Annotated in this window: 116 protein-coding genes, 1 tRNA gene and 1 pseudogene (2 of these 118 running past the window's edge); 66 read left to right on the top strand and 52 right to left on the bottom strand. The window is 60.8% G+C overall.

The genetic code is table 11. The features are described from left to right. From ACNQ62_RS15780 to ACNQ62_RS15725, 12 genes are all read left to right on the top strand, one after another. A protein-coding gene (locus ACNQ62_RS15780; RefSeq protein WP_037943337.1) for an OmpA family protein crosses the window boundary here: on the top strand, positions 1 to 37 show its end. The gene continues 668 nt to the left of window position 1, outside the view; the window shows 37 of its 705 coding nt (coding positions 669-705); its start codon lies beyond the left edge, outside the window; it ends in the stop codon at positions 35 to 37. 272 nt (positions 38 to 309) lie between these two features. Beyond that, positions 310 to 1,548 (top strand): AAA family ATPase, encoded by a 1,239-nt coding sequence (locus tag ACNQ62_RS15775; RefSeq protein WP_037954165.1) that lies wholly within the window; start codon positions 310 to 312, stop codon positions 1,546 to 1,548. A gap of 39 nt (positions 1,549 to 1,587) precedes the next feature. Continuing rightward, positions 1,588 to 3,033 carry a CpaF family protein gene (locus ACNQ62_RS15770; protein ID WP_037943335.1) on the top strand — a complete coding sequence of 482 codons (1,446 nt, stop codon included), beginning with the start codon at positions 1,588 to 1,590 and terminating at the stop codon, positions 3,031 to 3,033. A gap of 12 nt (positions 3,034 to 3,045) precedes the next feature. Then, positions 3,046 to 4,008 carry a type II secretion system F family protein gene (locus ACNQ62_RS15765; RefSeq protein WP_005851670.1) on the top strand — a complete coding sequence of 321 codons (963 nt, stop codon included), beginning with the start codon at positions 3,046 to 3,048 and terminating at the stop codon, positions 4,006 to 4,008. Between the two features lie 12 nt (positions 4,009 to 4,020). After that, entirely contained in the window at positions 4,021 to 4,977 is a 957-nt protein-coding gene (locus ACNQ62_RS15760; protein ID WP_373276849.1) for a type II secretion system F family protein, read from the top strand. A gap of 56 nt (positions 4,978 to 5,033) precedes the next feature. Beyond that, the gene (locus ACNQ62_RS15755; protein WP_005851668.1) at positions 5,034 to 5,588 is read left to right on the top strand and encodes a tetratricopeptide repeat protein; all 555 of its coding nucleotides are present in this window, start codon (positions 5,034 to 5,036) and stop codon (positions 5,586 to 5,588) included. Between the two features lie 28 nt (positions 5,589 to 5,616). Beyond that, positions 5,617 to 6,471 carry a tetratricopeptide repeat protein gene (locus ACNQ62_RS15750; RefSeq protein ID WP_005851667.1) on the top strand — a complete coding sequence of 285 codons (855 nt, stop codon included), beginning with the start codon at positions 5,617 to 5,619 and terminating at the stop codon, positions 6,469 to 6,471. 3 nt (positions 6,472 to 6,474) lie between these two features. Then, positions 6,475 to 6,969, top strand: a complete 495-nt coding sequence (locus ACNQ62_RS15745; RefSeq protein ID WP_418095245.1) for a prepilin peptidase — start codon at positions 6,475 to 6,477, stop codon at positions 6,967 to 6,969. 61 nt (positions 6,970 to 7,030) lie between these two features. Beyond that, positions 7,031 to 8,338 carry a hypothetical protein gene (locus ACNQ62_RS15740; RefSeq protein ID WP_005851665.1) on the top strand — a complete coding sequence of 436 codons (1,308 nt, stop codon included), beginning with the start codon at positions 7,031 to 7,033 and terminating at the stop codon, positions 8,336 to 8,338. Positions 8,339 to 8,440: 102 nt separating this feature from the next. Then, a complete protein-coding gene (locus tag ACNQ62_RS15735) occupies positions 8,441 to 10,885 on the top strand; it encodes a ligase-associated DNA damage response DEXH box helicase (protein WP_418095244.1) in 2,445 nt (814 codons plus the stop codon). Between the two features lie 258 nt (positions 10,886 to 11,143). After that, the gene (gene pdeM, locus ACNQ62_RS15730) at positions 11,144 to 11,809 is read left to right on the top strand and encodes a ligase-associated DNA damage response endonuclease PdeM (RefSeq protein WP_260004880.1); all 666 of its coding nucleotides are present in this window, start codon (positions 11,144 to 11,146) and stop codon (positions 11,807 to 11,809) included. Positions 11,810 to 11,850: 41 nt separating this feature from the next. Continuing rightward, complete coding sequence (locus tag ACNQ62_RS15725; RefSeq protein ID WP_418095243.1) at positions 11,851 to 12,279, top strand: PaaI family thioesterase; 429 nt, start codon at positions 11,851 to 11,853, stop codon at positions 12,277 to 12,279. Here the strand turns inward: ACNQ62_RS15725 and folD are convergent. The 16 genes from folD to ruvC all read right to left on the bottom strand — a co-directional run bounded on the left by folD (position 12,276) and on the right by ruvC (position 27,680). After that, positions 12,276 to 13,178, bottom strand: a complete 903-nt coding sequence (folD, locus tag ACNQ62_RS15720; RefSeq protein ID WP_317937670.1) for a bifunctional methylenetetrahydrofolate dehydrogenase/methenyltetrahydrofolate cyclohydrolase FolD — start codon at positions 13,176 to 13,178, stop codon at positions 12,276 to 12,278. The two genes, ACNQ62_RS15725 and folD, sit on opposite strands and share 4 nt — an antisense overlap. A gap of 94 nt (positions 13,179 to 13,272) precedes the next feature. Beyond that, on the bottom strand, positions 13,273 to 14,949 hold the full coding sequence (locus ACNQ62_RS15715; protein ID WP_288961036.1) for a formate--tetrahydrofolate ligase: 1,677 nt from the start codon (positions 14,947 to 14,949) through the stop codon (positions 13,273 to 13,275). Between the two features lie 173 nt (positions 14,950 to 15,122). Then, a complete protein-coding gene (locus tag ACNQ62_RS15710; RefSeq protein ID WP_418095242.1) occupies positions 15,123 to 15,704 on the bottom strand; it encodes an MOSC domain-containing protein in 582 nt (193 codons plus the stop codon). Positions 15,705 to 15,819: 115 nt separating this feature from the next. Next, the gene (gene ftsH, locus ACNQ62_RS15705) at positions 15,820 to 17,736 is read right to left on the bottom strand and encodes an ATP-dependent zinc metalloprotease FtsH (protein ID WP_340270777.1); all 1,917 of its coding nucleotides are present in this window, start codon (positions 17,734 to 17,736) and stop codon (positions 15,820 to 15,822) included. Positions 17,737 to 17,814: 78 nt separating this feature from the next. Beyond that, positions 17,815 to 19,074, bottom strand: coding sequence for a tRNA lysidine(34) synthetase TilS (gene tilS, locus ACNQ62_RS15700; protein WP_418095301.1), 1,260 nt, complete (start codon positions 19,072 to 19,074; stop codon positions 17,815 to 17,817). Positions 19,075 to 19,078: 4 nt separating this feature from the next. Continuing rightward, positions 19,079 to 19,930 (bottom strand): tol-pal system protein YbgF, encoded by an 852-nt coding sequence (ybgF, locus tag ACNQ62_RS15695; protein WP_005851655.1) that lies wholly within the window; start codon positions 19,928 to 19,930, stop codon positions 19,079 to 19,081. Positions 19,931 to 19,958: 28 nt separating this feature from the next. Then, positions 19,959 to 20,483 carry a peptidoglycan-associated lipoprotein Pal gene (pal, locus tag ACNQ62_RS15690; RefSeq protein ID WP_005851654.1) on the bottom strand — a complete coding sequence of 175 codons (525 nt, stop codon included), beginning with the start codon at positions 20,481 to 20,483 and terminating at the stop codon, positions 19,959 to 19,961. A gap of 100 nt (positions 20,484 to 20,583) precedes the next feature. Beyond that, positions 20,584 to 21,906, bottom strand: a complete 1,323-nt coding sequence (gene tolB / locus ACNQ62_RS15685) for a Tol-Pal system beta propeller repeat protein TolB (protein WP_005851653.1) — start codon at positions 21,904 to 21,906, stop codon at positions 20,584 to 20,586. Continuing rightward, on the bottom strand, positions 21,903 to 23,072 hold the full coding sequence (locus tag ACNQ62_RS15680) for an energy transducer TonB (RefSeq protein ID WP_418095241.1): 1,170 nt from the start codon (positions 23,070 to 23,072) through the stop codon (positions 21,903 to 21,905). The genes tolB and ACNQ62_RS15680 overlap by 4 nt, the downstream gene beginning before the upstream one ends. Positions 23,073 to 23,074: 2 nt before the next feature. Then, positions 23,075 to 23,554, bottom strand: a complete 480-nt coding sequence (tolR, locus tag ACNQ62_RS15675) for a protein TolR (RefSeq protein ID WP_005851648.1) — start codon at positions 23,552 to 23,554, stop codon at positions 23,075 to 23,077. Between the two features lie 3 nt (positions 23,555 to 23,557). Further along, positions 23,558 to 24,253 (bottom strand): protein TolQ, encoded by a 696-nt coding sequence (gene tolQ, locus ACNQ62_RS15670; protein WP_005851646.1) that lies wholly within the window; start codon positions 24,251 to 24,253, stop codon positions 23,558 to 23,560. Between the two features lie 132 nt (positions 24,254 to 24,385). Then, positions 24,386 to 24,772, bottom strand: coding sequence for a tol-pal system-associated acyl-CoA thioesterase (ybgC, locus tag ACNQ62_RS15665; RefSeq protein WP_418095240.1), 387 nt, complete (start codon positions 24,770 to 24,772; stop codon positions 24,386 to 24,388). Continuing rightward, positions 24,769 to 25,392, bottom strand: a complete 624-nt coding sequence (locus ACNQ62_RS15660; RefSeq protein ID WP_132997128.1) for a hypothetical protein — start codon at positions 25,390 to 25,392, stop codon at positions 24,769 to 24,771. Before ACNQ62_RS15660 ends, ybgC begins: the two co-directional genes overlap by 4 nt. A 47-nt stretch (positions 25,393 to 25,439) precedes the next feature. Then, a complete protein-coding gene (gene ruvB / locus ACNQ62_RS15655) occupies positions 25,440 to 26,459 on the bottom strand; it encodes a Holliday junction branch migration DNA helicase RuvB (RefSeq protein ID WP_009826108.1) in 1,020 nt (339 codons plus the stop codon). A gap of 49 nt (positions 26,460 to 26,508) precedes the next feature. Further along, positions 26,509 to 27,177 carry a Holliday junction branch migration protein RuvA gene (gene ruvA / locus ACNQ62_RS15650; RefSeq protein WP_418095239.1) on the bottom strand — a complete coding sequence of 223 codons (669 nt, stop codon included), beginning with the start codon at positions 27,175 to 27,177 and terminating at the stop codon, positions 26,509 to 26,511. Next, positions 27,174 to 27,680 (bottom strand): crossover junction endodeoxyribonuclease RuvC, encoded by a 507-nt coding sequence (gene ruvC / locus ACNQ62_RS15645; protein ID WP_009826106.1) that lies wholly within the window; start codon positions 27,678 to 27,680, stop codon positions 27,174 to 27,176. The genes ruvA and ruvC overlap by 4 nt, the downstream gene beginning before the upstream one ends. A 330-nt stretch (positions 27,681 to 28,010) precedes the next feature. On the opposite strand from ruvC, the gene ACNQ62_RS15640 reads away from it, so the two are divergent. Then, positions 28,011 to 28,229, top strand: coding sequence for a DUF1127 domain-containing protein (locus tag ACNQ62_RS15640; protein WP_005851636.1), 219 nt, complete (start codon positions 28,011 to 28,013; stop codon positions 28,227 to 28,229). 133 nt (positions 28,230 to 28,362) lie between these two features. Here ACNQ62_RS15640 and ACNQ62_RS15635 read toward each other — a convergent pair whose 3' ends face one another. The 4 genes from ACNQ62_RS15635 to ACNQ62_RS15620 form a co-directional block, all read right to left on the bottom strand. After that, positions 28,363 to 28,710: a hypothetical protein gene (locus tag ACNQ62_RS15635; RefSeq protein WP_037943314.1), complete on the bottom strand. Its 348-nt coding sequence runs from the start codon at positions 28,708 to 28,710 to the stop codon at positions 28,363 to 28,365. Between the two features lie 109 nt (positions 28,711 to 28,819). Continuing rightward, positions 28,820 to 29,692 carry a 50S ribosomal protein L11 methyltransferase gene (locus ACNQ62_RS15630; RefSeq protein ID WP_418095238.1) on the bottom strand — a complete coding sequence of 291 codons (873 nt, stop codon included), beginning with the start codon at positions 29,690 to 29,692 and terminating at the stop codon, positions 28,820 to 28,822. Positions 29,693 to 29,751: 59 nt separating this feature from the next. Further along, positions 29,752 to 30,984: an MFS transporter gene (locus ACNQ62_RS15625; protein WP_418095237.1), complete on the bottom strand. Its 1,233-nt coding sequence runs from the start codon at positions 30,982 to 30,984 to the stop codon at positions 29,752 to 29,754. A gap of 143 nt (positions 30,985 to 31,127) precedes the next feature. Further along, positions 31,128 to 33,323, bottom strand: coding sequence for a primosomal protein N' (locus tag ACNQ62_RS15620; RefSeq protein WP_418095236.1), 2,196 nt, complete (start codon positions 33,321 to 33,323; stop codon positions 31,128 to 31,130). Between the two features lie 118 nt (positions 33,324 to 33,441). Here ACNQ62_RS15620 and fsa point away from each other — a divergent pair, with 118 nt between their 5' ends. The 3 genes from fsa (at position 33,442) to ACNQ62_RS15605 (ending at position 35,995) form a co-directional block, all read left to right on the top strand. After that, positions 33,442 to 34,095 carry a fructose-6-phosphate aldolase gene (gene fsa / locus ACNQ62_RS15615; protein ID WP_009826101.1) on the top strand — a complete coding sequence of 218 codons (654 nt, stop codon included), beginning with the start codon at positions 33,442 to 33,444 and terminating at the stop codon, positions 34,093 to 34,095. A gap of 248 nt (positions 34,096 to 34,343) precedes the next feature. Continuing rightward, positions 34,344 to 35,051: a DUF484 family protein gene (locus ACNQ62_RS15610; RefSeq protein ID WP_418095235.1), complete on the top strand. Its 708-nt coding sequence runs from the start codon at positions 34,344 to 34,346 to the stop codon at positions 35,049 to 35,051. Next, positions 35,048 to 35,995: a tyrosine recombinase XerC gene (locus ACNQ62_RS15605; RefSeq protein WP_418095234.1), complete on the top strand. Its 948-nt coding sequence runs from the start codon at positions 35,048 to 35,050 to the stop codon at positions 35,993 to 35,995. Before ACNQ62_RS15610 ends, ACNQ62_RS15605 begins: the two co-directional genes overlap by 4 nt. Here the strand turns inward: ACNQ62_RS15605 and meaB are convergent. Beyond that, on the bottom strand, positions 35,992 to 36,963 hold the full coding sequence (meaB, locus tag ACNQ62_RS15600) for a methylmalonyl Co-A mutase-associated GTPase MeaB (RefSeq protein WP_005851619.1): 972 nt from the start codon (positions 36,961 to 36,963) through the stop codon (positions 35,992 to 35,994). The genes ACNQ62_RS15605 and meaB overlap by 4 nt on opposite strands. A 110-nt stretch (positions 36,964 to 37,073) precedes the next feature. Here meaB and hrpB point away from each other — a divergent pair, with 110 nt between their 5' ends. Then, entirely contained in the window at positions 37,074 to 39,488 is a 2,415-nt protein-coding gene (gene hrpB / locus ACNQ62_RS15595) for an ATP-dependent helicase HrpB (RefSeq protein WP_418095233.1), read from the top strand. Here hrpB and ACNQ62_RS15590 read toward each other — a convergent pair. The 4 genes from ACNQ62_RS15590 to ACNQ62_RS15575 all read right to left on the bottom strand — a co-directional run bounded on the left by ACNQ62_RS15590 (position 39,462) and on the right by ACNQ62_RS15575 (position 41,984). Then, entirely contained in the window at positions 39,462 to 39,851 is a 390-nt protein-coding gene (locus tag ACNQ62_RS15590) for a DoxX family protein (RefSeq protein WP_418095232.1), read from the bottom strand. The genes hrpB and ACNQ62_RS15590 overlap by 27 nt on opposite strands. Further along, positions 39,851 to 40,345 carry a peptide-methionine (R)-S-oxide reductase MsrB gene (gene msrB / locus ACNQ62_RS15585; protein ID WP_418095231.1) on the bottom strand — a complete coding sequence of 165 codons (495 nt, stop codon included), beginning with the start codon at positions 40,343 to 40,345 and terminating at the stop codon, positions 39,851 to 39,853. The genes ACNQ62_RS15590 and msrB overlap by 1 nt, the downstream gene beginning before the upstream one ends. Positions 40,346 to 40,749: 404 nt before the next feature. Then, on the bottom strand, positions 40,750 to 41,445 hold the full coding sequence (locus tag ACNQ62_RS15580) for an anti-sigma factor domain-containing protein (RefSeq protein ID WP_418095230.1): 696 nt from the start codon (positions 41,443 to 41,445) through the stop codon (positions 40,750 to 40,752). Next, complete coding sequence (locus tag ACNQ62_RS15575) at positions 41,442 to 41,984, bottom strand: sigma-70 family RNA polymerase sigma factor (protein ID WP_005851609.1); 543 nt, start codon at positions 41,982 to 41,984, stop codon at positions 41,442 to 41,444. Before ACNQ62_RS15575 ends, ACNQ62_RS15580 begins: the two co-directional genes overlap by 4 nt. 305 nt (positions 41,985 to 42,289) lie before the next feature. On the opposite strand from ACNQ62_RS15575, the gene ACNQ62_RS15570 reads away from it, so the two are divergent. Together ACNQ62_RS15570 and ACNQ62_RS15565 are read left to right on the top strand one after the other, a co-directional pair. Beyond that, positions 42,290 to 43,492, top strand: a complete 1,203-nt coding sequence (locus tag ACNQ62_RS15570; protein ID WP_418095229.1) for an NAD(P)/FAD-dependent oxidoreductase — start codon at positions 42,290 to 42,292, stop codon at positions 43,490 to 43,492. Positions 43,493 to 43,594: 102 nt separating this feature from the next. After that, positions 43,595 to 44,431 carry an NAD-dependent epimerase/dehydratase family protein gene (locus ACNQ62_RS15565; RefSeq protein ID WP_064216193.1) on the top strand — a complete coding sequence of 279 codons (837 nt, stop codon included), beginning with the start codon at positions 43,595 to 43,597 and terminating at the stop codon, positions 44,429 to 44,431. 106 nt (positions 44,432 to 44,537) lie between these two features. On the opposite strand, the gene ACNQ62_RS15560 is transcribed toward ACNQ62_RS15565, so the two are convergent. From ACNQ62_RS15560 to ACNQ62_RS15545, 4 genes are all read right to left on the bottom strand, one after another. Then, entirely contained in the window at positions 44,538 to 45,245 is a 708-nt protein-coding gene (locus ACNQ62_RS15560) for an SDR family oxidoreductase (protein WP_418095228.1), read from the bottom strand. Positions 45,246 to 45,364: 119 nt separating this feature from the next. Further along, positions 45,365 to 46,588, bottom strand: a complete 1,224-nt coding sequence (locus tag ACNQ62_RS15555) for a DUF3618 domain-containing protein (RefSeq protein ID WP_418095227.1) — start codon at positions 46,586 to 46,588, stop codon at positions 45,365 to 45,367. After that, a complete protein-coding gene (locus tag ACNQ62_RS15550; RefSeq protein ID WP_418095226.1) occupies positions 46,578 to 46,976 on the bottom strand; it encodes a phage holin family protein in 399 nt (132 codons plus the stop codon). The genes ACNQ62_RS15555 and ACNQ62_RS15550 overlap by 11 nt, the downstream gene beginning before the upstream one ends. After that, positions 46,973 to 47,533 carry a hypothetical protein gene (locus ACNQ62_RS15545; RefSeq protein WP_418095225.1) on the bottom strand — a complete coding sequence of 187 codons (561 nt, stop codon included), beginning with the start codon at positions 47,531 to 47,533 and terminating at the stop codon, positions 46,973 to 46,975. The genes ACNQ62_RS15550 and ACNQ62_RS15545 overlap by 4 nt, the downstream gene beginning before the upstream one ends. Before the next feature lie 316 nt (positions 47,534 to 47,849). Here ACNQ62_RS15545 and ACNQ62_RS15540 point away from each other — a divergent pair, with 316 nt between their 5' ends. After that, a complete protein-coding gene (locus ACNQ62_RS15540; RefSeq protein WP_005852015.1) occupies positions 47,850 to 48,344 on the top strand; it encodes a ferritin-like domain-containing protein in 495 nt (164 codons plus the stop codon). 104 nt (positions 48,345 to 48,448) lie between these two features. Here the strand turns inward: ACNQ62_RS15540 and ACNQ62_RS15535 are convergent, their stop codons facing one another. Beyond that, on the bottom strand, positions 48,449 to 50,119 hold the full coding sequence (locus ACNQ62_RS15535) for a mechanosensitive ion channel family protein (protein ID WP_235208508.1): 1,671 nt from the start codon (positions 50,117 to 50,119) through the stop codon (positions 48,449 to 48,451). A 192-nt stretch (positions 50,120 to 50,311) separates the two neighbouring features. Here ACNQ62_RS15535 and ACNQ62_RS15530 point away from each other — a divergent pair, with 192 nt between their 5' ends. The 7 genes from ACNQ62_RS15530 (at position 50,312) to ACNQ62_RS15500 (ending at position 54,910) form a co-directional block, all read left to right on the top strand. Next, complete coding sequence (locus ACNQ62_RS15530) at positions 50,312 to 51,259, top strand: phage portal protein (RefSeq protein ID WP_418095224.1); 948 nt, start codon at positions 50,312 to 50,314, stop codon at positions 51,257 to 51,259. Positions 51,260 to 51,272: 13 nt separating this feature from the next. Then, complete coding sequence (locus ACNQ62_RS15525) at positions 51,273 to 52,127, top strand: head maturation protease, ClpP-related (RefSeq protein ID WP_418095223.1); 855 nt, start codon at positions 51,273 to 51,275, stop codon at positions 52,125 to 52,127. After that, complete coding sequence (locus ACNQ62_RS15520) at positions 52,124 to 53,437, top strand: phage major capsid protein (protein ID WP_418095222.1); 1,314 nt, start codon at positions 52,124 to 52,126, stop codon at positions 53,435 to 53,437. Before ACNQ62_RS15525 ends, ACNQ62_RS15520 begins: the two co-directional genes overlap by 4 nt. An 82-nt stretch (positions 53,438 to 53,519) precedes the next feature. Continuing rightward, positions 53,520 to 53,783, top strand: a complete 264-nt coding sequence (locus ACNQ62_RS15515) for a hypothetical protein (protein WP_418095221.1) — start codon at positions 53,520 to 53,522, stop codon at positions 53,781 to 53,783. A 45-nt stretch (positions 53,784 to 53,828) separates the two neighbouring features. Continuing rightward, positions 53,829 to 53,918, top strand: a tRNA-Ser gene (locus ACNQ62_RS15510). Between the two features lie 250 nt (positions 53,919 to 54,168). Then, positions 54,169 to 54,528 (top strand): hypothetical protein, encoded by a 360-nt coding sequence (locus tag ACNQ62_RS15505; RefSeq protein ID WP_418095220.1) that lies wholly within the window; start codon positions 54,169 to 54,171, stop codon positions 54,526 to 54,528. Further along, on the top strand, positions 54,518 to 54,910 hold the full coding sequence (locus ACNQ62_RS15500) for a hypothetical protein (protein ID WP_418095219.1): 393 nt from the start codon (positions 54,518 to 54,520) through the stop codon (positions 54,908 to 54,910). The genes ACNQ62_RS15505 and ACNQ62_RS15500 overlap by 11 nt, the downstream gene beginning before the upstream one ends. Positions 54,911 to 55,794: 884 nt before the next feature. On the opposite strand, the pseudogene pabB reads toward ACNQ62_RS15500, so the two are convergent. The 4 genes and pseudogenes from pabB to ACNQ62_RS15480 form a co-directional block, all read right to left on the bottom strand. Further along, positions 55,795 to 56,697: pseudogene (gene pabB, locus ACNQ62_RS15495) on the bottom strand (aminodeoxychorismate synthase component I). Positions 56,698 to 56,925: 228 nt separating this feature from the next. Beyond that, positions 56,926 to 57,231, bottom strand: a complete 306-nt coding sequence (locus tag ACNQ62_RS15490; RefSeq protein ID WP_289080507.1) for a Dabb family protein — start codon at positions 57,229 to 57,231, stop codon at positions 56,926 to 56,928. Positions 57,232 to 57,421: 190 nt separating this feature from the next. After that, complete coding sequence (gene ychF / locus ACNQ62_RS15485; protein ID WP_005851601.1) at positions 57,422 to 58,519, bottom strand: redox-regulated ATPase YchF; 1,098 nt, start codon at positions 58,517 to 58,519, stop codon at positions 57,422 to 57,424. Between the two features lie 59 nt (positions 58,520 to 58,578). Then, positions 58,579 to 58,770: a hypothetical protein gene (locus ACNQ62_RS15480; protein ID WP_005851599.1), complete on the bottom strand. Its 192-nt coding sequence runs from the start codon at positions 58,768 to 58,770 to the stop codon at positions 58,579 to 58,581. A gap of 177 nt (positions 58,771 to 58,947) precedes the next feature. On the opposite strand from ACNQ62_RS15480, the gene trpA reads away from it, so the two are divergent. The 8 genes from trpA to ACNQ62_RS15440 all read left to right on the top strand — a co-directional run bounded on the left by trpA (position 58,948) and on the right by ACNQ62_RS15440 (position 66,011). Beyond that, positions 58,948 to 59,739 carry a tryptophan synthase subunit alpha gene (gene trpA / locus ACNQ62_RS15475; protein ID WP_005851597.1) on the top strand — a complete coding sequence of 264 codons (792 nt, stop codon included), beginning with the start codon at positions 58,948 to 58,950 and terminating at the stop codon, positions 59,737 to 59,739. Positions 59,740 to 59,836: 97 nt separating this feature from the next. Beyond that, the gene (locus ACNQ62_RS15470) at positions 59,837 to 61,003 is read left to right on the top strand and encodes an alpha-hydroxy acid oxidase (RefSeq protein ID WP_009826077.1); all 1,167 of its coding nucleotides are present in this window, start codon (positions 59,837 to 59,839) and stop codon (positions 61,001 to 61,003) included. Positions 61,004 to 61,229: 226 nt separating this feature from the next. After that, a complete protein-coding gene (locus tag ACNQ62_RS15465; RefSeq protein WP_005851594.1) occupies positions 61,230 to 61,877 on the top strand; it encodes a 50S ribosomal protein L25/general stress protein Ctc in 648 nt (215 codons plus the stop codon). 152 nt (positions 61,878 to 62,029) lie between these two features. Continuing rightward, the gene (pth, locus tag ACNQ62_RS15460; RefSeq protein WP_418095218.1) at positions 62,030 to 62,761 is read left to right on the top strand and encodes an aminoacyl-tRNA hydrolase; all 732 of its coding nucleotides are present in this window, start codon (positions 62,030 to 62,032) and stop codon (positions 62,759 to 62,761) included. Continuing rightward, positions 62,758 to 63,792 (top strand): DUF2332 domain-containing protein, encoded by a 1,035-nt coding sequence (locus ACNQ62_RS15455; RefSeq protein ID WP_418095217.1) that lies wholly within the window; start codon positions 62,758 to 62,760, stop codon positions 63,790 to 63,792. Before pth ends, ACNQ62_RS15455 begins: the two co-directional genes overlap by 4 nt. A 67-nt stretch (positions 63,793 to 63,859) precedes the next feature. Then, complete coding sequence (locus tag ACNQ62_RS15450; RefSeq protein ID WP_418095216.1) at positions 63,860 to 65,032, top strand: serine hydrolase domain-containing protein; 1,173 nt, start codon at positions 63,860 to 63,862, stop codon at positions 65,030 to 65,032. After that, positions 65,029 to 65,418, top strand: a complete 390-nt coding sequence (locus ACNQ62_RS15445; protein WP_306285492.1) for a DUF2237 family protein — start codon at positions 65,029 to 65,031, stop codon at positions 65,416 to 65,418. Before ACNQ62_RS15450 ends, ACNQ62_RS15445 begins: the two co-directional genes overlap by 4 nt. Further along, positions 65,418 to 66,011: a DUF4893 domain-containing protein gene (locus tag ACNQ62_RS15440; RefSeq protein WP_418095215.1), complete on the top strand. Its 594-nt coding sequence runs from the start codon at positions 65,418 to 65,420 to the stop codon at positions 66,009 to 66,011. The genes ACNQ62_RS15445 and ACNQ62_RS15440 overlap by 1 nt, the downstream gene beginning before the upstream one ends. A gap of 75 nt (positions 66,012 to 66,086) precedes the next feature. Here the strand turns inward: ACNQ62_RS15440 and trpB are convergent, their stop codons facing one another. Both trpB and ACNQ62_RS15430 read right to left on the bottom strand, forming a co-directional pair. Continuing rightward, positions 66,087 to 67,313: a tryptophan synthase subunit beta gene (gene trpB / locus ACNQ62_RS15435; RefSeq protein ID WP_418095214.1), complete on the bottom strand. Its 1,227-nt coding sequence runs from the start codon at positions 67,311 to 67,313 to the stop codon at positions 66,087 to 66,089. A 169-nt stretch (positions 67,314 to 67,482) separates the two neighbouring features. Next, on the bottom strand, positions 67,483 to 69,426 hold the full coding sequence (locus ACNQ62_RS15430) for an AsmA family protein (protein WP_418095213.1): 1,944 nt from the start codon (positions 69,424 to 69,426) through the stop codon (positions 67,483 to 67,485). Positions 69,427 to 69,490: 64 nt separating this feature from the next. Between ACNQ62_RS15430 and rimO the strand changes: the two genes are divergently transcribed. The 3 genes from rimO (at position 69,491) to trhA (ending at position 72,199) form a co-directional block, all read left to right on the top strand. Beyond that, a complete protein-coding gene (gene rimO / locus ACNQ62_RS15425; RefSeq protein ID WP_037943285.1) occupies positions 69,491 to 70,861 on the top strand; it encodes a 30S ribosomal protein S12 methylthiotransferase RimO in 1,371 nt (456 codons plus the stop codon). A gap of 216 nt (positions 70,862 to 71,077) precedes the next feature. Beyond that, positions 71,078 to 71,455 carry a hypothetical protein gene (locus ACNQ62_RS15420; RefSeq protein ID WP_418095212.1) on the top strand — a complete coding sequence of 126 codons (378 nt, stop codon included), beginning with the start codon at positions 71,078 to 71,080 and terminating at the stop codon, positions 71,453 to 71,455. Positions 71,456 to 71,578: 123 nt separating this feature from the next. Next, positions 71,579 to 72,199, top strand: a complete 621-nt coding sequence (trhA, locus tag ACNQ62_RS15415) for a PAQR family membrane homeostasis protein TrhA (RefSeq protein WP_009826068.1) — start codon at positions 71,579 to 71,581, stop codon at positions 72,197 to 72,199. A 7-nt stretch (positions 72,200 to 72,206) separates the two neighbouring features. Here trhA and ACNQ62_RS15410 read toward each other — a convergent pair whose 3' ends face one another. After that, complete coding sequence (locus ACNQ62_RS15410; RefSeq protein WP_418095211.1) at positions 72,207 to 72,557, bottom strand: YigZ family protein; 351 nt, start codon at positions 72,555 to 72,557, stop codon at positions 72,207 to 72,209. 9 nt (positions 72,558 to 72,566) lie between these two features. Then, entirely contained in the window at positions 72,567 to 73,274 is a 708-nt protein-coding gene (locus tag ACNQ62_RS15405; protein WP_005851568.1) for a M48 family metallopeptidase, read from the bottom strand. 124 nt (positions 73,275 to 73,398) lie between these two features. On the opposite strand from ACNQ62_RS15405, the gene ACNQ62_RS15400 reads away from it, so the two are divergent. The 12 genes from ACNQ62_RS15400 (at position 73,399) to ACNQ62_RS15345 (ending at position 83,370) form a co-directional block, all read left to right on the top strand. Then, entirely contained in the window at positions 73,399 to 73,635 is a 237-nt protein-coding gene (locus ACNQ62_RS15400) for a hypothetical protein (protein ID WP_005851566.1), read from the top strand. A gap of 14 nt (positions 73,636 to 73,649) precedes the next feature. Next, the gene (locus ACNQ62_RS15395) at positions 73,650 to 74,516 is read left to right on the top strand and encodes a branched-chain amino acid aminotransferase (RefSeq protein ID WP_418095210.1); all 867 of its coding nucleotides are present in this window, start codon (positions 73,650 to 73,652) and stop codon (positions 74,514 to 74,516) included. A 32-nt stretch (positions 74,517 to 74,548) separates the two neighbouring features. Next, entirely contained in the window at positions 74,549 to 75,007 is a 459-nt protein-coding gene (locus tag ACNQ62_RS15390) for a universal stress protein (RefSeq protein ID WP_005851562.1), read from the top strand. A gap of 98 nt (positions 75,008 to 75,105) precedes the next feature. Continuing rightward, on the top strand, positions 75,106 to 75,666 hold the full coding sequence (locus ACNQ62_RS15385) for a NifU family protein (protein WP_005851560.1): 561 nt from the start codon (positions 75,106 to 75,108) through the stop codon (positions 75,664 to 75,666). Then, entirely contained in the window at positions 75,659 to 76,315 is a 657-nt protein-coding gene (gene tsaB, locus ACNQ62_RS15380; RefSeq protein ID WP_418095209.1) for a tRNA (adenosine(37)-N6)-threonylcarbamoyltransferase complex dimerization subunit type 1 TsaB, read from the top strand. The genes ACNQ62_RS15385 and tsaB overlap by 8 nt, the downstream gene beginning before the upstream one ends. 11 nt (positions 76,316 to 76,326) lie before the next feature. Continuing rightward, positions 76,327 to 76,728, top strand: coding sequence for a GNAT family N-acetyltransferase (locus ACNQ62_RS15375; RefSeq protein ID WP_418095208.1), 402 nt, complete (start codon positions 76,327 to 76,329; stop codon positions 76,726 to 76,728). A 160-nt stretch (positions 76,729 to 76,888) separates the two neighbouring features. Beyond that, complete coding sequence (locus ACNQ62_RS15370) at positions 76,889 to 77,884, top strand: BMP family lipoprotein (protein ID WP_418095207.1); 996 nt, start codon at positions 76,889 to 76,891, stop codon at positions 77,882 to 77,884. Positions 77,885 to 77,886: 2 nt separating this feature from the next. Then, complete coding sequence (locus ACNQ62_RS15365; RefSeq protein ID WP_037965002.1) at positions 77,887 to 79,515, top strand: ABC transporter ATP-binding protein; 1,629 nt, start codon at positions 77,887 to 77,889, stop codon at positions 79,513 to 79,515. Position 79,516: 1 nt separating this feature from the next. Next, a complete protein-coding gene (locus tag ACNQ62_RS15360; RefSeq protein ID WP_418095206.1) occupies positions 79,517 to 80,647 on the top strand; it encodes an ABC transporter permease in 1,131 nt (376 codons plus the stop codon). Further along, positions 80,647 to 81,615 (top strand): ABC transporter permease, encoded by a 969-nt coding sequence (locus tag ACNQ62_RS15355; protein ID WP_005851549.1) that lies wholly within the window; start codon positions 80,647 to 80,649, stop codon positions 81,613 to 81,615. The genes ACNQ62_RS15360 and ACNQ62_RS15355 overlap by 1 nt, the downstream gene beginning before the upstream one ends. Before the next feature lie 79 nt (positions 81,616 to 81,694). Beyond that, complete coding sequence (locus ACNQ62_RS15350) at positions 81,695 to 82,603, top strand: sulfite exporter TauE/SafE family protein (RefSeq protein ID WP_005851548.1); 909 nt, start codon at positions 81,695 to 81,697, stop codon at positions 82,601 to 82,603. After that, positions 82,600 to 83,370, top strand: a complete 771-nt coding sequence (locus ACNQ62_RS15345) for a TIGR02186 family protein (protein ID WP_418095205.1) — start codon at positions 82,600 to 82,602, stop codon at positions 83,368 to 83,370. Before ACNQ62_RS15350 ends, ACNQ62_RS15345 begins: the two co-directional genes overlap by 4 nt. Here ACNQ62_RS15345 and ACNQ62_RS15340 read toward each other — a convergent pair. The 3 genes from ACNQ62_RS15340 to ACNQ62_RS15330 all read right to left on the bottom strand — a co-directional run bounded on the left by ACNQ62_RS15340 (position 83,367) and on the right by ACNQ62_RS15330 (position 87,872). Continuing rightward, on the bottom strand, positions 83,367 to 84,902 hold the full coding sequence (locus tag ACNQ62_RS15340; protein WP_418095204.1) for an ATP-dependent DNA helicase: 1,536 nt from the start codon (positions 84,900 to 84,902) through the stop codon (positions 83,367 to 83,369). The genes ACNQ62_RS15345 and ACNQ62_RS15340 overlap by 4 nt on opposite strands. A 178-nt stretch (positions 84,903 to 85,080) precedes the next feature. After that, positions 85,081 to 86,361 carry a crotonyl-CoA carboxylase/reductase gene (gene ccrA / locus ACNQ62_RS15335; RefSeq protein ID WP_418095203.1) on the bottom strand — a complete coding sequence of 427 codons (1,281 nt, stop codon included), beginning with the start codon at positions 86,359 to 86,361 and terminating at the stop codon, positions 85,081 to 85,083. Positions 86,362 to 86,525: 164 nt separating this feature from the next. Continuing rightward, on the bottom strand, positions 86,526 to 87,872 hold the full coding sequence (locus ACNQ62_RS15330; RefSeq protein WP_418095202.1) for a 1-acyl-sn-glycerol-3-phosphate acyltransferase: 1,347 nt from the start codon (positions 87,870 to 87,872) through the stop codon (positions 86,526 to 86,528). 181 nt (positions 87,873 to 88,053) lie between these two features. Between ACNQ62_RS15330 and ACNQ62_RS15325 the strand changes: the two genes are divergently transcribed. From ACNQ62_RS15325 to deoD, 3 genes are all read left to right on the top strand, one after another. Further along, a complete protein-coding gene (locus tag ACNQ62_RS15325; RefSeq protein ID WP_386170688.1) occupies positions 88,054 to 90,045 on the top strand; it encodes a methylmalonyl-CoA mutase family protein in 1,992 nt (663 codons plus the stop codon). 85 nt (positions 90,046 to 90,130) lie between these two features. Further along, complete coding sequence (locus ACNQ62_RS15320) at positions 90,131 to 90,445, top strand: H-NS family nucleoid-associated regulatory protein (RefSeq protein WP_005851537.1); 315 nt, start codon at positions 90,131 to 90,133, stop codon at positions 90,443 to 90,445. Between the two features lie 82 nt (positions 90,446 to 90,527). Then, entirely contained in the window at positions 90,528 to 91,238 is a 711-nt protein-coding gene (gene deoD, locus ACNQ62_RS15315) for a purine-nucleoside phosphorylase (protein ID WP_064216141.1), read from the top strand. An 81-nt stretch (positions 91,239 to 91,319) separates the two neighbouring features. On the opposite strand, the gene ACNQ62_RS15310 is transcribed toward deoD, so the two are convergent. The 11 genes from ACNQ62_RS15310 to ACNQ62_RS15260 all read right to left on the bottom strand — a co-directional run bounded on the left by ACNQ62_RS15310 (position 91,320) and on the right by ACNQ62_RS15260 (position 100,102). Then, positions 91,320 to 92,162 carry an urea carboxylase-associated family protein gene (locus ACNQ62_RS15310; RefSeq protein ID WP_418095201.1) on the bottom strand — a complete coding sequence of 281 codons (843 nt, stop codon included), beginning with the start codon at positions 92,160 to 92,162 and terminating at the stop codon, positions 91,320 to 91,322. A gap of 51 nt (positions 92,163 to 92,213) precedes the next feature. After that, positions 92,214 to 92,429 (bottom strand): hypothetical protein, encoded by a 216-nt coding sequence (locus ACNQ62_RS15305; protein ID WP_009826053.1) that lies wholly within the window; start codon positions 92,427 to 92,429, stop codon positions 92,214 to 92,216. A gap of 61 nt (positions 92,430 to 92,490) precedes the next feature. Further along, positions 92,491 to 93,270, bottom strand: a complete 780-nt coding sequence (locus tag ACNQ62_RS15300; RefSeq protein ID WP_005851531.1) for a succinate dehydrogenase iron-sulfur subunit — start codon at positions 93,268 to 93,270, stop codon at positions 92,491 to 92,493. 53 nt (positions 93,271 to 93,323) lie between these two features. Beyond that, positions 93,324 to 94,139 carry an FkbM family methyltransferase gene (locus tag ACNQ62_RS15295; RefSeq protein ID WP_184583187.1) on the bottom strand — a complete coding sequence of 272 codons (816 nt, stop codon included), beginning with the start codon at positions 94,137 to 94,139 and terminating at the stop codon, positions 93,324 to 93,326. Then, on the bottom strand, positions 94,139 to 94,474 hold the full coding sequence (locus tag ACNQ62_RS15290; protein WP_005851528.1) for a hypothetical protein: 336 nt from the start codon (positions 94,472 to 94,474) through the stop codon (positions 94,139 to 94,141). The genes ACNQ62_RS15295 and ACNQ62_RS15290 overlap by 1 nt, the downstream gene beginning before the upstream one ends. A gap of 82 nt (positions 94,475 to 94,556) precedes the next feature. After that, the gene (gene sdhA, locus ACNQ62_RS15285; protein ID WP_005851527.1) at positions 94,557 to 96,362 is read right to left on the bottom strand and encodes a succinate dehydrogenase flavoprotein subunit; all 1,806 of its coding nucleotides are present in this window, start codon (positions 96,360 to 96,362) and stop codon (positions 94,557 to 94,559) included. Between the two features lie 31 nt (positions 96,363 to 96,393). Beyond that, positions 96,394 to 96,765, bottom strand: coding sequence for a succinate dehydrogenase, hydrophobic membrane anchor protein (sdhD, locus tag ACNQ62_RS15280; protein WP_037964988.1), 372 nt, complete (start codon positions 96,763 to 96,765; stop codon positions 96,394 to 96,396). 11 nt (positions 96,766 to 96,776) lie between these two features. After that, positions 96,777 to 97,160, bottom strand: coding sequence for a succinate dehydrogenase, cytochrome b556 subunit (sdhC, locus tag ACNQ62_RS15275; RefSeq protein ID WP_005851524.1), 384 nt, complete (start codon positions 97,158 to 97,160; stop codon positions 96,777 to 96,779). Between the two features lie 434 nt (positions 97,161 to 97,594). Beyond that, positions 97,595 to 98,557, bottom strand: coding sequence for a malate dehydrogenase (mdh, locus tag ACNQ62_RS15270; protein WP_037943261.1), 963 nt, complete (start codon positions 98,555 to 98,557; stop codon positions 97,595 to 97,597). Between the two features lie 189 nt (positions 98,558 to 98,746). After that, positions 98,747 to 99,805, bottom strand: a complete 1,059-nt coding sequence (locus tag ACNQ62_RS15265) for a PRC-barrel domain-containing protein (protein ID WP_418095200.1) — start codon at positions 99,803 to 99,805, stop codon at positions 98,747 to 98,749. A 120-nt stretch (positions 99,806 to 99,925) separates the two neighbouring features. Further along, complete coding sequence (locus ACNQ62_RS15260; protein ID WP_005851518.1) at positions 99,926 to 100,102, bottom strand: hypothetical protein; 177 nt, start codon at positions 100,100 to 100,102, stop codon at positions 99,926 to 99,928. A 174-nt stretch (positions 100,103 to 100,276) separates the two neighbouring features. On the opposite strand from ACNQ62_RS15260, the gene ACNQ62_RS15255 reads away from it, so the two are divergent. The 13 genes from ACNQ62_RS15255 to lpdA all read left to right on the top strand — a co-directional run. Continuing rightward, the gene (locus ACNQ62_RS15255; RefSeq protein ID WP_005851516.1) at positions 100,277 to 101,134 is read left to right on the top strand and encodes an HpcH/HpaI aldolase/citrate lyase family protein; all 858 of its coding nucleotides are present in this window, start codon (positions 100,277 to 100,279) and stop codon (positions 101,132 to 101,134) included. Between the two features lie 5 nt (positions 101,135 to 101,139). Beyond that, on the top strand, positions 101,140 to 101,697 hold the full coding sequence (locus ACNQ62_RS15250; RefSeq protein WP_418095199.1) for an NnrU family protein: 558 nt from the start codon (positions 101,140 to 101,142) through the stop codon (positions 101,695 to 101,697). Positions 101,698 to 101,715: 18 nt separating this feature from the next. Further along, on the top strand, positions 101,716 to 101,919 hold the full coding sequence (locus tag ACNQ62_RS15245) for a DUF1737 domain-containing protein (protein WP_009826044.1): 204 nt from the start codon (positions 101,716 to 101,718) through the stop codon (positions 101,917 to 101,919). Further along, positions 101,919 to 102,956, top strand: a complete 1,038-nt coding sequence (locus ACNQ62_RS15240) for a MaoC family dehydratase (protein WP_289080913.1) — start codon at positions 101,919 to 101,921, stop codon at positions 102,954 to 102,956. The genes ACNQ62_RS15245 and ACNQ62_RS15240 overlap by 1 nt, the downstream gene beginning before the upstream one ends. 282 nt (positions 102,957 to 103,238) lie before the next feature. After that, entirely contained in the window at positions 103,239 to 104,432 is a 1,194-nt protein-coding gene (sucC, locus tag ACNQ62_RS15235; protein ID WP_180828698.1) for an ADP-forming succinate--CoA ligase subunit beta, read from the top strand. A gap of 91 nt (positions 104,433 to 104,523) precedes the next feature. Beyond that, positions 104,524 to 104,985, top strand: a complete 462-nt coding sequence (locus tag ACNQ62_RS15230) for a succinyl-CoA synthetase subunit beta (RefSeq protein ID WP_317937641.1) — start codon at positions 104,524 to 104,526, stop codon at positions 104,983 to 104,985. Beyond that, positions 104,982 to 105,668 (top strand): hypothetical protein, encoded by a 687-nt coding sequence (locus tag ACNQ62_RS15225; protein WP_418095198.1) that lies wholly within the window; start codon positions 104,982 to 104,984, stop codon positions 105,666 to 105,668. Before ACNQ62_RS15230 ends, ACNQ62_RS15225 begins: the two co-directional genes overlap by 4 nt. Positions 105,669 to 105,711: 43 nt before the next feature. Next, positions 105,712 to 106,599, top strand: a complete 888-nt coding sequence (sucD, locus tag ACNQ62_RS15220) for a succinate--CoA ligase subunit alpha (RefSeq protein ID WP_009826038.1) — start codon at positions 105,712 to 105,714, stop codon at positions 106,597 to 106,599. Between the two features lie 76 nt (positions 106,600 to 106,675). After that, positions 106,676 to 109,639: a 2-oxoglutarate dehydrogenase E1 component gene (locus ACNQ62_RS15215; RefSeq protein ID WP_037943252.1), complete on the top strand. Its 2,964-nt coding sequence runs from the start codon at positions 106,676 to 106,678 to the stop codon at positions 109,637 to 109,639. 2 nt (positions 109,640 to 109,641) lie between these two features. Then, positions 109,642 to 111,171 carry a 2-oxoglutarate dehydrogenase complex dihydrolipoyllysine-residue succinyltransferase gene (gene odhB, locus ACNQ62_RS15210; RefSeq protein ID WP_005851503.1) on the top strand — a complete coding sequence of 510 codons (1,530 nt, stop codon included), beginning with the start codon at positions 109,642 to 109,644 and terminating at the stop codon, positions 111,169 to 111,171. A gap of 30 nt (positions 111,172 to 111,201) precedes the next feature. Beyond that, on the top strand, positions 111,202 to 111,588 hold the full coding sequence (locus tag ACNQ62_RS15205) for an MAPEG family protein (RefSeq protein ID WP_005851501.1): 387 nt from the start codon (positions 111,202 to 111,204) through the stop codon (positions 111,586 to 111,588). A 12-nt stretch (positions 111,589 to 111,600) separates the two neighbouring features. After that, positions 111,601 to 111,996 carry an MAPEG family protein gene (locus ACNQ62_RS15200; protein WP_005851499.1) on the top strand — a complete coding sequence of 132 codons (396 nt, stop codon included), beginning with the start codon at positions 111,601 to 111,603 and terminating at the stop codon, positions 111,994 to 111,996. 147 nt (positions 111,997 to 112,143) lie between these two features. Beyond that, positions 112,144 to 112,381 carry the start of a dihydrolipoyl dehydrogenase gene (gene lpdA, locus ACNQ62_RS15195; protein WP_418095197.1) on the top strand. 1,151 nt of this gene lie beyond the right edge of the window, so 238 of the gene's 1,389 nt are visible here — the first part of the coding sequence; the start codon lies at positions 112,144 to 112,146; the stop codon falls past the right edge of the window.

Below are 112,381 nucleotides of genomic sequence, written 5' to 3'. Positions count from 1 at the left end.
GGGCGGCGCAACATCGACCGGTACCACGACGGAATAACCGGATAAAAGATACCTCGTGAAAGGCCTGATCGTCGCTGACGGTCGGGCCTTTTGCGTTTCAATCCGGCAAATCCCTGCGGATCGTTTCAAAAGACCAAACAATAGAAACTATTTAGCCCCAATCTTGCCCAACTTGGCAGGGATATTCACTGCAATAGGACAGTTGCGCCCGGCCACCGTGGTCTGACGCAGGGGACCGCAAGGCAAAGAACAGGGCGACGCCCGATCAGCCCTTGCCGCGCCCCAAAGAGAAGAAGGGGAAGTTTAGGTATGAGCAGCAGTATGCCACAGATTGACGCACCACAGATCATCGCCTGCACTGTCAGCCGTGATGTACAGAACTTTGACCTGCTGATCGAGGATATGGAATCAGCTTTGGGCGAAGCCTGGGGTGATCTCGGCTTTTCTGAAAGCCTCGCTTTTTTCAGCCAGCCCGAAGCGGCGACGCTCGAGCTGATTGCACTGGCGCTTGATTCCGAGGACGAAGAGAACCTGCCGATGATGTCCGAAATCATCTCGCAGGCGAAATCCCGTCATATCAAGGTGATCCTGATCGCCGAAGACATGTCCCCGGCCTCGCTCCATTCCCTGTTGCGTCAAGGTGCGGATGAATTCGTCCCCTACCCGCTGCCCGAAGGCGAATTGGCGGCGACCATCGAACGTCTGCGCGCAGGCCCCGAGCCCACAGCCGAACATATCGAGGCAGGCCCCAAGCTGAAACCCGGTGCCGATAAAGACGGCGCGGTGATCGTGGTACATGGTTTGGCCGGTGGCACCGGTGCGACCAGCATGGCCGTTAATATGGCGTGGGAACTGGCGACCTCCGACAAAAAGAACCCGCCAAAGGTCTGCCTGCTGGATTTCGATCTGCAGTTCGGGGCCGTGGCGACCTATCTGGACCTGCCGCGCCGCGAAGTCGTCTATGACATGCTGATCGAGACAGACGAGATGGACGAGGAAAGCTTTGGTCAGGCTCTGCTGACCTATGAAGACACGCTTCAGGTGCTGACCGCCCCCGCCGATATGCTGCCGCTTGATCTGATCACCTCGGAAGATGTGACGCGGATTCTGGATATGGCGCGCAACCAGTTCGACTACGTTGTTGTCGATATGCCGTCGACGCTGGTGCAATGGACCGAAACCGTGCTGAGCAATGCGCATGTCTATTTTGCCATGCTCGAACTGGATATGCGCTGCGCGCAAAACGCCCTGCGTTTCAAACGCGCGCTGCAATCCGAAGAGCTGCCGGTCGAAAAGCTGCGCTATGTCATGAACCGCGCGCCGAAATTTACCGACCTTAACGCCAAAGCGCGGGTCAAACGGATGGCAGAAAGCCTTGGTATTTCCATCGACGTGCAGCTGCCTGATGGCGGCAAGCAGGTGACGCAGGCCAACGACCACGGTCTGCCGCTCGCCAATACCGCCGCCAAGAACCCGCTACGTCGCGAGATCGCAAAGCTCGCGTCTTCTATCCACGACCTCAAGGCTGACGAAGCCAAAGCCGCCTGATCCGGCCCAAGCGCCAGATAATTTAGAAAGAGTATTCAGATGTTCTCGAAGTATAAAAAGCCAGGTGACGTTGCCGTAGCCACACCCGCCCCAAAGGCGAAGGCTCCCGCGCCCCAGCAACAGCCAGAGGAAGCGGTCGCGCCCAAACCCGCCAGCATGCGCCGCGTGGCTCAAGCCGCAACCGTCGCCCCGCAGGACCGCGACGTGAAGCGCAAGCAACGCATGAGCGACATCAAGCTCGAACTGCACCGTGCCCTGCTTGAGAACCTGAACCTCGCCGCCCTTGAACACGCCTCGGAGCAGGATCTGCGCAGCGAGATCAACGAAATCTCGACCGAGATTCTGGCCGAGAAATCCATCGTGTTGAACCGCGAGGACCGCGTTCAACTGAACTCCGAACTGTATGACGAGGTGACCGGCCTTGGTCCGCTGGAAACGCTGCTGAAAGACGACAGCGTCAACGATATTCTGGTCAACGGCCCGCAACAGATCTTTGTGGAACGCGCGGGTAAACTGCAGCTGACCGACGTGACCTTCAAAGACGAAAAGCACCTGCTGCGGATCATCGACAAGATCGTTTCCGCCGTTGGCCGTCGCGTCGATGAAAGCAACCCTTATGTCGATGCGCGCTTGAAAGACGGCTCGCGTTTCAACGCTATGGTCCCGCCGATTGCCGTGGACGGCAGCCTTGTCTCCATTCGTAAGTTTAAGAAAGACAAACTGGGCATTGATGATCTGGTAAGCTTTGGGGCCTTCTCGGAAGAGATGGCAGCCTATCTGCAAGCCGCCGTCGCCACCCGTCTGAATATCATCGTCTCGGGCGGTACAGGTTCTGGTAAAACCACCACGCTGAACGCGCTGTCATCGTTTATTGCCAACGATGAACGTATCCTGACCATCGAAGACACCGCCGAACTGCAACTGCAACAGACCCATGTGGGCCGCATGGAAAGCCGCCCGCCCAACGTTGAAGGCAAGGGCGAGGTATCCCCGCGCGACTGTCTGAAAAACGCCCTGCGGATGCGGCCTGACCGGATCATCGTCGGCGAGACGCGCGGCGAGGAAGTGATCGACATGCTGCAGGCGATGAACACCGGCCACGACGGGTCGATGACCACGATCCACGCCAACTCTGCCCGCGATGGTGTCAGCCGTCTGGAAAACATGATCGCCATGGCCGGTATCGAAATGCCGCTGAAAGCGGTCCGCAGCCAGATCTCGTCGGCTGTGAACCTGATCGTACAAGCGTCGCGCTTGCAGGACGGGTCGCGCCGCATGACGTCGATCACCGAAATCACCGGGATGGAGGGCGACGTGATCTCTATGCAGGAAATCTTCCGCTTTCAGCGCGTCGGCCTGACCCCCGAAAACAAGATCATCGGCCACTTCACCGGCACCGGCGTGCGCAGCCACTTCTCTGAACGTTTCAAGATGTGGGGCTATGACCTGCCATCGTCGATCTATGAACCCGTTGTGGTCAAGTAAGGATTATCAATCATGAGTGCAGAACCCATTATCTATGGCCTGATCTTCGTCGGTGTCCTTGTGCTGGTCGAAGGGCTGTATCTGGTCGCTTTCGGTAAATCCATCAGCCTCAACAGCAAGGTCAACCGCCGGCTTGAAATGCTGGAAAAAGGGGCCCGCCGCGAAGAGGTTCTGGACAAGCTGCGCAAGGAAATGCAGCAGCACATGGATAATAAATCCATTCCGGTCTATTCCCTGCTCGCCGAGAAAGCACAAAAGGCCGCGATCGCCTTTGCGCCGAAACAGCTGATCATGATCATGGCCGGCCTTTCGGTCGTCGCCTTTCTGGGGCTGACCATCGGCACCAATACCGAAGTGCCCGTGCGCATCCTGATCTCTGTCGGGATCGGTGTCGGTGCCGTATTCTTCTGGATCTCGTCTAAAGCGAAAAAGCGTATGGACATGATCGAAGAGCAGCTGCCTGACGCGGTGGAACTGATGGTGCGGTCGTTGCGCGTGGGCCACCCTTTTACCAGCGCGATCTCTATCGTGTCCAAGGAAATCCAGGACCCGCTGGCGTCGGAATTCGGCGTGATCGCCGATGAAACCGCCTACGGCCGCGACATTGGCGAGGCGCTCAAAGATATGGCCGAACGGCTTGATATGCAGGATTTGCGCTTCCTCGCCGTGGCCGTGACCATCCAGCAGCAATCGGGCGGTAACCTTGCTGAAATCCTTGCGGGGTTGGCCAAGGTCATCCGCGCCCGCTTCCGCCTGTTCCGCCGCGTGCGCGCCATCACCGCCGAAGCGAAATGGTCCGGCAAGTTCCTGTCCGCCTTCCCGATCCTCGCGCTGATCGTGATCAAACTCGGTGACCCGCATTACTATGACGAAGTCATGACCCACCCGCTGTTCATCCCCGGCTGTATCGCGGTTGTCCTGTTCCTATCGCTTAACCTCATCGTCATGCGCAAGCTGACCGATATCAAAGTCTAAGGGGGCCTCACTGTGAATTTCCTCAACTCACTCGACACCGCACTTGGTCCCATGGGCTGGATCGCCATTCTGGGCGCATTGGGCTTGACCATGGTGGGCGCAACGCTTGTCATGATCCTGCGCCAGCCCGAAGACCCTTTGGCCAAGCTCAAGCGTAGCCAGACCGAGGCTGCCGATGCAGGCAAGCAACAGCGCCTGCGCCAGTCGGACCGCAACGAGAAGCTGCAAAAATTCGCCAAGTTCCTCGAACCTGAAGACGTGGAAGAGCTAAGCGCCAAGGCGCTGCTGCTGCGTCAGGCGGGCTATAGCTCGCGCGATGCGGTACGGTTCTTTCACTTTGCCCAGATGGCGCTTGGCATTGCCGGGCTGGTGATCGGCACCGTCTACATCAACTTCCTTGGCGGCGGCGAAGGCATGACCACCAACAAGATGATGCTGTATACCGTGGGGCCCGGCGGCATCGGATATTTCCTGCCACGCTATTGGGTGACCCGCCGCGTCGCCGAGCGGAAAGAGGAAATCACACGCGGTTTTCCCGATGCGCTGGACATGATGCTCGTCTGCGTCGAAGCTGGCCAGTCGCTTGATCAATGTATCGTCCGTGTGGCCCGCGAATTGCGCGCCTCCTACCCTGCGCTGGCGGAAGAGTTCGAAATCGTCGCCTATGAGATGAAGGCCGGTAAAGACAAGGTCAGCGTGCTGAACGCCATGGGCGAACGCTGCGGTGTGCAAGATGTGTCGTCCTTTGTGACGGTGCTGGTACAATCCGCCGCCTTCGGCACATCCATCGCCGATGCGCTGCGGGTCTATGCCGCCGAGATGCGCGACAAACGCGTGATGCGCGCCGAAGAGGCCGCAAACAAGTTGCCAACCAAGATGACACTTGCCACAATGATGCTGACCGTTCCTCCGCTGCTGATCATCCTGGTCGCGCCATCGGTGATGAACATTACCAAACTAGGTCAGTAAGGCTCTGCATGATCCACATTCCCAAGCGCGCGTTACCCTTCAGGCTCGCGCTTTGTATGACCCTGATCGCCGGATTGGCCGCTTGCTCTGCAGGCGGTCTTTCCGCGTTTGGGGGCAAGCGCGCCAGCCCTGACAACCCCTTTGCCCCCGGTGTCAACACCCGCAAGGACGCCGAAGACGGGGTAGAGGTCGCCCATCGTCTGATGCGCGCGGGCGAATATGAACTGGCCATCCGCGCCTTCAACCGCGCCGCGCTCGCCTCCCAGTTGGACGCCGAAATCCTGTCGGGACTGGGCAGCGCCAACCTTGGGCTGGGGCGATTGGGTCAGGCGGAAAAGCTGCTGCGCGACGCTGTAGAAAAGGACGAAACCCACCCCGAGGTCTGGAATAATCTCGGCGTTGTGTTGATGGAACGCGGCAAACTCGCCGAAGCCCAGCTGACCTTTCGCAAGGCCTATGCGCTCGATAATGGCGAAAGTGACGCAATCCGTGACAATTTGCGCTTAGCACTCGCAAAATCGGAAAACTCTGTTACGATCCCGGATCAAGAAGACAGTTATAAATTGGTGCGGCGCGGCTCGGGCGACTATCTGGTTCGGCCAGCATCATAACGAGGCAGAGCAGTAAAAGGACGCAAAAATGCGCCACCCTATCCTATTGGCCGCCTGCATTGCAGGCGTCGTCGCAGTAGCAGGCTGCGGCAAGAAATCCGGCGAGGATACCGTCACCCGTGCCTTCCAGGACGTGAACGTCGTGGATGAAAGCAACCTCAACGATGTGATGCTGACAGTGGCCGACCCGAACGAGGCGGTCAGCTATTTCACCCGCACCGCGCAGGAAAACCCCGACCGCATCGACATCCAGCGCAGCTTGGGCAAGTCCCTGATCCGCGCCAAACGCAACCAAGAGGCCGCATCCGTCTGGGGCAAAGTTGCCGCTTCCAAGGATGCCACCCCCGACGACAAGGTTGACTACGCCGATGCGCTGATCCGCGCGGGCGATTGGGCCAAAGCGGAAAAGACGCTGGATTCCGTCCCCCCCACCCATGAAACCTACAACCGTTACCGGCTTGAGGCGATCGTCGCTGACAGCAAGCAGGAATGGGACAAGGCCGACAGTTTTTACGAGATCGCCATTGGTCTGACCACCAAGCCCGGGTCGGTCATGAACAACTGGGGCTACTCCAAACTGACGCGCGGCGACTATCAGGCTGCCGAACGCCTTTTCGGCGAGGCTGTGAAACAGGATTCAACGCTGTTTACCGCCAAGAACAACCTGATCCTCGCCCGTGGCGCGCAACGTGAATACAGCCTCCCCCCGATCGAGATGGACCAGACCGAGCGCGCGCAACTGCTGCACACCCTCGCCCTCTCCGCGATCAAGAAGGGCGACGTTGAAACCGGCAAAGGGCTGCTGCGCGACGCCATCAGCACCCACCCGCAGCACTTCGAGGCCGCCGTCCGGTCGCTGCGCGCGCTGGAAAACGCGGGCTAACGCGTGGAGATCACCAGCTACGCAGCGCTGTGGTTCCTGCCCTTCGCGCTGCCCCTTTGTGCCTATACGATCTACACCGATCTGGCCTTTATGCGGATCACCAATGTCACGGTGATCGCATTGGCCGCCGTGTTTGTGCTGATCGGCCCGATTACCCTGCCCTTTGACAGCTACCTCTGGCACCTGCTGGCGATGGTGGTGGCGCTTGTTGTGGGCATCTTCATGAACGCAGGCGGGCTGATGGGCGCGGGGGATGCGAAATTCATCGCCGCCGCCACACCCTTTATCGCGCTCGGGGATGTGCGCTTTGTCTTGGCGCTGTTCATGGCGACGCTGGTTGCCGCCTATATCATTCACCGCGCCGCCAAATATTCTCCCCTGCGCAAGCTTGCCCCGCAATGGGTCAGCTGGCACGAAGCCAAGAAATTCCCCATGGGCCTCGCCCTTGGAACTGTGCTTGCCGCATATTTAATGCTCGGTGCCTACTTCGGGGCCTGATTTTGCCATATTCAACCGCTACGCCTTGGGGCACGCCCGTGTCCCCATGAAAGAAGTCTTCATGAATATGCAAACCAGCGCCGTCATGGCCCCCCCTCCGCCGCGCACCATCCAAGAGATGAAGCTGCCCGTGGTGATGATGCGCGACATCATGATCAAGACAATGTTCCGCAAGAATGTCACCATGGTCAGCGAGCTCGCAGCGGCGATCTGCCTGCCGCTTCAGGTCACGCAGGAACTGGTGGATCTGTCGCGCGAACAGCGCCTTCTCGAAGCGACGGGCACGCTTAACGCGAATAACGGCAATGAAATGGGCTACCAGTTGACCGACCTGGGCAAGGCCCGCGCGCTGGATGCCTTGGCGCAATCGGAATACTTCGGCCCGATGCCCGTGCCGCTTGATGTCTACCGCGAACAGATCAAGCGCCAGTCCGTGCGCAACATGCAAATCACCCGCGCAAAGCTCGAAGCGGCGATGGGCCATCTGGTGCTCCCGTCCGAGCTGATCGGCAACCTTGGCCCAGCCGTGACGGCCGGTCGCTCCATCCTGATGTACGGCCCCCCCGGCAATGGTAAATCAAGCATCTCCAATGGGATTCGCGACGCGCTTGGTGACCGGATCTATGTCCCCCGTGCGATTGAATATGCCGGTCAGGTGATCACGGTCTATGACCCCATCGTGCACACCGCCATTTCCGAAGAGAAACAAGACCCGAAATCCCTGCGCCGCGTGACGCGCTTTGACACCCGCTATGTCAAATGCGAACGCCCCACGGTGATCACCGGGGGCGAACTGACGCTCGATATGCTTGATCTGGTCTACAACCCCACCGCACGGACCTATCAGGCCCCGCTGCAGCTGAAATCCACCGGCGGCATCTTCATCGTCGACGACCTTGGCCGACAGGCAGAATCGCCACAGGCGCTGGTCAACCGCTGGATCGTGCCGCTGGAAGAAAACAAAGACATCCTCGCCCTGCAATCCGGCGAGAAGTTCGAAGTTCCCTTCGACACGCTGGTGGTCTTCTCCACCAACTTCCACCCCAATGAGATCTTCGACCAGGCCGCCCTGCGCCGGATCTTCTTCAAGATCAAGATCGACGGGCCCAATCAGGAAAACTTCCTCAAGATCTTTGCCATGGTCGCCAAGAAAAGAAACATCAAACTGGACGAGGCGACGCTGATCCATTTGCTGAAAACAAAATACCCCACGATCAACAATGTCTTCGCCAACTATCAGCCGATCTTCCTGATCGACCAGATGATTTCCATCTGCGATTTCGAAGGTATCCCGCACCAGATGCGCCCTGATCTGATTGACCGTGCTTGGGCCAATATGTTCGTCGAGGATGAAACCATCGTCAGGTAGCACCGCGCTCGACACCGGCGCGGGCATCCGCTTCATTTTGCCAGATAAACTCCGGGGGTGCGGGGGCTGGCCACCGCGTGCAAACAGCCTATCTTGCACCCCATGCAGACCCTGCCCCCCAAGTTCTCCGACTGGTTCGCCACCAAAGGCTGGTCCATCCACCCCCACCAGCAAGACATGCTGGACCGCGCCGACGCGCCCGCGCTGCTGTTGATCGCGCCGACGGGGGGCGGCAAGACGCTGTCGGGTTTTCTGCCCACGCTGGTCGATCTGGCCGAGGGCGATCACGACGGCATGCACACGCTCTATATCTCGCCGCTCAAGGCGCTGGCCGCGGATATCAAGCGCAACCTCACCACCCCGGTGACGGAAATGAGCCTCCCCATCCGGATCGAGGACCGCACCGGCGACACCTCGCAAACGCGCAAACGCCGGCAACGCGCCGACCCGCCTCATATCCTGCTGACCACCCCCGAAAGCCTTGCGCTGTTGACCTCCTACGAGGATGCACCGCGCATGTTCAAAGGGCTCAAACGTGTCGTGATCGACGAGATCCACGCGCTGGCCGACAGCAAGCGGGGCGACCAGCTGATGCTGGCACTGGCGCGGCTGCAACGCCTGTGTCCGGGGCTGAAACGGGTGGGCCTGTCCGCCTCCGTCGAAGATCCCGCCGCCATCGCGCATTTCATGGCGCGTCACCCCGACCCCTGCCCGATCCTGCTGGCTGATCCCGGCCCGCCGCCCGACATCCGGATGCTGCGCACGGACGCGGCCCCGCCGTGGTCCGGCAATGGAGCTGCCTATGCGATTCCGGCGGTGCTCGACCAGATACGCCAGCATAAAACCACCCTGATCTTCCACAATACCCGCGCTCAGGCCGAGATTTTCTTTCACAATCTCTGGCTCGCCAACGAAGACAGCCTACCCATCGGCATCCACCACGGCTCGCTCGATCGGCAGCAACGCGAACGGGTCGAAGCCGCGATGGTGCGCGGTGATCTACGCGCGATTGTCTGTACCGGCAGCCTTGATCTGGGGATCGACTGGGGCGATGTCGATCTCGTGATCCAGATCGGTGCCCCGAAGAATGTCAAACGGCTGGTCCAGCGCATCGGGCGGGCCAACCACCGCTATAACGCGCCCTCCAAAGCGCTGCTGGTGCCTGCAAACCGGTTCGAGGTGGTCGAATGTGTCGCCGCCCTCGACGCCGTATTGGCAGGCGATCTTGACGGCGACCCGCGCGGCCCCGGCCCTCGCGATGTGTTATGCCAGCATATCCTGATCACCGCCTGCGCCGGCCCCTTCGACGCCGACGCGCTCTATGCCGAGGTGACCTCGGCCGGGGCCTATGCCAGCCTCAGCCGGGCCGCCTTTGACGCCTGCCTCGATTTCTGTGCCACAGGCGGCTACGCCCTGCGCGCCTACGACAGATGGCAACGTCTGATGTGCACCAACGGCAAATGGCACCTGCGCGACCCCCGCAGCAGCCAACGTATCCGTATGAACATCGGTACCATTCAGGACACGGACACGCTGAAGGTCCGCATGAAACGCAACCGCGGCGGTGCCCCTTTGGGCGAAATCGAGGAAGGTTTCGCCGCCTCGCTCAGCGCGGGCGACACCTTCCTGATCGGCGGCCAGATCGTCAAATACGAAGGGCTGCGGGAAATGACCGTAGAGGTCAGCCGCTCCGCCGCCAAGAAACCACGCGTCGCCACGTTCATGGGCACTAAATTCGCCACCTCGACCCAGCTCTCCGCCCGCGTGCAACGCATGTTCACCCAAGACAGCTGGCCCGAGCTGCCGCGCCACACGGCCGAATGGCTGACCCTGCAACGCGAGGTCAGCCAACTGCCGCAACCGGGCCGACTGCTGATCGAAAGCTTCCCCCATGAGGGCCGCGCCCAGACGGTCTTCTACGGCTTTGCCGGTCGCAACGCGCAGCAAACGCTCGGCCTGCTGCTGACAAAACGGATGGAGGAACTGGGCCTCAACCCCCTGGGCTTCGTCGCCACCGATTATGCCACGCTGATCTGGGGGCTGGATCCGGTCGACAACCCCGCCCCGCTCGTTGATGCCACAGCCCTGCATGACGGGTTGGACCATTGGCTGGCCGGCAATGCGGTGATGAAACGCACGTTCCGCGCCGCCGCCACCATCGCAGGGCTGATCGAACGGAACACTCCCCAAGCCCGTAAGTCTGGCCGGCAGGCGACCTTCAGCTCTGATATCATGTATGACACCTTGCAGAAATACGAACCCGATCACCTCCTGCTCGATATCACCCGCGAAGAGGCCCTGCGCGGGCTGGTCGACTTTGGCCGGATCGAGGAAATGCTGCATCGTATCAAGGGCCGGATCGACCACCGTATCCTCGACCGTGTCAGCCCCCTGTCCGCACCGCTGTTTTTGGAAATGGGTCGCGTGCCGGTCAAGGGGCAGGCAGAAGAGCGCCTGCTGGCCGAGGAATCCGCGCGGTTGATGCAAGCCTCCGGCCTCGCACAGATCACACCCGCGCCGGATAACATCCCCCTCAAACGGCGCTAGACGTGGCAATCGCTGCGCAGCTGAGTATTTTTGAAAGGGTGAATTAACCTTCGCTTAGCTATTTTGCCCCATGATCACCCCGCGGTACAGGCTGGAGAGCCGATGACCGCAAAGGGTGAAGACGCCCCCACGCCCCTCGGGATCAGGCGGGGGCGTCTTCCGCTTCACCCTTTTTCAAATACTCCTGCGCCCCGCCATAGGCGCGTCCATCGGCCAGCGCCCCTTGCGCCCGCGGGCAAACTTGGTGATGAACGCAGCATGAACATCGGGTATGAATTCGACTTTTGCGGCGCGCGGCTGACGGCGCTTGGCTCTGGTGCTTTGTGGTGGGCAGATCACGGGTTGCTCTGCGTGTCCGACCTGCATCTTGGCAAAGCCGAACGGATTGCGCGGCGCGGCGGCACGGCGCTTCCCCCTTACGAGACGATGGACACGTTGACCCGGCTTGCGGCGGCGCTTGACCGTGTACCCGCGCGCGTCGTGATGTGTCTGGGCGACAGTTTCGACGATCTTCACGCGGCCCATGCCCTGCCCGAGCCAGCGCGGCTGACGCTGGCGCGGCTGCAGGCGGGCCGGCAGTGGCTGTGGGTAGAGGGCAACCACGACCCCGGCCCCGTCGAACTGGGGGGGGAGCATCTGGCCGAGCTTGTGATCGGCCCCTTGCAGTTCCGGCATATCGCGCAGGAAAGCGCGCAGGCCGAGGTTTCGGGGCATTATCACCCCAAGGCTCGGCTGCGGCTGCGCGGGCGGTCGGTGACGCGTCCGGCCTTCCTGTATGACGACCGACGGCTGATCATGCCCGCCTTTGGCACCTATACCGGCGGGTTGTACAGTGACGCGCCGGTGCTACAGGCATTGATGGGTCCGCAGGCCTGCGCCATACTTACCGGACCGCAGCCCACCGCGATCCCCATGCCGCGCTAGTCGCAGCCACGGGGACGGCTATCCATGTTGAAAGAGCCCCTATGACCTCGCAAGAAATCGCCCGCATCCGCGACAGCTTTGCCGCACAATCGATGATGCAGACCCTCGGCGCTGAACTTAGTGATGTATCAAAGGGGCTCATCCGGATCGAGGCACCGATTCTGCCCGGCACGCGCCAGCAGCAGGGGTTTGGCCACGCGGGGCTGACGTTCTCTATCGGGGACAGCGCTGCGGGCTATGCCGCGCTGACGGCACTACCCTTAGAGTCCGAGGTCGTCACCGCAGAGATCAAGATCAACCTGCTGGCCCCCGCCCGCGGAGACCGGCTGATCGCGATTGGCAAGGTGGTGAAACCGGGAAAGCGGCTTTGTGTGGTCACGGCCGAGGTCTTTGCCCAGACCGGCGACCAGCAGGTGCTGATCGCCTTGCTTCAGGGCACGATGGTGCCGGTTCCGGCAACCGCCGCTTAGGCGGTCAGCCCTTCGGGTTCGGGCAGGTCATGGGCACGGCAGCAGGCCGTGACCGTATTGGCCAGCAGGCAGGCGATCGTCATCGGGCCCACGCCCCCCGGCACCGGGGTGATCGCACCGGCCACCTTGGCGCAGCTGTCAAAATCCACATCCCCGACCAGACGGGTCTTGCCCTCACCCCGCTCTGGCGCGTCGAGACGGTTGATGCCCACGTCGATGATTGTGGCCCCCGGTTTGATCCAGTCGCCCGGCACCATCTCGGGGCGGCCCACGGCGGCGATCACGATATCAGCGCGGCGCACAACAGCGGCAAGGTCTTTGGTCCGCGAATGGGCGATTGTCACGGTGCAGCTGTCGTTGAGCAGAAGCTGGGCCATCGGTTTGCCAACGATATTGCTGCGCCCGATCACGACGGCATCCATCCCCGACAGGGTGCCGTGGTGGTCGCGCAGCATCATCAGACAGCCAAGCGGCGTGCAGGGCACCATGGATTTCTGCCCCGTGCCCAACAGACCGACGTTCGAGATGTGAAACCCGTCGACATCCTTGGCCGGATCAATCGCGCTGATCACAAGGTCTTCGTTCAGGTGATCGGGCAAGGGGAGCTGTACGAGGATACCGTGGATCGTATCATCCTTGTTCAGCGTGTCGATCAGGGTCAGAAGCTCCGCCTCTGATGTGGTGTCTGCCAGCCGGTGTTCGACCGATTTCATGCCCACTTCCTTGGTCATCTTGCCCTTGGATTTGACATAAACCTCGGAGGCGGGATCGGCCCCGACAAGCACCACAGCCAGCCCCGGCGTGATCCCGTGATCGTCCTTCAGCCGCGTGACATGCTGGGCGACCTGCCCCCGCACCTGTGCTGCAAATGCCTTGCCGTCAATGATCGTCGCTGTCATGGGGACCGTCCTTTGTCTGTTGTGGCGCTGCTATCACCTGCCACAGCAGGCGAAGGCGCGAAGGGGCGACCCTCCGCGCCCTGTTCATACGCGCTTAGAACAGACCTTCAACATCGCCGATGTCATTGAGACGAATATTTTCGGCAGAAGGCACCCGTGGCAGGCCCGGCATAGTCATAATCTCACCGCAGATGGCCACGACAAAGCCCGCGCCAGCAGACAGACGCACCTCGCGCACGGGGATGGTAAAGCCGGTTGGCGCGCCGCGGGCTTCGGGATCGGTGGTAAAGCTGTATTGCGTTTTGGCCATACAGACCGGCAGATCGCCATATCCCTGCTCTTCCCAGTCTTTCAACTGGTTGAGGATCTTCTGATCCATCACCGCCCCATCCGCGCGGTAGATCTTTGTGGCGATGGTGTTGATCTTATCGGCCAGCGGCATCGCGTCGGGGTAGAGCGTGGCGAAATCCGCCTGACCCTTATCAATCGTCTCGACCACTTTCTCGGCAAGTTCGGCAGATCCAGCGCTGCCCAATTCCCAGTGGCGGGACAGCACGGCCTCGGCCCCTTGCGAGGCGACATAGTCTTTGACCGCTTGCACCTCTGCGTCGGTGTCGGTGACGAAATGGTTGATCGCGACGACGACGGGCACGCCAAAGGATTTCAGGTTCTCGATGTGGCGGCCAAGGTTGGGGCAACCGGCCTGCACGGCGTCGACGTTTTCAGCGCCCAGATCGGCCTTGGCCACGCCGCCGTTCATCTTCATCGCGCGCACGGTGGCCACAACCACGACGCAGGACGGTGCCAACCCCGCCTTGCGGCATTTGATGTTCAGGAACTTCTCTGCCCCCAGATCGGCACCAAAGCCCGCTTCGGTCACCACATAATCGGCCAGTTTCAGCGCGGTGGTGGTCGCGATGACAGAGTTGCAGCCATGCGCGATATTGGCGAAAGGCCCGCCGTGGACGAAAGCGGGGTTGTTTTCCAGCGTCTGCACAAGGTTCGGCTGCATCGCGTCTTTCAACAGCACGGTCATCGCACCATCCGCTTTGATATCGCGCGCATAGATCGGTTTACGCTCGCGGGTATAGGCGACGATCATGTCGCCAAGGCGCTTTTGCAGGTCGTTCAGGTCTTTGGCCAAACACAAGATCGCCATGACTTCGGACGCGACCGTGATGTCGAACCCGGCCTCGCGGGGGAAACCGTTCGACACACCGCCCAAGGACGCCGTGATCTGGCGCAGGGCGCGGTCGTTCATGTCGACGACGCGGCGCCAGACGACGCGTCGCAGATCAATCTCCAGCGCGTTGCCCCAATAGATGTGGTTGTCGATCATCGCGCTGAGCAGATTGTGCGCCGAGGTGATGGCGTGGAAGTCACCGGTGAAATGCAGGTTCATCTCTTCCATGGGCACGATTTGCGCATAGCCGCCCCCCGCGGCCCCGCCCTTCATGCCGAAATTCGGACCAAGAGACGCCTCGCGGATACAGACGGCCGCGTTCTTGCCGATGCGGTTCAACCCGTCGCCCAGACCAACGGTGGTCGTGGTTTTCCCCTCGCCCGCGGGGGTGGGGTTGATCGCGGTGACGAGGATCAGCTTGCCATCGGGACGGTCCTGCACCGAGTTGATGAACTTTTGCGACACCTTCGCCTTGTCATGGCCGTAGGGCAGCAGATCATCGCTGCTGATGCCCAGCTTTTGCCCGATCTCCTGAATGGGGCGTTTGCTGGCTTCGCGTGCGATTTGGATGTCGGATTTAAAGGTCATATGTCCTCCCTGATGCGCCGTCGGCGTTCTATGTTTCTTATGTCCTCAATACGCCTGTGAGGGCATGGGCAGAGGGGGCAATTCCGACATATCCGGCGCTTGATGCGGCGATCCGGCGGGTGTGTCGCTGATTTGAGCATGGCGGGTCGCCGTGAGCCCGCGCCCCATTGGGTCTAGCCGTGCTGCCAGGCTGGCTGGTCGGGGATGAACAGGCGCAGCGTATCCCCGACGCGTAATAGCCCCTCGCGTTCGATCCAGGCGGTCACGCCGCGACGGTTCTCGGCGGCGGATTTGAACTTGGGACCGTGGCCGGGGCTGTCTTGTTCGATCTCGCGACCGGGCAATACGCAGGGGCGGTTTTCGGTATCAATCGTGATCGTCGCACCCGAGGCAGCCTGAAGCCGCGCATTGGGCGGCACATGCGTGAAATCGGGGATGCCCTTGATCACCATCGACGTGCCAAGGTGCACGGGGTCCAGTGCCTCCATCCCCATGTCGGCCGCGATCAGGGTCATTTCTTCCGCAGACAGGATCGACAGCTGGCGCACGTTCCGGATCTCGGTGCCCTTGGGATAGAGGTTCGTGACCCGCACACAGGACGCGCGGGTCAGCCCCGCATGCACGTCATCCTCGAAACCGGCGTAGCTGGCGAAAGCTTCGCTTCGGGGTTCGGCGCGGATGCCCTTGGCCAGCTTGGGCACCACACCAAGCCATGTGATCGTTGCGGTAAACTCGGTTTCTTTCATCGTCGGCATGACCGGCATCCTTTCGCGCTGCGTTGTCCGTAACCTGCGCAAAGCCGCGACAAAAGAAAAGGCCCCGCGGGTGCAGGGCCTTTGCTTTCGTATTCTGGTGATCAATGCCTAGGCGTCAGACGCTTGGCTCAGGCTCCATCCCGTTTGGCGGAGGCGTCTTCTTGCCTTTGGCCTTGGGGATCGCGGTCAGGCTTGGTTTGTCCATGCCGCTGGTGTCGTCGCCGTCCGGGTCTTGTGGCGGTTTGCCTTCCATGACGCGCTTGATCTCCTCACCGGTGAGGGTCTCGTATTCCAGCAGACCTTGGGCCAGACGTTCGAACTCTTCCTCGTGATCGGTGATCATTTTGTAGGCGCGGTCGTAGCCTTCGTCGATGATGCGTTTCACTTCGGATTCGATCAGCTCTTTCGTGGCCGCAGAAACGCTGAACCCGCCCGCGCCGCCGTTGGCTTGGTAACCAGCCGCTGCTTCCGAATAGTCGATGTTCCCAACTTTGTCGGACATGCCCATGCGCATCACCATGCCACGCGCCAACTGGCTGGCCTGCATGATATCGCCCATCGGGCCCGACGACACGGTTTCAGCGCCATATTTGAAGATCTCAGCCGCTTTGCCCGCCATCGTCATGGCGATCTTTTGCTCGGCTTCGTCCTTGAACATCTGCAGTTTGTCCATTTCGGGCAGGCTCATCACCATACCCAAGGCCCCGCCGCGCGGAATGATCGTGGCCTTATATACAGGGTCGCATTTCGGCAGCTTGATCCCGACGATGGCGTGACCGGCTTCGTGGTAGGCGGTCTTTTCCTTCTGGTCCTGCGTCAACACCATCGACCGGCGCTCGGCACCCATCATGATCTTGTCTTTCGCGGCCTCGAAATCCATCATCGCGACAAAGCGACGGCCCACGCGTGCGGCGGTCAGCGCGGCCTCGTTCACGAGGTTCGCCAGATCCGCACCCGAGAAACCGGGCGTACCGCGCGCGATAATGCGCAGGTCTACGTCAGGGCCAAGCGGCGTCTTGCGCGCATGCACCCCAAGGATTTTCTCGCGGCCCTTGATGTCGGGATTGCCCACGGTGACCTGACGGTCAAAGCGGCCCGGACGCAGCAAGGCAGGGTCCAGCACGTCTTTGCGGTTGGTCGCGGCGATGATGATCACGCCTTCGTTCGCCTCAAAGCCGTCCATCTCGACCAGCAGCTGGTTCAAGGTCTGCTCGCGCTCGTCGTTGCCACCACCGTAGCCCGCCCCACGGGACCGGCCCACGGCGTCGATCTCATCGATGAAGACGATGCAGGGCGCATTTTTCTTGGCCTGTTCGAACATGTCGCGCACGCGGCTGGCACCCACACCCACGAACATCTCGACGAAGTCGGAGCCCGAGATCGTGAAGAACGGCACACCCGCTTCGCCGGCAATCGCCCGCGCCAACAGGGTCTTACCGGTACCGGGAGGGCCCTCAAGCAGCGCGCCTTTGGGGATCTTGCCGCCCAAACGGCTGAACTTTTGCGGGTTGCGCAGGAATTCGACGATCTCTTCCAGCTCTTCCTTTGCCTCGTCGATGCCCGCCACGTCGTCAAACGTCACACGACCGTGTTTTTCGGTCAGCATCTTGGCCTTGGACTTGCCGAACCCCATCGCCCCGCCTTTGCCACCGCCCTGCATGCGGTTCATGAAATAGATCCACACACCGATCAGCAGAAGGATGGGCAACAGCGACATCAGGAAGGTCTGGAAACCGGATTGTTGCTGGGGTTCAGCGCGCACCGGGATGTCCTTGGACATCAGCAGGCTGGTGACCTCGGCGTCTTCGGGCCGGATCGTGACATAGTCACTGCCATCGGCACGACGGAAACGAACCTGTTCACCATCAAGCGTGACGTTGCGCACGTCCCCTGCTTCGACAGCGGTCACAAATTCGGAATAGCTGATTTCACGGCTTTGCAGCCCGCCAGTCGAGCCGCTGAACAGATTGAACAGCGCCAAAACCAAAAGCATCAATACAACCCAAAAGGCGAGATTGCGCATATTACCCAAAGGAAAGTCTCCTACATCCGGGGGACGGCACCAAACACAGCGCCCAATGCGTGTAAGATAGACACGATCGGCGCATGTTCAATGCGTCATATGTGCGGCGAAAAAGGCATCTTCGCCGCGTTCGAGCACTGCTTGCCAGTTTTGCGACCGACCGACAAGGGGGGCAGCGACCAGTTCCGCGCCCTGCCACACCGCCGGAGAGGCCAGCAAGACACCGCGCGGCACGCCCAAATCACGCCAATCAGCAAAGCAGCGCAGCCCCTCAGCGCCCAAGGCACGGATCGTGGTTTGCGTGTCGGGCGCGGGCGTATCGCCGCAAGGTTCCAGACGCCAGCGGCCGTCCCAGAGTGCATCCACGGGCGCATCAACTGCCCGAACTGCCCGCAACTCTCTGTAAATCCACAGTTTATCGCGCTTCAAACGCAGCTCGCACCCCTGCACGGTCGCGGCACCGGCATCATCAAGCGCCGTCAGCACCTCTGCCACGGCGCTGCTGCGTGGGGCGTAGGTGGCCCCGTTGATCCAGGCGATCGTATGGGTTAGCAATCGGCGGCGTGTCTCTGTCGGGAGGTCACACAGCGCCTGCCAGTCCATCGCCACGGCACCGCATTGAACTTGGGCATGGGCGCGTGCGGAGGCAAACATCTGCGCGTCAAGCGCGGTACGGGCGTCGGCAAGGTGGCGCGAGACATCGGCAAGTGCGGCAGAATCAACGCCCAGATCGGTCAGCACCGCCAGCGCCTTACGGATGCGCACCCGCGCAAAGCTGTCATCCTCGTTGCTGGGGTCATCGACCCAAGTCACCCCGCGTTGCTTCAGATGCGCGCGCAGGTCGGCGCGGCGAGCGTTGAGTAAGGGCCTGTGCCAACGCATGCCGTGACGGTCGAACATCGCAGGCATGGCGGAAAGCCCGTCGACCCCTGCCCGGCGCCCCAAACGCATCACGAAAGTCTCTGCCAGATCGTCGGCAGTATGCCCGATGCAGACAGCGCCAATGCCCTGCCCCCGTGCCCAATCCGCCAACAAACGGTAACGCGCCTTGCGGGCCTCGTTCTGCAAATTGCCGCTGTGGTCCCAGCCCGTCCACATCAACGTGTCATGCGGAACGCCAAGCGCGCGACACTGGGCGGCGACCATCGCGGCTTCGCGAGCGGCCTCGGGTCGCAGGCCGTGATCGACGGTCGCTGCGTGCAGCGCGATCCCGCGGCTGCGGGCATAGCCATTCAGAAGATGTAAAAGCGCGACAGAGTCGCCGCCCCCCGACACCGCCACACCCAATACGGGCGGCGGCGCGGGGTCAAAGCTGGCGGCGATGCTCTGCGCCAGCGGGTCGGTCATCGGATCACTGGCAGGCAAGCACGCTGCGTTCGGATTGGGCTTGCGCGACGAAAGGGCTTGTGGGGAAGCGCGATGCGACTTCGCCCAAGGTCACGCAGGCTTCTTGGGTTTGGCCCAAGGCCCCCAAAGAGCTGCCAAGCTGGTACAGTGCTTCTGCCGCGACAGGCCCCGCGGGATCGGCGCTAAAGCTTGCCAGATAGGCGCGTGCCGCTTCGCGGGTATCGCCCAGACCGTCCAGCGCGTCGCCGCGCCGCAGATCGGCTTCGGGGCCTAGCGGTCCGCCCGGATAGGTCTGATTGAAGGTCGCAAACTGGTCTGCGGCGCTGCGAAAGTCACCGTCAGCGAGCGCCGCCTTCGCCCGCTCGAAGTCTGTTTTTTCACCCACCGCAAGTTCTGCGGTATTGGTGGGGGTAGAGGTATTGGCCAACGGGTCCGCTGGTGCGGGCACGGGCGTGGCGGGTGCCATGGTCGCGGGCATCTCGCCCCCGCCAAGGGTAGAAGTCTGGCCGAGGCTGCCCACATCGCCGCCTTCAAGCTCCACGAGCCGGAATTCCAGATCACCGATCCGGTTGGTCCCGTCGGTGACCACGCGGTTGATCCGGTTTTCCAGCTCTTCGGTTTTAGAGGTCAGGCGCTGCAGTTCGCTTTCCATTGCATTGACGCGCTCAAGCACCGACCCACCGGTCACGGCAACGCTCGCGCCGCCCGTGGTGGACAGTTCCCGGCGCAGCTTTTGTACCTCGACGTTCAGCACCGTCAGTTCCTGACGCACATCCGCCAAAGTCTGCGCATCCTGCGCCTGCGCCGCGACCGGCCCAAAGGCCAGTCCAAGCGCTACAATCAAAGCAAACCGCATATTAAAATCCTAACCTAACGTAGACGACTTAGCTGGTCAGACCGCCCGCAAGTACGGTCACGGCCCGACGGTTCTTGGCATAGCATGCCTCGCTCGAACAGACTTCGATCGGGCGTTCCTTACCATAGCTTACAACGCGAAGACGGCTGGCGGCGATCCCGCGCGAGATCAAATATTCGCGCGCTGCATTGGCGCGGCGTGCGCCAAGCGCAAGGTTGTATTCCCGTGTGCCCTGCTCGTCCGCGTGGCCTTCGATCACGGCTTGGTAATCGGTGTTGGTGTTCAACCAGGCTGCCTGACCGTCCAGCGTCGCTTGGCCTTCGGGGGTCAGGTTGGATTGGTCGACCAGGAACAGAACGCGATCCCCAACGGCTTGCTGGAAATATGCCGTAGAAGCCGGGTCGTTCGCGCTGCCGGGGATAATGCCCCCGTTCAGGCCTGCGCCATTCGCGGCACCGTTATTCATGCCGTCCGCGCCAAAGCGGTCAGGGTTGGTACAGGCCGATACGGCCAGAGCTGCGATCAATAGAGTTGCGGTGAGAATGCGGTTCATGGACTGTGCCTTTTTGACGATAGCATTTTAATGTGTCTGTTGTGACGGTGTTACCATAGTGCCTTGGTATTGGGAAACACCAAGGCACTATGGCTGTTATTTACTTCTGAAGCGGCGACCAAGACGGATCCGATCCGCCCTCTTGGGTGCGCACAGGCTTGAGGTTCCGGCCCGAGATATCGACCGAATAAAGCGACGACGCCCCGCCTGCCCCTTGGGTTTCCCGCGCAAACATGATGACGCGGCCGTTGGGGGCCCATGTGGGGCCTTCATCCAGGAACGACGCGGTCAGCAGACGTTCTTCCGACCCGTCCAGCCGCATCACGCCGATGTGGAACCGGCCCTTGTTCTGCTTGGTAAAGGCCACCAGATCGCCCCGCGGCGACCAGACCGGCGTGCCATAGCGCCCTTCGCCAAACGAGATCCGCGTCGCCTCGCCGCCTGTTGCTGGCATGATATACAGCTGCTGCGATCCCGAACGGTCGCTTTCGAAAACGATCCGGCTACCATCCGGCGAATAGCTGGGCGCGGTTTCAATCGCAGGTGTGTTGGTTAGCCGTGTCGACTGGCCGGTGTTGATATCCATCGTGTAGATATCCGTGTTCCCGCCTTGGGTCAGCGAATAGACAACCGTATTGCCGGACGGAGAGAACCGCGGCGCGAAGCTCATGGTGCCTTCGGCGCTTTCCAGCACGCGACGCTGCACCGACCCGATGTCAAGCACATAGATCCGCGGGAAGCCGCTTTCGTAGCTGGTGTAGAGAATACGATCCCCCGAGGGCGAGAACCGCGGTGCCAGCACGATGGACGAGCTGTCGGTCAGATAGCGCACATTGGCCCCGTCATAATCCATCACGGCTAGCCGTTTCGCGCGGTCGTCCTTGGGCCCCGTCTCGGAGACATAGACGACGCGGCTGTCGAAATAGCCCCCTTCGCCCGTGATACGCGAATAGACGGCATCCGCCACCTTATGCGCCATGCGACGCCAGCCATCGACCGTGCCCGAAAACTGCAAGCCCGACCCCAGTTCAGCGCCCGAAAACACGTCATACAGGCGGAACTTCACATTCAACGTATTGCCCGAGACACTGACGGCACCGGTGATCAGCGCCTGCGCGTTGATCGCCTTCCAGTCAGCATATTGGATTGGCGCGTTAAAATCGCTTACGGTCGAGATATAGGCGCTCGCCGGTACTTCGCGGAACAGACCAGAACCGACAAGATCTTCGGACACGACCCGCGCCAGATCAACGGCCATCTGCCCCGCGTCCCCGCTTTCGGGCTGAAAGCTGGGCACAGCAAAGGGCAAGGGTTCAATCACACCTTCGGTAATCTCGATCCGCAATGGTCCATCCTGCGCCTGCGCGACCGAGGCAACACCGCCGATAAGCGCGAGACAGAGGCTCAGAATTCGTACAATCATTTGATGCGCATCCTTTCAGGATTAAAGGTCATCTCAATATTCTGCCATTGACCGAATTTTTCTACAGGAAGCTGATACCCGCGCGCGCCGCAGCGGATAATTGCCCGCCGTGCGGCCTCGAACGCCTGATTGGCAGCCCCCTGTGATCCGCCCGAACTGCTGGTCATCTTGATCGAATTGGTCTGTGGCGTGCCATCTTGGTTCATTGCGACACTCACCACTACAGTAGTGCGCAATGCCTCGGAGGAAAGGGACCCCACGTTCCAGCACGACGATACCGCCACACGCAGCGATTCTTTCTCCCCCGCCGACAATGGCGGGCCAGAGGGTGCCGCCGGCGTTGCAGGCGCGTCGGTCTCTCCCATGGCTTCGGCGAGCGCGGCTGCCACGGCGTCCTTATCCGTTGTCGGTTCGGGCGTCGGCTTGGGGGCCTCTGGCTTGGGTGTTTCCGGCTTCGGTATGGCGGGCTTTGGCGTTTCGGGTTTCGGCGTCTCGGCGGGGGCCTCTGCCACCTGCGGCGCAGGAGGTGTGGGTCGGCGGGCCGGAGGACGTGCGGATTGGGTCGGCGACGCTTTGGGCGCTTCCGTTGCTTCGGTAACAATCTGCGTCGTCGCCTCTTCGGGGGCGGTGGCTTCCTGTGCCTCTTCCACGACCTTCTCTGCTGGCGCATCCGGTGTCGCGGCCTCGCGCAGCACATCATCGGTGCGCGCCTCGGGATCCGGGGCCTCTACGGGTTCGGGGGCCACGCGCTCTACAGGGCGCGGCACGGCGACGGGTGCTTCCTCTGGCGTCAGAACGGCGACATCGGCAGGCGGCTCGGGCAGCTCGGGGGCCTGATCGCTCACATCCTCCGAGGGGGGCGGAGCGATGGGTTCGGGCTCTGGCACAGGCTCGGGTTCCGGGGCGGGCTCGGGCTCGGGCGTAGGCTCAGGGGTCGGTTCTGGTTCGGGCGCAGGTTCCGGTTCAGGGGCGGGCTCGGGCTGCGCTGCGGCCTCCGCCTGCGCGGATTGCGCCGCGGCGACCATCTCGTCATATTGCGCGGCAGAGATGACCGACACCTCCTGCATCTCCACAGGGTCGCTGTGCGCGCTAAAGATATTCCCCAGCAATAGCCAGCCGATGAGCCCCAAGTGACCCGCGCCAGAGATGTAATGCCCCTTGTGCATGGTTACCCGCCTGACGCGCCTGTGCCGTCCAACTTCGGCCCGCCGGTTTCAGTCACCAGACCAATGTTGCTAAAGCCACCTGCGTTCAGCGCTCCCATGACTTCCATGATCGAGGCATAGGGCACAGCCCCATCCGCACGCAGGAACACGCGGTCGCTCGCACGCTCCGCCGAAATGGCACGCAGCTTGGCAACCAGATCATCACGCCCGGTTTCTGTCTTCTGGATCTGCACGGACCCGTCCGCCAGAACGGTCACGGTCAACGGCTCCTCCTGCTCGGACGGCAGGGCGGTGGCCGCTGTTTTGGGCAGCTCGACCGGCACGCCAACGGTCAGCAAAGGTGCCGCGACCATAAAGATGATCAAGAGCACCAGCATCACGTCAACGAACGGCGTGATGTTGATCTCTGCCATCGGCTGCGCACGGCCGCGACGGCGGCCACGGCCACCCCCGCCCTGCTTTTTCATCACCCCACCTGCCATGGCTCAGCTATCCAGCTGACGGCTAAGGATGGTGGCGAATTCATCAGCAAAGGCTTCGTAGCCGCCCAGAATACGGTCTGAATCCGCGCTCAGCTTGTTATAGAAAATAACCGCGGGAATAGCCGCCAGAAGGCCGATGCCTGTGGCCAAAAGCGCCTCGGCAATACCGGGGGCGACGACGACGAGGCTGGTGTTTTGCTGGGCCGCGATCTCGATGAAAGAGTTCATGATCCCGAACACGGTCCCGAACAGACCGATAAATGGCGCGGTGGACCCGGTGGTCGCCAGCACCGGCAAGCCCTTTTGCAGACGCTCTGCCTCTTTGGCAATCGCCACATCCATGCTGCGGTCGATCCGCGCGGTGGCACCGGGGATCAGCCCGCCATCCTCGCGGTGCGACCGGCGCCATTCCGTCATACCGGCGGCGAAAATCTTTTCTGCGGCCCCATCCGGATCCGGCCCGATCGTGTCATACAACCCGTCCAACGGCTCGCCCGACCAGAATGCTTGGTCAAATCGCTCTGCCTCGGCTTTGGCGTGGCGGTACTGGATCATCTTCTGAATGATGATCGACCACGACCAGAAGGACGCGACGATCAGCATGATCATCACGAGTTTTACGGTAATCGTTGCGCGGAGAAATAGACCCAAGAGCGAGAAATCAATCTCGCTTGCCGCCGCCAGCGTTTCTGCTTCCATCGGTTCTGCTCTTTTTGTTGCGCCCAAAAGGGGCTTCATCTGCCTCAACGGCCCTGTTTTCCAAGGCGCTATTTGGCACAAGCTTAGCCGAGTGCAATATCTATTGCTAGGATTATGGGGCCAATCCGCCTGCTAGACGGGGATTGAGCGAAGTTTCGCTGGCAATCGGCAGGGTTTGCCTGACGCCGCGATACAAACAATCGTAACCACCGCCCGGAACAGGACCGCATCGCCGCGTTTGACCTCTTGCTCCATCACCATGCGGGCCGGCGTGATCGACGTGGCCAATGTCTCTACATCAAGCATATCGTCGAATACCGCAGGCTGAATGTAATCCGCCTCTACCCGCCGCACGGCAAAGACCACGCCTTCGGCCTTCATGACCAGCTGGTCAATTCCCATCTCGCGCACCCAGTCACTGCGCGCCCGTTCGATATAGCGCAGGTAATTCGCGTAATAGACGATCCCCGCCATATCGGTGTCTTCATAGTAAACGCGGATCGGCAGATGGTGGGTCATTGCGCCGCCCCCACCCGCGCGAACAAGCGCAGTGCATGAGACGGGTCTTGCGCTGCTACGGGCATCACGGGGTCATAGGCCGCACGCAACAGTGCCGCCACCTCTGGCTTCAGGATCGTCGCCCCCTCGTGCAGTGCTAGTGGCGACACCTCGCGGAACGCAGTATCAGACCACAGCAAGAAAGACTGCACGATCTGCCCCAGTGCCAGGGCCTGCGCGGGCATCGCGCTCAGCTGCTCGTCCATGCGCAGAAAGACGAAACATGCCTTGATGGCGCCTGTCTCGTCAAAGCGGAACAGACGATACTGATTGGCCCCCGCCGCATCCAGCTTTTCCACCAACGGGGCAAGATCAGGCACCAGACGGTCCAGATCGGGCACCTCCAACAGCTCTGCCCAATCCTTGAAAAAGAACATCATCAGATTGCTGCCAAGCTCGGGGTCGGTCTCTGACATGCTGTGCCCCGCCAACTGACAGACCGCCTCGATCGCGCTTTTGACCACGGTCAGCGTCGCATCATCCACGCCAAAGACCACAGGAGCCAACGGGCGGCCCCAACGGGCAAAGGCATAGCTGTCGTCGCTTCGGGTAAACAGCGCTTCGATCTCTTGTGGTGTCATCTCAACTTCCAAATGGTCTTAAATCCTCGCCGAAGGCATCCCCGCCCTCAGCCAAACAAATCGCTTTGGGGTTTGGGCGGTGCCATCCCCAGATGCGTCCAGGCTTTCTGCGCCAGCATCCGTCCCCGCGGCGTGCGCTGGATCAGCCCTTGTTGCAGCAGGTACGGCTCGATCACCTCTTCCAGCGCATCACGGGATTCAGACAGCGCCGCCGACATGGTTTCGATCCCGACCGGTCCGCCCTGATAATTCTCTGCGATCAGACGCAGATAGCGGCGGTCGGCCCCGTCCAGCCCCAGCTTGTCGACACCAAGACGGGTCAGCGCCATATCCGCCAGCGCGCGGGTCACGCGGCCGTCGCCTTCGACCACGGCGAAATCCACAACGCGCCGCAGCAGACGGCCCGCGATACGCGGGGTGCCGCGGGCGCGCTTGGCGATCTCGCGTGCGCCCCCCTCATCGGCGGGGGCCCCCAGCTTGCGGGCATTGCGATCGACGATGATGAACAACTCATCCTCGGTATAGAACTGCAAACGCGTCGGGATGCCGAAACGGTCGCGCAGCGGCGTGGTCAACAGCCCCATGCGCGTTGTCGCGCCCACCAGCGTGAAGGGCTGCAATTCGATGCGCACGGTGCGCGCGGCGGGGCCTTCGCCGATCACGAGGTCCAGTTCAAAGTCTTCCAACGCGGGATACAGCACCTCTTCCACGGCTGGGTTCAGACGGTGGATTTCATCGATGAACAAAACATCGCGGGCTTCGAGGTTGGTCAGGATCGCCGCCAGATCGCCCGCCTTTGCCAGCACAGGGCCAGAGGTCATGCGGAACCCGACCCCCAGCTCGCGTGCCATGATCTGCGCCAGCGTGGTCTTCCCCAATCCGGGCGGGCCATGGAACAGCGTGTGGTCCATCGCCTCGCCCCGCTGCTTGGCGGATTGGATGAACACCTTGAGGTTGGCCCGCGCCTCGGCCTGACCGACGAATTCATCCAGCATCTGCGGGCGCAGGGCGCGGTCTATATCACCGGGCTGCGGGTCCGGCCGCAAAGTTGGGTCACTGTCGATCATCACATATCCAAGCAAAGTTCATACGGACGGCCACGCGGCTATGCGCATCCTATCCTTTGGGGGCAAGCAGTTTCAACGCCGCGCGGATCAGCTGCGGGGTGTCGGCCTCTGGCATCTCTCCGGCGGCTTGCGCCACGGCCCCTGCCGCATCGCCCGGACCATAGCCGAGGTTGCCAAGCGCCGACAGCGCCTCTGCCTGCGCGGACTGGTTCGGCGGGGCCACGGGGCGGCGTTTGGGGGCAGCGGTTTCGATCACCTCTGCTGCTGCCTCGACCTCGCCATGCGCCTCGGCCAGCGAACCGGTCATCGCCATCACCCCCGGTGCCTTATCCTTGAGGTCCAGCACCACGCGCTGCGCGATTTTGGGACCGACGCCCTTGGCCACTTTGACCGCGTTCCAGTCCCCAAGCGCGACGGCGCGACTAACACCATCTGGCCCAAGCGCGCCCAGAATGGCCAGCGATGCCTTGGCCCCCACCCCCTGAACAGAGGTCAGCAGCCGGTGCCATTCCTTCTCCGCCAAAGTCTGAAAGCCGAAAAGCTGCATCAGGTCTTCGCGCACCACCAGATCGGTGAAAAGCGCCACCACCTCGCCCACGCCGGGCAGCGCGGCCATCGTCCGGTCAGAGCAATAGACCAGATAACCAACGCCACGCACGTCAATCAGCAGATGGTCCGGCGCGCGATAATCAATACGTCCTGTGATCTTGCCAATCATGCGCTTGCCCTTGCGACGGCCTGCGCCAAGGTCGACGCCCCCCCGTGATGCGCGTGACAGATCGCGATCGCCAAGGCATCCGCGGCATCGGGGCCGGCAATCTCTGCCCCCGGCAATTGCATGCGTACCATATGAAGCACCTGCCCCTTATCCGCGTGGCCGACGCCAACGACCGTTTTCTTGACCGTATTGGGCGCATATTCACCCACCGCCAGCCCCGCCTGCGCAGGCACCAGCATCGCGATCCCGCGCGCCTGCCCCAGCTTGAGCGTCCCGGCACCATCCTTGTTCACAAAAGTCTGTTCCACAGCCGCGGCATCGGGTCGATAGGTCACCATGATGCGCGTCAACTGCGCATGGAGCGACAAAAGACGCGTAGCAAGATCGGCCCCCTCGGACTGACAAATGCCGTTCGCCACATGCGTGATGCGGCTGCCGGCCACGTCGATGACGCCCCAGCCCATATTGCGCAAGCCCGGATCAATGCCGATTACCCGTATCATATGCCCATTATCCTCAAGAATTTTCTTTTTCCAAGGCAGTAGCACGAAACGCGAACATCCACCAAGGTTTTTGCACCGCGCCACACAAAAGTCACAATTCAATCTGGAACCTGAATTTCGAGGCGGGTTGCGACGCTCAAGCCACTGAAAACGACCCCCGCGTCAGTGGCGGCAAACCCCTTATGAATAGGCGCTAAACCGCCAAATGCTGCTATGCAGCAAACGCAGAACACACATGCGCCGGTGGGTGTTGTGAAGTGTTTTCATTCTGCCTAATTGCACAGCGCACCGCCGGATTATCCGGCTTTTCTTTATTCAAGGATGGCTCCAATGGCTGTTTACTATAATACCCCAACCACCTACGGCACCGCCGCGGCTGTTAACCGCTTTTTCGCGCATCTTGGCGACGTTGTCGGCAGCATCATCAAATGGAACGACGCACGTGTCACACGCAATGCCCTGTCCGCGCTGTCCGACCGTGAACTCGACGATATCGGTCTGGTCCGTGGCGACATCGAACGCGTCGCAATGAACCACTTCATCCGCTAAGGGTCGATGTTTCATAGCGCCCAAGGGGCTGCCAACCCAAAGCACAAGCCACGCACATCTGAATGATCTGCGTGGCTTCATTTATTCTACGACAGTGAAATATGACGGTGCAAGCCACCGTCCCGCAGCGTCCCTATCCGCGAAAGACCGGCCCCAGCTTACGGGCAAGCGTTTGCGTCACCGGATCGACCTGCAAAACCCAAGCCCCCGCCTGTTCGATCACGGTGCCCTGCGCCAAACTGTCCAGCCTGCTATCATAGGCCGTGGGGCCAATCGCCGCCAGAACGAACCCTTTGAAGCAGACGAACAGGGCCACCAACGCGACCAGTAATTTGGTCGGCACCCGCAGGCCGCGCCGCGCCGGCCGCGCGACAACCAGCCCGTCGGCGCGGATTGTAGTGTAATAGCCCCGCGCGAGCTTGACGTTCTTACTCTCTAAACTCTTTACGCGTGTCCCAAATTGTTGACGAGCATCAACCATGGCAGCCTCTAGTCGCTAAAGGCCCCCACCTCTCGCAAGATCATAATAAAGCAAGAATATGTCAAATTCTCTGCATTTCGACCTTGTTCGTGGCGAAAAGTGACAAAGATTATGGCATTTTCTGGACAGTCAACGTGGTCCAGTCACCAATCACCTCTCGGTTGACAAGATTGATGCCGGATCGCGCATAAACCTCGATCACGTCATCCGCCTGTTCGTTTAAAATGCCAGATAGAATCGCATAGCCTTCGGAGGCCAGCGCCTCGGCCATATCGGGGGCAAGTGCGACCAGCGGCCCTTTCAGGATGTTGGCGAATACCAGATCGAAGGGCGCGCGCGATGCCAGTTCGGGATGGTCAAACCCCGCTGCCTCCACGCAGATCAAACGATCGGCCAGATTATTCGCGGCCGCATTGGCGCGGGCGACGTCGACGGCAACCTCGTCGATGTCGCTGGCCAACACGGGGTTCGGCCAGATGCGCGCGGCTGCCATCGCCAGCACCGCAGTACCGCAGCCGATGTCTGCCACGTTCTGCCCGACCATGCCGCCGCTCGCCAAACGGTCCAACGCGCGCAAGCAGCCTAATGTGGTGCCGTGGTGCCCGGTGCCAAAGGCCATTGCCGCCTCGATCAACAACGGTTCGCAGTCTTCGGGCACCTTGTCCGCGTCATGGCTGCCGTAAACAAAGAACCGCCCTGCCTCGACCGGCGACAGTTCGCGGCGCACATGGGCGACCCAATCGGTTTCCGGCAGCTCTGACACGACAAATTCCTTCGCCCCCATAGAGGCCGCCAACACCGCCAGCGCTGTCTCATCCGGGCTTTCCTCGAAATAGCCGCCGACTTCCCACAGGCCCGAGCCGTCTTCCATCTCGAAAACGCCGACACCGGTGGGTTCCGGCACCAGCCGCTCCATCGCCTCGCCCAAAGCATAGGCGGGCTTGCGTCCTTCAAGGGTCGTCAAAGCTGTGAATGTTGGCATGGGAAACTCCGTCAGGATCGCCGATATCGCCGCGCGACATCCGGCTATGTCAGGGGGTGCTACTCGGCCGGGGCCGGCAGCGGATTGGAAAAGATCGTCTCGTGGCCCGGCACGGGATGGCGCGGGATCATCAGCGACAGCAACAGCGACACCAGCGCCATCCCCGCCGCAAGGGAAAACACCGCCGCGGGCGAGATCAGCCACAGCAGCCCCAGCCCCACAGGCAGGAACACCGCCGCGATGTGATTGATGGTAAAGGCCACCGCCGCTGTCGGCGCAATGTCGGCGGGGTCGGCGATCTTCTGGAAATAGGTCTTGAGCGCGAGCGCCAGCGCAAAGAACATGTGATCCAGCACATAAAGCGTCGCGGCCACCACCACGCCCCAGCCAAGATAGTAGACGCCGCCATAGGCCAGAAACACGATGATCAGCCCGATGTATTCAAAGCTCAACGTGCGGCGTTCGCCAAAGAAGCCGACTGCACGGCCCATCAGCGGGGCAAAGATCATATTGGCGATCAGGTTGATCAGATAGAGCAGGGTGATTTCATGCACATCAAACCCAAAGCGTTCGACCATCATGAAGCCCGCAAAAACGACAAAGATCTGCCGCCGCGCGCCTGACATGAATTGCAGCGCATAATACAGCCAGTACCGCTTGCGCAGCACCATCTTCTTGACCTGCGGTGTCGGGGCCTCGAACTGCGGATAGGCCAGCAACGCCACCAGCGCGATCACCGCCGTCACCCCGCCGCCAATCAGATAGACGATGTTATAAGACAGCGACAAGGTATCCCACAGCGCCATGATCGCCAGATAGGCCACCAGCGTCGCCGCCGACCCCGCTGCCATCAGCCAGCCAATCATGCGCGGCGCGTCCTCGATCTTGAGCCACTGCAGCTGCAGCGACTGGTTCACCGTCTCGTAATAGTGAAACCCGATAGAGCTGAGCATTGTGATCGTCAGGATACCGCCCATCGACGGGAACCACGCGGTCAGCGCCGTCGCCACCCCCAGCAGCACCAGCGACACCAAACCTAGCACCTGTTCGCGCACGAACAGTATAATCGCGATCACGCCGACCGCCAGAAAACCCGGTATCTCGCGCACCGTATGCAGCAACCCGATGTCCGACCCGTCGAACCCTGCAACCTCGATCACAAAGTTATTCAGCAGCGCCGACCATGTGTTGAAGGCAATGGGCATCGCCAGCGCCATCAGGAACAGCAGCGCCACAGGGCGGCGCCAGAACGGTTGATGCTTGGCATCTTCAAGGGTCACATATTGGGTCATGGGCAATTCCTTACCCCCGTTCCTGCCCCTTGACGAGATCAAATCACCCGCCTCACGCGCATGCTCCACGCAACCGCAGCTTCCAAATGGCCCAAAATCCTCGCCGAAGGCCCTTGCCCCGCAGGGGCAAGCGCGTCTCACCGCTAATAAAAACTCTGCGGGTCGATATCGACGGCGATGCGCACATCATTCTTCAACCGCAGCTGTGCGACCCATTTCGCCAATGCCTCTTGCAAGGGGGCGGCCTTTTCGGCCTTGACCAACAGCCGCACCCGATGGCGCCCGCGCACCCGTGCGATTGGCGCGGGCGCGGGCCCATAGACCTGCGCACCGACGGCCCGCAGGGGCGCATCCTGCCGCGCCAGCTGGTTGCCCGCATCAAAAAGCGCGGCCACATCGGGGCCGCTCAGGATGATGCCCGCCATCCGGCCATAGGGCGGCACGCCGGCGTGGCGGCGCTCTCCGGCTTCGGCTTTCCAGAACCCCTCCTCATCCCCTGCCAGAATGGCGCGGATCACCGGGTGATCCGGCTGAAAGGTCTGCAACAGCGCGGTGCCCGGAGCCTCTGCCCGACCGGCGCGCCCCGCCACCTGCCGCATCAGCTGATAGGTTCGCTCTGCCGCGCGCAGGTCCGACCCCATCAGCCCCAGATCCGCGTCGATGACCCCCACCAGCGTGAGGTTGGGAAAGTTGTGCCCCTTCGCAACCAGCTGCGTACCGATGATGATATCCGCCGCCCCGTCGGCGATCCCTGCAATCTCGGCTTTGAGCGCGCGGGCCGAACCGTACATGTCCGAGCTTAGCGTCGCGACCCGCGCCTCGGGCCAAAGGGCGGCGGCTTCTTCGCCCAGACGTTCCACCCCCGGCCCCACGGCAGCCAGCTTGCCTTCGACCTCGCACGAGGGGCAGACCTCGGGCATGGGCTTGCTTTCGCCGCATTGGTGGCAGACCAGCCGCTTGAGATAGCGGTGTTCGACCATCCGCGCATCGCAGTGATCGCAGCCGATCTGATGCCCGCAGGCGCGGCACAGGGTCACCGGCGCATAGCCGCGGCGGTTGATGAACAGCATCGCCTGCTCGCCCCGTTCCAGCCGCTTGTCGACCTCGACCTTCAACGTGGGCGACACCCATTTATCGCTCGGCAGGCCTTCGCTGCGCATGTCGATCGCGCCCATCGTCGGCATCACCGCCGGCCCAAAGCGCGATGTCAGCTCGACCCGCGTATATTTGCCCGCCTCGGCGTTGGCCCAGCTTTCCAACGACGGTGTGGCAGAGGCCAGAACCACCTGCGCCCCGCAGATCGACGCCCGCAGCACCGCCATGTCACGGGCGTTATACAGCACGCCTTCTTCCTGCTTGTAGGAGGTGTCATGTTCTTCATCGACGACGATCAGACCAAGGTTCTGGAACGGCAGAAACAGCGCCGACCGCGCACCGATCACCACCTGAGCCTGTCCCTGCCCGACCATTTTCCAGATGCGACGCCGCTCTGTCATCGTGGCACCCGAATGCCATTCCGCAGGCTTCGCGCCAAACCGCGCCTGCACGCGGTGCAAGAACTGTTCGGTCAGCGCGATTTCCGGCAGCAGCACCAAAGCCTGCCTGCCGGATTTCAGCGCAGCGGCGACGGCCTCCAGATAGACTTCGGTCTTGCCCGATCCGGTCACACCCCGCAGCAAGGTGGTGCCATATGTGCCCGAGGCCACCCCCGCCGCGAGCAGCGCCGAGGCCGAGGCCTGATCCTCCGTCAGCTCTTTGCTGGGCAAGCTCGGGTCCATGCGCATGAACGGCAGATCGCGCGGGCTGTCCTGTTCCAGCACTGCGCCCTGGGCCACCAACCCCTTGATCACCGACGCCGTCACCCCCGACATCTCGGCCAGTTCCTTGAGCGTGAACGAAAGGTCGCCATACTCCGCCAGAGTTTCCAGCACGCGACGGCGCGCGTCGGTCATCCGGTCAGGCTCCCCCTCGCCGCGTCGGTAAATCTTGCGCATCGACGGCGGGTCGCCCAACCCCGGCGCACGCGTCGCCAGCCGCAGCATCGCGGGCATCGGCGTCAGCGTATAGGCGGCGGCACGGGTCAGAAAACTGCGCAGTTCTTCGCGCATGGGGGCCGCATCGAGCACGCGGATCACCGACCGTATCTTGGACAGCTCGTAATCCCCCTGCCCAGCGCCCCAGACGACACCGATCACCTTGCGCGGACCCAAAGGCACTTCGACGAAGGCCCCCATATGGCAGCCGCCTTCGGGCGCTTTGTAATCCAGCGCACGGCCCAGCGGCTGGGTGGTCATCACGGCCACCAGCTCATTTGCATGAAAAAATTCTGGCGGTTTCACCAATCGCTCCGGAACGGGGTTACGGGAATTAGGGTTCCAGCTTGGCGGATGATGCGCTAAAGCCCTAGGCGACAGACATAGCCATTCCTGCTGCCTATTCCAACCTGAAGGACGTAACATGAAATTCTTCGTAGATACCGCCGAAATCGATGCCATCGCCGAGCTGAACGATCTGGGCATGGTAGACGGGGTGACAACAAACCCGTCGCTGATCCTGAAATCCGGCCGCAACATTCTGGAAGTCACGAAAGAGATCTGTGATCTGGTCGACGGCCCTGTCTCTGCCGAAGTTGTCGCGACCAAAGCGGACGACATGATCGCCGAAGGCCGCAAACTGGCCGAGATCGCGGAAAACATCACCGTGAAGCTGCCCCTGACATGGGACGGTCTGAAAGCCTGTAAAGTGCTGTCGGACGAAGGCAAGATGGTCAACGTCACGCTCTGCTTCTCGGCGAACCAGGCATTGATCGCCGCCAAGGCCGGTGCCACGTTCATCTCGCCATTCATCGGGCGTCTGGATGACATCAACCTTGACGGTATGGACCTGATCCAGGACATCCGCACGATCTATGACAACTACGGGTTCGAGACTGAAATCCTTGCCGCGTCGATCCGTACCGTGAACCACGTGCTGGACGCTGCGCGTATCGGTGCCGATGTCATGACCGCCCCGCCAGAAGTGATCAAGAAACTGGCCGCGCACCCGCTGACCGACAAGGGGCTCGAGACCTTCATGGCCGATTGGGCAAAGACAGGTCAGAACATCCTCTGATCCCGTCTTACGGCGACGACAAAGGGCCACGCGCGTCACAGGCTGCGCGTGCCCACCACGATCTGCATGGGCCCGTAGTCGGCCCGTGCCCTCGCAGAAAACCGCACCAGCCTCGCCCTGCCTCTGCCCCGTCGATGCGCGGCGAGCGGGCGGTTTGACGCCGAAAAACCAGCCATACGCCAAAAGAAAAAAGCAGATTTAGCCTGACGCGCATGCTATGTCAGTGCCAAATATAAAAAGAGACCCGCATGAGCAGTAACCACAAGATCGAAGATTCCCTTCGGGAAGCGATTATTTCACAGCCCGACGTCATCCTTGACGACAACGACGTGATGCAGGCCCTGATCGCCGCGAATGAACGCGCGATGGGGGGCAATATTGTCGATCTGCGCGGCATCGCCATGGACCGGCTGGAAACCCGTCTGGACCGGCTTGAGGACACCCACCGCAACGTGATCGCCGCGGCTTATGAAAACCTTGCGGGGACCAACCAGATCCACCGCGCGATCCTGCGCATGCTTGACCCTGTGGACTTCGAACCCTTCCTCAAGGATCTCGGGGGCGAGGTTGCCGATATCCTGCGGGTCGACGCTGTGCGGCTGGTGCTGGAATCTTCCGAGAATGACGACGATCCCGCGATCAAGCGCTTGGGCGATGTGCTGAACGTCGCCGAACCGGGGTTTATCGACGACTACCTGTCGCACGGGCGCGGCGGCACGGTGCGTCAGGTGACCCTGCGCGGTGTGCAGCACAGCCCCGAACATATCTACGGCGGCGCGGCGGATTGGATCCGGTCGGAAGCCTGCCTGAAACTGAACTTTGGCGCGGGCCGTTTGCCGGGCCTGCTGATCCTTGGCTCCGAAGACCCGCATATGTTCAGCCCGCAACAGGGCACCGATCTGCTGGGCTTCTTCGCTGGCGTGTTCGAGCGGACGATGCGCCGCTGGCTGTCTTGAGCGGGGCAAACGCGCTTTTGATCAGCCCCGCCGCGCGGGACGCCCTGCAAAGCTGGCTGGACCATCAACGCGCCCTGAAAGGGGCTGCCGAGAACACGATCACCGCCTATCAGGGGGATCTGGTCGATTTCCTTGCGTTCATGACTCTGCATAAGGGCGACAGCCAAGGCTTGGGCGCGCTGTCACAGATCACCATCTCGGACATGCGCGCCTGGATGGCGCAGACCCGCAGTGGGGATGTCGGGCCACGGTCGATGGCGCGCAAGCTGTCGGCGGTCAAGGCGTTCTATCGCTGGCTGGCAGAGCGCGAGGGGTTCGAGCCTACCGCCGTGCTGTCGACCAGATCGCCGAAGTTTCCCAAAAAGCTGCCCCGCCCCTTGGCGATTGATGCCGCTCAGGCGATGATCGACAGTGTGGAAATGCAGTCGCGTCACGCCTGGGTGGCCGCGCGGGATGTGGCGGTCCTGACCCTGCTGTGGGGGTGCGGGCTGCGGATATCCGAAGCGCTTGGCCTCAAGGGAGCCGACGCGCCCCTGCCCGAGGTGCTGCGCATCATCGGCAAGGGCGGTAAGGAACGGGTGGTGCCCGTGCTCCCTGCGGCGCGCGATGCCGTGGATGCCTATCTGCGCGTCTGCCCCTTTGGGAAGGAACGGGATGCGCCGCTGTTTCGCGCAGTGCGCGGTGGGCCTTTGGCAGCGCGGGCGATATCGCAGGTGATGGCGGATGCACGGATGCAGCTTGGCCTGCCTGCCAGCGCCACACCCCACGCGCTGCGCCACAGCTTTGCCACGCATCTGCTGGATGCGGGGGGCGATCTGCGTGCGATCCAAGAGCTTTTGGGCCATGCCTCGCTCTCGACCACGCAGGCCTATACGGCTGTCGATACCGCGCGTCTGATGGATGTCTATAACCGCGCCCACCCCAAGGCGGGCGGCGGCAGTTAACGATCCAGCTGGGTGACGAAATCCTGCGCGGCTTTGGTGGGGTCCGCCAGCCCCTGTGCCACGCGATCGCTAAGCTCGGTCAACGCGGCCTTGGCCTTGGGCTTTTCCAACTGCGCAAGCAACGCCTGCTTTACCGCCTGTTCAAACCAGTAGCGGGCTTGTGCGGCACGGGCATGTTGCCAGAACCCTTCGGCGCGGCGCCATTCGGTCAGCGCCTCTACCTCTGCCCATGCCTCGTCCAGCCCGTTTTCCTCCAGCGCTGACACCATCATCGCCTTGGGAAACCCCTTGGGGTCTTGTGGCCGTTTGCGCAGCAACCGCAGGGCACCGGCGTAATCGGCACAGGTCCGCGACGCGGCGGGTTTCAGATCCCCATCGGCTTTGTTGATCACGATGATATCCGCCATCTCCATAATGCCGCGCTTGACGCCTTGCAGCTCGTCCCCGCCCGCGGGGGCCAGCAACAGCATGAAAACATCGGACATCTCTGCCACCACCGTCTCTGACTGGCCGACGCCGACCGTCTCGATCAGTACCACGTCAAAGCCTGCGGCCTCGCACAGGGTTACCGCTTCACGGGTGCGGCGGGCCACGCCGCCCAGATGGGTCTGGCTGGGCGACGGGCGGATGAAAGCATCGCGTTCGCGCGACAAGAGGTCCATCCGCGTCTTATCCCCCAAGATCGACCCGCCCGAACGCGAAGAGGACGGATCAATCGCCAGCACCGCGACCTTGAGCCCGCGCCCGATCAGCATCATGCCGAAGCTTTCGATAAAGGTGGATTTCCCCACCCCCGGCGTCCCCGACAACCCGATCCGCAGCGCTTCGCGCCCCTTGGGCAGCGCGGCAAGCAGCTCTGTCGCCTGCGCACGGTGATCCTCGCGACCGGATTCGATCAAGGTGATCCCCCGCGCCAGCGCGCGGCGCTCCCCTGCTGCGATACCCTTTGCCAGATCGTCGATGTTCATAGGTCCTGCCCCTCACGCCCTTTGGCCCATGTTTCGATCCCGGTGGCGCAAATGTCCAGACCGCAGGCCGGGTCTTGGCCCCGCGCCGGGTTTCGACCATAACCACGCTTATGGCTTTTACCCTTCCCATTGATGACGTGATGCCGCAGGTGATCGACGCGCTGCGCGACCAGGGCCGTGTTGTGCTGCAAGCGCCCCCCGGTGCGGGCAAGACCACGCGCGTGCCGCTGGCGATGCTGGACGCGGGGCTGACCAACGGCCGCATCCTGATGCTGGAACCGCGCCGCCTTGCCGCGCGTGCAGCTGCCGAACGCATGGCTGCGACCTTGGGCGAAGAACCGGGGCAAACCGTGGGCTTTCGCGTCCGCGGTGCCAGCGCCGTCAGCAAATCCACCCGTATCGAGGTCGTGACCGAGGGCATTCTGACCCGCATGCTTCAAGACGACCCCGACCTGCCCGGTGTCGGTGCCGTGATCTTTGACGAATTCCACGAAAGATCCCTGAACGCGGATCTGGGCCTCGCGCTTTGCCTGGAGGTGGCCGAAGCGCTGCGCGATAACCTGTTGATCGTCGCCATGTCCGCCACGCTGGACGCCGCCCCCGTCGCCGCACTGATGCAGGCACCGGTGGTCACCTCCGAAGGGCGCAGCTTTCCGGTGACACCCCATTGGCTGGACCGGCCCGTAGGCAAACAACGGTTCGAGCAGGCAGTCGCCGATCTGGTGTTGCACGCGCTGGATACCGCCCCCGGATCGGCGCTGGTGTTCCTGCCCGGCGAAGGTGAAATCCGACGGGTCGAAAGCGCGCTGGCGGGACGGCTGCCCGCCGATTGCACGCTCGCCCCGCTGTTCGGCGCGATGGACTTCAAAGCGCAGCGCGCGGCGATTGCCCCGGCCAAAACAGGGCGCAAGGTCGTGCTCGCGACCTCTATCGCGGAAACCTCGCTAACCATCGAAGGGGTGCAGATCGTGGTGGACGGGGGCCGCGCGCGACGGGCGCAGTTCGATCCATCCTCGGGTATGTCGCGGCTGATCACCGACCGCGTAACCCGCGCCGAAGCGACGCAGCGCGCGGGCCGTGCGGGGCGTGTGTCGGAAGGCACTGCGTTCAAACTCTGGACCCGCGGCGAGGAAGGCGCGCTGGCCGCCTACCCCCCCGCCGAGATAGAGGCCGGCGATCTATGCGCCTTCGCGTTAGAGCTGGCAGTCTGGGGGGCGCAGGCCGATGACCTGAAGTTCGTGACCCCGCCTCATGCAGGCCGTCTGGCCGAAGCACAGGCCGTGCTGCACATGCTGGGGGCGCTGGATGCGACGGGTCGGATCACAGAGCATGGCCGCAGCTTGGCGAAGATGCCGCTGCATCCCCGTCTGGCGCATATGGTTGCCAAAGGCGGGCGCAGCGCCCCGACGCTGGCCGCGATCCTGTCGGAGCGTGACCCCTTGCGCGGCGGCTCTGTCGATCTGGCGCTGCGGCTTGATGCGGTCGCGGGCAAGCGCGTCCCGGCCGAGATTAACCACGCGGCCCTTTCACGCATCAAGCAAGACGCCAAACGGCTGGCCAGAGGGCAAACCGGTAACGGCCCCGATACGCTGGGGGTGCTGGCGGCCCTTGCCTACCCCGATAGGGTGGCGCTGCGGCGCAAGGGCGACGCGCCGCGATACGTTATGTCGGGCGGCAAAGGCGCGATCCTGCCCGAGAGTGATCCGCTGGCGGGGGAACGCTTGCTGGTGGCGACCGATCTTGACGGCGACCCGCGAGAAGCACGCATTCGCCAAGCCGCGCGCCTGTCCGACAGCGATCTGCGTGAAAGCTTCGCGGATCAAATCGGATGGCATAAACTCTGCGTCTGGTCCCGCCGCGAGGGCCGCGTGCTGGCGCGGCAGCAGGAACGTTTTGGTGCATTGGTGCTGGACGACAGGGCGTGGTCCGACGCCCCCGCCGAAGACATAGCGCAGGCCATGCTCGACGGGGTGCGGCAGCTGGGACTGATGCCCGGCAAAACGGCGGCGCTGTTTCTGGCGCGGGCGCGGCTGATGGGCGATGATTTCCCCGATTTCAGCGAGGATCACCTGCTTGAGACCTTGGAGGATTGGTTGCCCGGTCATCTGACAGGTGTCCGCAGCACCGCCGACTGGAAGGCGTTTGACCTGCTGCCTGCCCTGACCGCGCGGCTGAGCTGGGACGACCAGCAAGCGCTGGATCGTGCCGCGCCTGCGCATTTCACCACGCCGCTGGGCCGCAAGATCGCGATTGATTATAGTGAAACGCAGCCCCAGATCGCCCTGCGTCTGCAAGAGCTCTTTGGCACCACCCGTCACCCCATGATCGCAGGGCAGCCCTTGCAGATCACGCTACTGTCCCCCGCGCAGCGACCCGTGCAGGTGACCACCGATCTGCCGGGGTTTTGGGCTGGGTCCTATGCCGATGTGCGCAAGGACATGCGCGCTCGCTATCCACGCCACCCTTGGCCCGAAGACCCGACGCAGGCCGATCCGACGCTACGGGCCAAACCGCGCGGCACCTGAGCCCCGACGGTGTTGCGCGGCGTGCCCTGCGAGTACCAGTAATCCGCCCGCAATCGCCCAGTTCTTGACAAAGATCGACATCTGCCACGGGTCATCAGGGATGAAGTGGAAGATGCTCGTTGCCATGCAATAAAGCGCGAGTGCTGCGCTCATGGGGGCGAGCCAGAGACCGAAGATCAGGCTGATCGCCGCCACCCCGTTGAACAGCATCGCGGGCCAGACGAGGAACACGGGCAACCCGCGATCCGACAGCAAACCCTGCGCCGCTGCAGGGTCCACGAGCTTTTGCACAAATCCCGCGACGAAAAGGGCCGCCAAAAGCAGGCGGCCCGTGTAAATCGCAATCCTCTCAACCCGCTGCATCAGGCGGCGGCGGGCGTAAAGGTCATCGCCAAACCGTTAATACAGTGGCGTTTGCCCGTGGGTGCAGGACCATCATCGAACACATGGCCCAGATGGCCACCGCAGCGGTCGCAATGCACCTCGGTCCGCGTGGTAAAGAACCCTTTATCCGGCATCGTTTCGACAGCATCGTCCAGCGGGGCGAAGAAGCTTGGCCAGCCGGTGCCGCTTTTGAACTTGGTCTCGGAGCTATAAAGTGCCTGATCACAACCCTTGCAATGAAACACGCCTTTGCGGACCTCATCGTTTAGCGGGCTGGTAAATGCGCGTTCGGTATCCCCCTCGCGCAGGACGGCATATGCGTCATCGCCCAGTTGCGCGCGCCATTCGGCAGGGGTGCGGCTGACTTCAAAGTCGCCCTGTGCCACGATCCCGGCCTGCGCCGCCGCGCCTACGCCAAACGGCAAGGCCGCCATCGTCATCGTTGTGCATTTCAGGAAATTCCGGCGTTTCATAATGCCCCCTTAAGGTTGCGGTACTGCGGATAGATTGGATGTCTGTTGAAAGGGCCGCCGGACGTCGCGCGTGGCGCTGACATCCGGCGGTACTCGTTACAAGGCACGCGAGGTGCCGATACTGGATAAACCCGTTGGCGGAATGCATGGTTCCACGCCAACAAACTCGTTACCAAACCGCGCCAAAAACACGGCACGGTCCCTCAGCGACATGGGCTTGCAACCAGTGTCGGCCTGAGTTGTGGAAATACACGGAAGTAGAAAACGAGAAGTTTCACCGAAGACGCAAAAAACCGAAGTTTTTATTCAACCCTCTCAAATACCATTAAGAAACAAAGACTTCTCCCACATGAGAGTGGGCGAAATCTTTTTTTAAAAAGTCAGCGAACCCGATAAAATCCGGATTACAGTTCAGACATGGCCCCTGCGGCCAGGACATCGCCCGTAGGCGCACCCGTGGGCGAGCCGCCGACGGGTTCATCCGAAATCGCCAGCGTGATCTGTGCCGCCTGGCTGCGCAGCTCTGCCGGAACAAGAATCCGCGTCGTCTCGCTGTCGGGCAGAACGCCCAAGGAAACCGGAGCCCGATCGGGCAGGATCGCCCAAAGTTCTAGCACACGCCCCTCGTTCGCGGCGCCCGAAACGCGGCGCAGCGCGATCTCGTGCTTGACCGGTTCGACCACGGCCAACACTTGCAATGGGCTGGTGTCGCTGACCAGCTGTGCGGCCAGAACGGTCGGTTGATCGCCGCCCGGACGTGTGTTGATCTCAAGCAGTTGCACGCCAAGGTAGCCCGCAAACAGTAGCGATGCCATCGCCACCCCTTGCCAGACCCACAAACGTTGCAGGATCGACACCCGCTGCTTCGGGAAGACCTGCGCCATCAGCTTTTTCTTCACGCGCGCGGGCGGCGAGACGGGGTCGATCCCGTCGGTCATTGCGGTCAGGCGTTCCTGCCAGAACACAACGCGATCAGCAAAATCACGTTCAGTCGCGACACGGCGACGCGCGGCGATCATATCGTCGTCAGACGACAGGCCCAGCACCATTTCGGCGGCCAGAAGATCATCATCATGGGGTGTTTCGGGCGTTTGGGTCATTGGCTCATACACTCCCGCAGGGCGATCAGGCCACGGCGCAGCCAGGTTCGCATCGTATTCAGCGGCACGCCGAAGCGTTCAGCCAGATCGGAATAGGTCTCGCCATCCAGATAGGCACCCCGAATGGCTTTGCCACGGTCTTCTTCCAGCGTATCAAGACAGCCCGACAGGCGCGACGCCTCTGACGAGGCAACGGCGTATTGTTCGGGCGTGGGACCGGGGGAGACAAGTTCAAAACCGGGCGTGTTCACGTCCTGATGGCCTTTTTTGCGGGCCCGCAGACGGTCGATAGAGGTATTTCGTGCAATGGTGATCAGCCACGTCATCGGGCTCAGGCCATTGGCATTATACTTATCGGCATTGTTCCAGATTTTGACGAAACTGTCTTGCATGGCGTCCTCTGCTGCGGCGCGTTTGTTCAACACACGCAGACAAACCCCGAAAAGTTTCGCAGAAACACGATCATAGAGCTGGTCAAACGCCGCGCGGTCTTTCAACGCGACACGGGCAATCAAGTTTTCGATTTCTTGTCGGTCCATTTGCACGGGCCATTTCTCCACCTGAACGGGTTTCCAGCGTTACACCGAAACCTACGGCACTCACTACATTTGTCCAGCAAAGCGTTGTCATTGGACAACTTTGTGTAACCCAGGCGCATCGCGTTGGCCAATGGGTAATATATCGGGTGGCAAGCGGGCGCGGAAATTGCCCCCCGCGTTCACAAGCTATGGACGGGGGCCGGTGTTGCGCGTTTAGTCGTGGCAGGGCTGCCCTGTTGTACACCGCTGCACGGCATCCCGTCTGTCTGGCCCCTATGTGGCCCATATGTGGAAGGAGTATCGCGATGCCGCAGCCCAATCACAGCACCTATGACGTTGTCATTATCGGTGGCGCGATCTTTGGATCGTCGGTCGCATGGTGGCTGACCCAGATGGCCGGTTTTGACGGCAGGGTTCTGGTGGTCGAACGCGACCCCACCTATGAATACGCCGCCACCAGCCATACCAACAGTTGCATCCGCCAGCAGTTCAGCTCGGCCATCAACGTGAAGGTGTCGCAATTCGGGGCCGAGTTTATCAAGAACTTCCGCCGGTTTATGGGCGATGATCCAGAGGTGCCGCATCTGGCGTTGCAGAGTTTTGGCTATCTCTACCTCGCGGATACGCCAGAGTTTGCGCAGACGCTGCAACAGAACCAGCAGATACAGGTGGCACTGGGGGCGGGCACGCAGCACATGACCGCCGCCGAAGTCGCTGCCGCCTACCCGTTCTATCAGCTTGATGACATCATTGCCGCCAACCACAACCGTGTAGATGAAGGCTATTTCGACGGCGGCACCATGTTTGACTGGTTCAAGCGCATGGCCCGCCGCAACGGGGTGGAATACCTGCACGACGAAGTGACCGCGATGACCAAAGCCGCCGATGGCACATCCGTCACCCATGTCACGCTGAAATCCGGCGCAACGGTGGCCTGCGGGACGGTGGTCAACGCCTCTGGCCCGCGGGCGGCCGCGACGGCGGGCATGGCCGGCATCACCCTCCCGGTCGAGCCGCGCAAACGCTATACCTTTGTGTTCGATGCCGCCAAACCGCTGGACCGCGGCCTGCCGCTGACAATCGACCCGTCCGGCGTGCATTTCAGGACCGAAGGGAAATACTACATGGCGGGCTGCCCCCCGCGCGAAGATCCTGCGGTCGCCTATGATGACTTTGCCTTTGACCACAGCCTTTGGGAGGACAAAGTGTGGCCCGCCATCGCCACCCGCGTCCCGCAGTTCGATCAGGTCAAGGTGATCAACGAATGGGTCGGGCACTACGATTACAACACGCTGGACCAGAACGCGATTGTCGGGCCGCACAGTGTGGTCGAGAATTTTCTGTGCCTGAACGGGTTCTCCGGTCACGGGCTGCAACAGGCACCCGCCCTTGGCCGTGGCATCGCTGAATGGATCGCCTATGGCGCATACCGCACGTTGGACCTAAGCCCCTACGCCTACCGCCGGATCGAGGAAAACCAATCGTTGATTGAAAAGGCGGTGATTTGATCCCCCTGCCCCGATGACATACCCATGCCAGGCAACACCCCTTTGTGCGGGCGCGCAGCCTTGCTTGGCCTCGCAAAACGATAGTGGAAGGAAAACGACATGATGAAGAAACTGGTTCTGACGGGGGCCGCAGGGCGGCTTGGGTCCTACCTGCGTGAACCCCTGTCCAAAATGTGCCAAGAACTGGTCAGCACCGACATCGTCGATGACATCGGCAAGCTCTACGAAGGCGAAAGCTACGCCAAGGCCGATGTCGCCGTCTATGACCAGATCGCGCCGCTGCTGGAGGGTGCCGATATGGTTGTCCACTTTGGTGCCATCGTCGATGAAAAACCTTTCGAGGAACTGCTGGGGCCGAATTTCGTCGGATCTTACAACGTATGGGAAGCTGCCTATCAGCACGGGCTTCAACGGGTCGTCTATGCGTCCTCCATCCACGCCGTGGGCATGCACAAGAAATCCGACTTCATCGGCATCGACGCGCCCCACAAGCCCGATACATTCTACGGCCTCGCCAAATGCTTTAGCGAAGACCTTGCGTCCATGTATTGGGACAAACGCGGGCTAGAGGCCGTGTGCCTGCGCATCCTCAGCTGCGCGCAGGTCAACAACACCCGCGCCTTGGGATCGTGGTTGTCCTATGACGATCTGATCCAACTGGTCACCCGCGCCATCGATACGCCATCGGTCGGCTTCAGCGTGGTCTACGGCGTGTCCAACAACGACCGCGCGCCGGTGGACAACGCCAAAGCGTCCTTTCTCGGCTATCGCCCGAAAGACAACGCAGAGCAGTTCGCCGAGAAGATCCTTGCCGAAGCACCACCGGTCGATCTGAAAGACCCCGGCCAAATGCACCACGGTGGCCCCTTTGCCGCGGTCGACCTCGGCGAAAGCGGCGTGGCGTCGATGAACATCGTCAACGACAAGAAAACCACCTGACGCCTTGAGGGCGGGCGGGGCTTTACCCCCGCCCCCATGTTTCACGTGACGCGATGTTTGGAATGGCACCGGTCTTCCCAGCAGGCGCGACAGGTGCGCCCGCGGCTCACAATTCGATGCGGATATCGTGGATCCACAGTTTTGGCGGCCGCGAGAGCACAAAGACCACCACATCAGCCAGATCGTCGGGCTCGGTAAAGATATGGTTGGGCACATCCTCCCCCGCCTTCGAGAACATCCCCGTGTTTGTCCCCGACTGGTAAACGCCGCCCACGCGCACGCCGGTGTTTTCCTCGTCCGCTTTCAGCACCTCGGTAAAGCCACGCACCCCGTATTTCGTGGCGGTATAGACAGATTGCCCGGCCTGCGCGACGACGCCGGACTTGGAGACGACATTCAGAATGATCCCCTCGTCATTCGCCCGCAGCGCCGGAATGGCGGCTTGCGTGATCTGCATCAAGCCCGTCAGGTTGGTCTGCACGGTCGCCTGCAAAAGCTGCAGCGGGATCTCATCCAGCGGGCCGGTTTTGTGCCAGATGCCCGCATTGTTAATCAGAATATCCAGCCCGCCAAATGCAGCTGTCACCTGCTCCACCGCCCCGCTGATCGCATCCGGGTTCTGGATATCACACGCAATGCCGATCGCTTCGCTGGCACCAGCGGCGACGCATTCAGCCTCTACCGCAGCCAGACGGTCAGCATCGCGCCCCAGAATGGCCAGACGCGTCCCTACTGCCGCGAGTTTAAGGCAAATATGCCGCCCGATACCATCACTTCCACCAGTGACGATGATACGCTTGTTCTTTAATTCCATGATCCGCTCCTGAGTATTTTTCGTTCCCTATCGCACCTCGGTTTCTCAGGGAAGCATAACATATTCGACGAAAAGCCCGCGCGATGAAGCGCGGGCTTTTGTCAGCTATATCGGCGCTATCAGGATTTCTTGACGTCTCCGACACCCTGTTTATCCGCCTCGGCTTCGGCAGCGTCTACAACACGTTGGCCAGAGGCTTTGGCCTTCTCGACAATCGCATCTGCCGCCGTATCACCCGGGGCCGCGGCGTCCGCGTCCTCTTTGGTTTCTCGCAACACCTTCTTCGCCTCGTCAGAGGCCGCCTGAGCAACCTTGCCGAGCTTTGCCTTTTCTTCGGCGAAGATACGTTCAGCGTCGGCCATCAACTGGTCGCTGTGCTGACCCATGTAGCGGTCCTCGGTCCGGCTGCGGGGCAGTGCGGCGCCGATGGCGGCCCCAACGGCGAGCGCAAGCGCGCCGGCGATCAGCGGCTGTTCTTCGTACATATCAACGGCACGATCCCGACCCTCGCGGCCATAGGAGGCGGCTGTCGCACGAGCACGAACGGCGCTTTCACGGGCGGCAATGACACGCTCGCGGGCTTGCTCTGACAGGTCTTCGGTGCCCTCGGCCAGACGGCGGCGCAACTGCGCTGCGCGTTCGGAGGCGGAGGATGCAAAGTCGCGCGCCCCCGATGCGACGGAATGACCAGCATCAGACACCGCACCTGCGGCGCCCTTGGCTTTGTCTGCCACGGCAGAGCCCGCGTTTTGGGCGGACCCCGCTACGCTGGACGCCGCGCCCGATACACGGTCACCGGCGCGCGATGCCGCGTCGCCTGCACGCTGTGCGATACCGGGCTGATCGTCATCTTCGGTAAGCGCCCAAGTTGGCACATCACCCGTCCGCGCAACATCGCCCGAATAATATGGCTTGGACGGATCGCCGGGCTGTGGCCCCAGATCACGACGCTGGCCCACTGGAACAACGCCATGCTGTTCTGCGCTGACCGGAAGGTCGTGGTCGTCGTGACGGACACCGTAATAGTTTGCATGCCCGCGGGTGCCGCGATAGTCGCGATCATCGCGCGAGACATAGCGGTCGCGGCCTGGCATCTTGTCGCCGGCCATCAACCACGCGAGGCCAACACCGGTCAGCGCCAGCGCAATCGGATTGCGCTTTACCGCATCGGTGACAGAGCGGCCGATGTCTCCCCCGTGTTCGCGGAACTGATCCGAGAATTGGCGGGCGATGGTTTCGACCGAGAACTTGTCTTGCAGATCATCCAGCGTGCTGGTCAATCCGGCGCGCTCGCGCTCGATCTCGCGTTCGATTTCTTCGGGGCTGCGGTTATTACTTGTCATCGTAAACCTCCTTCACGGCTTGCGCGTCACGTTTTACGTTTTTGGTGGTGCGGGTCGGTGCCAAGCTGCTGAGCTTCAGCGCATTGGTCCCTTTGTTGACCATCACATAGGCGATCAGTGCAAAGGCAACGCCGACGATCAGGGCCGACCACCCCGCAGGAATGCCTGCTTCGGTGAGGGCTGCGACCAATGCCGCGGACAGCACGTTCAATGCGGTCAGGGCAACGACGACAGCGCCGACGATCAGACCGATGGCCGCACCCGCAGATTTCAGATTTTCGTTTACTTCGGCACGGGCCAGATCGACCTCGCTGCGGACCAGCGAACTGACGTGGGTCAGCGCATCGCTCAGCAGGCCGCCGGTGGATTTGTTGGGATCGGTGGTCATACTGTGCTCCCTTTCGGTGTGGTGTTTACGGCGGGGCTGGCGACATCACCTGTATCTAGGTTATGCGCGCGCTCTGCCGGTACGGGGCGTTCCATCTCGCGGCCCTCGTAGGCGTAGCGTTCGCCGCGTGCGGCAGTGTTCGACGCTTTGGCAAACCGTGTCGCGGCAAAGCCGACCAAGGCAGCCCCGCCCAGAAAGACGAAGGGGTTGCGTTTGGCAAAGTCAGATACCGCGCCGACCATCTCGCCCAGATCCTTGTCGCGCATGGAGTCAGAAGCATCCGCAAGCCCGTCTGCAAGCTGGCTAAAGGTGCGTTCTTGTGGCGACCCGCTGCGCAGTTCGTCGGCGGCGGTGCGCAATGCGCTGGCCACGCCTCTGACTTCGCTCGCGGCGGCACCTTTGGCTTCGTCTGCATAGCGTGCAGCATCGGAGGCAACGGTGTCGGCCACGTCTTTCGCCCGCGCTTTGGCTTCATCCGTAGCGGAGGCGGCGGTGGCTTTTACTTTTTCATTCAGGTCCTGCGCGCCGGCAGGATTGCTATTTTTTGTATCAGTCATGATGCGCTCCTTTTGTTACGCGATGAGGTTGAGAACGGCGAGAACGACCACGATCAGGCCGATGAGGTAGAAAATTCCATGCATTCAATTTCTCCTTTTTTGTCACGTTCCTGTTATTGAAGACCCAACCGTCAGAGTTGAATTTCGTTCCCCGCTACCGGCCTTGGGGACGATAAAACTTGGGTCGGAACGGGCGTGATTTTGGGGTGCATATAAAGGTACGCGCGAAGCCGCCGAGCACGCAGACAGCGTGGAACGCATTGGCGCATCGCCGCGTTGGTCAGGGAATACAAATCACATCGCAAAGGAGATCGATATGCCGATGAACAGCCTTAAAGACGTGTACCATGACCAACTCCAAGACCTGTACAGCGCGAACAAACAGTCGCTGGATGTGGTCGTCGCCCTAGGCCGTGCCGCCAAGGATAAAGAGCTTTCCGAAGCCCTGATCGCCGGATCGAACGGCATCAGCGACGGCATGGAAAAGATTGCCGAGATCTGCAACGCCCACGGTATTTCGCCCACTGGTGAACACTGCAAAGGGATGGAAGGGCTTGTGGCCGAGGCGAAGGCCCACGCGCTGGAAGAAGATTTCGGCGACGACGACGTACGCGACGCCATGATCATCACGCAGTACCAACGCATGGTGCATTACGCGCTGGCCGGATACGGCTGCCTTGTCGCCTTTGCCAACCGTCTGGGCAAAGACGAAGATGGTGCCATCCTGCAGGAATGTCTGGATCAGACCTATGACGGTGACCGCCGCATGACCGACATCGCGACAGGTGGCGTAAACAAAGCCGCAGCCTAAGTTTGCGGCAGTTGGGGCGTAGCCCCCAACCAATGTGCAAAAGCCCCGCTGGATCAGCGGGGCTTTTCTCATGTTAGCCTATTTCAACAAACCGTTACGCGGCTTCAGCTCGCCTCTGCCGCGGTCGCTTGGGGGAAGTAATCGACCCCCTCTTTCTCGGCGAGCTTGTGGATCTCTGCCATGATGCCTTCACGTGCATCGCAGGCGGCCTCCCACGAGGTGTTGGGGTCGGCACAAGGCACGAGGAACCAGACGTCCTTGCCCAGTACGTCCTGCCCCGCGACCCGCACGCATACGTCATCTCGATTGCCCACGTATTTCTCGTCCAGCGCGTCGATCACCTTGTCGAAAGCGTCGCGCAATGCATCCACATCTGCGGTGTGAGACAGTTTGATCTTGACGATGCGCAACATTTCCGGCTCCTGCATGGTCCAGTTCTTGAACGGGGTAGAGACGAATTCGGTCACCGGCACGACCAGCCGCGTGCCATCCCAGTCGCGCAACTGCACATAGGTGAAATGGATTCGCTCTACGTGGCATAGCGCGTCGTTGAACACGATACGGTCGCCGATCTTGGCTGACCCGTTCAAGGCGATCTGCAACGACGACATGATATTGCTTAAAATGCTGCGCGCGGCAAAGCCCAAGACAAGGGTGACCGCCCCAGCCGTCCCTAGCAATGTCAGCCCGAGGTTCTGGAACACATTGGTCTGCGACAGGAATATACCGCCGCCGACCAGCACGACAGCCACAACAAAAACCCGACGCGCCGCCGAGATCCGCGTTGCGGTGGTACGTTTGTGCACCTCTTCCTTGAGGGTCAGATCGGTTTCCTCGACCTGCGTCAGGTGATCCAGGATAACCTCGACGCAATTGACCACAAACCACAGCCCCGCCCCGATCAGCCCAAGCCATGCGGTCGGGACCAACACCGTCGTAAGCTCTGCCGAGAAAGAGAAAATCTTGGCCTCGACCACCATCACAAACAGGGTCGACACGCCCACGCAGGCGGGCCCGCGCACCGATCGGAATATCTGCCGCGCCAGCTGCGACGGTACACGCTCCGCGATCCACCCCGTCAGCAACCAGACCAGTCGCGCCACGTAAATCGCCAGCGCGATCAGCACCGGCAGGCCGATGAGTTCCCACAGCGCAAGATCAACGACCGTGTTTTCTGTCAGCACATCGGGCAGCATGGTTTCAAGCCGACCGGGCCCGTAACGGGTGTAGAGCCGCGGAATATTCTGTACCGTGTGGCGCGAGAACACCCAGACAGGGTCGCCCCCTTCGGGCTTGATCCGGTTCAGGCGGATGGACGCGGGGTAGTCGTCCATATCAAGCGTCCAGAGCAACAGCGATTTGCGCGGCGTGCCCGCCATCGCCTTGTCAGAGGTGGATGTCGCATCCAGCGCATCGGGCCGGTCCAGCAGGTTGTCCCAGTTGATCACAGTTTTCCGGCTGATCACGGTTTCAAGCTGTCGGATCAGCGATGTCCCCACGTCCTGCTGGCGATCCTGCTGGATATCGGACAGGTCAAGCAGATGCGCGGCACCGACCCAATCATCGCGGCGCACGGCCCGCACAAGGCTTTCCATCGTCGCACGGGGTGTTTCGCGGTCGATTTCTGGCGTGACCGCGGGCAGACCGCTGTTCAATGCCTCGACGCAATACCAGCGGGCGGTATCGCAGGCTTCCTCTTCCTCCTGCGCCGAAAGCGGTGCCGCAAAAATCAAAAGGGTGGCCATCAGACCCGCGAGGTATCGTAGTTTGCTCAAATCACTCTCCATTCCGGCGTCACGAAATCACGTGACATGTCGGGGTTGTGACTGAGCTAGCGCAGCTGCCGCATTCTACCAGTTTTGATCTGGGCAATTCGTGCCGCCAGGCGCACCTGACCGCAAGATCAGGCCCCCACCTGCCCTGTGGCTTCGTGCAACATCTTGGTTACATGGTTCGTGGCATAGGGCTTGGGCACAAAGGCAGCCCCGCTTGGCACGTCCGCTTCGTCAAGCTCGATCACGCCCGATCGGCTGTTCCCCGAGTTTCGCAAGGCGGCTGACACCAACGCAGAGGAGCTGGCACGGTGGGCAAGCCAACACTTAAACATCGAGATCGGGATTGATACAACGCCGGTGCGCAACGCAGATGGCCGGTTTGACTATCGGTTCCGCGACCGTGGCAAGATGTACACGCTGCCGGCGAGCAAGGTGTTTCACATGCGCGCCTTTGGCGGCGGTGATGGCCTCGGCCTCTCGGCGATCAAGCATGGGGTGCAAAGCTTCGGCTCCGCTTTGGCGGCCGATGAATCAGCGGGCACGATGTTTAAAAATGGCATGGTCGCCAGCGGTGTTTTGAAATCCGGTCAGGTGCTCGATGCAACGCAACGCGGGCAGCTTCAAAAGATGCTCGACAACTACACGTCGAGCGCCAAGGCCGGCAAGATTATGACGCTAGAGGCGGGTCTCGAATATCAGCCTTTGCAGATCAATCCCGAGGATGCGCAGCTTTTGGAAACGCGCCGCTTTCAAGTCGAGGATGTCTGTCGCTGGTTCGGCACGCCGCCGGTGGTGATCGGTCACGCGGGCCAAGGTCAAACAATGTGGGGATCGGGCGTCGAAGCGATCATGCTCGCCTGGCTTACGCTAGGGATCAATCCGCAACTGCGCCGCAACGAGGCGCGGATTGCAAAAGACCTGATCCCGCCGGGCAAGCGCGGCCGCTGGTATGTTGAATGGAACCGCGAGGCAATGCTGCAAATGGACAGCAAATCCAAAGGCGAGTTCCTAAGCAAAATGACGACTACCGGAATTATGAGCCGAGACGAGGGTCGCGACAAATTGAACCTGGCGTGCCGTGGTGGTGCTGCCGACGAATTGACGGCGCAAACAGCCCTCGCGCCGATCGACAAACTTTGAAGGATTCGCACCAATGAAAAAACGCAATTTGCCTTCCGCAAAAGTCTCTGCCCGGCCGGGCGTTTCGTCGGATATTTCGCCCCAAGCTTTACAGCGCTGGTGCCCCGAGGTGCGCTCGGCGCTCGATGGGGATCAGCCGACAATCTCGGTGCTAGATCCGATTGGCGCGGATATGTGGGGCGATGGGGTGACGGCAAAGCGGATCGGCGCAGCTCTGCGCGCGATCGGCTCGGTGCCGGTGACGGTGAACGTCAACAGCCCCGGCGGTGATTATTTCGAGGGGCTCGCGATCTACAACTTGCTGCGCGAGCATCCCGAGCCGGTAACGGTCAACATTCTGGGGATCGCGGCCTCGGCCGCTTCGGTGATTGCCATGGCCGGCGACGAGGTGCGCATCGCGCGCGCCGGGTTCTTGATGATCCATAACACATGGATTGGTGCTGCCGGCGATCGGCACGGGCTGCGCGAGGTTGCCGATTGGCTCGAGCCTTTCGACGCGACGGCCGTCGAGATCTACGCGGCGCGCACCGGCATCGCGACAGCGGATCTCGCAATGATGCTCGATCGCGAAACCTGGATTGGCGGGCAATCCGCGATCGACCAGGGCTTTGCCGACACATTGTTGCCGGCTGACATGCTCGACACCGCCGACGAGGCGGGCACCGCCTCGATGCGGGCCGAGCGCAAATTTGACCTGCTCGCGGCGCGCGCAGGTCTCACAAATTCTGCGCGGCGCGAGCTGCTGCAGGATCTCAAGACCGGCAAGCCAGGCGCTGCCGGAAACGACACGCCGGGCGCTGTCGATGTTGAGCAGGGGCTTTCGGAGCTGCTGCAATCGTTCAAATCCTTTGGAAAGGAAAACCCATGAAAAAGATGATGATGCCAGCCGTTTCGCTGGCCGCCCTGGCTGCAGCAACGGCCATGCCTTCGGCTGTTGTCGGCACGCCCCGCATGGAAGCGGCCGGCGGTGTCGAGGCGCTGCTGAAACAGGTGCAGCAAGAGCTGAACCGCGTCGGCGACGATGTGCGCCGCGCCGGTGAGGATGCGCTGAAACAGCAAACCAAAAACGGCGAAGTGACGGCCGAGGCGAAAAACACCGCCGATAAGGCGCTGAAGCAATACCACGAGCTCAACAGCGCCGTTAGCAATCTGACGGGTAAGCTCGAGGCGCTGGAATCGCGCAACGTGGATCTCGAGCAGCACTTTGCCGGACAAGGCCGGGGCGGTGCCGGCGCTGTTTCGGTCGGTCAAGAAATCGCGAATAGCGATGATCTGAAAAACTACATCGAGCGCGGTGCGCAGGGTGGTCTGACGCTGCGCCCGACCAACGCGATCACGACAGTCAGCGGTGCGACGGGTGGTTTGATCGTGCCTGATCAGGATCGACAAGTCACAAGCATGCCGATGCAGCGCCTGGCCGTGCGCGCCCTGTTGTCGCAAGCGACGACCGAAAGCGATCTGGTCAAATACGCGCGCCAAACGGTTCGCACGTCTGGCGCGGCTCCAACGGCCGAGGGCGGCACCATGCCCGAGCTGGTGGTCAAATGGTCGGCAGAAGAAGCGGCCGTGCGCAAGATTGCCGCGATCGTGCATGCCTCGGATGAAGCGCTCGCGGATGCCGGTCAGTTGCAAGCGTTGATCGACCAAGAGCTGCGCTATGATCTGGATCTTGAAGAAGAAGCGCAGATTATTGCGGGGGATGGATTGAATCAAAACCTCCTTGGACTGACATCGGTTGCCGCCTCTTTTGTAGCGCCTGGTGGCCTGCCAAACGAAACGCGCATTGATCGCTTGCGTTTGGGTCTGCTGCAAATCGCGCTGTCCAACAATGCGGCCGATGGTGTGACAATCAACCCCGTCGATTGGGCTGCGATCGAGCTGCTGAAAGACACCCAGGGCCGCTATATCTTCGGCAACCCGAATGAGCTGGCAACACCGCGGCTTTGGGGGTTGGATGTTGTTCCAACGCTGTCGCATTCGGTCGGCGAGTGGATGGTCGGCGCGTTCCGCATGGCGGCGACGATCTACGATCGCCAAGAGAATGAGATCCTGATCTCGAGCGAACACGGCACCAATTTTGTCGAGGGCATGAAAACCATTCGCGGCACCAAGCGCCTTGCTTTGGCGCATAAGCGCCCCGGTGCTTTGGTTACCGGCGACTTTACGTTCGCGCCATAAGTAGAGCGCCTTAACGGCGAGCAAACCAGGCTGCGGCAATGCGTGCCGCAGCCGATCGCAATCTTACCTTTAGGGGGTTCCCATGCTTTTGAAATTGAAGCGCACACAAAAGACCATGATCGGCCGGCTGCTGATGGGTGAAACTTATCGTTTCGATAAGAACAATCCGAAACAGACAGAGGTTGCGGCGAGCCTGCTCGATCGCAGCATGGCGGAACAATGCAATCAAATGAGGGCAAGCAAGATTAAGGCGCACGGATTTTGCACGGGTAAAGTGGGTAAAGAGGTGCGAAAACGGTGGAAAAGCCGCAAAAACAGCAACTTAGAACTTTTCAGAATTCTCTAAAAAAAAGCATTGCAGATCATAGGTTTGCACGGCATACACGTCAGCGGAGACGTGGCCGAGTGGTCGAAGGCGCTCCCCTGCTAAGGGAGTAGGCCCGGAAGGGTCTCGAGGGTTCGAATCCCTTCGTCTCCGCCACCTAACCTTTTGTAATTATGGCTTATTTTTGAGTGCATATATTAAATGAAGGCTCTGGCGTTTTGGGGTTAATTATAGCGATTGACCAATTGTTGCCCAGAAACTTTCGGCTTTAGCTAAAGGGTTGCACTACAAAGAAAAGATAAAGGGCGGATACTCGGTCTTACGTATCAAGTCCACAAAGGTTCGGCGGGGTACAAGTAACTATTAGGGCTCCACGGCGGCCACTTTACGCGCCATGGTTGCGGTCATGAGAATCTTTTTCACAATATATTCAGCAGTACTCGCGCTTAGGTTTATCGGCGCAGTTTATTTTTTCTTTCTGTCTGTCACTACAGCGCCAGAGGATACTTCTGAGCTTTTTGCTGAAGGCCGTGAAATAATGGAATGGCTCAACAACAACCTGGTTTTAGATTTGACACTGCTTGTTATCGGTCTTGCCGGCCTTTGTTTAGCATATGGCTGGGGCAATTGGAAATTAGCGATCCACAGGTATTTTGCACGGCAAATGCTTGAAAGGCTAGCGACGGATAGCCAAGCGAGTATCCGAGGATATTGCCAATACCATATCACAGGAGCGCGCCCGCCGAGACGCGGGCATGGCGTTTGACTTTGAGCGCAGGACGCAAGGTGGTCAATTTTTACGCGATACTTTTAGCCAGGACCAAAGGTATCTTGCGAAGCACATGATGGAGTCCGCTTCTATCATTAGGAGGCTTGATGAGGTCGGGTATTGGCGACCAAGTGAATTTCACCATGAAATTGGTATAGCAGGCGCGACAGGCTTTGCAGCTGAGGCGACATGTAAAGAACTGTATACCGCATCAGATAGGATAGCATTAGACCTAAAAGACGATATCATATCTCTATTGAGCCAACCTCAATTGCCTGAAGAGACAGCGAAAGGAAAGCGGCGCTTAACTTGCCATGCGATGGGTTGCCACGCACTTTTGGCTCCCGGTCATGGATTAATTTCACAATCTGTGCATTAGCCACGCGTTACCGCGTCAATTCGGCTTTAGGAAGTTGGCCGCCAATGCGCACTCGGCGGTTGCACCTGATAACGATGCGTAGGCTTTGCCGTCCGTCGTGGTCTGCCCCAACGTCAGCTCGTGCTGTGGGCGGCGCTGTCGAGTCCCAGTCGAGTTCATTTCGATCGATTTAGCGGCCTCACCGCAGCAATTCGTCATCTTCTTCAGTCACGGAACATGAGATACTTATCCCGCTATCGCTTGCACAGGAGAAAAAGAACTTGGCGCTTCTACACATGACAGACAGATTCGAGAACCTTCAGTCGATATGCGCGTATGGGGTGCTGTTTACCTATAACCCGCTCGAAGCTGCCGACACTCTGTTCGGCTCGAAGGAGCAAGCGGTAGCGTCGTTCGCACCAGACGGCATGATCTGCCTGACTGAGCTGCCATACTGCGACACACGTGATCTATTTGGGTCCAGTTATGGTGTAACCGCCCACACACAAGCATTGCTGGCCTGACACCAGCAGAATATGCTAACCGGTCACGAGAGGACCAAAACCTGAACCAAGCCAACCTAAATCAGCGGACTCAATGGCGAGCAGGTCAGCGGTAATAGATGAACCTTAGGCTGCGCTGCAATCTCTTGCGCGGTCTTGTCACCGCACGGCACCTCAAACGCTACTGTAGCTTTGAACTTGTCTGAAAACCTGCGTCTCGTCGTCATTTGTGTATTAAGTTTTCAAAGTTGGATACATCCTAGCACGCCGTCCAATTTCGCCGGACCGCTTCAATGTGTACTCACTTTCCGACTTCACACAGCGCATAGAACTATGGGGGCCATTGAAGATCGAGCCACCTAGCCAAAACCGCTTTCGCAGGCGTGCGGGGTGTGTCGACGTTTAGATGTGCGCAAATCGGGCTTTCAACAGGGCTTCGCTATACTCGCTTTGGGCCGTACTGTCATAGACCAGGCCGCCACCGACGTTGGGCTTTGCCCGACCCTGAGCGTCACACATCAAGGTGCGGATAGCGACGTTGAATTCCATGGAACCGTCGGGGGCGATCCAGCCGATTGTACCACAATAGGCGTCTCTGGCCGACGTCTTCAGGTTCGAAAGTATCTCCATTGCTCGTATTTTCGGCGCACCGGTAATCGAACCACACGGGAAGACTGCGGTCAGGATATCAGTCAGCGTGGCGTCGGGCTTGATGGTGGCCGTTACCTCCGAGATCACCTGATGCACGGTCGCGTAGCTTTCGATTTCGAACAACGTTGGCACCCGTACACTGCCAATCTGAGAAATACGCGCAAAGTCGTTTCTAAGAAAGTCGGTAATCATCAGGTTCTCGGCCTGGTTCTTCTCGGAATGGCTTAACCATGCCTTAAGCGCCTCATCTTCTGTCGCATTCGCAACACGTTTGATTGTCCCCTTCATGGGTCGGGTGCGCAGCTGCCCGTCGACCTATAGGGAAAAGAACAGTTCAGGCGATCGACACAATAGCTTTGCACCGCCAAGATCCACGAAAGCACCGAAAGGAACGGGCTGTTTTTGCTTTAGCCGCTCGTAAAGGCGCACAAGACAGCCTTTGTATGCTGCCGCCATGGGAAACGTCAGCTTGGCCTGATATATGTCGCCGCTCTGCAAAAATCCCCTCATGATATCAAAGGCTTGCTTGTAGGTCTGGAAGTCCCACTCGGGCTTGAACGCTGCAAGATGGTAATCGCCTTTGAACGCGGGCGCGGGCGGCACATGGACTTGCTCAAAGATCCCGAACCGAAGCAGCGGTTCCTTGCGGCCCATCGGTAGCTTATCGAGTAACTTGGGGACCAATGCATACCCCAGTTCATATGATGCGGTGCCTGCCAGCCAGTTCCCACGCGTATGACAGGCTTCGATTTCACGCAGGGCATCGCCGACATCTTCAGGGTGCCAGGCTTCGATGATTTGCTAAGGTTGATAGAAAAAGAAACCTTCCCCAAGCGGCCCTCTGTCAAAGAGGATCGACCGCGTTTGCGGGGTCACTGTCATCTAGAAATCGGCCGCGATGCGCATGTCGCGCAAGGGCCGCACAAGGTCGATGCAATCCTGATAAATCTGATGGGCCCGATACGCCTTTAATGCGGCATCGTCTTCGAATTCCGCATAAACGATAACATCAACGTCGTTGGCAAAGCGGTCTTCGTTGCGGTTACGCGATACCTCAAAGTGCTTGACGGACGGAATAGCGGACAACATGGAAAGACCGTCGACGATTTGATCAATATCTCGAGGGTCTTTGGCGCTGAAAAATACAACGTGACGAATGATCGCGCTGTTGGATTTCTGGTCTGACATTTATAATTTCCCTACAAGATGAAACATTCTGGATGCGATGAACGCCGCGCGCACGTGCTAGCCCCTTAAGCCGAGAACACGATCTGGCACAGAGATCCACGTCGTTTCATATCGATTGATCACACGACCAGTTTGGGTCTAACGCCACAGGATAAACGGGCCCGCTAGATGTCGGGCCCGCTGGATTGGATCAGGTGTTGAACAGGAAGTGCAGCACGTCGCCGTCTTTGACGGTGTAGCTTTTGCCCTCGGCGCGCATCTTGCCGGCTTCCTTGGCGGGGCCTTCACCGCCCAAGGCCACGAAATCGTCATAGGCGATGGTTTCGGCGCGGATGAAGCCTTTTTCAAAATCACCGTGAATCACGCCTGCTGCTTTCGGCGCAGAGGTGCCAGCCTTGATCGTCCAGGCGCGGGCCTCTTTCGGGCCGACGGTGAAGTATGTCTCAAGGTGCAGCAGCTCGTAGCCCGCGCGGATCAACCGATCAAGCCCGGCTTCCTCTAGCCCCATCTCGTCCAGGAACATGCTAGCCTCTTCGGGCTCCAGCTGGCTGATTTCTTCCTCGATCTGGGCAGAGATCACGACATGGCTATTGCCCTGCGCCGCGGCCATTTCCGCGACTTTGGCAGAAAGGGCATTGCCCTCGGCCGCTTCGGATTCACCGACGTTGCAGACATAAAGCACCGGCTTGGTCGTCAGCAATTGCAGCATGCGCCAGGCTTTTGCGTCATCCGCGTCAACCTCGACGGTGCGCGCGGGTTTGCCGTTTTCGATGGCTTCTTGCGCGGCGGCCAACAGGCGGTCCTGCTGCGCTGCGTCTTTATCGTTGCCCTTGATCTTGCGGACCAGACCGGCACGGCGTTTTTCGATGCTTTCCAGATCGGCAAGCATCAGTTCTGTATCGATGGTCTCGGCGTCTGCCACGGGGTCCACGCGCCCTTCGACGTGGGTCACATCGCCGTCTTCGAAGCAGCGCAGCACATGGGCGATCGCGTCCGTCTCGCGGATATTGGCCAGGAACTGGTTGCCTAGGCCTTCCCCTTTGGACGCGCCTTTGACCAAGCCTGCGATATCCACAAAGGTCATCCGCGTCGGGATAATCTGCTTGGAGCCCGCAATCGCGGCGAGTTTATCAAGGCGCGAATCCGGCACCGCGACTTCACCGACGTTCGGTTCGATTGTGCAGAACGGAAAATTGGCCGCCTGCGCTGCCGCTGTTTTGGTCAGCGCGTTGAAGAGGGTCGACTTGCCGACATTCGGCAGACCCACGATTCCCATCTTAAAGCCCATGACAAGCATCCTTTATAAGTTGGCGTTGTCCTAGGGTTTTGGCCGCCTTTGCGCAAGTCTTAGCGCAGGCGTCGGTCCTCGTGCGTCTGGTAAATCAGGATCCATGCGAGCACGATGAACATCGGATGGGTCAACCCGCCCGAAAAGATCACGGCCGGAATCCAGATCAGGAAGACGATAATCGCCGTGAAGATCCGTCCTGTCAGCAGGATGGAAAGCGGCGGCAACAGCAGGGCGAGTACATAATTCATGCGGTAAATGTAGGCGCAGGCGGCGGGATTTAAAGGACTATGTGATGCACACCTGCATAAATACAGTGCCTTTGGCCCCTGTTTTTCGGAAAATCGCCCGAGCCCACCGGCGGAGTTGGATTGATTTCCCGTGATATATTCGGCATTGCAGCAGGGTAACGTAAAAAGGCCGCCCTCATGACACGTATCGACGCCAAATTCGCTGACCTCAAATCCCAAGGCAAGAAAGCCTTTGTCGCCTATGTGATGGCAGGCGATCCCGACTTTGACACGTCGCTCGAGGTGGTGCGCGGCCTGCCTGGCGCGGGCGTCGATATTATTGAACTGGGGCTGCCGTTTACCGATCCGATGGCCGATGGCTCTGCCATTCAGCTGGCGGGACAGCGCGCGCTGGAAGGCGGGATGACGCTGGACAAGACGCTGGCGCTTGCCGCGGCGTTCCGCGAACAGGATGACACGACCCCGATCGTGCTGATGGGCTATTACAACCCGATCTATTCCAAAGGCGTGGATACATTCCTTGAGGCGGCCAAGAAGGCCGGCGTGGACGGGCTGATCGTCGTGGACCTGCCACCGGAAGAAGACGCGGAGCTGTGCCTGCCCGCGCAAGCCGCCGGTATGAACTTTATCCGCCTTGCGACCCCTACGACCGATGACAAACGCCTGCCGCGGGTTGTGCAGAACACCTCGGGCTTTGTGTATTACGTGTCGATCACCGGCATCACCGGCTCTGCCGAAGCGGATGCGGGCGATGTCGCCCCCGAGGTTGAGCGCATCCAGAACGCCAGCGGCCTGCCCGTGATTGTCGGGTTCGGTGTGAACACCCCCGCCAAGGCCGAAGCCATTGCAAGCGTTGCTGATGGCGTTGTTGTCGGCTCTGCCATCGTGTCGAAAATCGCGGATGGGCTGCCTGTCGAAGACGTGCTGAGCTTTGTCAAAACCCTGTCGGATGGTGCGCATCGGGCCTAAGCGCCCGGCTCGACGCCCGATGTCGTGGCGTAAAGCAATTGATTTCAACGGGCCGTATTGGTTAGATCATCTGACCAATACATAGGAACTTGCCACCATGCCCGTGATCACCACCATCGACGACCTCAAGCGCCTGCATGAACGCCGCGTGCCGCGGATGTTCTATGACTACGCGGAATCGGGCAGCTGGACAGAGCAGACCTTTCGCGAGAACACGACCGATTTTGAACAGATCCGCCTGCGCCAGCGCGTCGCCGTGGATATGAGCGGGCGCAGCACCAAGACGCAGATGATCGGGCAGGATGTGGCGATGCCTGTGGCGCTTGCCCCTGTCGGGCTGACCGGCATGCAGCACGCCGACGGAGAGATCAAAGCCGCCCGCGCCGCCGAAGCCTTTGGCGTGCCCTTCACCCTGTCGACCATGTCCATCAATTCGATCGAGGATGTGGCAGAGGCGACGACGAAACCCTTCTGGTTCCAGCTTTATACCATGCGCGACGAAGACTATGTCGCGCGGCTGATCCAGCGCGCCAAGGATGCGAAATGCTCGGCCCTTGTCATCACGCTTGATCTGCAAATCCTCGGCCAGCGCCACAAGGATCTGAAGAACGGCCTGTCCGCCCCGCCCAAGCTGACCGCCAAAACGCTCGCCAATCTGGCAACCAAATGGAGCTGGGGCATCGGCATGATGGGGGCCAAGCGGCGCAGCTTTGGCAATATCGTGGGCCATGTGCACGGCGTCGACGACACAGCCAACCTCGGCGCATGGACGGCAGAGCAATTCGACCCCACCCTCGACTGGGGCAAGATCGCCAAGCTGAAAGAGCAATGGGGCGGCAAGGTCATCCTCAAGGGTATTCTTGACGCCGACGATGCGCGGATGGCGCTGAAAGTCGGGGCGGATGCGATCATCGTCAGCAACCACGGCGGGCGCCAGCTGGACGGGGCGATCAGCTCTATCCGGGCGCTGCCGTCGATCCTGGAGGCCGTGGGCGACCAGATCGAAGTCCATCTGGACAGTGGAATCAGGTCCGGTCAGGACGTGCTCAAGGCGATGGCGATGGGGGCCAAAGGCACCTATATCGGGCGCGCCTTCATCTACGGGCTTGGTGCGATGGGTCAGGCCGGGGTTACCTCGGCGCTGGAGGTCATCCACAAGGAGCTCGACCTGTCCATGGCGCTTTGTGGTGAAACCTCTGTCGCGGGTTTGGGCAAGCATAACCTGCTTATTCCAAAAGGTTTTGAAGGCGACTGGCAGCCCTGAGCCTGCGCCTTCTTCGCATGATACACCCGTCTTGGCTGATATGTCAGGGCGGGCGGAAACCCTGCGCGCACCCCCTGCCCCACCCCGCATAGGTCGCAAACCAAGGCCAACTTGCGCAAAAGCGGCGTTTTAGTCTTTCCCAAACGCCCAAACCCGTCTATACGCGCGGCTTCACGCGGACATACAGCCTTGGAGGATGTCCGCCCTAAACATATTGGAGATTACAATGGCTGGAGAGATTCCTGATCTTGAAGCTTTCGAACGCACGGGGACAGGCAAGGGCGCCGCTCGTCAGGCACGCCGCGACGGCATGGTTCCTGGTATCGTATTCGGTGGTGACCTTGATCCGCTGCCGATCAACCTGGACTTTAACAAGCTGCTGACCAAACTGCGCGCAGGCCGCTTCAAGGCTACCCTGTTCAACCTCAAGGTTGAAGGCCAAGAAGACGTCCGCGTCATCTGCCGCGACGTTCAGCGTCACGTTGTTAAAGACCTGCCAACGCACGTGGACCTGATGCGTTTGAAGCGCACCACTAAAATCAACCTCTTCATCCAGGTTGAAGTCGAAGGCGAAGAAGTCAGCCCCGGCCTGAAAAAAGGTGGCGTTCTGACGCTGGTACGTCCCGAAGTTGAACTGGTTGTGACCGCAGGCGATATCCCTGATCACATCACAATCGACGTTTCCGAGCTGGAAATCGGCGACAGCCTCACCATCTCGAGCGTGAAGCTGCCAAACGGCACCAAGCCGGTCATCGACCGTGACTTCGTGATCGCGCAGATTTCCGCACCTTCCGGTCTGGCCAGCCAGGACGATGATGAAGACGAAGATGTTGCAGCAGACGAAGTGCCCGCAACAGAAGTCAAAGAAGACTGATACTGATATATCCGTCGCGCCTGCGGGCGCGGATGGGTCGAGACGGGGTCGCCATGGGCGGCCCCGTTTTTCGTTGGGGCGTTATTTCGTTTGGCCCCGCGGTCTGCTATCCTTGGTCAAACAAACGTTTTTATCCACTTGAAGGGGTCCGCATGAAACTGATCGTAGGGCTTGGCAATCCGGGTGCCAAATACGCGGGCAACCGGCATAACATCGGCTTTATGGCGCTGGACCGCATCGCGCAGGATCACGGCTTTGCAGGATGGAAGACCAAGCACAACGGGCTAACGGTCGAAGGGCGTTTTGGCGCGGACCGCGTGGTCTTGCTCAAGCCCGAGACATTCATGAACAACTCTGGTCAGTCGGTGCAATCGGCCATGCGGTTTCACAAGCTTGAACCGGCAGATGTGATCGTTCTGCACGACGAAATCGACCTCGCCCCCGGCAAGGTCAAATGCAAGACCGGCGGCGGGCATGCGGGGCACAATGGCTTGCGGTCGATCCATGCGCATATCGGTCCCGACTATGACCGTGTGCGCCTTGGCGTAGGCCATCCGGGGCATAAGGACGCCGTACCTGGCTATGTCCTGCGCGACTTTGCCAAGGCAGAGCAGGAGTGGCTGGACGACGTATTGCGCGGGATCAGCGACGGTGCCGCGGACCTGGCGCGCGGCGATACGGCCAAGTTCATGAACGCCGTGGCCTTGCGTGTTGCCCCGCCACGATCCGGCACGGGCACCAAGAAACCCGCGGGCACTGCGGCCAACGCTCAAGCCGCTGCGCCAAAGCCCGCGCAGCCGGCCCCAACGCAGCCCAAGGCAGAGCCTGCCTCCCAGATCGACGATCGTAGCGCCATGCAAAAGCTGCTGGACCGGTTCAAGTGACACTGCAAGCCGCCTTTGAAGAGCAAGCCGGGCATTGCATCGCACTCGGATCTCCCTTCATGGGGCAGTTGATGGGCGTGCTGGCGCGGGACTGGCCCGCCGACACAGCCCTTGGCCGTAAATTTGCGGCGATCGAAGGGGATATCGGCCCGTCGGGCGCGTCCCTTCCCCTGCGCATCGCGGGCGGGCTGCATGCGCTGGTGCTGAAACGCAAAGCGCCTGCGCTGATGGCCGTTTACCCCCCGCACAAGGCGAGCGACCAAGCCCTGTCAGAGGCCGTGCGCGAAGCGATCACCACGCATGAAGCCTTCTTGCTTGATTGGACCGACAGCGCGCCGCAAACGAACGAGGTCCGCCGCTCTGCCGCGTTGATCGCGGGGGCCCGCGTCGCGGCGCAGCATTTCAACCTGCCGATCCGCCTGTCCGAACTCGGGGCCAGCGGTGGGCTCAACCTGATGTGGGACCACTTCGTGCTCGAGATCGAGGGGCATCGCTTCGGGTCGAACATGTCCACGATCCTGATGTCGCCTGACTGGACCGGCAAACTGCCACCGGCGATCAACCCGCAGGTCGAAAAACGTCGCGGCGTTGATCTGAACCCGCTGGACCCGACGCGGCCCGACCACCTGTTGCGGCTGATGTCCTATATCTGGGCGGACCAACCCGAACGCCTGACACTGACGCGGACCGCGGCCTCTGTCATGACGGCGCAGGTGCAACGCGGCGATGCGATTGACTGGCTGGCCCGCACCCTGCCCCAATCCCCCGAAGGGTGCCTGCACCTGATCCAGCACACCGTCGCGTGGCAGTATTTCCCCAAAGCGGCACAGGCCCGTGGCAAGGCGTTGATCGAGGCAGCTGGCAAACGCGCCACGCGCAACCGCCCGCTGGCATGGCTGTCGATGGAGCAGGACGGATCGGGCCTCAAGGGGGCCGCGCTGACGCTCAGGCTCTGGCCCGGTGACATCACCATGCCCTTGGCGCGGGTCGATTTCCACGGTCGCTGGATCGATTGGACCTACACCGGCTGACGCCAAGTTTATCTGGCACCACCGCAGCCTTCGTGCTTGGGTATCTCCGCATATCAGGGAGGATTTCATGCGCACATTCGGGAAATGGCTGGGCCGTATTTTACTGGCTCTGGTGGTGGCTGTGGTCGTTGTCGGCCTGTGGAAGCGCGAAGAGATCACGCGGCTGCTGGCGGTGAACTCGCTCTTTGCCGAAGACAAGATCGTGCATAACTTCAGCCACATGGACGAGGCCTTCCTGTCCAAACCCCTGTCGCGCGGTGATGGCCCCACGGCAGAGCTGTCTTATGGACCCGAATACGCTCCCCCGGCCCCGGTCAACGAGTGGATCAAGGCGCGGGATGTGACGGCATTGGTTGTGCTGAAAGATGGTCAGATTGTCTATGAGAACTACTTTAAAGGCACCCAGCCCGATGATCTGCGGATCAGCTGGTCTGTCGCCAAAAGCTACCTTTCCGCGCTTGTGGGTATCCTGCTGGACCAAGGGGCGATTGCATCGCTTGACGACCCCGTCACGACCTACGCGCCCAAGCTGAAAGGCACCGCCTATGACGGGGCGACGCTGCGCAACGTGCTTAACATGGCCAGCGGGGTTACCTTTGACGAAGATTACCTCGACCCGGATTCCGACATCAACAAGATGGGCCGCGCCCTCGCCCTTGGCGGAGAGTTGGACGATTTCACCGCAAGCCTGAAAGATACTTTCACCACGCCCGGCAGCCAATGGCAGTATGTGTCGATCGACACCCATGTCATCGGCATGGTCGTTCGGGGGGCAACAGGCCAGTCCGTCACCGATCTTTTGTCGGAAAAGATCATCACCCCCATGGGGCTGGAGCATGCGCCCTATTACGTGACTGACGGCGCGGGTGTCGCCTTTGTCTTGGGCGGGTTGAACCTGACGACCCGCGATTACGCCCGCATGGGGCAGATGTTCCTGCAAAACGGTCGCTACAACGGTCAGCAGATTGTACCCGCGGACTGGGTCGCCGCCTCTACCGCGCCATCGGCCCCGACGGCAGAGGGGCAGATCGGCTATGGCTATCAGTGGTGGATTCCCCAAGGTGCGACAGAGGGTGAATTCATGGCCCGCGGTGTGTATGGTCAGTATATCTACATCAACCGCGCTGACGGGGTGGTGATCGCGACCAATGCCGCCGACCGCAAGTTCCGCGAGGCCGGGGTCAGCGATCAGAACATCGCCATCTTCCGCCAGATCAGCGCAGCCTTGGGGGGCACATGACACCTGACGAAAGCATCAATATCCTTGGCGGCCCGCTGGCCGTCTGTGGCAGCGATCCCGTCACGGGCTTTTTCCGCGACGGGTCGTGCAACACCTGTGCCGCCGATCAGGGCAGCCACACGGTCTGCGCGATCATGACGGCCGAGTTTCTGGCCTATTCCAAATATGTCGGCAACGACCTCAGCACACCGCGCCCCGAATTCGGCTTTGCCGGACTGTCGGCGGGCGATCCGTGGTGTCTTTGTGCGGGGCGTTTCTTGCAAGCGGCGGACGAGGGCTGCGCGCCAAAGGTGCATCTTGAGGCAACCCATCAGCGCGCGTTGGATATCGTGCCGCTGAACGTCCTGCAGGCCCATGCCCTGCGCCCGAACGGCGGGGCAGACTGATGCTGCGCCTGACTGCTGCCCTGACTACTGCCTTGACCGCAGTGCTCTGCGCCGCCCCAGCCATCGCCCAAAACGCCCTGCGCCCGCAAGAGCAGCTTCGCCTCGACCGGTTCGAGGCCACGGCGGGCGATGCCCTGCTGCAAGCGTTCCAAAGCGGCAGCGCGGATGACCTGGCCGCCCTGTCGCGCGCCTTGTCCGGCACGCCGCAGGTTGCCTTTGACGAGGGGCTGGCAGGCGATTGGTCCTGCCGCACGATGAAACTGGGCGGCCTGCCCGCGCTGGTGGTCTATAGCCCGTTCAGATGCCGCCTGACCTTTCAGGGCAACGGGTATCTGTTTGAAAAGCTCAGCGGGTCGCAGCGCACCACGGGGGTCATCACGCTGCGAGACGGGCGCGCGGTCTATGCTGGCGTCGGCTATGTCGCCGGAGAGGTGCCGCCCGCTTACGACGCCCTGCCACCCGGTTTTGCCGGAGATGGCACCCTGCAACCCGATGTCGCGGTGTTCGAACGTGTCAGCAACCAGCGGGCGCGGCTGATGTTTCCCGCGCCGGTGGTCGAAAGCGACTTTGATATCCTAGAGCTGACCCGATAGGGCCAGCGCCAAAAGAAAAGGGGGCGATGCGCCGCCCCCGTCGTGATCGTCAGTGTCTAAGCTTTCGTCTGATCCTCAGACCTTCATGTCAAAACCAAGCGCCTTGGCGACGGTGAAGATGTCTTTGTCGCCGCGCCCACACATGTTCATGCAGATGATGTGATCCTTGGGCAGCTCTGGTGCGATCTTCATCACATGCGCCAGCGCGTGGCTGGGTTCGAGCGCGGGAATGATCCCTTCAAGCGCGCAGCTCAGCTGGAACGCCTCAAGCGCTTCTTTATCGGTGATCGACACATATTGCGCGCGGCCAATGTCGTGCAGCCAGGAATGTTCAGGCCCGATACCGGGGTAATCCAGACCGGCCGAGATAGAGAACCCTTCGAGGATCTGACCGTCGTCGTCCTGCAACAGATAGGTACGGTTACCGTGGAGCACGCCGGGGCGGCCACCGGTCAGTGACGCGCAATGCTCCATCTTTTCGTTCACGCCCTTGCCGCCGGCTTCGACGCCGATGATATTGACGTCCTTGTCATCTAGGAACGGATAGAACAGCCCCATCGCGTTCGACCCGCCACCGATCGCGGCGATCAACGTGTCGGGCAGACGGCCTTCGGCGGCGTCCATCTGTTCGCGCACTTCCTTGCCGATGATCGCCTGAAAGTCGCGGACCATCGCCGGATAGGGGTGCGGCCCTGCGACCGTGCCGATGCAATAGAATGTGTCGCGCACATTGGTGACCCAATCGCGCAACGCGTCGTTCATCGCGTCTTTCAGCGTCCCACGGCCCGAGGTGACGGGGATCACTTCGGCACCCAGCAGACGCATGCGGAAGACGTTGGGGGCCTGACGTTCAACATCATGCGCGCCCATATAGACAACGCATTGCAGACCGAACTTGGCACAGACGGTGGCCGTGGCCACACCGTGCTGGCCCGCACCGGTTTCCGCGATGATCCGTTTCTTGCCCATGCGCCGCGCCAGAATGATCTGGCCCAGCACGTTGTTGATCTTATGCGCGCCGGTGTGGTTCAGCTCGTCGCGCTTCATGTAAACCTTGGCACCGCCCAGATGTTCGGTCAGACGCTCTGCGAAATACAGCGGGCTGGGGCGACCGACATAGTGGGTCCACAGGTCGTCCATCTCGGCCCAAAAGCTGTCGTCCGTCTTGGCCTTTTCATATTCCGCTTCCAGTTCGAGGATCAGCGGCATCAGGGTTTCCGACACAAACCGCCCCCCGAAATCGCCAAAGCGGCCATTCTCGTCAGGTCCGGTCATGAAAGAGTTGAAAAGATCATTGTCCATGGAGGTGCTCCTTGCGCTTGGCGACCAGCCTTAACGCCCCCGCCGCGACAGGTAAAGACGGGGCGGGGGCGGCGAAGGGCCCGTACCGCCCCTCGCCCGTAAAACGCCACGGAAAATTGCAGTTTTCCAAACTGAGCTGTTGGAAACACACCGCCCGCGTGGCGCGCCGCTAGTCAAAGAGCTTGAACAGCCCGCGCCGCAGCTCGTCCTCTACCTTTTGTTTCACCGCATCCTCGACCGATTGCCCGTCCTGCCGCGATACGCCCAGTTCCTCCTCCAGCTTTTCGTTCAGCTTTTGGCGGGCCTGTTCCTTTTCCTTGGCAAAGTTCATGTCCAGCGCCGCCTGCAAATCCGGCTTGATCTGCGGTGCGGCCCACGGCCCGAAGATGCGCACCGGAATGGCCAGCCCCCGATCGCCGTTCACCCGCAGTGCCTTGGGCGTGACGGTATAATCAAGCGTTTGCGCCCCCAGCCCCACCTGCCCTGTGCCCGTGGCGGTAAAGTTCGGCAGCTGCATCAGCAGGTCGTCGTTGCGCAGCACGCCTTGATCCATGTCGAATGTCGCGGCAAGGGAATCGAAGACCGTCGTGCCACCCTCGACGTCGAAATTGCCCATCAGCGCATCAAGGTCGATCCCCTCGATATGACCACGCCCGACATTCACCGCGCCCGATCCGCTAAGCGACCGCATGATCGCGTCCAGCGATGCGCCGGACCCGAGGAAAGATACCTCTGCATCGCCCGTACCGTGGAACCGGCCCAGCCCTGCGGTCTGTTGCAGCAAAGGCTGCATGGCGATGGAGGTCGCGTTCAGCGCCCCGCCCACCGACAGGCCGTTGCGGTTGTTGACCACGAATTCGCCACTGATCACACCGGCATAGGCCCTGATCTCGCGCAGTTCAGCGACCAGACGCGATCGGTCGTTGCGCAGCAATACGCGCGTCGCGCCCAAGCTTAGCGTGCCCAGATCAATGCTATCTGCCCGCAGTGCCACCTCGCCGTTGAAGGCGGAAAGCGCGGACGCATCAATCGTTGCTTTCGACCACCCTGTCGGGGACGCTGGCGCGGGGGTGCTGGACGCGGGCGCGGTGCCACTGGGGGCGCTGCCCGCAAAGCCGGTCAGGTCCAGCGCGCCGACGTTGATCTGCGCGTTCACATCGGGCGTGCCGTTCAGCGTGATATCCGCCGCACCGGTCAGGGCGTTCCCGCCCAGATCGGCCACCACCTCGCGCAGGGCCAAGCGCCGGTCGGGCGTCAGGGTCAGATCAAGGTTGATATCCGCAGTCTTTCCCAAGCCCTGCGGCAGTGCGATGTCACCCACCCCGAGCGCTGCCAGAAAACGCCCCGTGTCCGACGTCTTGAGCCAGAGATCCCCTGCGACAGCGCCGGTCAGCCCCGCCCGTCCGGTCAGCGAGACGCCGCCGCCTTTGGTGTCCACACGGGCACGCAGCGGGCGGATATCGCCGTTCAGGAATTGGTCAAACCGGTTGATCGTCGCCTCGATCGACACGCGATCGGCCGCGGGGCGCAGGGCGGCCTTGATCACCGCATCGCCCGCCCGTTCGGGCCAGTCGAGCGACAGGTCCACACCGTCAAATCGCACCAGATCGCTGCCCTCGGCATCATAGATCAACGTGGCGTCGGTGATATTGAGCCGCTGGATCGTCAGCGGGCGCGGGCTACGCGCTGGCGCGGTCGGAGCGGTCTCGATGGCTGCCTCGCCGCCGCCGTCGCTGAACTGCCAGCTGGCGCGCCCGTCGCGGCGCTGCTCCAGCCGGATGGTGGGGCTTTGGGCTTCAATGTTGGTGATCTTGATCTCGCCCCGGATCAGCGCCATCGCATCAACCCCGATGGCGGCATTGGCGGCCGAGAGCATCGCCCCATCCTTGGCCCAATCGGCATTCCCGACTTCTAGCCCGCCTGCGGTCACCCCCAGCACCGGCCAGAAGGTCAGCCCCACATCGCCCGTGATCGTGACCTCGCGCCCTGTCAGGTTGCGCAGCTGGTCCGCCGCGATTCGCGCAATACGGTCGGCGGGCAGCAAGAACAGCGACCCCACCGCGACCACCAAAATCAGCAGCAGTATGCCAATTGCCCGAATAATCCACTTCATCGCCCGTCTCCTTGCCTGATGCGGGGCCTTTCCCAGACCCTTTGCATGGCTTATAGCGCAGTTCATGAGCACAAACCCACCAAATCTACGCCCCGATCTTGCGCCAAAGGCCCAGATCAGCAATCCGTCCCGCCCCGGCCAGCCGACCATCGGCATGGTATCGCTGGGCTGCCCCAAGGCGCTGGTCGACAGCGAACGGATTTTGACGCGCCTGCGCGCCGAAGGCTACGGCGTGTCGCCGGACTACGCCGGGGCGGATGCGGTGATTGTGAACACCTGCGGGTTCCTTGATTCCGCCAAGGCCGAAAGCCTTGACGCGATTGGCGAGGCGCTGAACGAAAATGGCAAGGTGATCGTGACCGGCTGCCTCGGGGCCGAGCCGGATTATATCCGCGAACATCACCCGCGTATTCTGGCCGTCACCGGCCCGCACCAATATGAGCAGGTGCTGGACGCGGTGCATGGGGCCGTGCCGCCTTCGCCCGATCCGTTTATCGATCTGCTGCCCGCGCAGGCCGTCAGCCTGACGCCGCGCCACTACAGCTATCTGAAGATCTCGGAGGGCTGTAACCACAAGTGCAAGTTCTGCATCATCCCCGACATGCGCGGCCGCCTGCAATCGCGCCCTGCCCATGCGATCCTGCGCGAGGCTGAAAAGCTGGTGCAGAACGGCGTGAACGAACTGCTGGTGATCTCGCAGGATACCTCGGCCTACGGCGTCGATATCAAACATGCCGAAGACCGTGGCCACCGCGCGCATATCACCGATCTGGCCCGTGATCTGGGGTCGCTCGGGGCGTGGGTACGGCTGCATTACGTCTACCCCTACCCCCATGTGCGCAACCTGATCCCGCTGATGGCCGAAGGTCTGGTACTGCCCTATCTGGATATTCCTTTCCAGCATGCACATCCCGACGTGCTGAAACGCATGGCCCGCCCTGCGGCGGCGGCAAAGACGCTGGATGAAATCGCCGCGTGGCGTGACACCTGCCCCGACATCACCCTGCGGTCGACATTCATCGTCGGCTACCCCGGCGAGACAGAGGCGGAGTTCCAGACTCTGCTGGATTGGCTCGACGAGGCGCAGCTGGACCGGGTGGGCTGTTTTCAGTACGAAAACGTTGACGGGGCGCGGTCAAATGCGCTCCCCGATCACGTGCCGGACGAGGTCAAACAAGACCGCTGGAACCGCTTTATGGAGAAGGCGCAGGCCATCTCGGCCGCCAAGCTGGAAGCCAAAGTGGGTCGCCGCATGGATGTGATCATCGACGAGATCGACGACGAGGCCGCCACCTGCCGCACGAAGGCAGACGCGCCAGAGATCGACGGCAACCTGTTCATCGACGAAGGCTTTGAAAACCTGAGCGTGGGCCAGATCGTGACCGTCGAAGTCGAAGAAGCCGGCGAATACGATCTTTGGGGGCGCGTGGTCTAGGCCACCACCCTCCCCCCTCTCAACCGTGGAACAATCCGAGCGCCCTGGCGTTCCTATTCGCGCAGGCAGGTCCGATTGCAGGCGCAGCCCATGTTGTGGAAATTGCAAATCCGCACCCTACATATAGACACGTGATGGCGTATCAGAGGTGAAACCCTTGAAAATGCGCACGCGATGTTCTATATATGTTCTAACCAGAACAAGGGGGCCTACACAATGTCCTACCAACCGCAGTTTCCTGGCATGTTCGATCCCGACAACGGGGCCGTACCTGCCCATGCAGAAGTTTCAGCCCGCGACGCGCGCGCCGCTTTGCCGCCGACGGAGAAGCAGATGCACTATGCTACCTCGCTTAGCCTCAAGACCGGCGCGCCTGTGCCAAAACGGGCGTTGACCGACCGCGCCGCGCTGTCTGAATGGATCGACGCCCATAAGCCCAAGCCGGTGGATGGGCCGTTTTCGCAGTATCCGTCGTCAAAGCAGGTCGCTTTTGCCGAACGCATCGCCCGTCTGAAGCGCCGCGATATCCCGCAGGAATGTTTCCGCGACAAGACGATGATGTCGCGCTGGATCGACGGCAATAAACCCCGTTGATCCGGACGCGCGCCACGCGTCGGCACAACCTCCTATACGAATGGATAGGCCGAGATACCAAAGCGCCATCAATTAGACGAAATCTGACATGGGAATGTTGCAAACGGGTGCTAGATTTGACCTATGGCTTATCCGCACCCAACCGCTGACACTCTCGCCGATGGCACGATCCACGTGTTGGGTCTGGGATTTGCGATACCGGCAACAATCTTGCTGACGACCTATGCTGCAAGCCAGGGGGAGCAGCTTACACCGACGCTGGTTTATGCGGCCTGCTTTGTCCTGTCGCTTCTGGCGTCGGCAATTTACCACCTTTTGCCGTTTGATCGTACCCGTGCCCTGCTGGGGCGGATTGACCATGCGGCGATCTACTTCAAGATCGCGGGCACCTACACACCGTTTGTTGTGCTCATCGGAACGGGGTTCGCCTATGGCATCCTCGCCGTGGTCTGGGCGCTGGCCATTATCGGCGCGGTCGCCAAACTGTCTTTCTGGAGCACGGAGTCTAAAGCGTCGCTGTATCTCTATCTTGGCATGGGGTGGCTGTCTGTGCTGCTGGTCTGGCCGATGTGGCAAAGCCTGCCCACCACGGCGCTGACGCTGATCGGCATCGGCGGATTGATCTATACGCTGGGGACGATCGTCTTTGCACACCCCGGCATGCGCTTTCAGAATGCGATCTGGCACAGCTTTGTGCTTGCCGCCTCTATCTGCTTTTTCGCCGCCATCTCTATCAGCTTGTAAGCCCGTGTCAGGCCGCGTCCAGATAGGCGCGCGCGCAGGATTGCACGTGGCGGAACCGGTCGCCGCCCAAATGTTTCCCGCCATACCAGCGCGTGACCACGATCAAGTGATCCTCCAGCCCCTCACGCTCTAGCATCCGGATAATCACCATCCCCGCACCGGATTCCCCATCATCGCCTTTCAGCGGGCCGCCGTCTGACAGCAGCACCGCCCAGGTGTTGTGGGTTGCCTTGGCATAAGATTTATCGCGCTTGAGCTCTTTCAGCGCTGCATCCACGGCGGCGCGATCGGACGCGGGGCAGCCTGAGACGGCATATTTGGACCCGCGGTCCGACAGTATCTGGCCAAGCTGCTTCATGCGGTCCCGTTACAGCCCCGCCGCGGTCCGCCGTACGGTATCCAGACGCGATGCATTGGGCGGGTGCGTGCCCAGGAAACGGTCACCCGGGTCAGGAATACGGGTAAAGAATTCGGCCCCCCGCAGCGGGTTATACCCTGCGCGTGCGGTGATAATGGTGCCCAAGGCGTCTGCCTCAAGCTCGAAGTCCTTGGAATAGGTCCGCGCGCCCACCTGAGCCCCAAGACGCTGTGCCGATTCGACCGCTGTGGCATCGCCCCCGCTCAGCGTGGCGAGACCGGCAAAGATCACCGCGCCGGCGACCGCGTTCTGCTGTTGGCGCGCGATATGCCCTTCGATGTGGTGGGCAGCCTCGTGACCCATGACAAAGGCAAGCTCGTCCTCGTTCCGCGCATCCGCGATCAGGGCGAGCGTGAAGGCGATGACCGGACGCCCGGCCTTATCCTCGGTTTGGTAGGCGTTGGCGGGCTGGCCGGGGCGGTCATCGACCACGATGTTGAAATCGCAATTCACCTGCGAGGTCCGCACGCGACATTCCCGTTCGGCGACAGGTTCGACCGTTTGCAACACGCGGATAAAGCTGCGGGCGGATTCATTGGCGGAAAAACTAGCGGGTTGCCCTTGCTCGGGTTGGGTGGAGACAGGCCCCGACATGGTCGTCGGTTCGCAGGCAGCCATAAATGCCGCAGCAGCCAGAGCAAGACAGTATCTCAACATCACGTAACGCATCCTCAAAAGGGCAACGAATAGATCTGCCACCGTTTTAACGCGGCGGCGCGGATTTGAACAGACGGCGCAGTGCTGCCCTTGCATTGGACCACCGAAAGAATACTGTGCCTTCATGTTTACGATTGAACACGAATTCGATGCGAGTGTGATCACTCTGATCGACGAAGGCAAAGCACCCTTGCGTGAAGATGTGACGGTGCAGGCCTTTGCCAGCGTTATCACATTCGAGCAATGGGACCCGCGCACCAACTCTGTCTGCAAGATCAGCCTCTCGCCCGAGCAGCTGCACGATCTGACAGCCGCGCTGAACCTGCCCGAGGGCATCTACCGCACCGCGCCCAAGCGGTAACCAAAGGACACGCAATGGCCACTGGCACACATATCAAGACATTTTACGAAGGCAGTTGGCACGAGGGTGACATCTCTGTCATCAAGGCCGCGGACCACGGTGCATGGCTGGGCACGACCGTATTCGACGGGGCGCGGCTGTTCGACGGTCTCAGCCCCGATTTGGAGGCGCATTGCGCGCGGATCAACCGGTCGGCCAAGGCGCTGATGATCACCCCCACGGTCGAGACCGCCGATATGGTCGAGATGGTACGCGAGGGTCTGAAAAGCTACCCCAAAGACGCCGCCGTCTATATCCGCCCGATGTATTGGGCGCTGGCGGGCGACGAGCTGGGGATCGTGCCATTAAAGGACGCGACCGGTTTTGCCATCAGCCTTGAACAGATCCCTATGGCGGCACCCGATGCGGCCACGACGCTGACACGGACCCGTTTCCGGCGTCCCGTGCTCGAAGACAACGTCGTCAATGCCAAGGCGGGCTGCCTTTATCCCAACAACGCCCGCATGATGGTTGAAGCCCGCGCCAAGGGCTTTGGCAACGCGCTGGTCGCCGACGCCATGGGCAATGTCGCCGAATCGGCCTCTGCCAATGTGTTCATGGTCAAGGATGGCGAGGCGTTCACCCCGATCCCCAATGGCACGTTTCTGGCCGGTATCACCCGCGCGCGGCATATGTCGAACATGCGCGCCGACGGGATCAAGGTGCACGAGACCGTACTAGGCTTTGATGACTTCCATGCCGCGGACGAGGTCTTTTTGTCCGGCAACATGATGAAGGTCACGCCGGTCAAAGCGTTTGACGACACGCAGTACCAGATCGGCCCCATGACCCGCCGCGTGCGCGAGATGTATTGGGATTGGGCGGCCTCTGACCGTGGCTGACCCCGCCCCCCGCCGTTCAACAGGAGGATGCTATGCGTAAATTTATGGTTGTGCTGGATGACAGCCGCGAATGCCTGAACGCCATGCGATTTGCCGCGATGCGGGCGTCCAACTCTGGCGGCGGGGTGGTGGTGCTGTCGGTCATCCCGCCTGACGAATTCAATCACTGGATCGGTGTGGCCGAGGTCATGCGCGAAGAAGCCCGCGAAAGGATCGAGGTGCATTTCGAGGTCTTCGCCAAATGGATGCGCGACCGGCTGAACGTGGAGCCCGCGCTGGTCATTCGCGAAGGTGTGATCGTGGACGAGATCATCAACCAGCTGGCCGATGACCCCGAAGTCGGCGTGCTGGTGCTTGGCGCGGGCACCGACAAGAAATCTGGCCCCGGCCCCTTGGTGACCCAGCTTTCCCGCAACGCAGGCTCGCTGCCGGTGCCGATCACCATCGTTCCCGGTGACATGAGCAAAGAACGGCTCGAGATGATCACCTGAGGCGGCACCGCAGGCCGTCGCAAACTTAGAATCGTTCCAAACCTTGACTTGCGCGCGCTCAGGTCGCATATCTGCATCAACCCTTTCAGGAGCATGTGATGTTTATTCAGACCGAATCCACGCCCAACCCCGCAACGTTGAAATTCCTGCCCGGTCAGACCGTGCTGGAGATGGGCACCGCCGATTTCCCCGCCCCCGAAGCCGCCAGCGCCTCGCCTTTGGCCACGCGTCTGTTCGCTGTCGAAGGCGTGACCGGCGTGTTCTTCGGCACCGATTTCGTGACCATCACCAAGGCTGACGGGATCGAATGGGACCACCTGAAACCCGCCCTGCTTGGCGCGATTATGGAGCATTTTCAATCCGGCCAGCCGGTGATGGAAACCGGCCATGACCACGCGTCGGGCCATGCGGAGCATACGGGCGAAGACGGTGCGATCGTCGGCCAGATCAAGGAATTGCTGGACAGCCGCGTGCGCCCTGCCGTGGCACAGGACGGCGGCGACATCACCTTCCACGGGTTCGAGCGCGGCGTTGTCTATCTGCACATGCAAGGGGCCTGCGCGGGCTGCCCATCGTCCACATTGACGTTGAAAATGGGCATCGAGAACCTGCTGCGCCACTACATCCCCGAAGTGACCGAGGTACGCCCGGTTGCCTAAGACGCCTCTTCTCCTGGCGTTTGATACATCGGCCGCACATTGTGCGGCCGCTTTGCTGTCGGGCGACCAGATCATCGCCAGCGTCGAGGAACCAATGAACAAGGGTCAGGGCGAACGGCTGCTTGGCCTATGTGCCGAAGTGCTGGCCAGCGCAGATGTGGCCTATAGCGATCTGACAGCGATTGGCGTCGGCATCGGGCCGGGGAACTTCACCGGGATCCGCATCGCGGTCTCGGCCGCGCGTGGGCTGGCGCTTGGCCTTGGGGTGCCTGCGATAGGTGTTTCGCATCTTCAGGCGCTGGCCTTCGGGCGTGATGGCGTTGTCATCAGCAGCATCGATGCGCGGCAGGACAAGCTGTTCGTGCAAGTGTTCGGCACGATGGATGACCGCGAACCTGTGATGTGTGGGCTGGATGATCTGCCTTCAGTGCCCTCGCGCGCTGATCCCGTCTGTGTGGGTCATCAGGCCGATATGATCGCAGCACTTTGTAACGGCACCGCCTTGCCCCCTCGTATGCCCGTGGCAGAGGCAACGGCACGCATTGCCGCCACGAAGTTTGGCACCCAGACCCCGCGCCCTGCCCCGCTGTATCTGCGCCCCGCCGATGCCGCCCCGGCCCGCGACACACCGCCCGCGATCTTTTCATGACGCCGCAGGATATGGCGCGGCTTCACGCCGCCGCTTTTGTGCAAGACCGTGCGTGGACGGCGCAAGAGATCGCCGATCTGCTGGCCTCCCCTTTTGTGACCCATCTGGCGGAGCCGCAGGGCTTTGCCCTGACCCGCCTCATCGCGGGAGAGGCAGAGCTGCTGACCCTCGCCGTTGATCCCGCAGCCCAACGTCAGGGTATTGGCCGCCGCTTGCTGCAACGCTGGATGGACGGGCTTGAAACGCAGGCCGACACCGCCTTTCTGGAGGTCGCCGCCGACAATACCGCTGCCATCGCGCTTTACACGTCCGCAGGGTTTCACCAGACGGCTACACGTCGCGGGTATTATCAGCGTAAAGATGCGCCATCCGTTGATGCATTGATCCTTTCGCGCCAGTTTACGCACGGTTAATAGGCAATATCATCCCCAAGCGCTTGAGAATCCGGTTGACCCTACCCATGGGCTACGCAGTATCGTACATCTGATCGACGGAACCGGGCGCAAGCGCGGAACTGCGACCGGGCAAAGGCTTCGCGCTTGCGCCCCAACACAATAAACCGGGAGACACTCCATGACCCTTATGACCAAATTCCTCGGCGCTGCTGCGGCCACGGCTCTTAGTGCCGGTGCGGCTCTGGCCGAACCCGCCCTGATCTTCGACCTTGGCGGAAAATTCGACAAATCCTTCAACGAAGCCGCCTTTGCTGGCGCGCAACGCTGGGCCGAAGAGACCGGTGAAAGCTTCCGCGAGATCGAACTGCAGTCCGAAGCACAGCGTGAACAGGCGCTGCGCCGTTTCGCTGAAGCGGGCTCCAACCCTATCGTGATGACCGGCTTTGCCTTTGGTGATGCGCTTGGTCAGGTTGCAGGCGATTACCCTGATACCGATTTTGTCATCATCGACATGGTTGTCGACGCGCCCAACGTCCGTTCCGTTGTCTTTAACGAACACGAAGGGTCCTATCTGGTCGGCATGATGGCGGCGATGGCCTCTAAATCCAACACTGTCGGCTTTATCGGCGGCATGGACATCCCCCTGATCCGTAAGTTCGCCTGCGGCTACGCCCAAGGCGTTCTGGCCGTGAACCCCGACGCGACCGTGATCTCGAACATGACAGGTTCGACCCCTGCCGCATGGAACGACCCCGTAAAAGGGTCCGAACTGACAAAAGCGCAGATCAGCCAGGGTGCTGATGTTGTCTATGCAGCCGCGGGCGGCACAGGCGTTGGCGTTCTGCAAACCGCAGCGGACGAAGACATCCTGTCGATCGGCGTGGACAGCAACCAGAACCACCTGCACCCGGGCAAAGTCCTGACCTCGATGATCAAACGCGTGGACAATGCTGTGTTTGACGCGATGTCCGATGGCCCCGGCATGGAAAAAGGCTTTAACGTCATGGGCGTTGGCAACGAAGGCGTGGGCGTCGCGATTGACGAACACAACAAGGCACTGGTTACCGCTGAAATGCAGGCCGCTGTGGATGAAGCAGCAGCCAAGATCGCAGACGGGTCGCTTGAGGTACATGACTACATGTCCGACGACAGCTGCCCGAGCCTGAGCTTCTAAGCGTGAGCACTGCAACACATACGGAGCGGCAGGAAACTGCCGCTCCGGCGATCGAGCTGAAAGGCATCTCCAAGGCCTTTGGTCCGGTACAGGCCAATAAAGACATCTCTATCCGCGTCATGCCCGGCACGATCCATGGGATCATCGGGGAAAACGGCGCGGGCAAATCGACGCTGATGTCGATCCTTTACGGATTCTACAAAGCCGACAAAGGCGACATCTTTATCGCCGGTAAAAAGACCGACATCCCTGACAGCCAGGCCGCGATTGCCGCAGGCATCGGGATGGTGTTCCAGCACTTCAAACTGGTTGAAAATTTCACGGTCCTGGAAAACATCATTCTGGGTGCCGAAGACGGGCGGCTGTTGAAACCGTCGCTGGCCAAGGCGCGCAAATCGCTGATGAAGCTGGCCGATGACTACGGCCTGAAGGTGGACCCCGACGCGCTAGTGCAAGACATCGGCGTCGGCATGCAGCAACGGGTGGAAATCCTCAAGGCGCTGTATCGTCAGGCCGATATCCTCATTCTGGATGAGCCCACGGGCGTGCTGACCCCAGCCGAGGCCGACCAGCTGTTCCGCATCCTCGGGCGTCTGCGCTCCGAAGGGAAGACGATCATCCTGATCACCCACAAGCTGCGCGAGATCATGGAGACGACGGACACGGTATCGGTCATGCGCCGCGGCGAGATGACCGCCACCGTCAAGACCGCCGAAACCTCGCCCGCCGAACTGGCGGAGCTGATGGTCGGCCGCAAGGTACTGCTGCGTGTCGACAAGAAACCCGCGGCCCCCGGTCCGGTCATTCTGGATGTCGAAGGGCTGCGCGTCGTTGATGACAAGGGCGTCGAGCGTCTGCGCGGCATCGATCTGCAAGTCCGCGCGGGCGAAATCCTTGGCGTTGCGGGGGTGGCCGGCAATGGCCAGTCCGAACTGCTTGAGGTTCTGGGCGGATACCAGACCGGCAAGGGCAGCGTGCGCGTCAATGGCACGGCACTGGACCTGACCGGCAACAAATCCGACGGCCAATCCCGCCGCAACCACGGCATCGCCCATGTCCCCGAAGACCGCCAGCGCGAAGGTCTGATCATGGACTATCAGGCGTGGGAAAACACCGCCTTCGGCTATCACAAAGACCCTGCCTACCGCAGCGGCATGTTGATGGATAACGCCGCGATCAAGGCCGACACCGTTGAAAAGATGGAACGTTTCGACGTGCGTCCGCCAAACCCCAAACTGGCGGCCAAGAACTTTTCCGGCGGGAACCAGCAAAAGATCGTTCTGGCGCGCGAGATCGAACGCAACCCCGACCTGCTGCTGATCGGACAGCCGACCCGTGGCGTGGATATCGGCGCGATCGAATTCATCCACGAACAGATCGTCGCCCTGCGCGATCAGGGCAAGGCGATCCTGCTGGTCTCGGTCGAGCTGGAAGAGATTCTCGCACTCAGCGACCGGGTGGCTGTCATGTTCGACGGTCAGGTCATGGGCATCCGCGACGCCAGCCAGACCGATGAAAAGGAACTGGGCTTGCTGATGGCGGGCATCACCGATACCGATGCGCCCCATTCCATCGAAGAGATCGAAGACAATCTGGCCCATGCGGGCGGCGATCCGCATAAGGAAGTGTAACATGGACGTAATGCCAAAATGGGCCGAGGTCGTCCTCGTGCCTTTGATTTCGCTATTGCTGGCAGCGATCCTGTCGGCGCTGGTCATTCTGGGCATCGGGGAAGACCCTGTTGCGGCCGTCAAACTGATGGTGTCCGGCGCATTGGGCAGCACCTATGGCTGGGGCTATACGCTGTATTACGCCACGAACTTCATGTTCACCGGCCTTTGCGTTGCCATCGCCTTTCACGCGCGGCTGTTCAATATCGGTGGCGAAGGCCAGGCGATGCTGGGCGGTTTGGGCGTGGCGCTGGCCTGTCTGTATATCCCGTGGCCCCATTGGTCGCTGGCCCTGATCGGTGCGGCGGCAATGGCTGCCGTGTTCGGCGCCGCCTGGGCCGCGATCCCCGCGTTCCTGCAAGCCAAACGGGGCAGCCATATCGTGATCACCACGATCATGTTCAACTTTATCGCAGCGGCGGTGCTGAACTATATTCTGGTTAATATGCTGCGCCCCCAAGGCAGCATGGACCCCGCAACGGCACGCTTTCCTGACGCGACCAAACTACCGACGCTGCATGATATCCTTGCCCCGCTGGGGATCGAGTTTTCCAAGGCAGCGCCCGCCAATATCTCGCTTCTGGTGGCGGTTGCGGCCTGTATCTTCCTGTGGGTGCTGATCTGGCGCACGCGGCTGGGGTATGAGATCCGCGCCTATGGCCATTCGGAATCGGCCGCGAAATACGCCGGTATCTCTCCGGTCAAGATCACGATGATCGCGATGATCATCTCGGGTGGTTTGGCGGGCATGATGGCGATCAACAACGTCATGGGCGAAGCCGAACGGCTGGTGCTGAACGCGACCGAAGGCGCGGGCTTTATCGGGATCGCTGTGGCGCTAATGGGCCGCAGCCATCCTTTGGGCGTCTTCCTTGCCGCGATCCTGTTCGGGTTCCTCTATCAGGGTGGTGCTGAACTGGCGCTCTGGACCTCGATCCCGCGCGAGCTGATCGTCGTCATTCAGGCGCTGGTGATCCTCTTTACCGGAGCGCTGGATAACATGGTGCGTATGCCGCTCGAGAAAATCTTTCTGGCGCTGCGCGCCGCACGGGCCCCCAAGCTCGAACGCAAACCGGTGGAGCCTGCTGAATAATGGATTATATCACGCTCATCCAACTGTTCGACAGCACCGTGCGCCTTGCCACACCGCTGCTACTGGCCTGCCTTGCCGGTCTGTTTTCCGAACGCGCCGGTATTTTCGACATCGGCCTTGATGGCAAGATGCTGGCGGCGGCGTTCTTTTCGGCGGCCGTGGCGTCGCTGACGGGGAACGTCTGGCTGGGGCTGCTGGCCGGCATCGCCGCGTCGATGGCGCTGAGCCTGCTACACGGGCTTGCCTCCATCACCTTCCGCGGCAACCAGCTGATTTCCGGCGTCGCGATCAACTTTCTTGCCGCCGGTCTGACAGTGCTGATCGCGCAGGACTGGTTCCAGCAAGGTGGTCGCACGCCGTCGCTGATCGGCGGGGCGCGGTTCAATCCGATCACCCTGCCCTTTGCCGATGACATCGCCCAGACCCCGATCATCGGCCCGCTCTATGCCGAGCTGATCTCGGGCCATTCGATCCTTGTCTACCTCGCCTTCCTCGCGGTCCCTGCGACATGGTGGCTGCTGTATCGGACACGCTTTGGCCTGCGTCTGCGCGCTGTGGGCGAAAACCCCGCGGCGGTGGATACCGCAGGGGTTTCCGTTATCGGGCTGCGCTATGCCGCGGTGCTGATCTGTGGCGTGCTTTGCGGTATTGCCGGTGCCTACCTCAGCACGGCGCTGCAGGCCGGGTTCATCAAGGATATGTCCGCAGGCCGTGGCTATATCGCGCTGGCGGCGCTGATCTTTGCCAAGTGGCGCCCGTGGTACGCGCTGTGGGCCACGCTGCTGTTCGGCCTGTTCGGCGCGCTGGAAACCCGCCCCGACGTGATCGAGGCATTGGTGAACTTCAAGGTTCAGGGTCAATTGCTGGCCGCCCTGCCCTATGTGATGACCGTGATCATCCTCGCGGGCTTTGTCGGCAAGGCGATCCCGCCCCGTGCCGGCGGCGAGCCCTACGTCAAAGAGCGCTAACGCTCCCCGCGCCGTCGCAAATTGCGGCGGCGCAGCATCCACGATTGATTTCAACCTTTGGATCGGTCTAACTGCTTCTATGCAAATTTACCTGCCCATTGCCGAGCTGTCGGTCAACGCGTTCCTCCTTTTGGGGTTGGGCGGTATCGTGGGCGTTCTATCCGGCATGTTCGGCGTCGGGGGCGGATTTCTGATCACACCGCTGCTGTTCTTCATCGGCATCCCCCCTGCGGTCGCTGTGGCCACAGGCGCGAACCAGATCGTTGCCTCCTCCTTTTCGGCGCTGCTGGTGCATCTAAAACGCAAGACGGTGGATCTGCGCATGGGCAGCGTGCTGCTGGCGGGCGGGCTGGTCGGGGCCGCGGCGGGCGTCACCATCTTCAACTACCTCAAATCGCTTGGTCAGGTCGATCTGCTGGTCAACCTGTGCTATGTCGTCTTCCTTGGCATCATCGGAGGGCTGATGCTGATTGAATCGCTGAATGCGATGTACAAGACCCGCAGCGGCAAACGCCCCCCGCGCAAGAAACACACGTGGATCCAGAAGCTGCCGTTCAAGATGCGCTTTCGGGTCACGGGGCTTTATATCTCGGTCATCCCACCGCTGCTGGTCGGGGCTTTTGTCGGGCTTTTGGCCGCGATCATGGGCGTGGGCGGCGGCTTTATCATGGTACCGGCGATGATCTATCTGCTGGGGATGCCCACCAAGGTGGTTGTCGGGACCTCGCTGTTCCAGATCATCTTTGTGGCTGCGTTTACCACGATGCTACACGCCACCACCAACTATACCGTCGACATCGTACTGGCCGTGCTACTGCTGATCGGCGGGGTGATCGGCGCGCAGTTCGGGACCAGCCTTGGCACCAAGCTCAAGGCGGAACAGCTGCGGATCCTGCTTGCACTGCTGGTGCTGGTCGTCTGCGGCAAGCTGGCGCTGGAACTGTTGCTGCAACCGGCAGAGCTTTATTCCGTCGGGTTCACGTCATGATCCGTCTGCGTGCCCTTTTGGTGGCGGCGCTAGCCTGCCTGTCTTTCTCCGCCACCGCGGATGAGGCGATCGTGCTGGGCCTGAACCAAAGCGAAGTCTCTATCTCCACCAATTTCAACGGGTCCGAGATCATTATCTTTGGGGCCGTGAAACGCGAGACCTCGATCCCCGAAGGCCCCGAGCTTGAGGTCGTGGTGACCGTATCCGGCCCGTCGGCCCCGGTCACGGTGCGGCGCAAGGAAAAGACCTTTGGCATCTGGGTGAACACCGCCGCCGTAGAGGTCGACCGCGCCCCCAGCTTCTATGCCGTCGCCACCAGTGGCCCCTTGCAGGACGTGCTGAACCGCACCGAGGACCTGCGCTATAAAATCTCTGTCCCGCGGGCGATCCGGTCGGTCGGTGCGCCGATGAATATCGAGGATTCCGCCGCCTTCTCGGACGCGCTGGTGCGCATCCGCAGCAAGGCGAACCAGTATCAACTGGACGAGGAAGGCGTGACCGTGGACGAACAGACCCTGTTCCGCGCGACGGTGCAACTGCCCGCCTCCTTGATCGAAGGCGATTACAACACCCGCATTTTCCTGACCCGCGGCGGGTCCGTCGTGGCGCAATACGGGACGTTGATCGACGTGCGCAAGGTCGGGCTGGAACGCTGGCTTTTCAACCTGTCGCGGGAAAATGCGCTGGTCTACGGTCTGCTATCGCTGGCCATCGCTATCGCGGCGGGCTGGGGGGCCTCTAGCCTTTTTGCGGCGCTGCGCCGCTAGGCGGGATCATCCGTCTGTGTCTCAAGGCTCAGCGGGGCGGCAGGGGCCGCGCGCAAATCATCCACCCGCAGCATTCCGGACGGTTTCGACAGGCGGTTGCGCACGACCCAGATCAGCCGCTCTTGCGCACGGGTGATCGCCACATAGGCCAGCCGCTTCCACAGCGGTTGCCCCGCCTCTGACCGGCCCATCCGCGCCGCTGCATAAAGGTCGGGCGCAAAGACCTGCACCGTGTCCCACTGGCTGCCCTGCGCCTTATGGATCGTCACCGCCGCCCCATGCAAAAACGTCGCCCCCATGCGCGCGGCAAAGGGGATAAAGGGTTCTTCCTCGTCCGGTTTTTCGATCTTCACGATCGACGCGGCAGAGATTTGCGGGTCTTCCGCGCCCATCACATGCAGGCGGCTAAAGCCCGGTTTGCGCCCTGCCCCCAGATAAACGACCTGCGCGCCCTTGATCAGGCCGCGCGCTTCAAGGTCGAGCCGTTTCTTGCGGTGTTTCAACGGCAGCTCGATCCCGTCGCAGATCAGCGGCTCCCCCTCCAGCAGCGCGTCTTCGGGCGCGCCATAGACCGACCGGAATGCGTTGATCAGCCGGATGCGCGTGGCATTGCGCCAGACCAGCACAGGCGACCGCGCCATCAAGTCCACTTCTACCCGCTGGCCCCAGACGACACGGTCGTCCTTCTTTGACGCGTCTTCGACCATACGCTCGAACTGTTCAAAACTCAGGTCAGGGTAGGCAAGCGCATGGGCCAGATCAAGGATCGGGTTGTCGGCCTGCTGCCGGTGAATTCGGCTAAGGTTCAGCACCCGTTCCTTGGGCAGCTTTTCAAACACCATCGTGCCCGACTGCCCCACCGGGGCCAACTGCGCCGGATCGCCAAACAGCAGCAACGTCGGGAAAATCTCTTTCAGATCCTCGAACTGCTTGTCATCCAGCATCGAACTTTCATCGACAAACCCGATATCCAGCGGTTCTTCGCGACGCTTCCATCCGGTGATGAAATCGCTGCCGCGCAGACCCGCAGCGGCCAAGGCACCGGGAATGGATTTGTTGTTCTCGTAGAACGCAAAGGCGCGGTCCAGCGAGACTTCGTTCATCCCCTCGATCACCGGGCGTTCACCGCTGCCCGCCAGCCATTCCGCGATGCGTTCGTATTCGGGGTCATAGACAGGCGTATAGAGGATGCGGTGGATCGTCGTCGCGGGCACGCCACGCAGCCGCAGGACCGATGCCGCCTTGTTGGTGGGGGCCAGAATGGCAAGGGTGCGCTTGTCTTTCTTCTTGCGCTCGTAGTCGCCCGAAACGATGTCGACGCCGGCATTTTCCAGCGCCTTGTACAATTCTGCCAGCAGCAGTGTTTTGCCCGACCCCGCCTTGCCGGTCACCGCCAGCACTTGGTCCGCCCCACCCGCAGGGGGCATCAGCAGATTGTCATCCAGATCGATGCCCGCATGGCGCAACATCTCGGTCACGCTGTCAAAGGCAGCCGCCTGATCGGCGGAATAGGTAAGGGCAGGTACTGTCATGGCGCGACCCTAATTCAGCGCGGCACCGGGGGCCAGATGGCATCGCCGCTATTCGCGCAATCAGCCCGTGCCAAACCGCCGCGTGATGCCAAATACGACAACACCCGCGCACCGATGGATTGGTGCGCGGGTGTCTGGTCAGCCGGTTGTCAGCACCCCCTGAACGGAGGCCAACGACTTATTTTTTCGCGTCCAGCGCGTCTTCGAGCGTGCGCAGGCCGGTCTTGGGCGATTGCACCAGTACCGACATGTTGCCCGGCTTATGCTCGTTCGCCATCATCTTCATGTGCGCGTCGGGCAGATCGGCCCAGGTGAACACTTCGGACATACACGGATCAAGACGGCGCTCCACCATCAGTTTGTTGGCGGCGGACGCCTGCTTGAGGTGGGCAAAGTGGCTGCCCTGCAAACGCTTCTGGTGCATCCACATATAGCGCACGTCGAACGTCAGGTTGAAACCCGAAGTCCCCGCGCAGATTACGACCATGCCGCCCTTTTTGCAGACAAAGGTGGACACCGGGAACGTCGCCTCGCCGGGGTGCTCAAACACCATGTCGACGTTCACGCCCTTGCCTGTGATCTCCCAGATCGCGGCACCGAACTTGCGCGCCTCTTTGAACCAAGTCGCATATTCAGGCGTGTTCACGGTGGGCATCTGGCCCCAGCAGTTAAAGTCCTTGCGGTTCAGAACGCCCTTGGCCCCCAGATCCATGACAAAGTCACGCTTGGATTCGTCCGAGATCACACCAATCGCATTCGCGCCAGCGGTGTTGATCAGCTGGATCGCATAGGACCCCAGACCGCCCGAGGCGCCCCAGACCAGCACGTTCTGGCCCGGTTTCAGGTCATGAGGCTCGTGGCCGAACAGCATCCGGTAGGCAGTGGCCAGCGTCAGCGTGTAGCAAGCGGCCTCTTCCCACGTCAGGTGCTTGGGGCGTGGCATCAGCTGCTGCGCCTGCACATTGGTAAACTGGGCAAAGGATCCGTCGGGGGTCTCATAGCCCCAGATACGCTGGCTGGGGGAATACATCGGATCGCCGCCGTTGCACTCTTCGTCGTCGCCGTCATCCTGGTTGCAATGGATCACGACTTCGTCGCCGACCTTCCAGCGTTTTACCTTGTCGCCAACCGCCCAGACGATGCCCGACGCGTCAGAGCCCGCAATGTGGAAGGGCTGCTTGTGGCCGTCGAAGGGGCTGATGGGTTTGCCCAAGGCAGCCCAGACACCGTTATAGTTCACACCCGCCGCCATCACGAGGACAAGCACCTCGTGACTGTCGAGGGTCGGCACGTCCACGACCTCTTCGAGCATCGCGGTATTGGGGTTCCCGTGGCGTTCCTTGCGGATGGTCCATGCGTACATCTGCTTTGGAACGTAGCCCATCGGCGGGATTTCCCCGATCTCGTAAAGGTCTTTTTCCGGTGCGTCGTATTGCGCGATATTCGTGTCCAAGGCCATGTCGGTCTCCACAGTCAGAATAGGTTTGTGCCGCAGTGCAGAATCGCGGCGTCTACTGGTGGAATATGATCCTTCACGCAACAATGCAACACCATTTGACCTGTAATTGTAATTTTATGACTTTGCAGTCGCAGCAATTTCGGCAGGAGTTTCGCTTGTGTGACCTATCTGTCAAAGAAATGGGCGATAGAGTTGGCGTAGAAGCGCAAGGCGGGGCGTTGCCCGTCGGCGGGGGCATAGCCACGATCCGACGCCGCGATCATCCCGCGCTGCACCAGATGATCGCGTGCTCTGGCGACATTGGCGGCGAAGTCCTGCGCCACAACCGCAGCCTCGTCAGAGACCCGCGCGGCCATGCCTTGCATTTCCTGTTCCAGCGCGACGCCATCCAGCGGCTTTTCCGCCAGCAACAGCACCCGCGCCAGCAAGGGCACGAACAACAGTGGCATCTCGTGTTCGATCCGCCCCATCAGATCTTGCGCCAGCCCGTCCACATTCGGCGCGTCGCCATAGTCGCGCAAATGTACCGGCGTGCCGAACACGACCACAGCCTCGCCGAAGCGCAGGAATTTGCCGCGCAGACGCAGCCAGATCTTGCGAACAATGAATTTCAAAATGACCGTGATTTGCGCATCGAACCGGCGGGTGCCTGCCTCGTCCGCAGCAATCAACACGCGGTCTTCCAGCACGCGGTCATAGTTGATCGCCACCGGTACAAAGACGACATCGCGGTCTTTCAATTCGGCCTCAAGCACATAGCCAAGCAGCCCCATCTTGGGCGGCATCAACTTGCCGTTCAGGCTCAGCCCGCCCTCGGGGAAGATCGCCTGGGTCACCCCGCCTTCGGTCGCCATCTGCACATAGCGGGCCAAGACCTTGCGATACAGCGCGCCGCGCGACTTGCGCCGGATGAAATACGCCCCCATCGACCGGATCAACCGGCTGAGCGGCCAGACACGCGCCCATTCCCCCACAGCATAGCTGAGCGCCGACGCCTCCCCCGCGAGGTAGGTCACCAGCACGTAGTCCATGTTGCTGCGGTGGTTCATCACAAAGATGACCGTGGCCTCTGACGGGATACCTTCGATCACCGCGTCGTTTTGCGATCCGGTGCGCACATCATACAGCGCATTCGCCAGAAACCGCGCCATCCGGATGCCAAAGCTGAAATAGGCAAAGGCGCTAAAACTCGGGACGATCTCGCGGGCATAGCGGCGCGCCTGTTCGGAGGCGACGTTTTCGGGGATGCCTTCGGCGCGCGCGTGATCCACAATCGCCTGACTGATCTGCGGGTCATAGATCAACCGCTGGATCATATCGTGCCGCCGCGCCAGCTTGAACGGTTCAATCGGGCGGGTCAGCCGCGTGTTCAGCTGCGCGACAGCTTTCTCCAGCCGTCTGCGAAAGAACCACCGGACCGAGGGCAACAGGAAATGGCTAAGCGCGGTCACAGCCGCGAACAGCAGGATCACCGCGAAAAGCCAGACGGGAAGTTCAATCGTTTGCGTCATCGCCCAACCCTTGCAGGACCCGCGCTGTCTGGGCAACATAAAACAGTCAACCACACATAGGGCACCCCTAGGCAAGGCACGCGCGACCGTAACGCAGCGGCTTTCGCCCATGCCGCAATGCAGCGAATTGACAGCGCCTGATTATTTCACGTATCAATCGACCAGCGCAAGAATATTACCCATTCGATTCACGAAAGGCCGCCCCATGTCGCAACCGCAAAAAGACCGCCCCTGGCTGATCCGCACCTACGCCGGACACTCCACCGCCGAGGCATCCAATGCGCTGTATCGCGCGAACCTTTTGAAAGGGCAGACCGGCCTGTCCGTCGCCTTCGACCTGCCCACCCAGACCGGATATGACAGCGATCACATCCTGTCGCGCGGCGAAGTCGGCAAAGTGGGCGTGCCCGTGGCGCATCTGGGTGATATGCGCAGCCTGTTCAAGGATATTCCGCTTGAGCAGATGAACACCTCGATGACGATCAACGCCACCGCGCCGTGGCTGCTGGCGCTGTATATTGCTGTGGCCGAGGAACAGGGCGCGGATGTGTCCAAGCTGCAAGGCACCGTGCAGAACGACCTGATCAAGGAATACCTTTCGCGTGGCACCTATATCTGCCCGCCTGCCCCGTCTCTCAAGATGATCGCGGATGTGGCCGAATATTGCTATACCAACGTGCCCAAGTGGAACCCGATGAACGTCTGTTCCTACCACCTGCAAGAGGCCGGTGCCACGCCCGAGCAAGAGCTGGCCTTTGCCCTTGCCACCGCCACCGCCGTATTGGACGCCCTGCGCCCCCGCGTCCCCGAAGAGGACTTCCCCATGCTGGTGGGCCGGATCTCTTTCTTTGTGAACGCGGGCATCCGCTTTGTCACCGAGATGTGCAAGATGCGCGCCTTTGGCGACCTTTGGGACGAAATCTGCCGCGACCGCTATGGCGTTGAAGACCCGAAATACCGCCGCTTCCGATATGGGGTGCAGGTGAACTCCCTCGGGCTGACCGAACAGCAGCCCGAAAATAACGTCTACCGCATCCTGATCGAGATGCTTGCGGTGACCCTGTCAAAGAACGCCCGCGCCCGCGCCGTGCAGCTGCCCGCGTGGAACGAAGCGCTTGGCCTGCCGCGCCCGTGGGACCAGCAATGGTCGATGCGGATGCAGCAGATCATGGCCTACGAGACCGACCTGCTGGAGTTTGACGACCTGTTCGATGGCAACCCCGCCGTGGACCGCAAGGTCGAAGCGCTGAAAGAGGGCGCACGGGCTGAACTGGCGAACCTTGACGATATGGGCGGCGCGATTTCGGCGATCGATTATATGAAGTCCCGTCTGGTCGAAAGCAACGCCGACCGTCTGGGCCGGATCGAGGCCGGCGAGACCATCGTCGTGGGCGTGAATAAATGGCAACAGGGCGAACCCTCGCCGCTGATGACGGGCGATGGCGGCATCATGGTCGTGGACCCGGCAGTCGAGGCCGACCAGATCAACCGTCTGAACGCATGGCGCGACAGCCGTGATCAGGCCGCCGTGGACAAGGCGCTGGCCGATCTGCGCGCCGCCGCCGCCGAAGGCCGCAATGTAATGGAGCCGTCGATCGCCGCCGCCAAGGCGGGGGTTACCACCGGCGAATGGGCCGAACAGATGCGCAGCGTGCACGGCGAATACCGTGGGCCAACAGGCGTTGCTTCGGGCCGGTCAAACAAGACCGAGGGGCTGGACGACCTGCGCGACGCCGTGGATGCCGTCAGCACCCGTCTGGGTCGACGGTTGAGTTTTCTTGTCGGGAAACCGGGGCTCGACGGGCATTCGAACGGGGCCGAACAAATCGCCGTGCGCGCCCGCGATTGCGGCATGGAAATTGCCTATGAGGGTATTCGCCTGACGCCGTCGGAAATTGTTTCCGCCGCCGCTGAAGGAGAACATCACGTTGTCGGGCTTTCGATTCTTTCGGGATCACATATTCCATTGGTCGAGGATTTAATGAAACAAATGCGCGCCGCCGGATTGGATCACATTCCTGTAATCGTGGGTGGTATTATTCCAGAAGAAGACGCCAAAAGATTGCGCGCTATGGGAGTCGCTCGTGTTTACACGCCAAAAGACTTTGAATTGAATACAATTATGGCAGACATCGTCACACTCGCCGATCCCGAAACTGTGGCCGCCGAATAAAAAGCGGCCAATTCAAAAACTCTTTGTTTGTTCATTCTTTTGGCGTAAAGCATTAATTGGCTTTTCGACAAAGGAATGAGCGAGAATGAGTATTGATCTAAGCACAATGTCCCACAAACAGCTGGAACAGCATTTGGAAGACGTGAAGATGGCGATTAAAAACGCATATGAACGCGACCGCGTAGAAGCCCGCAAAGCCGCTGAAAAAGCAGCCGCCGAATACGGGTTCTCGCTGGATGAAGTATCCGGCGGTGCGAAAAAGGGCAAAGCCGCGAAAGCTGCCGCGAAATACGCCAACCCCGAAGACCCCAGCCAGACATGGACCGGCAAGGGCCGCCAGCCCAACTGGTTCCGCGACCTGATCGCGAGCGGCACCGATCCGGAAACGTTGGAACTGTAAACCGGACTGACATGCGCACCGCGCGCGGTTATTGCGTCCCCTTGGCGCATCCTCTTGGCTTTGGAAATATAAAGAGCATCCTATGACAATCCATATTGGCGCGAAACCCGGCGATATTGCCGAAACAGTCCTTATGCCCGGCGACCCGTATCGCGCGAAATGGGCTGCTGAGACATTCCTTAAAGATGCAAAACTTGTAAATGAAGTACGTGGCATGCTGGGTTTCACCGGCACATGGAATGGCAACCGCGTCACTATTCAAGGCTCTGGCATGGGGATGCCCTCGCTGTCGATTTATGCCAATGAATTGATTTCCGAATACAACGCGCAAACCCTTATTCGGATTGGATCTTGTGGCGGGATGCAGCCGCAGGTTGGTATTCGCGATGTCATTATTGCCATGACCGCCACGACAATTACCTCGCCTTCTTCCGGTATCTTCCGCGAGATGAATTACGCCCCCTGCGCCGATTGGTCCCTGCTGCGTGCTGCCGTGGACGCGGCAGAGGCGAAAGGCACGAAAACCCATGTCGGCGGGATCTATTCTTCGGATGTCTTTTATGCCGAACGCCCCGATCTGGACGAGCAGATGACCCGCCACGGTATTCTGGGCGTCGAGATGGAAGCGGCAGAGCTTTATACCCTCGCCGCGCGTCACAAACGCCGTGCGCTGGCGGTGCTGACAGTCAGCGACCACCTGCAAACCGGCGAAGCGCTGCCCGCGGAAGAGCGCGAGAAATCCTTTGGCGATATGGTAGAAATCGCGCTAAAGGCGGCTTTCCCCAATAACTGATGCGCGATGATCCCCCGTCGGACGCTCCGCGGGGGATTTATATCCATTTGGAAGGTTTGGCCGGGCGCTATCCCCGATCCCTTAGCCCCCGTGGCTGCGGTCGTAGCCATTGGGGGACGGGCTTTGCCACCCCTCAAGCGCGCCTTTGGCGGGGGCGAACACCTCTACCAGCAGCGGATAGCAGGCGGCAACGTCCGAGGAATGTTTGGCAGAGCAATCCCCCCCCGGACAGGCGCTGAGCGCGCCGAGCAGGTCGATCTCGGCGAAAAACTCAAGGTAGTCGCCGGGGCGCACGGGGCTGGCCTTCATAAAATACTGGCCGGTGTCGCGGGTAAAGCCTGTGCACATAAAGACGTTCAGCACGTCATGCACGAAAGGCTCTGCCTCGGCGTAGGACATGCCCTGATGATCCGCCAAGGCCCGGATCAGGTTGGAGTGGCAGCAATGGTGGTATTGCCCGCCCGACAACAGTTGGTTGGTATAGGGATCACAGCGCGTGCCGATCACATCATGCACCGAGCCGCCGAAGGCATCCATGCCGTACCAGTCGAGCGTATCATGGGTCAGCGTCGCCATAGGGCGCAGCGTGGGAAAACTGCTCCACATGCGCTGTCCGGTGGTGATATGCGTGCCATGCAGCGCGCGGGTTTTGCCAGAGTAGAACCGTTCGGACAGATCGTTTTGCGCCCAGAGGTTCAGATCACCGACCTGTGGCCCCTCGACCGAGGTAATCCGAAAGAAATGCCCCGCAGGCACGGTAAAGCAGCTTGCCTCCCGGGGGGCGACGGTGACCTCGTCCACTTTGGTCAGCGCTTCGCGCGCGCGTCCGTAAAGCGCCATGTCAGGCACGGGCAGCGTTTCAACGGGATAGCAGATCACGGGCGCAACAGCGCGGCGGGCGTCGGCATCATGGGGCGGTGTCATAGCGGAAACTCCTGACGGTTGGGTCCGATCCTGAGGCCATCGCGCACGGCGTCAGAGAGGCCGGCCGCCGACATTTGCCTTGCAGTCGCGGGGGGCCGATTGGGTGGCGGTATAGGCCTCTGCTCCGCAGGCGACACAGTGGTAGAACTGCAGGCTGCCTTTGTCGCGGGTACTGTCCTTGCGCCAGCGGCATCCACGCACCGCTTTATCACGGTAGGCAACATAGGCGACGATCGCAAAAGCGATGGCAAAGGCAATCAGGATCATAGGGGGCACATGTCACGCCCCCCGCGCCATAGGGCCGCGGGAGGCGCAGGTTGCGATGGGATCAAACGGTGCGTTCGACCATCATCTTCTTGATATTGGCGATGGCTGCGGCAGGGTTCAGGCCCTTGGGGCAGGTCTTGGCGCAGTTCATGATGGTGTGGCAGCGGTACAGTTTGAACGGGTCTTCCAGATCGTCCAGACGTTCACCTGTGGCTTCATCGCGGCTGTCGATGATCCAGCGGTAGGCATGCAGCAACGCGGCTGGCCCGAGGTAGCGGTCGCCGTTCCACCAGTAGCTGGGGCAGGATGTCGAGCAGCAGGCGCACATGATGCACTCATAAAGCCCGTCAAGCTTGGCACGGTCGTCGATCGACTGTTTCCATTCTTTCGCGGGCTCTGCCGTCTTGGTTTCAAGCCACGGCTGGATGGAGGCGTGCTGCGCGTAGAAATGCGTGAGGTCGGGGATCAGATCCTTGACCACGGGCATATGTGGCAACGGATAGATCTTCACCGCGCCTTTCACCTCGTCCACGCCATAGGTACAGGCCAGCGTGTTGATCCCGTCGATGTTCATCGCGCAGGATCCGCAGATGCCTTCGCGGCAGGACCGGCGGAAGGTCAGGGTCGGGTCGATCTCGTTCTTGATCTTGATCAGCGCGTCCAGAATCATCGGGCCGCAGGTGTCCATATCGACGAAATACGTGTCGATGGCCGGGTTCTTGCCGTCATCCGGATTCCAGCGATAGACCTGAAACTGCCGCAGGTTCTTGGCACCTTCGGGTTTGGGCCATGTTTTTCCGGTCGTCATCCGGGAGTTCTTGGGGAGCGTGAGTTGAACCATATCGCTTCTCCTGGTCTGTCGGGCAGTTGCCCAGTTCGTTACAATTCTGGCGCTTACGTCTTTCGGATGTAAAGCGCATTTCCCTCGGCGCGCAGGGTTTGACGGTACCCGGCGGCCAGTATCTCTGCACAAAGGTCGCCGTCCCACTGATCCGCATGGCGGACCTCTATCAAGATCGCATCCGGCAGCCAGCCGCCGGATTTGCCCTGCGCGAGGATGGGGTTCAGCACGACCTCCTCGGCCCCTTCGACATCGATCTTGAGGATCGTGCCGTCATGGTGCCGTGCGGCGTGTGTAAAGGCGGACAGGGGCCGTGTGGGCACCAGCACGCCGCCGTTTTGTTGCTTGCCCTCGATCGGGAGCAGCGATGCCTGACCGTAATTGTGCCCGCGGAAGTTCAGCATCGCCTCGCCCTCGCGGTCGGAAAGCGCGCAGCCTTCGATACGCACGCGGTCGGTCAGATTGTTCAGCGCGATGTTCATGCCAAGCCGGCCAATCATCAGCGGGTTGGGTTCGAACGCCACAACGCGCGACCCGTCGCCCGCGGCCATCGCCAGCGGGATCGAATAGGCCCCGCAGTTGGCACCGATGTCAAAGACCAGCATGTTGCGGTCTTCCACCAGTTCGACCAAAGCCACGAGCGATTTGATCTCGGGCGGGTATTCGTTCAGCCAAAGGCAGGTTTCGGTGTAGTTATCGCGCGGGTCCACCACCATGCGGATGTCAGCGAACTCCACCTCTGTGGGGCCAAGCTGCGCCTTGATGCGGGTGCGTTCGCTGGTGTCCCCGTCACGGAATTGCGCGCGCAGATCGGCCATATGGCCTGCATCCTTGCCCTGCGTATCCGGCGTGACGTTCGGGTGACCCATTAGCCCAGCAACCCCGGGACGCTGCCAGCGGAACGCGACAGGCATTGCACGGTTTCGGGGCGCGACAGTACGGCGCGCACGGTGGCGACGGTGGTGTCATCCACGCCGATCACGGCGGATTTGGCGAAAACGCGCACCTGAGCCGCATCGGCATTGTCGACGATACAATCGGTGAAGGGCGTGATCAGCTGTTTGGGCACCTGCGGAAAGCGCGTGGCAAGGGTTTCGGTGATGACCCCCTTGGTGCCTTCGCGGGCGATGCTGTCGACCTGCTGCGTTGCTTGCGCACAAGCGGACGCGGCCAAAATCATGGTCATAGCGATAAACTGTTTCATGTCGCCTGCCCTCCGCCTGCAGGACGAGGGCATGGCCCCCGGTTTGGACCCCTGCCCCCAAAAGCGGAGGCAGGGTTTCAGATCAATACACCCGTGCTTTGGGTGCGATCTTTTTCATGTCGATCCCGCCTTCGGATTCCTCGGTCAGCGGATCAAGGTGCACACCACGGTAGCTGAGCGTTGCCGCGTTCCCGTCGAAATACGCGAGGCTGTGCTTGCGCCAGTTCTCGTCATCGCGATCAGGGTAATCTTCGTGGGCATGCGCCCCGCGGCTTTCCTTGCGGGCGGCAGCGGCGGTGATGGTGGCCACGGCGTTCGGCATCAGGTTGGTCAGCTCAAGCGTTTCCATCAGGTCAGAGTTCCAGACCAGCGATGTGTCAGTCACGTGCAGGTCAGCGATCTTGCCAGCGACCTCGTCCATCTTGACCTTGCCTTCGTTCAGCGTCTTGTCGGTACGGAAAACCGCAGCATCGGCCTGCATTGTTTTCTGCATCTCAAGGCGCAGCTCGGCGGTCGGGATCTGGCCCTTGGCATAGCGCAGGCTGTCGAAGCGTTCAAAGGCGGCATCGACCGATTTCTGGTTCGGCGTCGGTACGGGTGCCTCTGCGTCGACGACCTCTTTCGCGCGGATCGCGGCGGCACGGCCAAAGACCACAAGATCGATCAGAGAGTTCGAACCCAAGCGGTTCGCCCCGTGTACCGAGGCACAGCCCGCTTCGCCCACGGCCATCAGGCCCGGTGCCACGCGGTCCGGCGCGTCTTCGGTCGGTGCCAGTACTTCGCCCCAATAGTTGGTGGGGATACCGCCCATGTTGTAGTGTACGGTCGGCAGAACCGGGATCGGTTCCTTGGTCAGGTCCACCCCTGCAAAGATGCGCGCGGATTCAGAGATACCGGGCAGACGCAGATCAAGCGTTTCCTTGGGCAGGTGGTTCAGGTGCAGGTGGATGTGGTCTTTGTTCTCGCCCACGCCGCGGCCTTCGCGGATTTCCATCGTCATACAGCGCGAAACAACGTCACGGCTGGCAAGGTCTTTGTAGGTGGGGGCATACCGCTCCATAAAGCGTTCGCCTTCGGAGTTGGTCAGATACCCGCCTTCGCCACGCGCGCCTTCGGTGATCAGACAGCCCGCGCCATAGATGCCGGTGGGGTGGAATTGCACGAATTCCATATCCTGCAAAGGCAGGCCCGCACGCGCCGCCATACCGCCGCCGTCGCCGGTGCAGGTATGCGCCGATGTCGCCGAGAAATAGGCACGGCCATAGCCACCTGTCGCCAGAACAACCATCTTGGCGCTGAACAGGTGCATGGTGCCGTCGTCCAGCTTCCAGCACAGCACGCCTTGGCAGACGCCATCATCCGACATGATCAGATCAATGGCGAAATACTCGATGTAGAATTCCGCGTTATGCTTCAGCGACTGACCATAAAGCGTGTGCAGGATCGCGTGGCCGGTCCGGTCGGCGGCGGCGCAGGTCCGCTGCACGGGGGGGCCTTCGCCGAATTCCGTGGTGTGGCCGCCGAAGGGACGCTGGTAGATCTTGCCCGCTTCGGTCCGCGAGAAAGGCACACCGTAGTGTTCAAGCTCGTACACCGCTTTTGGGGCTTCGCGTGCGAGGTATTCCATCGCATCGGTGTCACCCAGCCAGTCAGAGCCCTTGACCGTGTCATACATATGCCACTGCCAGTTATCGGGGCCCATGTTGGACAGCGACGCCGCGATACCGCCCTGCGCCGCAACCGTGTGCGAACGGGTCGGGAAAACTTTGGTCACGCAGGCTGTTTTCAGCCCTTGCTCTGCCATGCCAAGTGTCGCACGCAGGCCAGCGCCGCCAGCCCCCACGACAACGACATCATATTCATGCGTTTCATATTCATATGCAGCCATGTCTCGGTCTCCGGTATAGCGTAGGCGTGTGTTAAAGCGCGATGCGGGCGATGGCGAAAACGCCAACCGCGGCCGCACCATAGCTGAGGCAGGTCATCAGGATGATCGCAACTTTCTGCGACAGCCCGTGGACGTAATCCTCGATCAGCACTTGGACACCGTCGTTGAAATGTTTGAAGCCAACGATCAGCGTCAGGGCGGCGACGATCGCGGGGAAAGGCCTGCTGTAGTAGGCGATGATCTCTTCGTAGGTGCCCCCAAGGGCGGACCCGAAGGTAAAGACGAAAAGCGGGATCAGGATCAGCAGCGCAACAGAGCTGACTTTCATCGCCCAGAAATGTGCGGTGCCCGATTTGGCCGAGCCCATGCCCATAGCGCGTTTGCGGTCTGTCAAATAAGCCATGTGTCTATCCCTCAGATGATCAGCGCGGTGATGATGGTCAATACGACAGAGCCGATCAGCGCGGCCCACCCCAGCTTTTCAGCCGTCGGGATATCCAGCGCATAGCCGTTGTCCCAGATCAGATGCCGGATACCGGCCAGCGTGTGATACCACAGCCCCAACAGCGACAGGAACATGACCAGATCGCCGAACCAGCTGGTGATGAAACCGTTCGCGATATCAAAATACTCCGCCGACGTTGCCGCCGCGAGGAACCACCAGACAATCAGCAGCGCGGCGACCAGCATCGCGTTGCCGGTGATCCGCGTCAGGATCGACGTCATGGAGGTCAGTTGCGGGCGATAGATCGTCAGGTGGGGTGACAGCGGGCGGTTGCCCCGGTTCACATCTGCCATGATGGATTCCTTTTCTCGTCAGGTTGCGGTCATAGATAACGGTATTTTTGGAACTGTCACGTCCAGAGGCGTGAATTTGAAGCGGTTTATTGGCGCAGTTGCCCAAACCCTTCGGTTAGCGCCGGACATTTCCGCAATTTGTGATCACTAATTTTCAAGCTGTGATCACAAGAGCCAAAGCCAACCAAATTCATCGGGCTTTTCGGCGACCGTTTGGGCGAAAACTCAGCCCCAAGTGTTCGTTTGCGCGCCGCATGATGCGCATGTCTTCAAACTGCGACGCGGCAGATTTGGCTACCTGCGGAGACTGATCTGAGCGGGGGGAGCAAGCGGCTTTGGCTTCATCCCGCGGGATCGTCCAATAGCAAGTGCAGGTGCAGCGGGCGGGGTTTACCGTGACCTCGATCACGTCCGCCCGCTGCACCTTAGGGGTATTACTTCAGCGATTCATCGATGCCTTTGCACGCATCGACCAAGCCTTTAACGGCGTTCACAGAGTTGTCGAACATGGACTGTTCGTCCTTGTTCATCGCAATCTCGACCACACGTTCGACGCCACCAGCACCGATCACGGTGGGCACGCCGACATAGAAGCCGTCCAGACCATAGGCACCGTCAACATAGGCGGCGCATGGCAGAACGCGTTTTTGGTCTTTCAGATAGGCTTCGGCCATTTCGATTGCCGATGTCGCAGGCGCGTAGAACGCCGAACCGGTTTTCAGCAGGCCAACGATTTCGGCACCGCCATCACGGGTCCGCTGAACGATCGCGTCCAGCTTATCCTGTGTGGTCCAGCCCATTTTCACCAGATCAGGAAGTGGGATACCCGCAACGGTGGAATAGCGCGTCAGGGGCACCATTGTATCGCCGTGGCCGCCCAGAACGAAGGCAGTGACGTCTTTCATGGAGACGTTGAATTCAGTCGCGAGGAAGTGACGGAAGCGTGCCGAATCAAGCACACCGGCCATACCGCAAACCTTATGGTGGGGCAGACCGGAGAATTCGCGCAGCGCCCAAACCATCGCGTCCAGCGGGTTGGTGATGCAGATAACGAATGCGTCTGGTGCGTGGGCAGCAATGCCTTCGCCAACCGATTTCATGACCTTCAGGTTGATTCCCAGCAGGTCATCACGGCTCATACCGGGCTTACGCGCAACACCGGCAGTCACGATGCATACGTCTGCGCCAGCGATTTCAGAGTAGTCGTTCGCGCCGGTCATGGTCGCGTCGAATTTGGCGGATGGGCCCGATTCTGCGATATCGAGGGCCTTACCCTGCGGGATACCTTCGGCGATGTCGAACAGGACAACGTCGCCCAGTTCCTTGATTGCTGCGAGATGGGCAAGTGTGCCCCCGATTTGCCCTGCGCCGATAAGCGCGATCTTGGGTCTGGCCATGTGGTATACTCCGACAGGGTTACATTTCGCTTCGGGATACCGAAATGAAGCGCACCGTGCAAGTTGCGCTTGGTCCGGCATCACGTCACATCGCACAGAGCCATAAAAAACGGGACCGTTCCTTTCGAAACGATCCCGTCTTTGTCAGCTTTTCAGCAAGCTATTGCCGAATTTGACTTAGCTTTACGCTTAGCCTTGGTATTCGGGCTGTGCTTCCAGCGCTTCTTCGCTGCTGTCGATGTAGATGCGGAAGTCGTCGCCTTCAGCGTTCTTCATGATCTGCAGTTCGTCCCAAGTGACGGCTACTGGCTTTTCGCCAATGCCCAGGAAACCACCGACGTTGATCACAACTTGGCCAACTTCGCCGTTGTCACCCATAACGAGGGCACCGATTTCACCGACGGTCTCGTCGTTGGCACCGTAAACATAGGACCCTTCAAGGTCTTCTGCTGTCAGCGCGGCAACTTCATCAGCTGTGGCGTTTGCATAGCCTTCACGCTCAACCGCTGGGGCTGTCAGCATGGGGCGTTCCATGTCTTGCTCAAGTTCGTTTGCCCCTTCGGCCATTTCAGTGGTTGCTTCATCTACGGCCTGCTCTGTTTCAGCGGCTGCTTCTTCGGCTTCCATTTCAGCTTCGTTTGCCAGTGCTTCGGCATCCGCTTCCATTTCGGTCTCTGTGTCGACCTCAGCTTCGGCGTTCATGTCGGTCGCTGCCATGTCTGTGTCAGCGTTCATGTCGGCGTTGGCGTCCATGTTTGCTTCGGTTTCCACGTCGGCGTTGGCGTCCATGTTTGCTTCGGTTTCCATGTCAGCTTCGTCGTCCATACGCTCGAACGCTGGGGCTTTTTCAAGCATCTCTTTGCTTGTGTTCACCACGAGGAAACGGTCGTCGCTGTCACCTTCTTCGGTCACGATGCGAATCTCGTCCATGTTCACGCTTACGTCACGCTCACCCATGCCGAGGAAGCCGCCAATGCCGAGGATTACGGCCTTAACGTTGCCTTCGGAATCCAGCAGGACGTCGTTGATCTCGCCGATGTCGTCCCATTCCTTTTCGCCGTCAGCGGCGATGGTGGAGTTTGCTTCAACTTCTGTCTCGGAATTGTAGATACGCATGCCGATCAGGTCGGACGCGAAGAAGTCAGTTTCTTGCGCTGTCACGGTACCAAAACCAGCCGCATGTGCATCTGCAAATGCGGGACCAGTCAAGCTCAGGATGATTGCGGTTGTGCCAAGAATACGTTTCATTGTTGATACTCCTTTAGAAGTTCCGGGTGATAATCACTCGGTTGTGATATCAACGATGATGTGGCGATTGCGTTCCGGCGATCCGCATCTTTTTTCGCCGCTTTTATAATCTATGACATATCAAATGGGGCCCGCCTCCTTAGTTTGTTGATCCTGCGGCGGGTGCGAAATTTTCGCGGAAATCTTGTGGCATCCGTCACAACCTGCGGTTCGCGTTCCCGCCGCGACATCCTGCGTCAGCGCCACCACCGCCGCCGCGGCAGTTGCCAGCCCGATCAGGTTAAACAGTTTTACCATTCTACACCTCTTACACTTACACACGCACCAAGACGCCTTTCCTTCTGGCAGCAAAACCTGAAGGCCGCGTTAATGCCGCAAATTATCTGACGCTGCGCTGCGGCGTGTTTGCGCTTGAAGTTTTCGTCTAAAAATGCAGACCTGCACGCAACATTATTTCTTGGAGAGTCGCAAATGTCGAAAATCACCCGCCCCCTGCGTTCCGTTCTATATATCCCCGGCTCCAAGGACCGCGCGTTAGACAAAGCCCGCGGGCTGCCGGCCGATGCGATAATCTTTGACCTCGAAGACGCCGTGATCCCGGAAGAGAAAACCGCTGCACGTGAAACACTCGCCACGGCGCTGAAAGACGGCGGCTATGGCAGCCGGTATAAGGTGATCCGCATCAACGGGCTGGACACCGAATGGGGTGCCGACGATGCCCGCGCCGCGGCGAAGATGGACTGCGACGCCATTTTGCTGCCCAAAGTCGGCAGCCCCGCCGATCTGGACGCTTTGGCCGAAATCACGGGCGACATCCCGCTTTGGGCGATGATGGAAACGCCGGGTGCGATGCTGAATGCCGCCGCGATTGGCGCGCATCCCAAGCTGCAATGTATGGTGATGGGCACCAACGACCTGAACAAGGACCTGCAAACCCGCGTGCGCGCCGACCGCCTGCCCCTGATGACCGGGCTTGGCCTATGCGTGCTCGCGGCCAAGGCCAACGGCATCGCGATTGTCGATGGCGTTTACAATGCGTTCAAGGATGACGAAGGCCACCGCGTTGAATGTGATCAGGGCCGCGACATGGGCTTTGACGGCAAGACCTTGATCCACCCCGCGCAGCTGGACGTCGCGAACGAGGCATTCTCCCCCTCCGAGGCCGAAGCCGATCTGGCGCGCCGCCAGATCGAGGCGTTTGACGAAATGCAGGCGACAGGTCAGGGTGTGGCCGTTGTGGACGGGCGCATCGTTGAAAACCTGCATGTCGCCACCGCACGCGAAACATTGGCAAAGCTGGACGCGATCGCGGCCCTGCAAACGGAGTAAACCTGATGATGGCACTTTTGATCCTTGGTCTGATCTTATGGGTCGGTGCCCATTATTTCCGTCGCTTCATGCCGGACCAGCGCGCAGCTATGGGCCGACGGGGCAAAGGCATCATCGCCGTCGCCATCGTGGCGGCGCTGGTCATGATCATCATCGGATACCGCGGGGCCGAGTTTGTCCCCGTCTGGACGCCCCCGCCCTTCCTGACGCATCTGAACAACCTGCTGATGGTGCTGGCATTCTGGGTCTACGGGTCCAGTGCGGCCAAAGGGGCCAAGGCTTGGCCCGCCTATAAAACCCGCCACCCGCAGCTGATGGCTGTCAAAATCTGGGCAGTCGCGCATTTACTGGTGAACGGGGATCTCGCCTCGATCCTGCTGTTTGGCTCTATGCTGGCTTGGGCGGTCGGTTCCGTGATCCTGATCAACCGCGCCGAATCCAACTGGACGCCCCCTGCCCCCGCGGGCAAGGCCACCTATATCCGCCTTGCGGTGATCACGCTGGTGATGCTGGTCGTTGTGACCGCGATCCATACCCTGCTTGGCGTCTCTCCCTTTTCCTGAGTTACTGAAAGAACCCCCATGAAACTCTATCGTTTCCTGTCCGAAGAGGACACTTCCGCCTTTTGCCACAAGGTCACCGACGCGCTGAACAAGGGGTGGGAGCTTTACGGCACGCCCACACAGACATGGGATGCCAAGGCAAATGTCATGCGTTGCGGTCAGGCCGTGACCAAGGAGGTCGAAGGCACCTATACGCCCGACACCAAACTGGGGGCGCATTGATGGCACAGGCAAAGACCAACAAGGGCCGTTTCTTCGAGGACTATAAAGTAGGCGAGACGCTGCATCATGCTGTGCCCCGCACGGTCAAGGATGGTGAACGCGCGCTGTACCACGCGCTGTATCCCGCACGTCATGCGCTTTATTCCTCTGACCAGTTTGCCCAAAGCTGCGGCCTGCCTGCCAGCCCGCTGGACGATATGATTACCTTTCACATCGTGTTCGGGAAAACCGTGCCGGATGTATCGCTGAACGCGGTCGCCAATCTTGGCTATGCGCAGGGGCGTTGGCTGGCGCCGGTCTGGCCTGGCGATACGCTGCGATCTGAATCCGAGGTGATCGGGCTCAAGCAGAACTCGAACGGGAAAACCGGGGTCGTCTATGTACGCACCACCGGCTTCAACCAGAACGACACCAAGGTACTGGAGTATGTCCGCTGGGTGATGGTGCGCAAACGTGATGTCGATGCCCCCGCCCCCGAAACGGTCGTGCCCGATCTGCCCAAGGCGTTGACGGTTGACGACCTGTCGATCCCCGAAACGCTCGACTTCAGCAATTATGACTTTACCCTCGCGGGCGAGGCGCATCGCTGGGATGATTATACCGTGGGCGAGATGATCGACCACGTGGATGGCGTCACCGTCGAAGAGGCGGAGCATATGATGGCCACCCGCCTGTGGCAGAACACGGCGAAAGTGCACTTTGACACCTCTGCCCGCCCCGACGGGTCGCGGCTGATCTATGGCGGGCACGTGATCTCTATGGCGCGGGCGCTGTCGTTCAACGGGCTGGCCAATGCGCAGATGATCGTGGGGCTGAACGGCGGGGCGCATGCGAACCCCTGCCTGTCTGGCGACACAATCCGCGCCTGGACCGAGGTTCTGGACAAAGCCGATACCGACAAACCCGGCGTCGGCGCATTGCGCTTGCGCTTGGTCGCCACCAAAGGCGGAGAGCCGTTCAAGCTGAAGGGTGAAGACGGCAAATACCTGCCCGATGTCCTGCTCGATCTCGATTACTGGGCACTGATTCCCAAGTAAGACGCCCCCTTGACGACGGCCGACCGGTCGCAAAACAAACAACTATATGTCGCGTTCGGCCCTTAAAACGTGGGGTTTCCGAGCGCGACAGCCGCTGCGTCGGCAACATTCCGCAGATTTTCCACCGTTAGCGCTATTTTGTGATCACACGCGAAATTCGTGTGATCACAAATGTCGCTTTTATCTGGAAAACCCTGTATTTCTCCGAAAAACTGTTTACCGAGTATCAAGACTCAATCGTATACCGCGATTAGACTGGAACAAAGACGGGACCGTTTTTTTATGAACATCCACGAATATCAGGCAAAAGCCCTTTTGCGTAGCTACGGCGCGCCAGTATCCGACGGCCGGGTCGTGCTGAAAGCTGAAGAAGCGAAAACAGCCGCAGGCGAGATGGACGGACCTCTTTGGGTCGTCAAGGCACAGATCCACGCAGGTGGCCGCGGCAAGGGGTCTTTCAAGGAAGCCGACGCTGGCGACAAAGGCGGTGTACGCCTGACCAAATCGGTTGAAGAAGCCGCCGAGGAAGCCAAGAAAATGCTGGGCCGCACCCTGGTCACGCATCAGACCGGCCCCGCGGGCAAACAGGTCAACCGGATCTACATCGAAGACGGTTCGGGCATCGAAACCGAATTGTACCTCGCGCTGCTGGTGGATCGCCAGACCTCGCGCATCGGGTTCGTCTGCTCCACCGAAGGCGGCATGGACATCGAAGAAGTGGCCGAGTCCACCCCTGAAAAAATCATCAGCTTCTCTGTTGACCCCGCCGCGGGCTTCCAGCCCTACCACGGCCGCCGCGTTGCCTTCGCCCTGGGGCTGGAAGGCAAGCAGGTCAAACAATGTGTGACCCTGATGGGCCAGCTGTTCAAAGCCTTCGTCGAAAAAGACATGGAAATGCTGGAAATCAACCCGCTGATCGTCACCGACGCCGGCGACCTGAAAGTGCTGGACGCCAAAGTCAGCTTTGACGGCAACGCAATGTACCGCCACGGCGATATTGCCGATCTGCGCGACACCACCGAAGAAGACCCCAAAGAGCTCGAGGCGTCCAAGTACGACCTGAACTACATCGCTCTGGACGGTGAAATCGGCTGCATGGTGAACGGTGCCGGTCTGGCGATGGCCACTATGGACATCATCAAGCTTTACGGTGCCGAGCCTGCGAACTTCCTTGATGTTGGTGGTGGTGCCACCAAAGAGAAAGTGACCGAAGCGTTCAAGATCATCACCTCCGACCCGCAGGTCAAAGGTATTCTGGTCAACATCTTCGGCGGCATCATGCGCTGTGACGTCATCGCCGAAGGCGTGGTCGCAGCCGTGAAGGAAGTCGGCCTGCAGGTTCCGCTGGTTGTCCGTCTGGAAGGCACAAACGTTGAAGAAGGCAAAGCCATCATCAACAACTCCGGCTTGGACGTGATCGCTGCGGACGACCTGAAAGATGGCGCGCAAAAGATCGTGAAAGCGGTCAAAGGCTAAAACTGGCTGGAAAGCTTGGATGATGCATCGTCTCGCCTTTTGTTTTTCCATTGCCGCGCTGGCTGTCCCTTTCGGGGCGGCCAGTAACGCTATGGCACAGACAACGCGCGCAGCCGACATCGCACAGGCCTTTGCAGACCATTGTTTCAGCCCGCGTCTGACCGCACGGACAGCGCAGGCACAGCTTGGCAGCACCGGGGCACGGGTCGATTTCTATGATCTGCGTCCCTTTACCTCGGCACCACAGTCTCCGGTGACGGGCGCGGCCGCAACGGCGGGCACAGACCGCCGCTGCGAAGTGTCCTTTGACGGGGCGGCACCGCAGGTTGCGCAACAGGGGATCGCCACCGGATTGGCACAGGAAAACCTGACCGATCTGGTAGACGTCCCCGCGGGGTTTCCCATCACGACGGGGGCCACCTATCGCGCCGCCGTCATGCTGAACCCCAACCGCATGGCTGTGGTACAATCGGGGGTACGCGATGGGGCGCAAGGGGTTGAAACCTTTGCCCGCGTCGAACGCCTGATCCCGCTGAACGAGGCAAGCCAATGACCGCGTCCGCACAAAACACCGTCACCGGTGGCAAGGCCATCGTCTTTGGGATGACCGTTCTGGTCTTCGCAATGATGGCTGTCGTCGCACAGCTGCCCATGCCGATGCAGGAGTCCCTGCTGGCCGAAGGCGGCCCGTTCGAGACACTGTCGGTTGTTGGCTATGGCCTATGCATCTTGCTGATGTTCGTGCTGTGGCCCGCGGGTTCGGCGGCGCGTCGGTGGTACTTTGCGGTGTTCATGGCCCTGTTCGCGGCCCGCGAACTGGACCTTGATAAAAAGCCGTTCACCGAAGGACTGCTGAAGGCGCGGCAATTTTCCAGCGATGGCGTCAGCCTGATGGAAAAGGGCGTTGCCGGCGTCATCCTGCTGGCGATCATCGCAACCGGTCTGATCCTGTTGCGCCGCGAGACATGGGGCTTCATCCGTGGGGTCGCCAAAGGCGCGGCACCGCAGCTTGCTGTGTTGATCGGGCTGCTGTTCATCGTCGTCTACAAGCTGACCGACGGGCTGGCGCGTAAGCTGGAACCCTTTGGCATCACGCTAGGCCAGGATCAGATCGATCTGGCCTACGTCATCGAGGAAGTCGGCGAACTGGGCATCCCGCTGATGTTCGCTGTTGCAATCTATCTGACATACCGACTGCCGCGCCTTGCGGCGGCGGCACCTTCCACCGCGCCCTGAGACCGGCGCCACCTGAATTGAACTTGAGAAGAAAGCACATAACATGGCCGTACTCGTAAACGAAAACACCAAAGTGATCTGCCAGGGCCTCACCGGCTCGCAGGGCACGTTCCACACCGAACAGGCCATCGCCTATGGCACCAAAATGGTCGGCGGTGTGACCCCCGGCAAAGGCGGCCAGACGCACCTTGACCTGCCCGTGTTCAACTCTGTCCACGAAGCCCGTCACGTCACCGAAGCCAACGCCACGGTCATCTACGTGCCGCCCCCCTTCGCCGCGGATTCCATCCTCGAGGCGATCGACGCCGAGATGGAACTGATCATCTGCATCACCGAAGGCATCCCGGTTCTGGACATGATGCGCGTCAAGCGCGCGCTCGAAGGGTCCAAATCCCGCCTGATCGGGCCAAACTGCCCCGGCGTGATCACGCCTGACGCCTGCAAAATCGGCATCATGCCCGGCCACATCCACAAGCGCGGCACCTGCGGGGTTGTCTCGCGCTCGGGCACGCTTACGTACGAAGCTGTGAAACAGACATCCGATCTTGGCCTCGGCCAATCCTCTGCGGTTGGTATCGGCGGCGACCCCATCAAAGGGTCCGAGCATATCGATATCCTCGAGATGTTCCTGGCCGATCCAGAAACACAGTCGATCATCATGATTGGTGAAATCGGCGGTTCTGCCGAAGAAGAAGCGGCACAATTCCTGGCCGACGAGAAGAAAAAAGGCCGTTGGAAGCCCACAGCCGGTTTCATCGCGGGCCGCACAGCCCCTCCCGGCCGTCGTATGGGCCACGCCGGTGCGATCGTCGCAGGCGGCAAAGGTGACGCGGAATCCAAGATCGCAGCTATGAAAGAAGCAGGCATCGTTGTTGCGGATAGCCCCGCAACGCTGGGTGAAGCTGTTCAAGAAGCTATCAACAAAGGCTAACGCCAGATGGTGGGGCCTGACTTTTCAGGCCCCGCCGCTCTTACTTAAACGTCGCGCTCTCATCAGAGGTATCGCCATGACAGACCAACCCAAAAACGACCAGTTCCACGATACCTCCTTTCTCGAGGGGCAGAACGGCGAATACCTAGAGGCAATGTATGCCCGCTATGCCAGCGATCCCAATGCGGTTGATGGCGCATGGCAGGCGTTCTTCGAAGCGATGGACGATGACCACGCCGATGTTCAGGCAGAGGCCGCAGGCCCGTCCTGGGCGCGCAGCGATTGGCCCCCCGTCCCGCAGGACGATCTGACCTCTGCATTGACCGGCCAGTGGCCCGTCCCGACCGAAGCGAAAGCCGCCGGTCAGAAGATTACCGAAAAAGCCTCCTCCAAGGGGATCGAACTGTCTGACGCGCAGGTACAACGTGCCGTGCTCGACAGTATCCGAGCGTTGATGCTGATCCGCGCCTACCGTATCCGTGGCCACCTTGCCGCCGATCTTGACCCGCTTGGCATGCGCGACAGCGACACCCACCCTGAACTGGACCCGGCCGCCTATGGCTTCGGGCCCAAGGACATGGATCGCCCGATCTTTATCGACAATGTGCTTGGCCTCGAGATCGCGACGATGAAACAGATCGTCGATATCGTCAAAAGCACCTACTGCGGCACCTTCGCGCTGCAATATATGCACATCTCTGATCCCGAACAGGCCGCGTGGCTGAAAGAGCGGATCGAGGGCTACGGCAAGGAAATCCAGTTCACCCGCAATGGCCGCAAAGCCATCCTCAACAAGCTGGTAGAAGCCGAAGGCTTCGAGAAATTCCTGCACGTCAAATACATGGGCACCAAGCGGTTCGGCCTTGATGGGGGCGAAAGCCTGATCCCCGCGATGGAACAGATCATCAAGCGCGGCGGTCAACTGGGCATTCAGGACATCGTGATCGGCATGCCGCACCGTGGCCGTCTGTCGGTGCTGGCAAACGTCATGCAGAAACCCTACCGCGCGATCTTCAACGAGTTTCAGGGCGGCAGCTTTAAACCCGATGATGTCGACGGCTCCGGCGATGTGAAGTACCACCTCGGCGCGTCCTCCGACCGTGAATTCGACGGCAACACCGTCCACCTGTCGCTGACCGCCAACCCGTCCCACCTCGAAGCGGTGAACCCCGTTGTTCTGGGCAAGGTCCGCGCCAAGCAGGACCAGCTGAACGACAAGGAACGCACCTCCGTGATGCCGATCCTGCTGCACGGGGATGCGGCTTTCGCCGGTCAGGGTGTCGTGGCCGAATGCTTCGCCCTTTCGGGCCTGCGCGGGCACCGTACCGGCGGGACCATGCATATCGTGGTGAACAACCAGATCGGTTTCACCACAGCGCCGCACTTCAGCCGCTCCAGCCCCTATCCGACCGATAACGCGCTGGTCGTCGAGGCTCCGATCTTCCACGTCAACGGCGACGACCCCGAAGCGGTCGTGCACGCGGCCCGCGTGGCGACGGAATTCCGTCAGAAGTTCAAGAAAGACGTGGTCATCGACCTGATCTGCTACCGCCGCTTTGGTCACAACGAAGGCGACGAGCCGATGTTCACCAACCCGGTGATGTACAAGAAGATCAAAAAGCAAAAGACCACGCTGACGCTCTATACCGAGCGGCTAGTGAAAGACGGCCTGATCCCCGAGGGCGAGATCGAGGATATGAAAGCCGCTTTCCAGGAGAAGATGAACACTGAATTCGAGGCCGGCAAAGAATACCGCCCCAACAAGGCCGATTGGCTGGATGGCAAGTGGTCGCACCTCGATAAGGCCAAGGAAAAGAAATACCAGCGTGGCAAGACAGCCATCGCCGCCGAAACCATGGCGGATGTGGGCAAGGCGCTGACCGCCGCACCCGACGGCTTTCCGCTGCATAAAACCGTGGCGCGCCTGCTGGACGCCAAGGCCGAGATGTTCAAATCCGGCGAAGGCTTCGACTGGGCCACAGCCGAGGCGCTGGCCTTTGGCTCGCTCTTGACCGAAGGATACAAGGTTCGTCTGTCCGGTCAGGACTCTGCCCGCGGCACCTTCTCGCAGCGTCACTCGGCCCTGATCAACCAGGAAAACGAAGACCGCTACTACCCGCTGAACCACATCCGCGAAGGTCAGGCAGAATACGAAGTCATCGACTCCATGCTGTCGGAATACGCGGTTCTGGGCTTTGAATACGGCTACTCGCTGGCGGAACCCAACGCGCTGACCCTGTGGGAAGCGCAGTTCGGCGACTTTGCCAACGGCGCGCAGATCATGTTCGACCAGTTCATTTCCTCGGGCGAAAGCAAATGGCTGCGCATGTCCGGCCTCGTCTGCCTGATGCCCCATGGCTATGAAGGGCAAGGGCCCGAACACTCCTCCGCGCGTCTGGAACGCTTCCTGACCATGTGCGGCGGCGACAACTGGATCGTTGCGAACTGCACCACGCCCGCGAACTACTTCCACCTGCTGCGCCGCCAGCTGCACCGCAGCTACCGCAAGCCGCTGATGCTGATGACGCCGAAATCCCTGCTGCGCCACAAGCTGGCCGTCAGCAAGGCCGAGGAATTCACCACCGGCTCCTCTTTCCACCGCGTCCTCTGGGACGATGCGGAACAGGGCAACTCGGACACCACATTGGCGGCGGACGACAAGATCAAGCGCGTCGTCATGTGTTCGGGCAAGGTCTACTATGACCTGCTGGAAGAACGCGACGCCCGTGGCATCGACGACATCTACCTGCTGCGTTTCGAACAATTCTACCCGTTCCCCGCGCAATCCGCTGTGAAAGAGCTGGAACGCTTCAAGAATGCGGAAATGGTATGGTGTCAGGAAGAGCCCAAGAACCAAGGGGCATGGTCCTTCATTGAACCCAATATCGAATGGGTTCTGGGCCGTATCGACGCCACCCACACCCGTCCGACCTATGTCGGTCGCGCCACCTCGGCCTCGCCTGCGACCGGCCTTGCCTCCCAACACAAAGCACAACAAGCAGCCCTCGTTGACGAAGCGCTGACCATCGAAGGAAAATAACCATGACAAGCGAAGTACGCGTCCCTACCTTGGGTGAATCCGTAACCGAAGCGACCGTGGCAACATGGTTCAAAAAGCCCGGCGATAGCGTCGCAGTCGACGAAATGCTCTGCGAGCTGGAAACCGATAAGGTCACCGTCGAAGTGCCCTCCCCCGTGGCGGGCACTCTGGCCGACATCGTCGCCGCCGAAGGCGAAACCGTCGGCGTTGACGCGCTGCTGGCCAATATCTCCGAAGGGGATGCGGCCCCGGCGAAATCCGAAGCCCCCAAGGCGGTCGATGCTGGTGCCGAAGACGTGAAACCCCGCGACGCTGCGGATGATGTCGACGTCATGGTCCCCACCTTGGGCGAATCCGTGTCCGAGGCGACCGTCAGCACGTGGTTCAAGACCGTCGGTGACCACGTCGAAGCCGATGAAATGCTGTGCGAGCTGGAAACCGACAAGGTCAGCGTCGAAGTGCCCGCGCCGACATCGGGCACGCTGACCCAGATCATCGCCGAAGAAGGCAGCACGGTCGAGGCCAACGGCAAGCTCGCCGTGATCAGCCAGGGCGAAGGCGGCAGCGCAAGCAAACCCGCCGATGATACCGCTGAACCCAAAGCGGGCGGTCAGGTCCCTGCCCCCGGCAACGCGCCCTCGGGCGATGTCGAAGACGCGCCTTCCGCCAAGAAAGCCATGGCCGAAGCCGGCATCAGCCGCGATCAGGTCACCGGCACAGGCCGTGACGGACGTGTAATGAAGGAAGACGTGGCCAAGGCTGTTGCCGCTGGCAAGAACGCGGCAAAACCTGCCGCAGCCGCGCCACGCGCCCCATCGGCACCCCAGGACGCCGCCCGCGAGGAACGCGTCAAGATGACCCGTCTGCGCCAGACCATCGCGAAACGTCTGAAAGACAGCCAGAACACCGCCGCCATGCTGACGACCTACAACGAGGTCGACATGACAGAGATCATGGCCCTGCGGAACGAATACAAAGATCTGTTCCTGAAAAAGCACGGCGTCAAACTCGGCTTCATGTCCTTCTTCACCAAGGCCTGTATCCACGCCCTGAACGAAGTACCCGAAGTGAACGCCGAAATCGATGGCACCGATGTGGTCTACAAGAACTACGTCAACATGGGCATCGCGGCCGGCACACCCACCGGTCTGGTCGTGCCCGTGGTCAAGGACGCGCAAGCGATGTCCTTTGCCGACATCGAAAAGGAAATCGGTGAACTGGGGGCCAAGGCCCGCGACGGCAAACTCTCCATGGCGGAAATGCAGGGCGGCACGTTCACTATCTCTAACGGTGGTGTCTATGGCTCGCTGATGTCCTCGCCGATCCTGAACCCGCCACAATCGGGTATTCTCGGGATGCACAAGATTCAGGACCGCCCCATGGCGATCAACGGTCAGGTCGTGATCCGTCCGATGATGTATCTGGCGCTCAGCTATGACCACCGCATCGTGGACGGCAAAGGTGCCGTGACCTTCCTCGTCCGCGTGAAAGAAGCGCTCGAAGACCCACGCCGCCTGCTGATGGACCTGTAACCCACCACACCCACCGCCCGGAAAGGACAAATGATGACAGAGACCACGATACTCGCCGCCTATGGCCTGCTCGTTATGCTGACAATCTTGCTTCAGGTTCTGGGCGGTGCGCAACAACTCAGCCTGGGCTATCTGCTCTCGTCGCGCGACGAAGACCGGTCGATGACCGGCATGACGGCCCGGCTGAAACGCGCATTGGACAACTCCATCGTGGCAATGGCGCTCTTTGCCCCGGCGGTGCTGATCCTCGAAATGCTGGACCGCACCAATGCCACGTCCCTGCTGGCCGCACAGGTCTTCCTCATCGCGCGGATCATCTATCTGCCGGTCTATGCGCTTGGCGTGCCCGCGATCCGGACCCTCGCATGGCTGGCGGGCTTTGCCGCCACCGCCATTCTCTATTTCCTCGCGCTATAGCGGACCGCCAAGATGACACCCGAACTCACTGTTCTGACCCTCGCGGCGCTGCTCCAGGTCGTGACCTTTGTCGCCTATGCGATCCCTGCCAACCGCGAGGTCGGCCCCGGCTACACCATGTCCGCGCGCGACCGAGAGCCGTCGAAATCGCTCTCTGACAGGACCGCCCGTCTGGGCCGCGCCTTTAACAATATGTTCGAAGCGCTGGCGCTTTTCGCCGTCGCCGTCGTGGTGCTGCAGATGTCCGGCCAGAACACGACCTACACCGCCATTCTCGCATGGATCTTCCTCGCGGCCCGCGTCGCCTATGTGCCAGCCTATGCGCTTGGCCTGCGTCCCGGACGCTCGCTGATCTGGGCCGTGGGCCTTGGTGCGACGGTGCTGATGCTGCTGGCCGCGCTGTTTTGATCTTCCAAATGGCATAGATCCCGGGGGCGTGCGCTTGCGCACGGGGGCAGCGCCCCCTAGCCTTGACCACAACACGCCCCGCCCCTTCATGCCTGAACGCCACACTTTCTACTCTACCCCAATTCCCGACCACCAAGGAGACCTTCCATGTCCAGCTACGATGTCATCATCATCGGCTCCGGCCCCGGCGGCTATGTATCCGCCATCCGCTGCGCCCAACTGGGCCTCAAAACCGCCTGTGTCGAGGGCCGCGAGACGTTGGGCGGCACCTGCCTGAACGTCGGCTGTATCCCGTCCAAGGCGCTGCTGCATGCCACGCATATGCTGCACGAAGCCGAACACAACTTTGCCGATATGGGCCTCAAGGGCAAAAGCCCTTCGGTCG

This window comes from Sulfitobacter sp. SBS6, assembly GCF_048285585.1.
In the GTDB taxonomy this organism is placed as follows: Bacteria; Pseudomonadota; Alphaproteobacteria; order Rhodobacterales; family Rhodobacteraceae; genus Sulfitobacter; species Sulfitobacter pontiacus.
Note: the sequence above shows the minus strand (reverse complement) of the source record. Positions and strands in the feature narration are given on the sequence as shown.

Coding starts and splice junctions, on each gene's coding strand:
- ACNQ62_RS15775 (WP_037954165.1), top strand. CDS start 310: ATGAGCAGCAGTATGCCACAGATTGACGCACCACAGATCATCGCCTGC.
- ACNQ62_RS15770 (WP_037943335.1), top strand. CDS start 1,588: ATGTTCTCGAAGTATAAAAAGCCAGGTGACGTTGCCGTAGCCACACCC.
- ACNQ62_RS15765 (WP_005851670.1), top strand. CDS start 3,046: ATGAGTGCAGAACCCATTATCTATGGCCTGATCTTCGTCGGTGTCCTT.
- ACNQ62_RS15755 (WP_005851668.1), top strand. CDS start 5,034: ATGACCCTGATCGCCGGATTGGCCGCTTGCTCTGCAGGCGGTCTTTCC.
- ACNQ62_RS15750 (WP_005851667.1), top strand. CDS start 5,617: ATGCGCCACCCTATCCTATTGGCCGCCTGCATTGCAGGCGTCGTCGCA.
- ACNQ62_RS15740 (WP_005851665.1), top strand. CDS start 7,031: ATGAATATGCAAACCAGCGCCGTCATGGCCCCCCCTCCGCCGCGCACC.
- ACNQ62_RS15735 (WP_418095244.1), top strand. CDS start 8,441: ATGCAGACCCTGCCCCCCAAGTTCTCCGACTGGTTCGCCACCAAAGGC.
- pdeM (WP_260004880.1), top strand. CDS start 11,144: ATGAACATCGGGTATGAATTCGACTTTTGCGGCGCGCGGCTGACGGCG.
- ACNQ62_RS15725 (WP_418095243.1), top strand. CDS start 11,851: ATGACCTCGCAAGAAATCGCCCGCATCCGCGACAGCTTTGCCGCACAA.
- folD (WP_317937670.1), bottom strand. CDS start 13,178: ATGACAGCGACGATCATTGACGGCAAGGCATTTGCAGCACAGGTGCGG.
- ACNQ62_RS15715 (WP_288961036.1), bottom strand. CDS start 14,949: ATGACCTTTAAATCCGACATCCAAATCGCACGCGAAGCCAGCAAACGC.
- ACNQ62_RS15710 (WP_418095242.1), bottom strand. CDS start 15,704: ATGCCGACGATGAAAGAAACCGAGTTTACCGCAACGATCACATGGCTT.
- tilS (WP_418095301.1), bottom strand. CDS start 19,074: ATGACCGACCCGCTGGCGCAGAGCATCGCCGCCAGCTTTGACCCCGCG.
- ybgF (WP_005851655.1), bottom strand. CDS start 19,930: ATGCGGTTTGCTTTGATTGTAGCGCTTGGACTGGCCTTTGGGCCGGTC.
- pal (WP_005851654.1), bottom strand. CDS start 20,483: ATGAACCGCATTCTCACCGCAACTCTATTGATCGCAGCTCTGGCCGTA.
- tolB (WP_005851653.1), bottom strand. CDS start 21,906: ATGATTGTACGAATTCTGAGCCTCTGTCTCGCGCTTATCGGCGGTGTT.
- ACNQ62_RS15680 (WP_418095241.1), bottom strand. CDS start 23,072: ATGCACAAGGGGCATTACATCTCTGGCGCGGGTCACTTGGGGCTCATC.
- tolR (WP_005851648.1), bottom strand. CDS start 23,554: ATGGCAGGTGGGGTGATGAAAAAGCAGGGCGGGGGTGGCCGTGGCCGC.
- tolQ (WP_005851646.1), bottom strand. CDS start 24,253: ATGGAAGCAGAAACGCTGGCGGCGGCAAGCGAGATTGATTTCTCGCTC.
- ybgC (WP_418095240.1), bottom strand. CDS start 24,772: ATGACCCACCATCTGCCGATCCGCGTTTACTATGAAGACACCGATATG.
- ACNQ62_RS15660 (WP_132997128.1), bottom strand. CDS start 25,392: ATGACACCACAAGAGATCGAAGCGCTGTTTACCCGAAGCGACGACAGC.
- ruvB (WP_009826108.1), bottom strand. CDS start 26,459: ATGATCGACAGTGACCCAACTTTGCGGCCGGACCCGCAGCCCGGTGAT.
- ruvA (WP_418095239.1), bottom strand. CDS start 27,177: ATGATTGGCAAGATCACAGGACGTATTGATTATCGCGCGCCGGACCAT.
- ruvC (WP_009826106.1), bottom strand. CDS start 27,680: ATGATACGGGTAATCGGCATTGATCCGGGCTTGCGCAATATGGGCTGG.
- ACNQ62_RS15640 (WP_005851636.1), top strand. CDS start 28,011: ATGGCTGTTTACTATAATACCCCAACCACCTACGGCACCGCCGCGGCT.
- ACNQ62_RS15635 (WP_037943314.1), bottom strand. CDS start 28,710: ATGGTTGATGCTCGTCAACAATTTGGGACACGCGTAAAGAGTTTAGAG.
- ACNQ62_RS15630 (WP_418095238.1), bottom strand. CDS start 29,692: ATGCCAACATTCACAGCTTTGACGACCCTTGAAGGACGCAAGCCCGCC.
- ACNQ62_RS15625 (WP_418095237.1), bottom strand. CDS start 30,984: ATGACCCAATATGTGACCCTTGAAGATGCCAAGCATCAACCGTTCTGG.
- fsa (WP_009826101.1), top strand. CDS start 33,442: ATGAAATTCTTCGTAGATACCGCCGAAATCGATGCCATCGCCGAGCTG.
- ACNQ62_RS15610 (WP_418095235.1), top strand. CDS start 34,344: ATGAGCAGTAACCACAAGATCGAAGATTCCCTTCGGGAAGCGATTATT.
- meaB (WP_005851619.1), bottom strand. CDS start 36,963: ATGAACATCGACGATCTGGCAAAGGGTATCGCAGCAGGGGAGCGCCGC.
- hrpB (WP_418095233.1), top strand. CDS start 37,074: ATGGCTTTTACCCTTCCCATTGATGACGTGATGCCGCAGGTGATCGAC.
- ACNQ62_RS15590 (WP_418095232.1), bottom strand. CDS start 39,851: ATGCAGCGGGTTGAGAGGATTGCGATTTACACGGGCCGCCTGCTTTTG.
- msrB (WP_418095231.1), bottom strand. CDS start 40,345: ATGAAACGCCGGAATTTCCTGAAATGCACAACGATGACGATGGCGGCC.
- ACNQ62_RS15580 (WP_418095230.1), bottom strand. CDS start 41,445: ATGACCCAAACGCCCGAAACACCCCATGATGATGATCTTCTGGCCGCC.
- ACNQ62_RS15575 (WP_005851609.1), bottom strand. CDS start 41,984: ATGGACCGACAAGAAATCGAAAACTTGATTGCCCGTGTCGCGTTGAAA.
- ACNQ62_RS15570 (WP_418095229.1), top strand. CDS start 42,290: ATGCCGCAGCCCAATCACAGCACCTATGACGTTGTCATTATCGGTGGC.
- ACNQ62_RS15565 (WP_064216193.1), top strand. CDS start 43,595: ATGAAGAAACTGGTTCTGACGGGGGCCGCAGGGCGGCTTGGGTCCTAC.
- ACNQ62_RS15560 (WP_418095228.1), bottom strand. CDS start 45,245: ATGGAATTAAAGAACAAGCGTATCATCGTCACTGGTGGAAGTGATGGT.
- ACNQ62_RS15555 (WP_418095227.1), bottom strand. CDS start 46,588: ATGACAAGTAATAACCGCAGCCCCGAAGAAATCGAACGCGAGATCGAG.
- ACNQ62_RS15550 (WP_418095226.1), bottom strand. CDS start 46,976: ATGACCACCGATCCCAACAAATCCACCGGCGGCCTGCTGAGCGATGCG.
- ACNQ62_RS15545 (WP_418095225.1), bottom strand. CDS start 47,533: ATGACTGATACAAAAAATAGCAATCCTGCCGGCGCGCAGGACCTGAAT.
- ACNQ62_RS15540 (WP_005852015.1), top strand. CDS start 47,850: ATGCCGATGAACAGCCTTAAAGACGTGTACCATGACCAACTCCAAGAC.
- ACNQ62_RS15525 (WP_418095223.1), top strand. CDS start 51,273: ATGAAAAAACGCAATTTGCCTTCCGCAAAAGTCTCTGCCCGGCCGGGC.
- ACNQ62_RS15520 (WP_418095222.1), top strand. CDS start 52,124: ATGAAAAAGATGATGATGCCAGCCGTTTCGCTGGCCGCCCTGGCTGCA.
- ACNQ62_RS15515 (WP_418095221.1), top strand. CDS start 53,520: ATGCTTTTGAAATTGAAGCGCACACAAAAGACCATGATCGGCCGGCTG.
- ACNQ62_RS15505 (WP_418095220.1), top strand. CDS start 54,169: ATGAGAATCTTTTTCACAATATATTCAGCAGTACTCGCGCTTAGGTTT.
- ACNQ62_RS15500 (WP_418095219.1), top strand. CDS start 54,518: ATGGCGTTTGACTTTGAGCGCAGGACGCAAGGTGGTCAATTTTTACGC.
- ACNQ62_RS15490 (WP_289080507.1), bottom strand. CDS start 57,231: ATGTCAGACCAGAAATCCAACAGCGCGATCATTCGTCACGTTGTATTT.
- ychF (WP_005851601.1), bottom strand. CDS start 58,519: ATGGGCTTTAAGATGGGAATCGTGGGTCTGCCGAATGTCGGCAAGTCG.
- ACNQ62_RS15480 (WP_005851599.1), bottom strand. CDS start 58,770: ATGAATTATGTACTCGCCCTGCTGTTGCCGCCGCTTTCCATCCTGCTG.
- trpA (WP_005851597.1), top strand. CDS start 58,948: ATGACACGTATCGACGCCAAATTCGCTGACCTCAAATCCCAAGGCAAG.
- ACNQ62_RS15470 (WP_009826077.1), top strand. CDS start 59,837: ATGCCCGTGATCACCACCATCGACGACCTCAAGCGCCTGCATGAACGC.
- ACNQ62_RS15465 (WP_005851594.1), top strand. CDS start 61,230: ATGGCTGGAGAGATTCCTGATCTTGAAGCTTTCGAACGCACGGGGACA.
- pth (WP_418095218.1), top strand. CDS start 62,030: ATGAAACTGATCGTAGGGCTTGGCAATCCGGGTGCCAAATACGCGGGC.
- ACNQ62_RS15450 (WP_418095216.1), top strand. CDS start 63,860: ATGCGCACATTCGGGAAATGGCTGGGCCGTATTTTACTGGCTCTGGTG.
- ACNQ62_RS15445 (WP_306285492.1), top strand. CDS start 65,029: ATGACACCTGACGAAAGCATCAATATCCTTGGCGGCCCGCTGGCCGTC.
- ACNQ62_RS15440 (WP_418095215.1), top strand. CDS start 65,418: ATGCTGCGCCTGACTGCTGCCCTGACTACTGCCTTGACCGCAGTGCTC.
- trpB (WP_418095214.1), bottom strand. CDS start 67,313: ATGGACAATGATCTTTTCAACTCTTTCATGACCGGACCTGACGAGAAT.
- ACNQ62_RS15430 (WP_418095213.1), bottom strand. CDS start 69,426: ATGAAGTGGATTATTCGGGCAATTGGCATACTGCTGCTGATTTTGGTG.
- rimO (WP_037943285.1), top strand. CDS start 69,491: ATGAGCACAAACCCACCAAATCTACGCCCCGATCTTGCGCCAAAGGCC.
- ACNQ62_RS15420 (WP_418095212.1), top strand. CDS start 71,078: ATGTCCTACCAACCGCAGTTTCCTGGCATGTTCGATCCCGACAACGGG.
- trhA (WP_009826068.1), top strand. CDS start 71,579: ATGGCTTATCCGCACCCAACCGCTGACACTCTCGCCGATGGCACGATC.
- ACNQ62_RS15410 (WP_418095211.1), bottom strand. CDS start 72,557: ATGAAGCAGCTTGGCCAGATACTGTCGGACCGCGGGTCCAAATATGCC.
- ACNQ62_RS15405 (WP_005851568.1), bottom strand. CDS start 73,274: ATGTTGAGATACTGTCTTGCTCTGGCTGCTGCGGCATTTATGGCTGCC.
- ACNQ62_RS15400 (WP_005851566.1), top strand. CDS start 73,399: ATGTTTACGATTGAACACGAATTCGATGCGAGTGTGATCACTCTGATC.
- ACNQ62_RS15395 (WP_418095210.1), top strand. CDS start 73,650: ATGGCCACTGGCACACATATCAAGACATTTTACGAAGGCAGTTGGCAC.
- ACNQ62_RS15390 (WP_005851562.1), top strand. CDS start 74,549: ATGCGTAAATTTATGGTTGTGCTGGATGACAGCCGCGAATGCCTGAAC.
- ACNQ62_RS15385 (WP_005851560.1), top strand. CDS start 75,106: ATGTTTATTCAGACCGAATCCACGCCCAACCCCGCAACGTTGAAATTC.
- ACNQ62_RS15375 (WP_418095208.1), top strand. CDS start 76,327: ATGGCGCGGCTTCACGCCGCCGCTTTTGTGCAAGACCGTGCGTGGACG.
- ACNQ62_RS15370 (WP_418095207.1), top strand. CDS start 76,889: ATGACCCTTATGACCAAATTCCTCGGCGCTGCTGCGGCCACGGCTCTT.
- ACNQ62_RS15360 (WP_418095206.1), top strand. CDS start 79,517: ATGGACGTAATGCCAAAATGGGCCGAGGTCGTCCTCGTGCCTTTGATT.
- ACNQ62_RS15355 (WP_005851549.1), top strand. CDS start 80,647: ATGGATTATATCACGCTCATCCAACTGTTCGACAGCACCGTGCGCCTT.
- ACNQ62_RS15350 (WP_005851548.1), top strand. CDS start 81,695: ATGCAAATTTACCTGCCCATTGCCGAGCTGTCGGTCAACGCGTTCCTC.
- ACNQ62_RS15345 (WP_418095205.1), top strand. CDS start 82,600: ATGATCCGTCTGCGTGCCCTTTTGGTGGCGGCGCTAGCCTGCCTGTCT.
- ACNQ62_RS15340 (WP_418095204.1), bottom strand. CDS start 84,902: ATGACAGTACCTGCCCTTACCTATTCCGCCGATCAGGCGGCTGCCTTT.
- ccrA (WP_418095203.1), bottom strand. CDS start 86,361: ATGGCCTTGGACACGAATATCGCGCAATACGACGCACCGGAAAAAGAC.
- ACNQ62_RS15330 (WP_418095202.1), bottom strand. CDS start 87,872: ATGACGCAAACGATTGAACTTCCCGTCTGGCTTTTCGCGGTGATCCTG.
- ACNQ62_RS15320 (WP_005851537.1), top strand. CDS start 90,131: ATGAGTATTGATCTAAGCACAATGTCCCACAAACAGCTGGAACAGCAT.
- deoD (WP_064216141.1), top strand. CDS start 90,528: ATGACAATCCATATTGGCGCGAAACCCGGCGATATTGCCGAAACAGTC.
- ACNQ62_RS15310 (WP_418095201.1), bottom strand. CDS start 92,162: ATGACACCGCCCCATGATGCCGACGCCCGCCGCGCTGTTGCGCCCGTG.
- ACNQ62_RS15305 (WP_009826053.1), bottom strand. CDS start 92,429: ATGATCCTGATTGCCTTTGCCATCGCTTTTGCGATCGTCGCCTATGTT.
- ACNQ62_RS15300 (WP_005851531.1), bottom strand. CDS start 93,270: ATGGTTCAACTCACGCTCCCCAAGAACTCCCGGATGACGACCGGAAAA.
- ACNQ62_RS15295 (WP_184583187.1), bottom strand. CDS start 94,139: ATGGGTCACCCGAACGTCACGCCGGATACGCAGGGCAAGGATGCAGGC.
- ACNQ62_RS15290 (WP_005851528.1), bottom strand. CDS start 94,474: ATGAAACAGTTTATCGCTATGACCATGATTTTGGCCGCGTCCGCTTGT.
- sdhA (WP_005851527.1), bottom strand. CDS start 96,362: ATGGCTGCATATGAATATGAAACGCATGAATATGATGTCGTTGTCGTG.
- sdhD (WP_037964988.1), bottom strand. CDS start 96,765: ATGGCTTATTTGACAGACCGCAAACGCGCTATGGGCATGGGCTCGGCC.
- sdhC (WP_005851524.1), bottom strand. CDS start 97,160: ATGGCAGATGTGAACCGGGGCAACCGCCCGCTGTCACCCCACCTGACG.
- mdh (WP_037943261.1), bottom strand. CDS start 98,557: ATGGCCAGACCCAAGATCGCGCTTATCGGCGCAGGGCAAATCGGGGGC.
- ACNQ62_RS15265 (WP_418095200.1), bottom strand. CDS start 99,805: ATGAAACGTATTCTTGGCACAACCGCAATCATCCTGAGCTTGACTGGT.
- ACNQ62_RS15260 (WP_005851518.1), bottom strand. CDS start 100,102: ATGGTAAAACTGTTTAACCTGATCGGGCTGGCAACTGCCGCGGCGGCG.
- ACNQ62_RS15255 (WP_005851516.1), top strand. CDS start 100,277: ATGTCGAAAATCACCCGCCCCCTGCGTTCCGTTCTATATATCCCCGGC.
- ACNQ62_RS15250 (WP_418095199.1), top strand. CDS start 101,140: ATGATGGCACTTTTGATCCTTGGTCTGATCTTATGGGTCGGTGCCCAT.
- ACNQ62_RS15245 (WP_009826044.1), top strand. CDS start 101,716: ATGAAACTCTATCGTTTCCTGTCCGAAGAGGACACTTCCGCCTTTTGC.
- ACNQ62_RS15240 (WP_289080913.1), top strand. CDS start 101,919: ATGGCACAGGCAAAGACCAACAAGGGCCGTTTCTTCGAGGACTATAAA.
- sucC (WP_180828698.1), top strand. CDS start 103,239: ATGAACATCCACGAATATCAGGCAAAAGCCCTTTTGCGTAGCTACGGC.
- ACNQ62_RS15230 (WP_317937641.1), top strand. CDS start 104,524: ATGGCACAGACAACGCGCGCAGCCGACATCGCACAGGCCTTTGCAGAC.
- ACNQ62_RS15225 (WP_418095198.1), top strand. CDS start 104,982: ATGACCGCGTCCGCACAAAACACCGTCACCGGTGGCAAGGCCATCGTC.
- sucD (WP_009826038.1), top strand. CDS start 105,712: ATGGCCGTACTCGTAAACGAAAACACCAAAGTGATCTGCCAGGGCCTC.
- ACNQ62_RS15215 (WP_037943252.1), top strand. CDS start 106,676: ATGACAGACCAACCCAAAAACGACCAGTTCCACGATACCTCCTTTCTC.
- odhB (WP_005851503.1), top strand. CDS start 109,642: ATGACAAGCGAAGTACGCGTCCCTACCTTGGGTGAATCCGTAACCGAA.
- ACNQ62_RS15205 (WP_005851501.1), top strand. CDS start 111,202: ATGATGACAGAGACCACGATACTCGCCGCCTATGGCCTGCTCGTTATG.
- ACNQ62_RS15200 (WP_005851499.1), top strand. CDS start 111,601: ATGACACCCGAACTCACTGTTCTGACCCTCGCGGCGCTGCTCCAGGTC.